Here is a 113612-nt window from a genome sequence, read left to right on the forward strand (position 1 = left end):
CTGCGGCATCATGGGGCTGAAGCTCGCGGCCTAGTTTGGCTGCAAGATTGCAACACAAACGCCTTCAGGGCCGCTGCAAGGCGGCCCTGAATTTGCTTGGTGCAATCGCGCTGTAGGAGCGCTAGCGAGCCGAAAAGCCCGGGGGCGTCCTGCCGGTGCGCTGCTTGCGCGCCGCATAGCGCGCGTCGCGCTTAGCCTTGCGCTCGGCCTCGTCGGCGAGCAAACGAGCGATGCGCTCGTTCTCTTCGGCTTCCCGGATCTTCGCTTCCGCCTGCGCCGCTTCTTCGGCAGCGATACGCGCTGCTTCGGCAGCCGCTTCGCGCTCGGCCTTCTCGGCCGCTTCGCGCGCCAGCTTTTCCTGCTTCAGCCTGGCCTTTTCGGCCTCGCGTATCGCACGAGCTTCGAGGATTGCCTTGCGTTCGGCCTGTCGTGCCAGCACTGCTGGATCGTCTGCTGCCGGCTTTGCCTTGAAGCGCTCGAGAAGCGCCTTCTTTGCCTCGTTTGCGGCATTGCGCCGCTCGAAAACGTCTTTTTCCCTATAGATAGCCAAGTCCACTTCCCTGGAGTCAATTTGCGAGGCTTACATACGCGTGAAAACCCAGAGTTCAAGCGCCAAAACGGTATGCCAGCCATGAAATTCTGAGCTGTTGCAGTCGGGAGACGCCTTTTCGGCTGAATTCGACTGAAACGGACATGCACCGTTCACCATCCGCCCCTCTGGCGGCGCGGCGGACTGGTCGCTACCTGTAGCGCGAAAAACAAAACGCCAGGATGACACATGATGGAACTCGGTCTCTATACCTTCGCCGACGTCAGCCCGGAACCGGGTCCCGGTGCCATTGGCGCGCATGAGCGGCTGCGCAACCTGATCGAGGAGATCGAGCTGGCCGACCAGGTCGGCCTCGACGTGTTTGGGCTGGGCGAGCATCACCGTCCCGATTATGTCGCTTCAGCGCCGGTCGTGGCCCTGGCCGCGGCGGCCGAACGCACCAGGCGCATAAAGCTGACCAGCGCGGTCACCGTGCTTTCCTCCGACGATCCGGTTCGCGTCTTCCAGCAGTTTGCGACACTCGACCTTCTCTCCGGTGGCCGCGCCGAGATCATGGCCGGGCGCGGCTCGTTCATCGAATCCTTTCCACTGTTCGGCTACAATCTCGAAGACTATGACGAGCTCTTCGCCGAAAAGCTCGACCTGCTGCTTGCCATCCGCGATCATGTCAAGGTGACCTGGTCAGGCAGGCTGCGCGCTCCGATCAATGATCGCGGCGTCTATCCCCGCCCCTTCCAGGACAAATTGCCGATCTGGATCGCGATCGGCGGCACGCCGCAATCCGCCGCGCGGGCCGGCGCGCTCGGCCTGCCGCTGGCGCTGGCCATCATCGGCGGCGAGCCGGCGCGGTTCGCGCCGCTGTTCGATATCTACAGGGAGGCGGCCAAGCGGGCCGGCAACGATCCGGCTGATCTCGCCACCAGCCTCAACGTCCACGGCTTCATCGCTGAGACCACCGACCAGGCAGCCGACGATTTTTATGGGCCGCAGGCCGAGGTGATGAACCGCATCGGCCGCGAGCGTGGCTGGGGTCCAACGTCAAGGGCGCATTTCGACCAATCGCGTGGCCCGAACGGCGCGCTGTTCGTCGGCAATCCCGAACAGGTGGCCGAAAAGATCGTTGCCCAACATAGGATATTCGGCAACGACCGCTTCCTGCTGCAAATGGCGATCGGCACCATGGCGCATGCCAAGACCATGAAGGCGATCGAGCTCTACGGCACCAAGGTCGCGCCGATCGTGCGCAAGGAAACGGCGAAGGCCATCCCTGCCGTGGCCGCGCCGGCCGCCTGATTCATCGGCCCTGATTCACTGGCAAGGGCGCAGTACGGCCTTGCCATCAACGCCGGCTAACGCATCGGCCCGAAAATCGGAATCGATTTTCGGAAAGCACGATGCGTAGATTCAAAGTGTTAGAGCGTGCTTTGTGCGTCCAAGTGGACGCACAAAGCTCTAACGGAACTTTGAAGCCGCAAAGGCGTTTCCGCCAACAGCGTACACCAATCGCGGTGTGCCGCCGAGGGCCAGAATGAAAGCCGACCCCGCCGCTTTGGGCGCAGGCGCTGCCGAAAGCCCGGATCCGCGCGTCGAGGCGCGCGCGGACACGCATCTGATGCGTTCGCTGCTCGTCGGGATCTTCATCCTTATGGCGATCTACGCGCTCTCCTTCGCTCGTGCCTTCTTCATGCCGGTCATTCTGGCTTTCCTGCTGGCGCTGACACTGACGCCGATCGTCCGCTTCCTGCGCAAACACGGCATGCCCGATGTTATGTCGGCGACACTGCTGGTGGTGCTGTCGGTCAGCGTCCTCGCCGTGACCGGCTATCTGCTCAGCGGCCCGGTCATCGACCTCATCAACAACACCTCGGTGATTGGCCAGCAATTGACCGAACGGCTCGCGCAACTGCGACGTCCTTTCGAGAGGATCATGGAGATTTCGCGGCAGATAGAGGGACTGACGCAGACATCCCAGGAGCCGGGCGTTCAGAGGGTTGCCATGGCGCAATCCGGCCTTCTCCCGCAAGCCGCCAGCAATTTGCTGTCGGCGGGCACCAGCCTCATCATCGTCTTCGTCCTGTCGCTGTTCCTGCTCGCCTCCGGCACGATGTTCTATGAGAAGATCGTCGAATCCTTCCCTAGTCTCAGCGAAAAGAAGCGGGCACTGCGCGTCGTCTATGACGTCGAACGTGAAATCTCGCACTACCTGCTCACCGTCGCCGTCATCAATACATGCCTGGGGTTGGTCATCGGACTCGGCCTCTGGGCACTCGGCGTGCCCAACCCGCAGGTCTGGGGCGCGGCAGCGGCTCTGCTCAATTTCCTGCCCTATATCGGGGCGCTGATTACAATCACGCTTGTCACGATCATCTCGCTGATCAGCTTCGACAGCATCTCCTACGCACTGCTGGCGCCGGCCTTCGTGCTGTTGTGCGATACCGTCGAGGGCCAGTTCGTGACGCCGACGGTGGTTGGCCGCCGCCTCGAGATCAATGCGGTGGCGATCCTCATCGCTATTGCCTTCTGGTCCTGGCTGTGGGGTTTCGTCGGCGCGCTGATGGCGGTGCCGCTGCTGGTCGTCATCAAGGTGTTCTGCGATCATTTCGACAGCCTCAGCCATGTCGGCAATTTCCTGGCGGCGCAGCATACTGCGGTGGTTGAGGAAGAACTCATCGAGGAGACGAACAGCGCTGCAGCGCAAACCGGCGCGCGGCGTTTGCGGCGCCCGGATTGAATGCCTATATCGAGCTGGTCAAAGCCTGGCTCCCTTCCATGACCGATATCTCCTTCGACATCGACGCCTATTTCGCCCGCATCGGATACACCGGCTTGAGAGATGCTTCGCTGGAAACGCTGGAGTCGCTCCATCTCTTACACCCGCAGGCGATCCCGTTCGAAAATCTCGATCCGTTTCTAGGCCACCCGGTTCGTCTCGATCTCGCCTCGCTGCAGGAAAAGATCGTCGCTCGGGGTCGCGGCGGCTATTGCTTCGAGCACAATCTCATTTTCATGCATGTGCTGAAGGCGCTTGGCTTCGCCGTCAGCGGCCTTGCCGCACGCGTTCTTTGGGGCCAGCCCGATGATGCCATAACCGCCCGGAGCCATATGTTGCTGCGCGTCGAACTCGACGGCCGAACCTACATTGCCGATGTCGGCTTCGGCGGACTGACACTGACAGCGCCGCTCCTGCTTCGACCGGGTCTCGAGCAAAAGACCCCACATGAGACATTCCGCATGGTTGAGACAGGCGATCATTTTCGGCTGCAGGCCAATGTCGGCGGCGACTGGCGGACAGTTTACCGCTTCGACATGCAGCAGAACTATGAGGTCGACTATTCGGTCAGCAACCATTTCCTGTCGACCCACCCAACCTCGCACTTCCTTTCCTCCGTAATCGCCGCACGAGCCTTGCCGGGCCGCCGTTATGCGCTCCGCAACAACCGGCTGTCGACGCATCATCTCGGCGGCCGTACCGAGCAGATGGAGATAGCGACAGCCGCCGAACTCGCCGACGTGCTGGAAGGCCCGCTCGAAATCGCCATTCCCGACCGTGCAGCCTTCGAGGCCATGGCGCGACAGAAGAAAATCCTGGAGGCTTAAGTCGCCATGACCGCCTGTCGCCAATCATCGAAGGCAGCAACGCTTCGCAATCACTCGCCAATTCGCTCGACCTTGCCCGTCATGCTGAGCGGCTGGGATACAAGCGCTACTGGCTGGGCGAGCATCACAACATGCCGGGCATCGCCAGCGCCGCCACCTCCGTCGTCATTGCTCATGTCGCCGGTACCAGGACGATACGCGTCGGCGGCGCGCATGATCCGGGAACCGGGATAAGTTCCGGGAGGACCTCGAATTCAAAATGCCAGAGCGTCCTTTGCACCTGCCTGGACGCGCGGCGTCTGTTCAATTTTTTGAATTTGCGGCCGTGGCGGTCGCTTCCTACATCCCTCCCGTCCACAGGATCCCCGCCATGACCGCTCTTTCCGTTCTCGACCTGTCGCCGATCGTCGAAGGCAGCAACGCTTCGCAATCGCTCGCCAATTCGCTCGATCTCGCCCGCCATGCCGAGCGGCTGGGATACAAGCGCTACTGGCTGGCCGAGCATCACAACATGCCGGGCATCGCCAGCGCCGCCACCTCCGTCGTCATTGCCCATGTCGCCGGCGGCACCAGGACGATACGCGTCGGCGCCGGCGGCATCATGCTGCCAAACCATTCGCCGCTGGTCATCGCCGAGCAGTTCGGCACGCTTAACGCATTGCATCCAGGGCGCATCGACCTCGGCCTCGGCCGGGCGCCGGGCACCGACATGGGCACGGCGCGCGCGCTACGCCGCAACCTCGAGGCTGGCGCCGATAGTTTCCCGCAGGATGTCGTCGAGCTGATGGGCTATTTCCAGCCGGCCGAGGACGGTCAGCGTATCCGCGCCGTGCCCGGCGAGGGCGAGCAGGTGCCGATCTGGATCCTGGGCTCAAGCCTCTATGGCGCGCAGCTCGCCGCCATGCTCGGCCTGCCCTACGCCTTCGCGTCGCATTTCGCACCGGCCGAGCTCGACCACGCGCTGGAAGTCTACCGCTCGCGCTTCCAGCCGTCGGAACAGCTCGACAAGCCCTATGTGATGCTCGGTCTCAATGTGTTCGCTGCACCCTCCGACACCGAGGCGCGGCTGTTGTTCACCTCGCTGCAGCAGGCCTTCGTCAATCTGCGCACCGGCCGGCCCGGCCGATTGCCGCCGCCGGTCGAGGGATATGAGCGCGACCTCGACGCAATGGCCAAAACAATGCTTGGCCAGGCGCTGTCCTGCGCCGTCGTCGGCGCCCCGGAAACGGTCAGGCAAGGCATAGAAGCGTTTGTCCGCCGCACCGGCGCCGACGAGCTGATGGTCACCGCGCAGATTTTCGACCACGCAGCGCGGGTGCGATCCTTCGAGATCCTGGCCGAAGTCCACAAATCGCTGTCACAAGCGGCCTGACGGTCTTTTTTATTTGATGCATGTCGTTATCCCAAAACCGCTGCACACTTTTGGGCGACATGCATCAGGCGCTGACGCTTTGTGCGATGGCGCCCAAGGGCGGCCCAAGTGGCCGGCATGAATTGCGGATCATCAGGCGTCCCTTGAGCGCCAGCTTGCGCGGCGGCGCGTCCCTATTTCCGGCGAGCCGGTCGAGCAGCAGATTGGCCGCCTGCTCGCCGATTGCCTGCACCGGCTGGGCGACCGTGGTCAGTTGCGGCTGGAACACGTCCGACCATGGGAAATCGTCGAAGCAGGCAACCGAAATATCCTCCGGGCAGGACAGCCCGATGTCGCGGATCGCCTTCATGGTGCCGATCACCATCGGATTGTTGGCCGAGAAGATCGCGCTCGGGCGGTCGTGCAGCGAAAGCAGCTGCATCGTCGCGTTGTAGCCGTCGACTTCATGGAAATTGCCGAAGCGGATAAGCTCGTTCTCGACCGGCAGGCCGGCAGCCTGGAGGGCCTCGCGATATCCCGTCATGCGGTCATGCATGGGCGAGATGTCGAACGATCCTGAGATGTAGCCGATCCGCCGGTGGCCGAGATCGATCAGATAGGTGATGGCGTCGAACACCGCGCGCTGGTTGTCGAGGACGACGGTGTCGGTATCGACGCCTTCGCAGACACGGTCGAGCAGCACCACCGGCACGTTGGCGTCATCGACAATTCTCTTCAGGATCGCGCCGTCGCCGACGCGCGCGACGATCAGCCCGTCGACCATCCGGTCGAGCAGCAGCCTGATCTGGTCGTCCTGCGTGTTGAGATCCTCGTCCGTGCAGCACAGCATGACCGCGTAGCCGGCGCGGTCGAATGCCTGCTGGATGACCGACACGACATCGGTGAAGAACGGATTGGTAATATGGGGAACGGTAAGCCCGATGGTGCGGGTCGTCCCCATTTTCAGGCTGCGGGCGATCGCGTTGCGCTTATAGCCGATGTCGCGGATCGCCTGTTCGATGCGCTGGCTGAGTTCGGGACTGACAGTCGCGGTGCCATTGATCAGCGCTGAGACGGTGGCGACCGAAACACGCGCCACTTGAGCCACGTGCAGCATGGTCGGGGCCGTGGACTTCCGCTGCTTTTTTCGCCCTGACGCCATCATTTTCGAAACGTTTCACCGCCTTCTGGCTGCAATATCTACGGAATCTTGCGGTTCCGCGCAAGAATTGAAATTCGTTCACCGGCCTCACCAGATATCAGCTTGACACGATCGAAACGTTTAGATTAGCGTTTGAGACGTTCGACGACGGCGGAAGGGAGGCCGTTCTGTCATGGAGCATGGCAATTCCATCACGTCCGGAGATGATGCGGCTGCGGCCGGCCGCTCGGCCGTGGTTTTGAGCGCCGAGCACATCTCCAAGACGTTTGGTGGCATCGCCGCCCTTGTCGATGTCGGCTTCGACCTGCGGTGCGGCGAAGTCCATGCGCTGATGGGGGAAAACGGCGCCGGCAAGTCGACGCTGATGAAAATCCTTTCCGGCGTCTACACGGATTACGACGGAACGGTGAATATCGATGCCCATCCGGTCCGTTTCGCCGGCGTCCGCGACGCCGAGCACGCCGGCATCGCCATCATCCACCAGGAACTCAATCTCGTCCCCGAGCTCAGCGTTGCCGACAACATTTTCCTAGGGCGCGAAAAGCTGATCGCCGGACTTATCGTCGACCGCAAGGCAAGCAGCCACGCCGCCGGCGCGCTGCTGCAGAGGCTCGGCATCGAGCTCAACCCGGAGGCGCGGGTCGGCAGCTTGCGCGTCGGCGAGCAGCAGCTGGTCGAGATCGCCAAGGCGCTGTCGATGTCGGCGCGCATCCTGATCATGGACGAGCCGACATCAGCGCTTTCGCCGGCCGAATGCCAAAGGCTGTTCCGGATCATCCGCCAGCTCGCCGACAGCGGCGTGGCGATCGTCTACATCTCGCACCGCATCGACGAGGTCATGCATCTGGCCAGCCGGGTCACCGTGTTTCGCGATGGACGCCACGTGCTGACCGAGGCGATGGCAAGGCTCGACGAAGACACCATCATTTCGGCGATGGTCGGGCGAAGCCTGCTTGCCTCTTCCCAGGAGGAGCGCGGCCCCAGCGGCAAGGTCGTCCTCGCCGTAAGTGGCTTGTCACTGTCGAAACCCGACCGCCACGGCTGGCGGACCGCGCTTGACGGCGTCGGCTTCGATCTTGCCGAAGGCGAAATTCTGGGGATAGGCGGGCTGCTGGGCTCGGGACGCACCGAAATCCTGGAGACCATCTTCGGTTCCAGCGGCGGACGCGCCGGCGGCGAAATCCGGCTCGACGGCATGCCGGTGGAAATCCGTTCGCCGCGCGACGCCCGCCGGCTCGGCATCGCCCTGGTGACAGAGGACCGCAAGACGCAAGGCCTGCATCTTCAGGCGTCGATCACCGACAATGTCGCGCTGCCGCTGGTCGGCGCGCTGGCGCGGTTCGGCCTTCGCTCTCTAGCCGGCGAGCAAGGCCTAGCGCGGCACGCCGTCAAGGCGCTCGGCATTCGCTGCGGGACCATCGAGCAGCCGGCCGGCACGCTGTCCGGCGGCAACCAGCAGAAGGTCGTCATCGGCAAGTGGCTGGCGACGCGGCCGCGGGTGCTGTTGCTGGACGAGCCGACACGCGGCATCGATGTCGGCGCCAAGCGCGAGATCTACGATCTCATCTTCAAGCTGGCGCGAGACGGGCTCGCCATCGCCGTCATCAGCTCGGAATTGCCGGAGCTGCTGCATCTTTCCGACCGCATCCTGGTCATGGCCGATGGTCGCCAGACGGGGATCCTCTCGCGCGCGCAAGCCAGCGAGGAGGCCATCATGCGGCTTGCGGCGCCGCGCCGGACCATGACGAGGCCTGCCGCATGAGCATCTTGAACATCCTGTCCCGGACGAAGCTCTATTGGGGCCTGATCGCCATCTTCCTGATCGGCGTGCTGGGCTCGCCGATCAGCTCCAAGGGCAACAACATCTTCCTGTCCTACGGCAATCTGCTCGATGTGCTGCGCCAGGTGTCGATCACCGGCCTGATCGCCACCGGCATGACAGCGGTGATCATCACCGGCGGCATCGATCTTTCCGTCGGCTCGCTGATGGCGATCTGCACCGTGGTCTGCGCCATGCTGCTGACGGTTCCGGGTGTCACGCCGGCGGTGGTGCTGGGGGTGCCGACAGTTGCCGTGATCGCCCTTTGCCTCGGCATCCTGGTCACCCGTTTCATCTTCCTGAACATCGAAAAATCCCGCGCCGGCTCGCAAGCCACGCACGACATCAGGCTGGATAGCGTTCGTGGGCTGGTCACGCCCGGCATTGTCGGGGTGGTCCTCTGCAGTCTCGTGCTGTGGTTCCTGCTGCCGCAGGCAGGCTCAAAATTCGGCGTGCTCGGCGTGTTGCTGGTGGCGCCTTGCGTCGGGCTGCTGTTCGGCGCGCTCAACGGCTTCATCATCGTTGCCGGGCGGCTGCAGCCTTTCATCGTCACGCTGGCGATGATGGTGACGGCGCTCGGCATCGCCCGGCTGACTGCCGGGCAGAACAATGCGGTGCTGCCGGTCTACACCGGCTCGAACGCCACCGCGGATTTCGAAATCCTGCGCTCGCTGGTCTTCGGCGTGATCCCGATGCCGGGCCTGTTCTTCCTCGGAGCGATCCTGATCTACGGTGCCGTGCTGCGCTTCACGCCGTTCGGCCGCTATGTCTATGCCATCGGCGGCAATGAAGAGGCGGCGCGGCTGTCCGGCATCGCCGCCGGCCGCGTCAAGATCGCCACCTACGCGGTATCAGGGCTGCTGGCCGGCGTGGCGGCAGTGCTTTACGTTGCGCAATACAGGCAAGGCAAGCCGGATGCCGGTGCCGGACTTGAGCTCGATGCCATCGCCGCAGTGGTCATCGGCGGCACCAGCCTGATGGGCGGACGCGGCAGCCTCATCGGCACATTCTGTGGCGTGCTGATCTTCGGACTGCTCTCGAACATCCTGCAATTGCACAACATCAATTCGAACCTTCAACTCGTGCTGAAGGGGATGATCATCATCGGCACCGTGCTCGTGCAGGAGCGCAATGCCTTTGATCTTCTCTTCTATCTGCGCCTGCCTGGTGGAAAAGCGGCGCACAAGGAAACGACCGCAGCAAAGCGGCCGTCAAAAGAGACCCCGTCTCTAAATCTTGGAGGAAACAAGAAATGAAACGACGTGACATGTTGAAGCTTGCCGCCGTCACCGCGGCACTGCTGACCACGACCGCCCTTTTGACCAGCGGCAACGCCTACGCGCAGGACAAGAAGTGGAAGATCGGCTTCTCGCAGGTGACGACCATCGAGCCGTGGCGCGCCCAGTTCAACAAGGACATCCTGGCCGAGGCCGCCAAACATCCGGAAGTCGAGCTGATCGTCACCGACGGCGAGGACAAAACCGAAAAGCAGGTCGCCGATGTCGAGAACCTGATCCGTCAGGAAGTCGACGCGCTGCTGGTGTCACCGAAGGAATCCGCCGGCTTGACCGGCGTCGTGCAGCAGGCGATCGATGCCAAGATCCCGGTCTTCGTGCTCGACCGCAATGTCGAAACCAAGGACTACACGCAGTTCGTCGGCGGCGACAACAAGCTGATCGGCCGGGCTGCCGGTGAGTACGCCGTCGAGCTGCTCGGCGGCAAGGGCAAGGCATCAGGCAATGTCGTCGAGATCTGGGGCGGCATGGGCACCCAGCCAGCACATGACCGCCATGACGGCTTCCATGAATTCACCGACAAGGAGCCGGGCATCAAGTACCTACTCGACCAGCAGTCGGGCGACTGGAAACAGGATCAGGCCTACAACATCATGGCCACGGCGCTGCGCAACAACGAGAAGATCGACCTCGTCTACGGTCACAACGACCCGATGGCGTACGGCGCCTATCTTGCCGCCAAGGATGCCGGACGCGAGAAGGACATCAAGTTCATCGGCATCGACGGCCTGCCCAATGAAGGCGTGACGCTGGTCAACAATGGCGAGCTGACGGCGACCTTCACCTATGTGACGCCCGGCGCCGAGGGACTGCGGCAGGCGATCAAGTTCCTGAACGGCGAAAAGGTCGAAAAGACCATCACCTTGCCGACGGAGAAGATCACCAAGGAAAATGCCGCCCAGGTCCTGAAGGACAACGGCCTCTGAGGCACCGGAGACAGTGACCTGAGGGACATAGCATAGCTCTGCCCCTCAACCGCCTGCCGGCACCTTCTCCCGTATAGCGACGGGGAGAAGGAACTGGCCGCGGCGCCCGGCACCCTTTTTGCAACGCTGTTGATTGGCGAAACCGTCGATGACGGCGTCTTTCTCCCCGTCACTATACGGGGAGAAATGTCCGGCAGGACAATGAGGGGCGGCGTAGACCGACCAAGTTCGCTCAGCCTCTGGGAGCCAGCGAGGGCACCGCTCAGGCCAGCTTGGCCAAAAGCCTCATGAAAATGGCGGCCTCCTTGGCGGAAAGCGGCGCCAGCGTTTCCTGCGTGATATCGCGGGCGATCGGGATCAGCCGCTCGATGGCATCCCGGCCCTCAGCGGTCAGATTGACCAGCAGGCGCCTTTTGTCGACCTCATGCTTGGAAAGCTCGACCAGGCCGCGCGCCTTGAGCCGGTCGATGACACCTTTCACCGTCGCCGCATCCATGGCGATCAGGCTGCCAAGCTGGTTCTGAGAGGTCTCGCCGACGTCGTGCAATTTGGCCAGGGCGGCAAATTGCGGCGGTGTCAGGTCGGCGATATGTGCCGCGAAGATCGAGACATGGCGCTGGTGCGCCTTGCGCAGGATGAAGCCGACCTGCTCCTGCAGGCGGTAATCGTTTTCGTCAGGCTCCTCCGCCTCGACCAGCTTGAGCTTGATGTCTTCGGCGCTCACCGCAGTCCGTCCCATGCCTTGATGTCCTTGGCCGCGAGGCCGCCCATGCGATCATGCACGCGCGGGCCGCAGGTCATGGCGAGGCAGAACAGGATCTCGTCGGGACGAGGCCCGTCGCTGATGCCGACCTCCATGGCATCGAAATGGCTGCGCACATAGGCGGCGTTGATATGGCCGAGCGGCACGTCGAGCTTTGAACCGAAGGCGCCGACCTTCTTTGCCGATGGCACGATCGCCTTGGCGTCGCCGAGCCGCTCGCGCATGGCGTAGCCACCCGGCACATGCCACAGCGCGCCATGCTCGAGCTCGCCGGCGATACCGACGATGGCGCCTTTGCCATAGCCGTCGATCTGCTTTACGTCGCCGCCCAATGCGGCGATGAGCTTGTCGGCGAGCAGCAGGCCGAGCGGCTTCAGATCGTCCATCGCGCTCTGCAGGTCTTCCACGTAGCGGCCCGCGAACGGGTTCTTCACCACAGCCATCGCAGCGGCGCGGCGGCGCGGCACCTTCGCCACCGGTCCGCCCTCGTGAAAGATCTCTTCGGTCAGCACCGCAACCTTGCGGATCGCAAACTCAGGCATGGGCAATTTCCTTCCTTGATTTCTCATTGGGCGCAGCGAGCGCCATGGGACCGGCGATCCGTGCCTGACCGGCAAGGAAAAGCGCTGAGGCGGCAATCAGGCCGTGTCGCCGAAAATCTTCGACGACAGCAAGCCCGCTGTCCAGCGCAGCGGCTATTTCGCCTGATGAAAGCACGCCGACGCCCTGGGTGACCAGACGATCGCCAAGGTCACTGTCGGGCGCCAGATCGCGCGCCGGCACGCGCTCGATGGCGGGATGACCGGGCAGATCGACGGCATTGGCGATCAAGGTCGCGGCGGCATCGGCTTCAGCACCCGTCCGCGCCAGCACGGTGACTGCGTCGGCGATGCCCAGCGAAAAGGAACGGCCGCGCCAGCCGCTCGTCGCGACGCCGCGGATCCCGTCTTCGGCGCGGATCGTGATACGGTCCGCCAGTCCATGACCTGTCCCGGCAATGGCGAGGGTCATGGACCGGCCGTTGCCGAGATGGATCGCGCTGTCACCGCCATTGTTGACATAGGCGCGATCGAGCCGGCGCCCGGCCAGCAACGCGCCAAGCATTTCGTCGGCTACCGAACCGGCGACTGCAGCCATCGGCGTGATGAATTGTTTCGCTAGCGGAACAACCGCCGCTTCCATGCGCCGCGCCGTCGGCCCAGCGAAAGCACGTGGCCGCGACGAAGCCGGACGGCGCAGTTCTGGGAGGTCGTCGACGATCTCCTGCAGGATTGTCTGGAACCGCGCCACCGCCTGGCTGTAGGCGGCGCGGCATTCGTCCGCATCGCCAAAAGCCTCGATGATCAGGTCGATCGGGCCATGATTGAGATGCAGCCGCCTGCCGTCCTCAAGCCAATGTGCCTGCGGGCCGTTCATCACCCGGACCCGTTGCTCGCGGCACGCCGCAACTGCGCCAGTGGCGGCCATGGATTGCTGGCCGGCGCACCTGTGCCGCGGCGCGGGTTGAGATACTCGCCGCCTTTGGCGAGAATGTCATCAACGCTGCGGATCTCGGCTTCGTAGCCACCGAGCCTGACATAGTCGTCGCGGCGCAGGGTGAACTCGATCGGCGCCACCAGCGCCGGCGTCGGCACATAGCCGAAGGCACCTTCCGGCACCCGGGTGACATCGACCATCAGCGTGATGCCGCCGCCCGGCCAAACATAGACCGGCGCGCCGCCAACGGTGACATAAGTCGTCAGGCCCTGCACCGAGCGGGTCAGATTGACCGGGTTCTCGGTGACACCGGCGCGCAGCGAGCCGCCGGCACCGCCGACGAACAGCACGGTGCACAGCGCCGGCTCGCAATTGTCCTCGATCAGGCCGACGGATTTCTGCAGCCGCTCCGGGAAGGGCTTTTGTACCGGCTTCAATTCATCATCGAGCTCGTAATAGGCGAACTGCTCGCCGGTGGTCGAGACCATCAGCAGCGACAGGCCGGGGCGGGCGCCCTTCTTAGCGTTCCATTCGCCGAGGATCGACAGCGGGTCGGAAATGCTGGTGCCGCCCCAGCCGAGGCCGGGCTCGGACACCTTGAAATAGCGGCCCGGCGTCGAACGGCGGCCGATGATCTTGATTCCGGTGTCCTGCCAGCCGAGCACCTTGCCTGCCTGATGCTCGGACACGACGCCGGTGATGTGGTCGTCGACCACCACCACCTCGTCGACCAGGTCGCGCCACTGGGTGGCGAACATGCCGATGGTGGCCGAGCCGCAGCCGACCCGCATGCGATGTTCGAGCTGGCCGTCGATGACCGGGGGCTTGCCGGCTTCGACGATGACCGTGGCACCGCCGTCGATGGTGAGCTCGACCGGCTTGCGGTTGCATAGATTAAGCAGCGCATCGCAGGTGGCGCGACCCTCGGCCTTGGAGCCGCCGGTCAGATGATGCACGCCGCCCAGCGACAGCATCTGCGAGCCATATTCGCCTGTCGTGACATGGCCGATTGCCTCACCCGCCGCGCGGACCGTGGCAGTCTCGGGACCAAGGTGGCGGTCGGTGTCGATCTTCACCTTGACGCCGCAGTAGGAGAAGATGCCCTCGGTGACGACGGTGACGAGATCGACGCCTTCGACCTCCTGGCTGACGATGAAAGGCGCAGGCTTGTAGTCGGGATAGGTGGTGCCGGCGCCGATCGCGGTGACGAAACGGCGGCCGGTGTTGACCAGTTCGCCGTCCCATTCTTCGCCCTCGGCGACAAAAGGCACAACCACAGCGCCGGTCTCGGCCGCATGGTCGAGGATGGTCAGCGGATCCATCCGCACGATCCTGCCGCCGACATTGCCGTAGCGATCACAAGCGCCGGTGCGGCCGTCTGATATATAGCACATGACCGGGCAGGCATCGCAGCGGATCTTTTCCGCCACTTGCTTCTCGCCGGGATCGTGGGTTTCGAAGCGTTCGGCTAGCTCGCTCATCGGCCCGCCTCCTTGTCGCGGATCGCAGCGCGGATGCGACTCGGCGTCGCCGGAATTTTGGTGACCAGGACGCCGGTGGCATGGCGGATGGCATTGAGGATCGCGGGCGCCGTCGGGATCAGCACATGCTCGCCCAAGCCCTTGGCGCCAAAGGGTCCTTCCGGATCCGGAACTTCGATCAGGATGGTCTCGATCGGCGGCACGTCGCCGATGGTCGGGATGAGATAGTCGTGCAGATTCTCGGTGCGACCGGGAATGTACTCCTCCATCAGCGCCATGCCGATGCCTTGCGCGATGCCGCCCTCGATCTGGCCTTCGGCGAGCAGCGGATTGATCGCCTTGCCGACATCATGCGCGGCGGTGATCTTGATCAGCTTCACCGTGCCGAGCTTGAGGTCGACCTCGAGTTCGGCGATCTGTGCGCCATAGCCGTAGACGGCATAGGGCTTGCCCTGGCCCTTGGCGTCGAGCGGCAGCGTCGGCGGGTCGTAGCTTTCCTCGGCACGGAAGACGAAGCCGTCAGCATCGGCCTTCAGCGTGGACAGATCGATATGCCGCGTCGCTTCGCCCTCGCGGATGACCAGGCTTGTGCCATCCAGAGCGATCGCTGCCTTCTCCGACACATTGGCGAAGCGCAGCATGATCTCGCGCAAGGCGCCGCCGGCCTTTTCGGCGGCCTTGCCAGTGACGAAGGTCTGGCGCGAAGCAGACGTCTTGCCGGCATCGGGCGTGATCGCCGTGTCGGCGCTTTTCAGCCGGAATTTTTCGAGCGGCAAGCCAACCGCGTCGGCGCAGATCTGGGCAATGACCGTGTTCGAGCCTTGCCCGATATCGACGGCACCCTGATGCAGGACGACGTCGCCGGTGGCGGAGATGCCGACTCTGATGGTCGATGGATTTGGCAGCGAGGTGTTGCCACAGCCATACCAGCAGGAGGCGACGCCGACGCCACGTTTCCTGCTGTCATTGGCACTGTTGAATTTTTCGGCATCGGCAAGCGCGCGCGTCCAATGCGGCCGCAACGCTTCGAGGCACTCGGCAATGCCAACGCCTGCTTCCAGCCTCTGTCCGGTAACCGTTTCGGAGCCGTTACGAAGACAGTTTTTCAGGCGAAAATCGAGCCGGTCCAGCCCAAGCTTTTCGGACAGCTCGTCATAGAGTGTTTCCTGCATGATCGTCGCCTGCGGCACGCCGAAACCGCGGAAGGCGCCGGAGATCGGGCCATTTGTGTGGATGGCGCGGCCTTCGGCACGGTAATTCGGCGTCGCATAGGGACCGGAGGCGTGCACCGGCACGCGGTTGGCGACGGTCGGGCCCCAACTCGCATAGGCGCCGGTGTTGAAATCGCCTGCGAAGACCATGCCGGTGACGCGGCCATCGGCATCGGCGCCGATCGTTGCCTTCATCTCGGCGGGATGACGCTTGGTGGTCGAGATCATCGATTCGTTGCGGGTATAGGCGAGTGCAGCCGGCCGCCCGGTCTTCATCGCGACCAAGCCGATCAGCGGCTGCAACGAGACGTCGAGCTTGGAACCGAAGCCGCCGCCGGTGGCTGTCGGCACGATACGCACCTTGTCAGCGGCAAGGCCAAGCACTTTTGCCACGTCGTCGCGATCCATGTAGGGCGCCTGCGTGCAGGCGACGACGACGAGCGTGCCGCCATCCATATAGGCATGGCCGGCTTCCGGCTCGATATAGGCGTGCTCGACATAGGAGGTATCGATGGCGCCGGAAACCACGAAAGCCGCGCCGGAAAGCGCGGCTTCGGGGTCACCGCGCTCGACGAAGCCAGTGGTGAGCAGGTTTGCCGGCCGGTTCTCGTGGATCAGTTGCGCGCCGCCGGCTTGCGCCTCGCAAGGCTGCAGAAGGTATGGCAACTCGGTCCAACGAACAGGAAAATCCGAAAGATCGAGATCGAGGATGGCCTCGCGCTCGCCGGCAACCAGCGCCACTGCCTCGCCGCGAAAGCGCGAAAAGCCTTCGGCCAGCGCCGGCTGGTCGGCAAAAGGCGCAATGACGCCGAAGCTGTTCTTTCCCGGAATGTCGGCAGCGGTGAAGACGCCGACGATGCCGGGACGGGTTTTCACCCAGGCGTCGAGATCGCCGAAGGCGAAGCGGGCGTGATGATGCGGCGAGCGCACCACCAGCACCGCCAGCGCATCGGCCGGGAAGGAATCCCCGCCGAATTTTTCGCCGCCGGTGACTTTCGGCAGGCCGTCGAGCCTGATCGGAGAGGAGCCTACAGCATGGCCTGAGATTGGCATTCTGCGGTCAAGGTCGAGATCGAGCCGCTGAAGTTGGTGCTGCCCCTCACCCTTACCCTCTCCCCGTGAAAGACGGGGAGAGGGGGACGCCAGCGCTGGAGCTTCGTCCTTCTCCCCGTCACTGTACGGGGAGAAGGTGCCGGCAGGCGGATGAGGGGCAATGCCGTCCGTCGATAGTTCGCTCGCGAACCGTCCAGCATCCATCACCGCCGCAACGATCTTCCGGTACCCGGTGCAGCGGCACAGGACGCCGCCCAGCGCATCCTGGACTTCGGTTTCGCTCGGGTTCGGCTCCCTGTCCAGCAGCGCGGTTGCCGCGATTAACAGGCCGGGCGTGCAGATGCCGCATTGCGCGGCGCCATGGTCGAGGAACGAAGCTTGCAGCGCCGACAATCTGCCATTGGCGAGCCCTTCGACCGTGGTCACCACGGTGCCAGCGGCAGAAGCCACTGACATGAGGCAGGCGCAGACGGGTTCGCCGTCGACAAGCACCGTGCAGGCGCCGCAGTCGCCGGCGTCGCAGCCGATCTTGGTGCCGGTCAGGCGCAATTCGTCGCGCAGCACCGAAGAGAGACGACGAACCGGCGGCACGCAGACAGAAACGGCGGCGCCGTTGACCTCGAAGGCGATGTCGGCCCGCTCCATGCTCATGCCAGGCTGAGCTTTGCTCATGCCGCCACCGCCTTGTCATTCGATGCGTGACCCGCGGCATCAAGCACGGCGCGGGCGACGATCTCGCGCACGGCGTCCAGCCGGTATTCGGCGCTGCCGCGGACGTCGCCGATCGGCGACAGCTCGTCCATCGGCGCGGACTGGATCGCAGTGACGAGGGCGTGGTCAACCGGGAGGCCGCGCAAGGCTGCTTCGACACTTGCAAGACGTTTGGTGACCGCTGAACAGGAGCCGACGGCGACGGCAGCGTTGCCGACGATGCCGTCCTCAACGGTCAGACGGGCGGCCGCCATGGCTATGGAAATGACGAGATAGCGACGGGCGCCGAGTTTCACGAAAGCCGACGTGCCGGCGGAGGCGTTTTTCGGCACGCGGATGGCGGTGACCATTTCGCCCGGCTGCAGTTCCGTGCGGCGGTTTCCCAGGATGAATTTTTTCAGCGGCAGATGGCGGGCCATCGCTGCCGAGCGCAGCTCGACCTCGGCGTCGAGAATGAGCAACGCCGGCACGCCGTCGGCGGCCGGAGAGGCATTGCAGAGATTGCCGGCGATGGAGGCGACGTTCTGGATCTGCACGGAGCCGACTTCCCGCGCCGCCTGCTTCAGCGCATCGAACGCCGCCGGCAGCGGATGACGGACAAGATCGGTCCAGGTCGTGCGCGCGCCGATGACCCAATGGTCCTCGGTTTCGGCGATACCGCGCAGCGTTGCGAGACCGTTGATATCGAGGACATTCTCGCGGAAAGGCTTGGTCCCTTGTGCCGGGTAGAAATCGGTGCCGCCGGCAAGGATGCGCCACGAAGCCTCGCCAAGCAAAGCGAGCGCCTCGTCGACGGTGGTGGGTTTCGCATAACGGATCACGCTTTGCCTTCCCAGAAATAGGGATCCTTCCGGCATTCGGGCCGGTCAAATTCATTCGTATGCAAATGATATCAAGCCGACAGGAATTGTCAAAGCCAGAGTTTCGGGCCGCTCTCCGCATCGGCGCGGCGGCACGCATTTGTTATACCGTTGGAGGTTGACGCAGCCGGCCATCTGGTCGAGTTTCTGCATCCGGTCGCGTCAGCGGCATTTTTCGGTGGAACCTGGCTTCGAACACCGGATTCCACGTTTCGGCAGACTTCCGGTTCGGGTCATGCCTCCGGACAAACAAGAGGGAGGCCCATGGCCGACGAAGCGCTTGTCATCATCGACCTGCAGAACGATTTCTGCCCGGGCGGCGCGCTGGCGGTGGCCGGCGGCGACGAGATCGTGCCACTGGTCAACGACCTGATCCGGCGGACCGAGCATGTCGTGCTGACGCAGGACTGGCATCCCGCCGGCCATTCGAGCTTTGCCTCCAGTCATCCCGGCAAGCAGCCGTTCGAGACCATCGAGATGCCTTACGGCCAGCAGACGCTTTGGCCGGACCATTGCATCCAGGGCAGCCTAGGCTCGGACTTTCACTCCGGCCTCGCCTGGACCAAGGCCGAACTGGTCATCCGCAAGGGCTTCCGGCCGGCGATCGACAGCTATTCGGCTTTCTTCGAGAACGACCATACGACGCCGACCGGCCTTGCCGGCCATCTCAGGGAGCGCGGCATCGACACGCTGACCCTGGTTGGTCTTGCGACCGATTTCTGCGTCGCCTTTTCGGCGCTCGATGCGGTCAAGCAGGGCTTCCACACAACAGTGCGGCTCGACGCCTGCCGCGGCATCAATCTCAACAGGTCCGTCGAGACGATGCTGAACCGAATGCGTGATGCCGGCGTGACGCTGGCTTGAACATCACCAATCGCATCCGACACAATTCCAGAGGGGGCCTTATGCGGTTTGCGGCGGCTTTGACGGCGGGCGCTGTGGTGGCAGTCGCAACCCTGCTTCCGGACATAGCGCTCGCAGCCGAGGCCCACGAGTTGCCAGGCGAAACAATGTCGCTGTGGTGGGCGCTTCCCTTTGCCGGCCTGCTTCTGTCGATCGCCACCGGGCCATTGCTCTTCCACCATGTCTGGGAGCACCACTACGGCAAGATCACCCTCTTCTGGGCGGCGCTTGTGGTCGTGCCGCTGGCGGTTGCGTTCGGCATGCCTTCGGCCACGGAAGCGGTACTGCATGCGCTGCTCACCGAATATATGTCGTTCATCATTCTTCTGTTTGCGCTGTTCACCATTTCGGGCGGCATCCTCGTCGCCGGCAACATCCATGGCACGCCGCTGGTGAATGCCGGACTGCTGCTGATCGGGGCGATGCTCGCCTCGGTCATCGGGACGACCGGCGCCTCGATGATCCTGATCCGGCCGATCCTGCGCGCCAACGACAATCGGCCGTTCAACGCCCATGTCGTCATCTTCTTCATTTTCCTGGTGTCCAACATCGGCGGCTCGCTGACGCCGCTCGGCGACCCGCCGCTGTTCGTCGGCTTCCTGCGCGGCGTCGATTTCTTCTGGACCACCACCAATCTCTATCAGGAGACACTGTTCGTCGGCGGCCTGGTGCTGGCCGTCTTCCTGGCCATGGACATGGTCCTGCACCGCCGCGAGGCCGGCGCGCCGAAGATCAAGGATCCGACACCGGATGCGAAGGTGCGCATCCGAGGCCTGGCCAACATCCCGCTGCTGGCCGGGGTGATCGGCGCGATCCTGCTTTCCGCGACCTGGAAGCCAGGCCTGGCTTTCTCCGTCCAGGGCGTGAGCCTTGAACTGCAGAACCTCGTGCGCGACGCCATCATCCTGGCGCTTGCTTTCCTTTCGCTAGCGGTCTCGCACAAGAGCCACAGGCAGGCGAACAACTTCCACTGGGAGCCGATCGCCGAAGTGGCGAAACTGTTTGCCGGCATCTTCATTTGCATCGTGCCGGTCATCGCCATTCTCAGGGCCGGCCCCGACGGCGCGCTGGCGCCGCTGGTCTCGCTTGTCAGCTCGCCCGCGGGCGAGCCCAACGACCTTGCGTATTTCTGGATGACCGGAGCGCTGTCATCCTTCCTCGACAATGCGCCGACCTATCTGGTGTTCTTCGAGCTCGCCGGCGGCGATCCGCAGCATCTGATGACCACGTTCGCCTCGACGCTGGCGGCGATCTCGGCCGGAGCAGTGTTCATGGGCGCCAACACCTATATCGGCAATGCACCGAACTTCATGGTCTACGCAATTGCCAGGCATCGCGGCGTGAAGATGCCGGGCTTCTTCGGCTACATGGCATGGTCGGGCGCCGTGCTGATCCCGATATTTCTGCTTGCCGGCTTTATGTTCTTCGGGTGACTACCCTACTCCGACATAGCGGCGGACCGCCGACGGATCGGCGCGGAGTTCCTCGACATCGACGGTCTCGCGGTTGCGGCCGTTCTCGATGAACGAGACCCGGTCGGCGACGGACAGCACCGCATCGACCCGCTGCTCGACCAGGATCGTCGAGACGCCAAGGTCGCGCAGCTTCGACACCGTCTCACGGATTTTTGCGATCATCGACGGCATCAACCCTTCGGTCGGCTCGTCGAGCAGAAGCACCTGCGGTTCGAGACACAGTGCCCGCGCCATGGCCAGCATCTGCTGCTCGCCGCCCGACAGCGTGCCGGAGCGCTGCCTGAGCCGCTGGCGCAGCAGCGGGAAAAGGTCGAGCACGTTTTCGCGCGTCGTCTTGCCCTTGCCGCGAGCCATCAGGCCGATCTCGATATTTTCCGCCACCGTCATCTCGGCGAACAACCGCCGGCCCTGCGGCACATAGGCGACGCCTGCCTTCGGCACGTCGTGCGCCGGCAGACCGGTCAATTCCTTGCCTTCGAGCCTGATCGAGCCGGCGCGTGAGGGAACGAGGCCCATGATCGCCTTCAGCGTCGTCGTCTTGCCGGCGCCGTTGCGGCCAAACAGGCAAAGCACTTCGCCCTTGTTCAGCACGAGGTCGAGACCGTAGAGCACCTGGACCTCGCCGTAGAAGCAGTCGAGCCCAGAGATGGTCAGTGCTTCAGACCGTGTTTCAGTCATGGGGTCGTCCCCAAATAGGCAGCCTGCACCTCGGCATTGGCGCGGACCTGCTCGGGCGTGCCTTCGGCCAGGATCTTGCCGGCGTTGAAGACGGTGATACGGTCGGCAAGCTGCATGACCACCGGCATGTTGTGTTCGATCAGAAGCACGGTGGCGCTTTTGGCGATCTCGCGCACCAGCCCGATGAAGTTGTCGATCTCGCTGTCGGCCAGCCCCTGCGTCGGCTCGTCGAGGATCAGCAGGCGCGGCTTCAGCGCCAGCCCCATCGCCACTTCGAGCAGGCGCTGATGGCCATAGGACAATTGCCCGGCCGGCATGTGGGCGCGGTCGGCAAGGCCGGTGCGCTCCAGCGCCGCCATGACGCCGGCATGGACGGCGCCTTTCGAGCGGCCATCGGTCAGCGTGCGCTGCACCGGCAGCGCGACGTTGTCGTAGGCGGTGAGATTGGCAAAGACGCTGGTAATCTGGAAGGTGTAGGCGATGCCAAGGCGGACCCTGGCGTAGGCCGGCAGGTTGGTGATGTCGGCGCCGTCGAAGACGATCATGCCCGACGATGGCTGGATGCGGCCGCTGACCAGGCTGACGAAGGTGGTCTTGCCGGCGCCGTTGGGGCCGATGACGGCGCGGATCTCGCCCGGCATGAGGGCAAAATCGACGCCATCGACGGCACGCAGGCCACCGAAATTGCGGGACAGACCTTTGGTCGTCAGCAGCGGCATCATGGCAGCCATCCGAGCCAACGCTGGCGGATGGTGCCGAGAATGCCCTTGGGGAAGAACAACACCAGCAGGATGAGGGCGATGCCGACGATCAGCAGGTAGGCTGAGGTGTAGCCGCTGGTGATGTCAACGACATAGTACATGAACAGCGTGCCGATCAGCGGACCGAGCGTGGTGGCAGCACCGCCGAGCAGCACCCAGAGCAGGGGCAGGATGGAATATTGCACCGAGGCGAAAGTCGAGCCGACATAACCGAACAGCAGCGCGTAGGCGGCGCCCGAGGCCGCACAGATGGTGCCGGAGACGACGACCGCGGCGAGCTTGTTGGAAAACGTGTCGTAGCCGAGCATTTTGGTCCGCTCCTCGTTCTCGCGGATAGCGACCAGCACACGGCCATACCTGGAGCGGACGACGGCGAGCGTCACCAGCAGCACGATCGAGAACAGTGCGAGCGCGCTCATGTAGCGCACGGTCGGATTGGTGAGGCCGAGCGACGTGCTGCCCAAGACGAGGACACGCGCCGACTGCGGCACCACCAGGCCCTGGTCACCGCCGGTCCAGGACGCGAAATAGAGAATTATGAGATAGAACACCTGCGCGAACATCATGGTGACGATCATGAAGGCGACGCCAGAAGTGCGAAGCGCCAGGACGCCGATGATGAGCGCAAGAAGCGCGCCGCAGGCAAGCCCGGCGGCGAAGGCGGCAGGCACGCTCCAGCCGAGATGGATGACGGCAAGGCCTGCGCCATAGAGCCCGGCCGAAAAGAACATGGCGTGGCCGAGGCTGAGCAGCCCGACATAGCCGAATAGCATGTTGTAGCCCATGGCGAAGACCGCCAGCACCATGATGCGGGCGAGCAGCCCGTGATGATATTCCGGCAGGACGAAGCTTAGGGCGAACAGCAGGGCGATGACGCCCAGATGCAACGCATAGGCTTTTGCCGGTGAAACCTCCTTCATCGCGATGCCGTCCCGAACAGACCTTGCGGCCGGAACACCAGCACCATGGCAACCAGCAGCGTGGCGATGATCTTGGCCAGCGTCGGCGAGAAGAACACCGAGATGATGCCGTCCGACAGGCCGATCAGCACGGCGGCGACAACCGTGCCGCGCAGCGAGCCGAGCCCGCCGATGATGACGACGATGAAGGACAGCAGCAGCGGATCCTGCCCCATCAGATAATGCGCCTGGCTGATCGGCACGATCAGCACCGCGGCCACCGCCGCCAGCATGGCGCCGAGCGCGAAGACGCCGGCATAGACGCGGTCGACCGGGATGCCGAAGGCCTGCGCGGTCTCGCTGTCATATTGCGTGGCGCGCATGACGAGGCCGATTTTCGTGCGCGTCAGCACGAACCACGTTGCGACAAGCAGAAGCGCGGACGCGGCGATGATCGACAACTTGTAGCCGGAGTAGCCGAACCACGGCAGAAGGATGCGGTAGCTGAAGGGCGGCTCCACCGGCCGTGCCTCCGGACCATAAAAGGTCAGCGCCAGTTGCTGGATGATGTAGAGCATGCCGATGGTGGCGACGATGGTGGCTTCCGGATTGTAATTCAGCCGGCGCAGCACCAGCCGTTCGGCGACCAAGGCGATCAGGCCGACGATCAGCGGCGCCAGCACCAGGGCGGCCAGGAAGCCAAGTGACGGATGGCCTGATATCGCCGTGGAGATCGCCCAGGCAAGCACCGCGCCCAGCATGAAGAACTCGCCATGAGCGACATTGACGACTCGCATGACGCCGAACACCAGCGACAGGCCAAGCGCCGTCAGCGCCAGCACAGCTGAGGTGACGAGGCCTTCGAGGGCAGCGAGGAGGAGGTGGGGTCCGAAGTGCATCGGTTATATGCCCATGGCCGGTGCGAGGCGCACCCCCCTCTGTCCTGCCGGCCATCTCCCCCTCAAGGGGGGAGATCGGCTGGCATCATCGGTTTCGCCAATCGCCAAAGTCGGTAGGCAGCCGCCTTCGTACGAACTGCCAATCTCCCCCCTTGAGGGGGAGATGTCCGGCAGGACAGAGGGGGGTGACTTGGCTCCCACGCTCACAGACAAAGCCGTGTCTAGAGCGGCTGGGTCGTGTAATCCCCTTCCGGCTCGTAGAGGCCGTCCTCGATCTTGGTCTTGTGGACGACATTCAGCCGGCCGCCTTCGACCTTCGAAATGTTCTGGATGCCAAAGCACTGATGGATCTTGCCGTTGAAGGTCTTCGGTCCTTGCGGATGCTCGGGGCCTTCGGCGAACTCGGTCAAGGCTTCGGTCGCCTCGACCAGCTTGGCGCGGTCTTCCGGACCCTTGTAGCCGGCATCCTCCATGGCCTTCTTGACGACATAGAGCGTTTCCCAGCAGCCGAACATGTGGGCGGCGGTGGACACGTCCTTGGGATCACCGACGGCAGCGCCATTGTCGTCGATGCCGACGGCGGCGCGATAGGCCTTCTGCGCGGCGGAGTCGTCAGGCTGCGCGTAGCGCGGCGAGCCTTCCCAGAAATGGCTGCCGTCGAGGAATTCCAGGCCGGGGCTGTTGATGTCGGTGGCCTCGAGCGAATCGATGAAGCCGAACAGCTGCGGCCGGTTGGAGCCGTAGAATTCGCCGAGTTCCTTGACGAAGGTGAGCACCGCCGGGCCGACCATGACGTGGTAGATCACCTCGGTCTCGGCCGGGATCTGCGGAAAATATTTGGTGAAGGACGATTCCGTCGGCGGGATGGCGATCTGGGCGATGACCTCGGCGCCTTGCGCCTTCAGTGCCGGCGGCAGGTAGTCGCGATGATCGTAGCCGAAGGCGAAATCGGGAAAAATCTGTGTCACCTTCTTGCCGGCGTTCGTCGCGATCCATGGCGCCATCGACTGGATCTGGCTCTTCACGTCGGTGATGCCGGGCTGGAAGACGTAGCGGTTGAGCTTGGTCGAGGCGACGTGGTGGCCTTCGCTGACGACAAAATAGGGCATCTTGGCTTCGCCGGCGGCGGGCGCCGAGCCGATGACGACATGCGAAAACAGCGTGCCGTAGACGATGTCGGTCTTGTGCTGGGTGGCGAACTTGCCGACCACTTCGGCGCCTCGGCCGGGATCGGTGCCGTCATCCTCGATGATGACCTCGACCGGCCGGCCGTTGATGCCGCCGGCTTCGTTGATCGCCTTGACCGCAGCGGCGGTGGTCTTTTCATACCAGCGGCCATAGGCGGCGCCAATGCCGGTGCGGTGGGACTGGAAGCCGATCTTTATCGGCGCCGAACTCTGCGCCTGGCTGTAACGCACGAACCCAGGCGCGACGGCGAGGCCGGCGCCCGCGGCCAACCCCTTCAGCGCGGTGCGGCGGGTGAGACCGGTTTTGGAGAGATCGAAAAACCCATTCTTGTCAGTCACGGCAGTTCCCCTTGTTTTTTGAGTTTTGACCAATGGCTGTAGCGAGGTGGACCACTCTTAATAAGAGGGCCGAAATTGCATGTGTACAAACTAAATCACCAAAGCCCTGATGTGGCAAGCGGGCTTTCCCTGGGGATTAATCGACGCCATCGAGCCGGGCTTTTGTCTCATCCGGCCGCCGGCGTGGCAAGCAACCACAGGCCGAAGACCGTATAGGCGATCATCAGCACGGTGAGCGGAAACTGGCTGAGCGTGGCGCGGGCGGGAACCGGGTGCAGTCGCCAGGCGAGGCCATGCGCGACGAGCACGGCGAGCATGTGACCGGCGATGATGACGCCGGCCTGGAGATTCCACAGCCACCACGCCGAACCGGCGCCGGCGACCACGCCGGCTTCGATCTGCATATCGGCGGTGCCGAACAGGTTCCAGCCCAGCGCAAACGGGTCGGAAAGCGCAGCCACCGCATATTGGCCATCGACCAGCAGCGCTGTCAGATAATGCGCGACATGATAGGCAAGCGCGATCGGCACGATCGACCAGACCAGCAGCCCGGCGGCCTGACTGAGGGAATGCTCGCTTCCGGCCAGGCGCTGGCCGAGGACAATTGCAAGAATGAATGCGGCTGCAAGCAAGACGAACGTCAGCACGAGACCGAAGGTGCCGATGCCGATCACCGCCGTGCGGCCGGGAAACTCCAGCGGATTGATGCCGAACAGGCCGAGCCAGAAGAAGGTTTTCGACAGGCCGTCGAAGGAGACCGACGACAACGCAAGCAACAAGAAAGCGAGGCCACTGGGCGACAGCGGCGCGGCATTGCTGAGCTTGGCGCCCGGCCAGCACAGACTGAGCCGGCCGTCTTCATTGCGCTCGACTTCATTGCGCTCGACGACGGCGAAGCGCGCAATCATGGCGAAGAAGACGGCCAGGAACTCGCCTCGCCGGCTCCAGTCGCGGTAGCCGAACACCAGCATGGCGGCAAAGCTCAGCAGCCAATAGAAGCCGGCGGCCCAGGCCAACCGTGCCGGATCGTCGGGCGCCGGGTCGATCAGCTCGAACCAGGCGAAGGCGAAGAACAGCGCGACGGCCGGCCAGCAGCCGAGCCAAGGGGGCGGGCGCCATGTCCGCCGCTTGCCGAACAGGTGTGAGATGACACGCCAAGGCCCGTACCAGGGGTTCAGCCAGGACCAGAGATTGCCGAACAGGCCCTGCAGCGAGGCCAGCCCGACCCAGAGCAGCGTCCAGATGGTGAGGGGCAACGGGTTGGAGAGCGGATCGCGGCTGCCGAACAGGCCGGCCGCGACAAGAATTGCAAAGCCGGCAAAGGATATCAGACTGACGATAGTCCGTGCGCCGTCGCCGAATGCGAAAAGCGGCAGGCGCCGCCGCCAGAGGCGGTTGATGGAGTCCGGCGGCAGCAGCGCCAGAACGAGGAAGCTGGCGGCGACCGCGAGCGCACCACCGGCGACGTAGTAGCCGGTGGGGAGGAGCAGGACGTGGCCGCGGTCGGAGGCGTGGGCGAAGGCGGGGGTGGGCGAGACGAAACACAGGGCTGCAAGCAATAGAGCCAGCGAAAGACGACGGCGCTTTACGGCGCCCCCCTCTGTCCTGCCGGACATCTCCCCCACTTGGGGGGAGATCGGCAGTTCGCTCGATCGGCGCCTTCCATGCGACGTTGGAGATTGGCGAAGGTGTAGATGACAGCCAATCTCCCCCCTCGTGGGGGAGATGTCCGGCAGGACAGAGGGCGGCGCGAAGGAACTCATACTGTGCAAGAGTTCCCTCACCCTCACACCTTGACCAGCTGCTCCACGCGGTCTTTCTCGCCAAAGATCCTGATGTAACGCTCGATCTCCTTCTCGTCGCCGGTCGCCTTGGCCGGGTTGTCGGAGAGCTTGACCGCCGGGCGGCCATTGGCCTCGGTGACCTTGCAGACCAGCGAGATGGCGTCGAGCCGGTTGGTGTCGGTCGGCGCGCAGCCCTCGAAATCATTGGTCAGGTTGGTGCCCCAGCCGAACGACATGCGCACCTTGCCGTGGAAATGGCGGTAGGTTTCCTCGATGGTCTCGACCTCGAGACCGTCGGAGAAGATCAGCAGCTTCTGCCTGGGGTCCTTGCCCTTTTCGCGCCACCAGGAAAGGATCTTTTCGCCGCCTTCGATCGGCGGCGCGCTGTCGGGGCGAAAACCGGTCCAGTCGGCGATCCACTCCGGCGCATCACGCAGGAACGCCGCGGTGCCGAAGGTGTCCGGCAGCACGATCAGCAAATTGCCGCCATAATAGCGCTGCCAGTCCTGCAGCACCTTGTAGGGCGACTGTTTCAGTTCCTTTTCCGAATTGGCGAGCGCGGCGAACACCATCGGCAGTTCATGCGCGTTGGTACCGAGCGCTTCGAGGTCGTTGTCCATGGCGAGCAGCACGTTGGAGGTGCCGGTGAAAGCCTCGCCGATGCCTTCCTTGAGCGCCTCGACGCACCAGCGCTGCCACAGGAAAGAATGGCGGCGGCGTGTGCCGAAATCCGAAATGCGGATATCGGGCAGCGCTTTCAGCCGCTCGGTCTTGGCCCACATCTTGGCCTTGGCGCGGGCATAGAGCACGTCGAGCGCAAAAGGTCCGAACGCCCGCATGGCCGCGCGTGAACGAAGCTCATTAATGATTGCGAGCGCCGGGATCTCCCACAGCGTCGTGTACATCCACGGACCGCTGAAGCTCAATTCGTACTGGCCATCGCGCTTGGAAAGCTCGTATTCCGGCAGTTGGAAATCTTCGAGCCAGGCGAGGAACTCCGGCTCGAATATCTGCTTGCGGCCATAGAAGGTGTTGCCGCCAAGCCAGATCATCTCCTTCTTGGAGAAGCGCAAGGTGCGGGCATGGTCGAGCTGATCACGCAGTTCCGCCTCGTCGATCTCGTCAGCAAGGCGGACCGAGGTGGTGCGGTTGATCAGTGAGAAGGTGGCATCGACCTTGGGATACATGCCCCAGATCATCTGCAGCATCAGCAGCTTGTAGAAATCGGTGTCGAGCAGGCTGCGGACGATCGGGTCGAGCTTCCAGGTGTGGTTGTAGACGCGCCGCGCTATATCGGTCTTAGTCATGTCTCGATGCCGCCTTCACTGCTCGCTTCCTGCGGAAGCCTCTTAGCATTGAATTTTTGAATGCGCTTCCCGCTTTGCGGGCTGGCCCGACAAAAAGAGAGCCGGCGGCATGTATGCGGCTTCGGCAATTGCAGCCTCAGGACGCGGTTTTGTTGCCGACCACTCGCAGCGCCGGGCGCTTCCTGCGGATGCCGATGCGGCCCGCCACCGGCGCATCGGCGCGGCCGTCAGCCTGCTCCTTTTCGGCAAACAGCCAGTCGATGAACAGCTGCACGATCGGCGCCGACCTCATCTCGTTGCGACAGACGACGTAGAAATCGTCGACCGCCGGCACCGACAGGCTGAACGGCGCGACAAGCAGCCCCCTGGCGAGCAGCCCGCTTGCCGTCACTGTATCGCCAAGCGCCACGCCATGACCATGAACCGCAGCCTCGCTCGCCATGCGCGCGTCGCCGAGATGATGGCGGCGGCCGCGCTCCAGGTCCAGCGCGTCGGCGGCGGCCAGCCAGGTGTGCCATTCACGGCCGTCGTCGCCATGCAGGAAGACATGATCGGCGAGATCGCGCACGGTGCGGATCGGACGGTTGTTGATCAGCGTCGGACTGACCACCGGGAACAGCTCGAGGCCCGACCATTTGCGCATCCAGCAATCGGTCCAGCTGCCGTCGCCATAGTGCACGCAGATGTCGATATGCGGCGCGCGGATGTCCTTGGCGTCATTGGATGGGATCAGCGTCAGCCTGATATCAGGGTATTGCGAGGTGAAGCTGCCGAGCCGCGGGATCATCCACAGCAGCAGCAGCGCCGGCACACAAGACACCGACAAGGCGCCGGTGCTCGCCGGCCTGGTCATGCGCTGCGTGGCGGCAGCGATGCCGTCGAAGGCGGTCGACACTGCCGGCAGCAATTCGGCGCCGTGCGGCGTCAGCTTCACCCGCTGACCGGCGCGCTCGAACAGCTTGACGCCAAGCGATTGTTCGAGCGCCTTGATCTGATGGCTGATGGCGCCATGGGTGACGTTCAACTCAGCTGCCGCCTTGGTCAGCGAGGCGTGACGCGCCGTCGCCTCGAAGGCCCGCAATGGATTCAAAGGTGGCAGACGCTTGGCCATCAGATTCCCGCTGGAGCACGATCCCGAGAAGTGGGACCCGGTTTTCGGACAAGGTCGTGCTCAACATTGATGTGAGATTTCCTCACAGCGAAGACCCTAACAATATCAATTGATTTTTCAATGCGGCTACAAGACACTTTGCCCGGGAACAGTATCAAGACCTGAAATGCGCAGGCAGCCGGCGGGATGGCGACCGTCATTGATGGCCGCACTGCGCCAGCCATGGAGGACCGACATGGGTTATAACAGCGGCAAGCTCGAAGCGTTGCGTCGCAAATATGGCGAAAGCCATGGCGGCGAGATGTTCGACCCGAAATTCCGGAAGGTCGCCGACAAAATCTTTTCCAAGAGCGGCACGCGGCTGGCGCCCTATTCCGGCATCCCGACCTTCCTCGCCGCGCCCTACCGGCAAATTGCCGCCGACAATCCGGATTTCGGCGATCTGCAGGTGGCGATGATCGGCGTGCCGATGGACCTCGGCGTCACCAACCGGCCGGGCGCCCGCTTCGGGCCAAGGGCGCTGCGCGCCATCGAGCGCATCGGGCCCTACAATCATGTGCTGGAATGCGCCCCGACGCATGAGCTGAAGGTGGCCGACATCGGTGACGTGCCGTTCCAGAGCCGCTACCGGCTAGAAACCAGCCATGACGACATCGAGCGCCGCACCAACCAGATCGTCGACGCCGGCGTCATTCCGCTTTCGGTCGGCGGCGATCATTCGATCAGCCATCCGATCCTGAAGGCCGTCGGCAAAAAGGCGCCGGTCGGCATGATCCACATCGACGCCCATTGCGACACCAGCGGCCTGTTCGACATGACCAAGTTCCATCATGGCGGGCCGTTCCGCAACGCGGTGCTGGAGGGCGTGCTCGACCCGACCCGCACTATCCAGATCGGCATCCGCGGCTCGGCCGAATATCTATGGGAGTTCACCTACGAATCCGGCATGACCGTCGTGCATGCCGAAGAGGTGACCGGCCTCGGCGTCCCCGCCATCATCGAGAAGGCGCGAAAAATCGTCGGCGACGGGCCGACCTATGTGTCCTTCGACATCGACAGCGTCGATCCGGCCTTCGCGCCGGGCACCGGCACGCCGGAAGTCGGCGGGCTGACGACGCGGGAAGTGCTTGAACTGCTGCGCGGCCTGAAGGGCCTCAACATTGTCGGCGGCGACGTCGTAGAGGTGGCGCCGCAATATGACGCGACCACCAACACGGCACATGCCGGCGTGCAGGTGCTGTTCGAAATCCTCAGCCTGATGGTCTTCAGCCCGGCGATAACAGGCAAGGGAGCCTGAGGGGAGCCCGACACCAATCCAAGGCGACCGCCGCGCTGGAGCCGGCGGCCGCATTCAAACAAAACAAGCTTCCAGCAGGGGAACGACAATGACATTTCAAATGAAGATCAAATCATCCATCGCCGCCGCGCTGATGCTCGCCGGTTTTGGTCTCGCCACCCAAGCCGCCAATGCCGACGCGGTCGATGACATCACCAAGGCCGGCGCCATCAATGTCGGCATTTTCTCCGACTTTCCGCCCTTCTCCTCGGCCAGTGCCGATATGAGCATCAAAGGCTATGACATCGACGTGGCGCAGTTCATCGCCGACCAGCTCAAGGTCAAGCTCAATTTGGTCAGCGTGACCGGCCAGAACCGCATCCCGTATCTTACCGACAAGCGCGTCGATATCCTGATGAGCGTCGGCTACTCCAAGGAGCGTGAGCAGGTGATCGATTTCGCCGCCGCCTATGCACCCTATTATATCGCCGTGATTGGCCCGGCCGCGCTCAAGGTCGAAGGCAAGGACGACCTCGCCGACAAGTCGATCGCCGTCAACCGCGGCACGCTGGAAGATACGTCGCTTACCGAGGCAGCACCCGCCTCGGCCGATATCCGCCGTTTCGACAACTATAATTCCGTCATCCAGGCCTTCATCTCGGGCCAGACCCAGCTGATGGTCGTCGGCAACGACGTCGGCGCTCAGGTGCTCGCCCGCCAAGAGGCGCTGAAGCCGGAGCAGAAGTTCCAGCTCCTCACCTCACCCTCGCATATCGGCCTCAACAAGAACGAGGACCGCCTGAAGCAGGCCGTCAACGACGCGATCGCCAAGATGCTGGCCGACGGCAAGCTGGACGAAAGCTCGAAGGCCTGGCTCAAGACGCCGCTCAATCCCGACAACCTCAAGGATTGATTCCTAGGTCAGGACCTATCATGGGCTACAGCCTCGACTTCGGCTGGCTTGCCGATGCGACAGGCGCGATCGCGCGAGGGGCGGCCACGACGATCCTCTTGATCGCCGTGACCACGCTCGCGGGAACGCTCCTCAGCATCCTCGGCGCGGCGGGGCGGCGAAACGGCCCCCTGCTGCTCAAGCGGGCGATCGGCGTCTATGTCGAAATTATCAGGAACACGCCGTTCCTGGTGCAGCTGTTCTTCATCTTCTTTGGGCTGCCCAGCATCGGCATAAGGCTCGATCCGGTGCTGGCCGCCATGCTGGCGATGACGCTTAATATGGCGGCCTACACGATCGAGATCGTCGGCGCCGGGCTCGACGCCGTGCCGCGTGGGCAGACGGAAGCGGCCCTGGCGCTTGGCCTCCGGCCGCGCCAGGTCTTCGTCAAGATCGTGCTGCCGCAGGCGCTCAAGGTGATCTTTCCGGCGTTGACCAGCCAGATCGTCATCATGATGCTGGAGTCCGCCGTCGTGTCGCAGATCGCGGTGCGTGAGCTGACCTACGAGGCCGACATGCTGCAGGCGCGCACCTTCCGCGCTTTCGAGACCTATTTCGTGGTGACAATGGTCTATCTCGTCCTGTCGATGGGGCTGCGCCGGCTGCTGGTCAGCGGCGGCCGCCGCGCTCTGGGAGCCGGCGTGTCATGATCGAATTCACCTTCTGGGATATCGTCCGCAACCTTCTGCTCGCCGCCCGCTGGACGGTGCTTCTGTCATTGGCGGCCTTCGTCGGCGGCGGCGTGGTCGGCATGGTCGTGCTGTTCTTCCGCATCGCCAAGAACAAGTGGAGCCGGCGAATGGCTTCGGGCTACATCGCGCTTTTCCAGGGAACGCCGCTGCTCATGCAGCTCTTCCTGATGTTCTTTGGCCTGCCGATGCTGGGCTTGCGTATCGAACCGTGGACCGCCGCCGCATTTGGTCTCACCTTCTTCGCCAGCGCCTATCTCGCCGAAATCTGGCGCGGCGGCGTCGATGCGCTGCCGCGCGGCCAGTGGGATGCGGGCGCCAGCCTCGGCCTTCATTATCTGCAGGAACTCAGGCTGATCATCCTGCCGCAGGCGTTTTCTATCACCCGCGCGCCGACCGTCGGTTTCCTGGTGCAGTTGATCAAGTCGACCGCGCTGACCTCAATCATCGGTTTCGAGGAACTGGTCAGGACATCCAACGCCATCAACAATGCGACCTTCGAGCCGTTCACCGTGTATGGGCTGGTCGCTTTGATCTTCTTCATCATGTGCTTCCCGCTGACGCAATACGCACGTTCGCTTGAACGACGGGCAACTAAAAACTAGGACGCCGGTTCTGCGACTAGCGCTCGGATGCCTCCTTAACCGTGTTTCCGGTCACCTCTTCGGAGCTATCTCCTTGTTGGAAGAAGAGTTCTGTGTACTCTCCACATACTTTAGGAAGGGCTTGGGGATGAGAATTGCAATGTTCGTCGCGTTGGCAGCGACGGTGGCCGGATGCGCGATCTCTCCGGTCGACTATGGAGCGTCGCTTTCGAAGCAAGACCAGAAATGGGCGTCGCCGGGATGCCAGCAAGCCCGCATGGAGGCCTCGGACTACGACGCTCGCGAAAAAAAGCAGCCGGGTTGGGGGACCGGCGTCTTTCTTGGCCCGTACGGATTAGGGCTCGCAGCAGCCATCAAGGAGCACCAGCAGAAGCAACGAAAATTGTTCGCCCGCGAGGTGCACCTGCGGTGCTCAAGTCTTCCACTGCCAACGGAGTTGCAACGCGATTTAAGCCCCCAGGCCGCGAGTGCAAATCAGACGAAATACCCATAGACGTCACGACCCGCGCTCCTTCGTGACGGTGCCGCTTTCATCAATGCCCAAAGGAGATCGGCGGCGCGATCCTGTCCCGCCGCAGCCAGCGCGCCAAAAGCAGCGCCGCCACCACCGCCAATCCCAACGACAGGCCGATCCAGATGCCGACGCCGTTGAGCCCGGAATGGAAGGCCAGCAGCACGCCGAGCGGCAGGCCGATGCCCCAATAGCCGATCGCGGCATAGATCATCGGCACCGTGGTGTCGTGCAGGCCGCGCAGCATGCCGGCGGCCACGGCCTGCGCTCCGTCGAAAATCTGGAACAGCGCGGCAAAGGCCAGGAACGACACGGCAAGCCCGATCACCCTGGCATTGGCCGGGTTACCGAGGTCGATGAAAGCGCTGATCAGCAATTGCGGCCACAGGATCATCGCCAATCCCATCAGCGCCATGAAGGAGACGCCGATGACAAAGGCGGTCCAGCCGGCGCGGGAGACACCTTCCGCATCGCTGGCGCCATGGGCCAGCCCGACGCGCACCGTCGCCGCCTGGTTCAGGCCAAGCGGCACCATGAAGGAGATCGATGCGATCTGGATGGCAATGGCATGCGCCGCGAGCGAGTCCGCATCGATCAGGCCCATGAGAAGCGCCGCAGCATTGAAGATCGTCACCTCGAACGCCAGGAGGCCGGCGATCGGCAGGCCGAGCCGCAGCAGGCCCTTGAAGCGCGGCCAGTCGGCCCGCCAGAAGCGCCCGAACAGACGGTAGCGGCGAAACTTCGGCTCAAGCATCACCACCGCCGCCATGCCGACGAACATCAGCATGCTCGACAGCGTGGTGGCGAGGCCGGAGCCGGCAATACCCATCGAAGGAATGCCGAGATTGCCGAACATGAACACCCAGTTGAAGAGGGCGTTGCAGGCGACGGCAACGAAGACGATGACCAGCGCCCAGCCCGGCCGCTCCAGCGCCGAGATGAACGAGCGCAGGACGATGTACCCGTAGAAGGGCAGCACCGCCCATTCGAGCCAGCGCAGGTAGATGCCGGCCTGATGCGCGAGCGCCGGCTCCTGGCCCATGGCCAGCAACACGGCCTCGCCGTGCCAGAGAAAGATCCAGATCGGAATGCAGATGAGGATCGCCAGCCACAGGCCCTGGCGCACGGTGCGGCGTAGGTCGCGCACCGAATGACGACGGCGGCCGAGCTCGGTGGCGATCATTGGCGAGGTCGCCAGCATCAGGCCGAGCCCGAAGATCAGCGGCATGAAATAGAGGTTGGCGCCGAGGGCGCCGCTGGCCAGCGTGTCCGGACCCAGCCGTCCCATCATCATGACGTCGGTGGCAGTCATCGCGGTCTGGCCGAGATTGGTGAGCACCATCGGCCAGGCGAGCGCCAGCGTCGCCCTGATTTCCTGACGCCAAAGGTTTTCCGGCGCGCGAGCGCCGGCTTCGATCGCAGACATTTTTTCGCCTATCCGATTGCGGCGCGTCGGCTAAAGCCGGAAGCCACGTCTCAGCGCGGAAAATGGCCGTGATCGGCCCGGATTCCGCATTAACCGCATGGCTTGTCTACGAAATGGGCAGCTATGGCAAGAGGCTGACGCGGGGAAGGGTTAAGCCAGCAAAGTCGCAGAGGTCTCAATCATGCCTATTGGCGCGCCTATTGGAGAAAGCATGGAAGCCACTATAGTTTGCGTTGTGGCCAATCCGACACCGGCAGGCGGCGTACAGATTTCATCGAAAGGCATGCGGATGAGCGCGTTTCTCGAAATCTATCTGGTTCGGCATGGCGAGACGGAATGGAGCGCCTCCGGAAAGCACACCGGCCTGACCGACATACCGTTGACGCCTGCCGGCGAGGAGGCGGCCGGGCGGATCGCTGAGCGGTTGCAGGGCCTTTCGTTCCAGGCTGTCTGGTCGAGCCCGTCTCAGCGCGCCTTCAAGACTTGCACGCTGGCCGGCTTCGGCTCGGCCTGCGTGAAGCTGGCCGATCTGGCGGAATGGGATTACGGCGCTTACGAGGGCCTGACCACCAAGCAGATCCTCATCGAGCGTCCAGGCTGGCGTCTCTTTCGCGACGGCTGCCCAAGCGGCGAAGCGGCGCAGGATGTCGGCGCGAGGGCGGACCGGATCGTCAACCAACTGCGCGAGGTCGGCGGCAATGTCCTGGTTTTCTCAAGCGCTCATTTCCTGCGGGTGCTGGCCGCGCGCTGGCTCGGCCTGCCGCCGCAAGATGGCGCCCTCTTCGTCCTGGATACCGCCAGCATAAGCGTGCTCGGCTACGAGCACGACCTCGGCGAACCGATTGTCCGGCGCTGGAACCAGAGATAGCAGACGCATTGCACGCTGTTCTATCTGATCGCGTCCAGCGCCTGCCTCTGCCGATGCATCTCCAAAAACACGCGGTAGTCGCGATCGAACCGGCCGGCGGCAGCCGGATTCGACGCCCGCTTCCTGCCGCCCTGCTGCATGGCGACGCAAGCGGCGTTCAGATCGGGGAAAAGCCCGGCGGCGGTGGCCGCGACCATGCCGGTGCCGAGCAGCACCGCCTCGTCGGCGAGCGGCTCGACCACCGTGCAGCCGGTGGCGTCGGCGTAAAGCTCCATCAGCAGCGGGTTCTTGGTGTGCCCGCCGGTGACATGCAGCGTGTCGATCAGATAGCCGTTCTCGTTCAGTGCCTCCAGCACATGGCGCACGCCGAGCGCGATGCCGACGGCGGTGCGCCAATAGAGCTTGCACAGGCTGTCGAATGAGGAATCCAGCGTCAGTCCGCTGATGACGCCGACCGCATGCGGATCGGCGAGTGGCGAGCGGTTGCCGTGGAAATCCGGCAGCACATGCAGCCTTGCCGCAAGGTTCTGCCCCTCGACGGCGCGCAACTCGGCGACACGCCGGGCGATCCTGGCGTGCATGGCGGCGTCCGGCTCACCGCCGGCGCCATGCCAGCGGATGATATGGTCGAGCAGCGCGCCGGTGGCCGATTGACCGCCTTCCGACAGCCAAAGCTTGGGAAGGCCCGCCCCATAGTAAGGACCCCAGACGCCGGCAAAGGGTTGCGGATCGGGCGACATCGCCATGACGCAGCTCGACGTGCCGGCGATCAGCGCCAGATGGCGGCCGATATTGGCTTCGTCGCCGGCAAAGCCGCCGAGGACGCCAAGCGCGCCGGCATAGGCATCAATGACGCCGGCGCCGACCCGGCATTTTTCGGTCAAGCCAAGCTCAGCTGCAGCTTCCGCGCTCAGCCGGCCGATATCGGTGCCGACCGGGCTGGCCTTGTCAGGCAGATTGCCATGCTCGAAAAGGTCGCCAAGGCCGACGGCTTCGAAGAAGCTGCGCCGCCAGCCGGTTTCCTCATGCGCCAGATAGGTCCACTTGGCGGTCAGCGTGCACTGCGAACGGGCAAGCGAGCCGGTCGCCTTCCAGGTGAGAAAGTCGGTGAGGTCGAATAAATAGCCGGCTTCATTCCATGTTCCGGGCAGGTTGCGCTTCAGCCACATCAGCTTCGGCGTCGCCATTTCCGGCGACATGACGCCGCCAATATAGTCGAGCACGGCATGGCCGCTTTCGGTGCATTCATCCGCCTCGGCAATGGCGCGGTGATCGAGCCAGACGACGGTGTCCCAGCGCCTTTCGCCCGACACCGACACGCTGAGCTGGCCACCATCCCTGCCCCGCACCACGAGCGAGCAGGTGGCATCGAAGGAGATGCCAACGATATTCTCCGGCGCCACGCCGGCCTTTTCGCGGGCGGCGCGCACCGCAACGCAGACCGCCGACCAGATATCTTGCGAATCATGTTCGGCGTGATCCGCCTTCGGCCGGTTCATGACGATCGGGTGCTCGGCGCGACCGAGCAAGGTGCCTCCGGTGTCGAGAATGCCCGCGCGGGCGCTCCCGGTGCCGACATCGACCGCGCAAACGAAACTTTTCGTCAAGGTGTTCCTGCTCTCGCTCCCAGGCCTGCAATCAGATCAGGCAATTGCAGCATGTCAGCGAATATAAAGTCCGGCTCACTCGACGCAAGCCGCGCTTTCAGTGCCGGGTTGCCAGTATGTGAGCCGCCGGTGAAGGCAAGGACGCGCATGCCTGCCGCCCGTGCCGCCTCGATGCCGGCGGGGCTGTCCTCGATGACCAGACAATTTTGCGGGATTGCTCCCATTTTGGCGGCTGCGTGGAGAAAAAGGTCCGGCGCCGGCTTGCCCCGCGCGACCATGGCGGCGCTGAACAGATGCGGCTCCAAGAGCTCGAGCAGCCCGGTGACGTCGAGCGCATAACGGATGCGGTCCAGCGTGCCGGAGGAGGCGACGCAGCATGGCAGCCCGAGCCTCGCCAGAACCTGCCCGATGCCGGGGATCGGTTTCAGCTCCTCGCGAAACTTGCGCATCAGCTCGACACGCATCCCGGTCAGATGCTGGTCGGTGATATCAATCCCGAAGTCGCTAAGAAGAATTTCGCGAACGCTTTTCATGCTCTTGCCGAGAAAATGCTCATAGGCGAGCTCCTCGCTGACATCACCGCCTGCGAGCGTGATCATGCCAAGCAGCGCCGCGACGGACAGCGTCTCGCTGTCGACCAGCACGCCGTCGCAGTCGAAGATGACCAGATCAGGCGTCATTGCAGGGCCTTCATGGGCGAGACTTCATGGGCAGCCGATTTTAGAGCTGGCCGGCGAGGTAGCGCGTCAGTGTCGCACGCGCGCCGTCGGCCCAGAGCGCCTTGAGCGCATTGACAAAGGCTTCGACAAACGCCGCCGCGCGGCCGACATCGCCATAGATGTCCTCCATGGCAAGCCAGGCGGCAGGCGCATCCTTTGCCGCCCTGGCGGTCGTCTGCAGCCGGTCCCAGCTCGGATCGTTGGGTTCGATGACGGCGCCGCTATCCGTCGTGCCGAAGCAGTAGCGGCACCAGAGCGCCGATTCCAGCGCTAGGCCGGTGACGCCCTTGCCGGCTTTCAGCCGGTCGGCGATGGTCGGGATGATAAATTTCGGCTGCCGGTTGGAGCCATCGAGACAAAGCCTGCGGATCGTGTCGCCGATCTTCGGATTGGAGAAGCGGTGCTCGATGAGTTGATAATAGTCCTCCAGCACGGTGTCCGGCACCGGCGGCACGGTCGGGATGATCTCGTCGTGCTCCAGTCTGTCGAGAAAGCCGCGCACTAGCGGCTCCCACATTGCCTCGTGGACGAAATGGATGTCCATCAGTCCGGCCGGATAGGCGATGGTCGCATGGCCGCCATTGAGGATGCGGATCTTCATCAGCTCGTAGGGCGCAACATCGCTGACGAACTGCACGCCGACCTTTTCCAACGGCGGGCGGCCGTCGGTGAAATGGTCCTCCAGCACCCATTGCTTGAACGGCTCGCAGAACACCGGCCAGTTGTCTTCAAGGCCGAACTCGCTCGACAGAATGCCGCGCTCGCGGTCGGTGGTGGCCGGCGTGATGCGGTCGACCATGCCATTGGGAAAGGCGACTTTCTCGCTCACCCAGTTTGCCAGATCCTCGTCGATCAGCCGCGCGAGACCAACGACGCCGTCAGACGTGACATGGCCGTTGTGGGGAATGTTGTCGCAAGACATGACCGTGAAGGGCACGATGCCGTTGTCGCGGCGGCGGATCAGCCCGGCAAGGATGATGCCGAAGACGGTCTTCGGCGTAGCGCCCGGCTCAGCATCGGCGACAATGTCGGGATGGGTTGGATTGAACACGCCGGACGCCGGATCGATGAAGTAGCCGCCTTCGGTGATGGTCAGAGAAACGATCCTTATCGCCGGATCGGCGAGCCGTTCGATGATCGCCGCCGCGTCGCCCGGCATCAGGAAATCGACCATGACGCCGGTGACGCGGGCGCTCATATGACCACTGTCCTGCTCGACCACGGTGGTCAGCCAGTCCTGTTCCTGCAGCTTGCCGCGGCCGACCTTCTCGCCCTCGAAGACGCCGGCGCCGACCAGTGCCCAGTCGTGGCCAACGCCCGAATTGAACAGATCGTCGAGATAGACTGCCTGATGCGAGCGGTGGAAATTGCCGACGCCGAAATGCAGGATGCCGGCTTTGAGCGCGGCGCGATCGTATTTCGGGCCGGCAACCTTGGGCGGAAGCTTGGCGAGGATGGAAGACGAGAGTTTCACGGCCATTTGCTTTTTATCCTGGGCGGGACGGCTCTTCTCCCCGTGGAGGAAACGGGGAGAAGAGCGCCTTCGCCCCCCTCAACTCATCCACTGGCCACCGTCGACATTGTAGGTCTGGGCGACGATGTACTCGGCGTCCTCGCTTGCCAGGAACACCGCCATGCCGGTGAGGTCTTGCGCCGTGCCCATGCGGCCATAAGGCACCGCCTCGCCGACCAGCCGCTTCTTCTCGCCTTTCGGCCGGTTCTCGTACTTGGCGAACAGGGAATCGACATGATCCCAGTGCTCGCCGTCGACGACGCCCGGCGCGATGGCATTGACGTTGATGCGGTGCTTGATCAGATCGAGCCCAGCGGACTGGGTGAGCGAGATGACGGCGGCCTTGGTGGCGCAATAGACGCCAACCAGCGCCTCGCCGCGGCGCCCGGCCTGGCTCGCCATGTTGATGATCTTGCCGCCCTTGCCCCGGGCGATCATCGAGCGGGCGGCTGCCTGCAGCATGAACAGCGTGCCGGCGACATTGACGGAAAACAGACGATCGTAACTCGCTTTGGTGATCTCGACGATCGGCGCCAGGTCGAACAAAGCGGCGTTGTTGATCAGGATGTCCAGCCCGCCGGTCCTTGTCTCGACCGCTTTCACCGCCGCCTCGATCGAAGCGAGGTCGGTGACGTCGAGCTTGACCGCATAGGCTTTCGCACCGATCTCGGAAGCCGTCTTTTCCGCAGCTTCGAGATTGATGTCGCCGATCGCAACCGTGGCGCCCTCGCGCGCAAAGGCTTCGGCGAACGCCCTGCCGATGCCGCGCGCCGAACCGGTGATCAGCGCCGATTTACCCTCGAGCCTCATTGCATCATGGCCTTTCCGTCGGCGCCGAAGCGGTGCAGCTTGGCCTTGTCCGGAGTCAGATAGATCGTGTCGCCGTGATCGACGGACAGTTCGCCGTCGGCGCGCACAGTCAGCGGACCGACGCCGTCCGCTTGCACGTGCAAAAATGTATCGGAGCCAAGGTGCTCGGCGACACCGACCGTGGCCTTCCAGTCACCCGTTGTCGTTGAAATGTTCATATGCTCCGGACGGATACCGACGGTCCTGGCGCCGTACTTGGCCGCCGGCGCGCCTTCGATCAGGTTCATCTTCGGCGAGCCGATGAAGCCCGCGACGAACAGGTTCTTCGGCGTCTTGTAGAGTTCCATCGGCGAGCCGACCTGCTCGACATTGCCGGCATTGAGCACGACGATCTTGTCGGCCATGGTCATCGCCTCGACCTGGTCGTGGGTGACGTAAACCATCGTCGTCTTGAGCTGATGATGCAGCTCACTGATTTCCAGCCGCATGGTGCCGCGCAGGGCCGCGTCGAGGTTGGACAAAGGTTCGTCGAACAGGAAGGCCGAAGGCTGGCGCACGATGGCGCGGCCGATGGCGACGCGCTGGCGCTGACCGCCGGAGAGCTGCCCGGGGCGGCGTTCGAGATAGTTGGTGAGATTCAAGATGCGCGCCGCGTCCTTCACCTTCCTGTCGATGGTCGCCTGGTCCTCTCCTGCCATCTTCAGCGGAAAGGCGATGTTCTTGGCCACCGTCATATGCGGGTAGAGCGCATAGGACTGGAACACCATGGCCAGCTTGCGCTTGGCCGGTGCCTCGCCGGTCACGTCGCGGCCGTCGATGTTGATGGTGCCGGCGGTGGTGTCCTCCAGCCCGGCGATCAGCCGCAGCAGCGTGGACTTGCCGCAGCCCGACGGGCCGACGAAGACGACGAACTCGCCGTTCTCGATGACCAGATCGATGCCCGGAATGATGATCGTCGACCCGAAGGACTTGGAGACGTTCTTGAGCGTGATGTTTCCCATGGTTTCCTCCCCGAGGGGTTATTTTTCGTCTGATGCTTCAGGCAATGTCCGTCACTTCACGGCGCCAAAGGTCAGGCCGCGCACCAGCTGCTTCTGGCTGAACCAGCCCATGATCAGGATCGGCGCGATCGCCAGCGTCGAGGCCGCCGACAGCTTGGCCCAGAACAACCCTTGAGGGCTTGAGAAGGAGCTGATGAAGGCGGTGAGGGGTGCTGCCTCGGTGGTGGTCAGCCGGATCGTCCAGAACGCCTCGTTCCACGCCAGGATGATGTTGAGCAGCATCGTCGAGGCGATGCCCGGCACCGCCATCGGCGTCAGCACATAGACGATCTCGTTCCAGAGCGAGGCGCCGTCCATGCGCGCCGCTTCCAATATCTCGCCGGGGATCTCGCGGAAATAGGTGTAGAGCATCCACACCACGATCGGCAGGTTGATCAGCATCAGCATGATCATCAGGCCGATGCGGCTGTCGAGCAATCCGGTATCGCGGAAGATCAGGTAGATCGGGAACAGCACGGCAACCGCCGGCATCATCTTGGTGGAAAGCATCCACATCAGGATGTCCTTGGTCCACTTGCCCGGCGAGAACGCCATCGACCATGCCGCCGGTATGGCGACAAGCAAGGCCAGAATGGTCGAGCCGACCGACAGGAATACCGAGTTGAGGAAGAACTTGAAGTAGCCGCTCTGCGCCTCGACCGCGGTATAGCTCTCCGTGGTTCCCGACGGAAACAGGTTGAAGCCCTGGATGGCCTCCTGCTCCGACTTGAACGAGGTGATGATCGTATACAGGATCGGGAAGAAGACCAGCAGGGCGACGATCCAGGCGGCCGCGGTCGCAATCGTCTTGTGCTGGGTGCTGACTGCACGTGCCATGGTCAGGTCCTCCCGTATCGGCGATGTTGGCGGCAGGGTCGACCCCCACTCCGGTTTGCTGCGCAAACCACCTCTCCCCCGATCGACGGGGTAGAGGAAGGGCGCGGCTTCGATGCAGGCGTTTCCTCTCCCCCGGGCAGGGGGAGAGGTGTCCCGCGTAGCGGGACGGAGTGGGGGTGGTTCAGCGCACGCAGCATCGTTTCCTCCCTATTTGTCCAGGTTCTTGCCGACCGCGCGCATGGCGAAGAAGGCGACGATGTTGGCGAGAATGACGGCGAGGATACCGCCGGCGGATGCTTGGCCGATTTTGAACTCCAGCAGCGCCTTCTGGTAGACGAGGAAGGGCAGGTTGGTGGAGGCGTAACCGGGGCCGCCATTGGTGGTGACGAGGATCTCGGCATAGACCGACAGCAGGAAGATCGTCTGGATCAGGATGACGACGGTGATGGCGCGCGACATGTGCGGCAGCGTCAGATAGATGAAGCGGCTGATGAAGCCGGCCCCGTCCATCTCGGCGGCCTCTTTCTGCTCGCCGTCTAACGACTGCAGCGAGGTCAAAAGAATCAATGTCGCAAATGGCAGCCACTGCCAGGCGACGATGATGATGATCGCCAGCATGGGATATTGCCCGAACCAGTCGATCGGCTGCCCGCCGAAGAAGCGCGCAATATCGGCAAAGACGCCGTATTGCGGATGCATGATCATGTTCTTCCAGACCAGCGCTGCCACCGGCGGCATGACGAAGAACGGCGAGATGACGAGGATGCGGACGATGCCCTGTCCCCATATCGGCTGATCGAGCAGGAGGGCCAGCAGGATGCCGCCGATCACCGTGATCAAAAGCACGCTGACCACGAGGATAAGCGTGTTGAGGATCGACTGCAGGAATGCCGGGTTTGAATAGAAGAGCGCGTAGTTCGAGAAGCCGACGAACCCGTCGCGGATCGGGTTGAGCGGGTTGTACTGCTGGAAGGAGAACCACAGGGTGAACGCCAGCGGCACGATCATCCAGACGAACAGCAGCACCACGGATGGCGCCATCATGAAGCGGGCAAGCGAACGGGTCTGCTGAGTAGCCATGACGGTCACCCTTCAAAGGTCAGCCAAATTTTCGAAAGTGTGAAGGTGGCCGCCCGAACTGGGATTCGGGCGGCCCCTTTGCCGGCCATGATAGGCAACCGGCGTTCGGCACCGGGAGGAGCCTTACTGGATATAACCGCCCTCGGTCATCGTCGCGGTGGCAGCGTCCTGCGCCTGCTTCAAGGCGTCGTCGACGCTCGTCTGGCCGGCGAGTGCCGCCGAGAACAGCTGGCCGACAGTCGTGCCAAGGCCCTGGAACTCGGGGATGGCGACGAACTGGACGCCGACATAGGGCACCGGCTTGACGGTCGGATGCGTCGGATCGGCGGCGTTGATCGAGTCCAGCGTCATCTTGGCGAAGGGCGCCGCCTTCTGGTATTCGGGGTTGTTGTAGAGTGAAGTGCGCGTTCCGGGCGGAACATTGGCCCAGCCTTCCTTCGATGCGACGAGCTCGGCATAGGCTTTGCTGGTTGCCCAGGAGACGAATTTCTGAGCGGCGTCAGCCTTCTGCGTGCCGGCTGGAATGGCCAGCGACCAGGCCCACAGCCAGTTGCCGCGCTTGCCAAGCCCGTTGTCGGGAGCAAGCGCATAACCGACCTTGTCTGCGACTGTTGAGTTCTTCGGGTCGGAGACGAAGGACGCGGCGACGGTGGCGTCGATCCACATGCCGCACTTGCCCTGCTGGAACAGCGCCAGGTTTTCGTTGAAGCCGTTCGAAGACGCGCCCTCGGGGCCATTGGCCTTCATCAGGTCGACATAGAACTGCAGCGTGTTCTTCCACTCGGGCTGGTCGAACTGCGGCTTCCAGTTCTCATCGAACCAGCGTGCGCCGAAGGAGTTCGACATGGCGGTCAGGAAGGCCATGTTCTCGCCCCAGCCGGCCTTGCCGCGCAGGCAGACACCGTTCACGCCGCTAGCGCGATCCGTCATCTTGTCGGCGGCTTGCTTGATGAAGTCCCAGGTCGGCGCGTCGGGCATGGTCAGCCCGGCCTTCTCCATCAGGTCCTTGCGGTACATGACGAAGGAGCTTTCGCCGTAAAACGGCGCTGCGTAAAGGGTGCCGTCGACCGACAGGCCGCCGGCGATCGCCGGGATGATGTCCTTGACGTCATAGTCGTCGCCGAGCTTGTCGAGCGGCAGCAGCCAGCTCTGCTTGGCCCAGATCGGAACCTCGTAGGTGCCGATGGTCATCACGTCGTACTGGCCACCCTTGGTGGCGATGTCGGTGGTGACGCGCTCGCGCAGCACGTTCTCCTCGAGCGTGACCCACTGGAGCTGGATGTCGGGGTTCTTGGCGGTGAAGTCGTCGGTCAGCTTCTGCATGCGGACCATATCGCCATTGTTGACAGTGGCGATGGTGATGGATTCGGCATGCGCGGCGAACGCAAAAGCGCTGGCCGACAACAGACCCAGGGTGAGCGTGCGAAGTTTCATCAAATTCCTCCCATAGACCAAGCTGAGCATTTGCCTTGGCTATGGGCAATTACTCACTCTCCGTGAATTATGTCAAGCCGGATTCGTTGCTGCAGCGCAGCACGCAGCCTCGTGCGGGATTCGGTTCCGGACGGTTTGAATAAGCTTGCCGGCGCCCCAGACCTCGGGTTTTCGGCGCGGCGTATCGACCTATTGGCCGGCGATCTCAGCCAGGATCCATTCGCGAAAAGCGCGGATCTTCGGCACGTTGCGCCGCGCCTGGGGATAGACCAGCCAATAGGCATGGCCGTCGTCGCCGACCAGATCGAACGGCTGGATCAGGCGGCCATCGGCAAGCTCGGCGTTGAAAAGCGCGGCCGTCACGATCGCCACGCCCTGCCCGGCGATCGCGGCGTTGGCCTCGTAGGCCTGCGCACCCATGCTGGAGCCGGGGCGCTTGGCCAATTCCTCGACCGGCAGGCCGGCGGCGATAAACCAGTCCCGCCACCAGATGTCGCCGGGGTCGAGGATCGGCAGGCGCAACAGATCGGCAGGCTCCTTCACCCCGCCAATGGACGCCGCGAGTTTCGGGCTCAGCATCGGCGTGAAATCCGCATTGAAAAGCTTGTGCACTTCCACGCCCGGCCAGTTTCCCCCGCCTGAACGGATGGCGATGTCGATATCCTCGCGGGTGAAGTCGACCACGCGGTTCGATGTGTCGAGGCGAACCGCCAGCGACGGGTGCGCGACCTGAAACGAGCCGAGATGCCGCGCCAGCCAATTCGAGGCAAAGGTCAGCAGCGTCGAGACACAGAGCACCCCATCGGCGCCGCTGCGCGCGGCAGCATATGCTCCGCCCAACAGGGCGAACGCCTCGCTGACCGCAGGCGCCATGCGTTGCCCCGCCTCGGTCAGCACGATCTGCCTTGGCCGGCGCAAGAACAGAGGCGCGCCGACGCGCTCCTCCAGGAGCTTGATCTGATAGCTCGCCGCCGCCTGCGTCATGCCAAGCTCGCCGGCGGCCTTGGTGAAGGAAAGATGCCGCGCCACCGCCTCGAACACGCGGATCGCCTGAAGCGGAGGGAGTTGGGAGACCTGCCGTGACTTGAGTTCAGGCATAAGCCCTCCTTATGGGCCGTGATCGACGTTTGATTGGCAGCAAGGCGCCGTGAAGCCGATATTTGTGGTCGACGCATCAATCAGTTCAAGCATAGCGAAGGCTGACGATCATGACCACGATCCAGGAAAAGCTGTTTCTAACGCCAGGCCAAAGCTGGTTTTCGCGGCTGGCGCGCGGGCTTGCACGGCACGCGGCGAGAAAACGGGCCTATCTCGACATCAGGGAACTGCCGTCGCATCTGCAGCGCGACATGGGTTTTCTCGATGGCAACGATCCTTACGGTCGGCACAAATAGCCTTGCTGGACTTATCCCTAATCAACTGGCCGCCAGCAAAGCGGCGGCGGTCCGCTCGTCGGTGATGAGGCCGTTGACCAGCCGCCGGTTTACAGCCGCAAGGATGCCGGGCAGCTTCCGCTCGCCCATGGCGAGCGCGATCACCAGAGACTTTTCGCGCGACGGCAGCGACGCCGAAGACACCCTGTCATTGGTGATGCCCTCGATCATCCGGCCTTCGCGATCGAAGACCCAGCCGACGATCTCGGCGACGCCGCCGGCTTTCTGCAGCGCCTTCAATTCACTTTCCGAAATGAAGCCGTCTTCATAGAGCGGCGCCTTCGGGCCGAGATCGCCGATGCCGATGAACGTGACGTCGGCTTCCGCTGCAAGCGCCAGCGTCGGTTGAATCATCGGTTGGCTGAGCAGCATCTCGCGCTCCTCCGGCGAGGAGGCGATGACCGGCAACGGCATCGGGAAGGAGCGCGCCTTGACCCTGTCGGCCATGGTGAAGATGACGTTGTAGAAGGCGGCCGAGCCGTCGGGCGAGATGTTGCCGGTCAGCGACACGACCTTGTGCTGAGGGCATTCCATCGGCGGCAGCTGCTCGATTGCCGCCTTCAGCGTGCGGCCGGTGCCGATCGCCATGACGATCGGCGTCGGCGACCGCAGCCGCCGTTCAATCTCGGCCGCCGCCGCCTCGGCGACGCCGATGATGGTCGAGGAGGAAGCAGGATCGCTCGGCACCACCTCGACCAGATCGAGCGCGAAGCGCGATTTCAGTCGCGCCGCGAGATCGAGGCAATTGGCGATCGGGTGGTCGACGCGCACCTTGATCAGCCCTTCCGACACCGCCAGCGACACAAGCCGCTGCGCCGTCTGCCGTGAGATGCCGAGCGTCGAGGCGATCTGGTCCTGCGTGTTGCCGGCGACATAATAGAGCCAGCCGGCGCGTGCCGCGTCGTCCAGCCTGTTGCTGCCGCTGTCCTGCCGGGAATTCAACTTGCTGCCTCCCTGCCCCGAGCATCAAGGCGGGGGCGCTTTACTTTTAAGGGGGAATGCGCTTGTGCGCAATTGCCTATCACCAGAGCAATTGCTTAGGTGAACTGCCCGAGGCGCCTGTGGTGCTTAGAGTGGATGATCGTAGCCAAGCAATTTTTGAAGTCCCGCAATGTCCGTGCAGTCAGGCGCGGCGGTTTATCTCCCGACGCAAACCCTTTAAGGGATTCAGACAAAGGAGCCTCGCATGACGCCGAAAGCGGTTTTCTGGGACATGGACGGCACGCTGGTCGATAGCGAGCCGTTGCACGAGGCGGCGCTGGTGGCGGCGCTGCACAGCGTCGGCATCGCGGCGCCGGCCAACCTGCATGAGCGGGTGCTGGGCATTGCCGCATGGCCGGTCTACGAGATGCTGCGCGACGAGTTCGGCCTCGACCTGCCCTTCGACGACTGGATCGTGCGCAAATACGATCACTATCTGCCGATGGCCGAGACGCTGAAGCCGCGCATCGGCGCGATCGAGATTTTTAACGAGCTGCGCGCGCTTGGCGTGGCGCAGGCGGTGGTGTCCAATTCCGACCGGCTGATCGTCGATGCCAATCTGCGCGCGGTTGGCCTCTTCTATCCCGGCATGAAGACAATCAGCCGCAATGACGTGCACGAGGGCAAGCCGCACGCCGAACCCTTCCTGCGCGCCGCTTGGCTGGCCGGTGTCGATCCGGCCGATGCCGTGGCCGTCGACGACAGCGTGACCGGCGCCACGGCGGGGCTGGCGGCGGGGATGAGGACGATCTTCTGGCCGGAGGCGCCTATGGACGGGCCGCCCGGCGCGATCGTCATCAACAGCGCCGACGAATTGCGGGCGGAGCTGGGGCTTTAAGTATCAGTTCCGGTAAACAGGCTCCTGCTCGTCGAGGATCGCCTTCAATTCAGACAGGTGCCGTTCGGCCTGGCCGGGATAGTCCTCTTGCTCCAGCGCTGCTTTTTCCGCGATTTCATCCGGCAGGACCCGCAGCGGACGGCCGGTCCACAGCGCCTTGATATAGGTCTCGGCGGCGCGCTCGAAATAGAACATGCGGTTGAAGGTGTCGGCAACGGTATCGCCGATGACCAGCACGCCATGGTTGCCCATGACCATCACCCTGACCTTCGGATCGGTAAGCAGTTGCGAGCAGCGTTCGCCCTCCTCCTCGAAGGCGAGTCCGCCATAGTGGCCGTCGACGACGTGGCGGTTGAAGAAGATCGCCGAGTTCTGGTCGATCGGCGGCAGCGTCGAGTCGGCGAGCGAGGCGAGCACCGTGGCGTGGATCGAGTGCACATGCATGACGCAACGCGCATGACGCACATTGCGATGGATGGCGCCGTGCAGGCCCCATGCCGTCGGGTCGGGCGCATTCGGGCCGGAGAGCGTATCGGGATCGTTGGCGTCGATCAGCAGCAGGTCGCTCGCCTTGATGCGCGAGAAATGCACCTGGTTGGGATTCATCAGGAATTGCGAGCCGTCAGCGTTGACGGCCAGCGAGAAATGATTGGCCACCGCCTCGTGCATGTTGAGCCGCGCCGTCCAGCGGAAGGCGCAAGCCAGATCGACGCGCTCCTCGTAGAAAGGCAGGTTGGTCAGCATTTCCTTCTGCAGGCGGGCGATGCTCATCGAAAACCTCCGTGAAAGAAGCAAGGATGCCGCGCGCCGGTGGGACGCGCAACCGGTTTCGTTTGGTGCAGGCGAGCGCCGTCGCCTTACGCCGCAGTGCTTCTGGCGGCGTCGACCCGCAGCCCGCCATGCTCGATGATGAAATCGATCACCTCCCGCAGGCCCTTGCCGCGCGACAGGTCGGTGAAGCCGAACGGCCGCTTGCCGCGCATGCGGGCAGCATCTGCCTCCATGACATCGAGATTGACGTTCACATAGGGGGCGAGATCGCTCTTGTTGATGACCAGGAAGTCGGACCGCGTGATCGCCGGTCCGCCCTTACGCGGGATCTCCTCGCCCTGGCAGACCGAGATGACGTAGAGCGTCAGATCGGCGAGGTCGGGGGAAAATGTGGCGGCGAGGTTATCGCCGCCGGATTCGATGAAGACGATGTCGAGATCGGGAAATTTCTTGGTCATCTCGGCGATCGCCTGCAGATTGATCGAGGCGTCCTCGCGGATGGCGGTGTGCGGGCAACCGCCGGTCTCGACGCCGATGATGCGATCCTCGGGCAACGCTTGGAGCCGGGCCAGCATCATGGCGTCTTCCTTGGTGTAGATATCGTTGGTGACGACGGCGATGGAAAACTCGTCGCGCAGTGACTTGCAGAGCTTTTCGGTGAGCGTGGTCTTGCCGGAGCCGACCGGGCCGCCGATGCCGATGCGAAGAGGACCATTGGCTTGGGTCATGCGGAAAACTCCGTGATGGCAAGAATGGCGAAGCCGAGCCCGATCAAAAGGCACAGCGGCGAATAATAGCGGACATCGAACCGCGCGAAAGGCTGTTCCGGCGTCAGCCGGCGCCACCAGGGCGTGAAACCGGCAATGCCGCGCCCGAGGAAGACCAGCGCGATGAGCAGCGCCGTCGCGGCAAGCCCGGTCTTGGGAAAGGGCGTGGCAAACACGCCTTCAAGCGCCATCGGCCACAGCGTCGCCAGGCCGAGGCAGGCAGCAACGGCAAAAGAAGCGAAGGGCGCCGGCATCTCGTCGACGCCGCGAAAGCCGACCACCGCGCGGGCGCAGGAGGCAGCGTCGCTGCCCGGCCAGATCCCGCCAATACCCCAATAGACATGCAGCGTGGTGATCAGCAGCAGGACGATTGAGAGAATGAAGGCAAGTACGATCATGAGCGGAACAGCCGGGAATACTGGGTTTCGTGCTTCATCGCCATGATGTCGGAGACGAAGGCGCAGCCGCCGAGATCGTCAAGCGTCGAATTGGAGGCACGGGACGCCGTTTCCAGCGCCAGCGGCTCAAAGCCGGCGAGCAGCGCGGTGGCGCCAGTCTGGCCGACGACGCCGAGCCGGATCGCCGCCTGGACGAGATTGGAAAAGAAACTCTGCAGGAAGGCCGACAGCGCGTCCTGCAGCGCGATGGCGTTGCCACCGGCAGTTGCGCCGACTGCGACGCAATAGGGGCACTCGGCCGGCAGACGGTCCAGCACCTGACACGGCCAGGCCGATGCCGCCTTCAGGAAGGCGGCACCCTGCAGCATGGTCTCGGTGTGGCGCTCGCGCGAGCCAGCCAGGGCCTCGGCGAGTGCGGCGATCTCGTCGAGATCGCCGGCTTGCCGCGCGCGCCGCCAGCTTTCGGCAAACAGCACGGCATCGTTCCAGCCCGAGCCCATCTCGACCAGCGTCTCCAGCCATGCGGCGAGGTCTTTGCTGTCGGCAACCAGTCCGTCGTGCACGGCGCGTTCGAGGCCATGGCTGTAGGAAAAGCCGCCGACCGGAAAGGAAGGCGACAGCCACGCCATCAGCCGCAACAGGGCGATGTTAGAAGGCTGGTCAGTCATGGTCGTGCGAATGGCTGTGGGAGTGCGATTCGCTATGGGCATGGGAATGCGCCTCAGCGTGGCTGTGTGCATGCGCTTCGGCATGGGCATGACCGTGACTGTGCCCAGAATAGGCGCCGCGCACCGGCTTGAACGGTTCGGAGACGTCGCGCACGGTCGCGCCCAGCCCTTCCAGCATCGCCTTGATGACATGATCGCGCAGGATGAGTATGCGTTCCGCCTCGATGGCGGCCGCCAGATGGCGGTTGCCGATATGCCAGGCGAGCTCGGTCAGATGAACATGGCTCAAGGCGCGGATGTCGTAGAGCGGCTCCTCCGCGGCGATGATCTCGACATGGCGGCCATCCTCAAGCACCAGCCGGTCGCGATCGCCCAAAGCAACCGGCTCGGGCAGGTCGACCAGTATCTTGTCGCCGCCTGAAGTCTCGATGGCGCGGCGACGCAGGTGCCGCTCGTCATGGGCAAGCACGGCCCGATCATAGGGCGTGACCGCTCCCGCTTCGCCGGCGGCAAGCACGGAGACGGCACGCGGGAATTTAGTGAAGTCGGTGCGGATATCGAGCTTCATGTAACACCTGCCTTGCAAAAAGCTTAGTCCGTTCCAGGCATCGACCCAATGCCAGCGCATGACCCCGAAATCGAATTCGATTTCGGGAAGGATCATGCGCCAAGTCAAGTTTCTACAGCGTCCTTTGCGCGTCCGAAAGGACGCGCGGGGCTGTAGTCAAACGATCGTGTCGAAGAGCCGCAGGATAAACGATATCTGGTAGACGAGGGCGGCGGCGACAAAGGCGATGTGGAAGCGGCGATCGCGGACAAGCATCGCGATGATGCAAAGCGCGACGAACACCGGCGTGCGGAACAAATATTCAACGCCGAAGCGGGCAAAATGCTCGGGCCCTTTCAGAAGCGTGTCGATCACATCGAGCAAGTAAGTCGCCGCCAGCAGGCCGAAGAACCAGGCACGGCGCGAGTAGAAAAAATCCTCGTAGCTGGTGTAGTCCAGCATCGAGTCCGGAAACAGCAGCGCGCAGAGCAGGAACAGCGTGACTGCGTAGAAGATGATGAACAGGTACTTGCCGAAGGTCCAGGTCTCGATCTGAAACAGGCCGAACTCCCACCACCAGAAATGCACCAGCATCAAGAGCACCGACACAACCCAGGCCAGATGCACCGAATAGAGCCGGTACTGTCCGGGATGCTGGACAATGCGGGCCACCCCGGACAGCAGCCGCGTGACGCCAAGCCCGATCACCATGCCCAAGATGATGCGGATGTGGGGGAATATGTCGTGGGCGTAAGGGAGTTGCTGGTTCATAAACGCCCAAGGAGGATTCGGTGCAATGGGGCTGTTTAAAGCGTCGCGGCCTAAAGGCTTAATCGCGGATAAGTTGATCCGACGACCAAGGAGCACCCGGAAAAAAATCGTGGTGGAGTATGTCTCTGATCGAATACGGGCAGTCGACAGGAAAATCCCGCTCGTTCAGACCCGTCTCGTCGGCCGTCTTTAGCCTCGCCATCCTGAATTCCCGTCCGAGCTGTTGCCCAGGATAAGCTTTCAGGCTTGGGCTTTCGTCGAGCAGGTTTTCGATCTGATATCGCTGCTCGCGGATTGTCATCAACCATCCTGCTTTACGCTTCTCGGGTTGAAATTGCCATTTGAGGAGGTGCAGTAGCAAGTTGCCCAGCCTGCTTCTGATCTCTCTTTTGTCGCTACGCCCCAAACTCTCGATCTCCTCCGCCAGATTTTCTCGATCGAGGTCGGACAGACGACCTTCGCGCAGCAGCGCGCCTTGTTCGGCGCACCACTGAGCATAGTCGGCCTCGTAGGGCGTCAATTGCTGTTTTCGAAAAATCTTGTTCATCCAGCGTATATTGCTCCAAAGGGTCCAGATTTCCAAGTTGGAAGCAAAAGATGGAGCCGATCAGGCGCTTCTCCGAAGCGTTTTCAGCGCGGCGGTTGACAATCCGTGCACAGTTTTGGGCGAGCAGCTGACAGAACGCGCGCGCTTAGCCGTCAGAGACATTTGACCAATTCATGAACTTTGGTGAAGTTGATTGGTTAGAACAAAAAGTACCTTTGTGCCATCGGCAGCACCGTGGCCGGCTCGCAGGTGAGCAATTCACCGTCGGCGCGGACCTCATAGGTTTCAGGGTCGACCTCGACATGCGGGGTGGCGTCGTTGAGCACCATCGAGTGCTTGCCGATGCCGCCGCGGGTGTTTTCGACGGCGACCATCTTTTTGTCGACGCCGAGCCTGCCGCGCAGGCCGGCATCGAGCGCGGCCTTGGAAACGAAAGTCACCGACGAATTGGTCATCGCCTTGCCATAGGCGCCGAACATCGGCCGGTAGTGCATCGGCTGCGGTGTCGGGATCGAGGCGTTGGGATCGCCCATCGGGGCGGCGGCGATCATGCCGCCGATCAGCACCATGTCAGGCTTGACGCCGAAGAAGGCCGGGTTCCACAGCACCAGATCGGCGCGCTTGCCGACCGCCACCGAGCCGATCTCGTTCGACAGGCCATGCGCGATGGCCGGGTTGATCGTGTATTTGGCGATGTAGCGGCGGACGCGGAAATTGTCGTTGTCGCCGGTTTCCTGCGGCAGCGAGCCGCGCTGGCGCTTCATCTTGTCGGCGGTCTGCCAGGTGCGGATCGCCACTTCACCGACGCGGCCCATGGCCTGGCTGTCCGACGAGATGATCGAGAAGGCGCCGATGTCCTGCAAAATGTCTTCGGCGGCGATGGTCTCCTTGCGGATACGGCTTTCAGCAAAGGCGATGTCTTCGGGGATCGACGGCGACAGATGATGGCAGACCATCAGCATGTCGAGATGCTCGGCCAGCGTGTTGACGGTGTAGGGGCGGGTCGGATTGGTCGAGGACGGGATGACGTTGGGCAGGCCGCAAACCTTGATGATGTCTGGCGCATGGCCGCCGCCGGCGCCTTCGGTGTGGAAGGCGTGGATGGTGCGGCCCTTGATGGCTGCCACCGTGTTCTCGACAAAGCCGGACTCGTTCAGCGTGTCGGTGTGGATCATTACCTGCACGTCGTAATCGTCGGCGACCGACAGGCAGCAGTCGATTGCCGCGGGCGTCGTGCCCCAGTCCTCGTGCAGCTTCAGCGAGCAGGCACCGCCCAGCACCATCTCTTCAAGCGCGGCCGGCAAGGATGCGTTGCCCTTGCCCGACAGGCCGATGTTCATCGGGAAGGCGTCGAAGGACTGGATCATGCGCGCCATATGCCACGGCCCAGGCGTGCAGGTCGTCGCCAGCGTGCCATGCGCCGGGCCGGTGCCGCCGCCGAGCATGGTGGTGATGCCTGACATCAGCGCTTCCTCGATCTGCTGCGGGCAGATGAAGTGGATATGCGCGTCGAAGCCGCCAGCGGTGAGGATCTTGCCCTCGCCGGCGATGATCTCGGTGCCGGGGCCGATAATGATGGTGACGCCGTTTTGCATATCCGGATTGCCGGCCTTGCCGATCGCGGCGATGCGGCCGTCCTTGAGACCGATGTCGGCCTTGAAGATGCCGCCCGACGCATCGACGACCAGCGCATTGGTGATGACGGTGTCGACCGCGCCTTGGGCGCGGGAAACCTGGCTCTGGCCCATGCCGTCGCGGATGACTTTGCCGCCGCCGAATTTCACCTCTTCGCCATGAAGGGTGAGATCCTTTTCGACCTCGATGAACAGCTCGGTATCGGCAAGCCGCACCTTGTCGCCGACGGTCGGGCCGTACATCTGGGCATAGGCGGCGCGGGTGATTCTAGCCATCGGCAATTGCTCCTGAAATGCGGCCCAAAATACAGCCGGTCGAAGCCCGGCCCCACATTGTCGCCATCCTATGGTCACGCAATGACCCGCTGGGCGACACTTTCCGATCCCATTTAACGTTTGAGGTGGCTGGGCCACCCCAAAACGACCGTTTGCCAATCGATGGAAAGGAAGATCCATGCGCAAAACGATACGTCTCGCAGCCGCCGCCACCCTCCTGCTCGCGACCGCTGCCAGCGCCCAGCAACAGCCTGCGCCGCAACCCGGTGAGCCGCCGGCTTCGCCCGCTCCCGCGGCGCCCGGCGCTCAGCCGGAAGTGCCGGCGATTCAGACCGTCAACGTCGTCGACATCGAAGAACTGCCCGAGGAAACGAAGACGAAGGTCAATGAAGTGATCGCCAAGCGCGGCGAGGATGGCCTGCAGAAATTGCGCAGCTCGATCGACGCGACGCCCCAGGTCAAGTCCGCGCTCGAAGCCAAAGGACTCACCTCGGCGCAAGTGATCGCCGCCAGCATGGACACCAATGGCGCGCTGACCTTGATCACCAAGAAAGCGAGCTGACGATGCGCTATGGCGGGCCGGCGCAAGGTCGGCCCGCCGCATCGGGGAGGGAACCTTCGCAGGGCAGAACACGTTTCGATTTTTTGGCGTAGAAACGAGCCTCGAAAGAGGCTCTGAGAGCGAGCGATGGCGATCACCACCTTCCCCGACACAAGATGGCTGCATATGATTGCCGCAACTGCGTTTCTCGCGGCGACCGTCCCCCAGGCCGCGCTGAATGCGCAGGGTCTTGAAGGCCCGGACACCGTCAACAGGATCATCGGCTCGGAGGTTGGCCAGGAAGAGACCAACACGGCTGTGGAGGCCGGCAAAGTCGCCACGGCGATCGACCGGACGCGTGAAAACATCGGCGCGGTGCGCAAGACCTCCAAGCTCAACAAGGTCGATATCGTGTTCCTCACCGATGCCGCGCGCACGGAAGGCGGTCCGCCGCCGGAGATCGAGACCAAGGTTAAGGAACATCAGGAAGACATTGCGGAACTGCGCAAGGAGATCGAGGCGAACGCATTGCTGTTCAACGCCATCGACTCGCGACGCGTGCTGACCGAAGACGTTCTCGCCGTGGAATTCGACGATCCCGGAAAGGTCGTCATCTACGCTGCGGCCAAGCCACCCAGCTGAGCCGGAACTGCTCGACGCCTTGGATATCACAGCGCGCCCATGATCTTCTGCTGAAACCCATAGACTTCACGCTTGCCGCCGAGCGGCACCAGCGTGACGTCGCGCTCCTGGCCGGGCTCGAAGCGCATGGCCGTGCCGGCTGCGATGTCGAGGCGCATGCCTCGCGCCTTGTCGCGATCGAATTTCAACCCCTCATTGGTCTCGAAGAAGTGATAGTGGCTGCCGACCTGGATCGGCCGGTCGCCGCTGTTGGCCACTTTCATCGTGATGGTCGGTTGGCCCTTGTTCAGTTCGATCTCGCCGCCTGCCGTGATGATTTCGCCCGGGATCATCGCCAGCCTCACAAGACGCCGAAGGCGAGGCCGGCACCGACGGCCGCACAGGCGCCGCCGGCGGCGCGCGCAAGGCCTGGGAACCTGATGCCGAGGCCAAGACCGGCAACGAGGCCGGCGGCATGGAGCAGCGCAGTGGCGACGGCAAAGCCGGCCATATAACCGAGCCCGCTGGCGTTTTCAGGCACTTCGGTGCCATGGGCGTGACCGTGGAACAGCGCAAACAGGCCGATGATGGCGACGCCGGCCGAGACGGGAAGATCGACCGCAAGCGCGACCAGCAGTCCCAGCGCCACGACCGACGCCAGTATGCCCGGTTCGATGAACGGCAACGGCACCTGCAGCATGCCGAGCGCGTCGCCCGCCAGCATGACGGCGACGAATGCGAGCGGCCATGCGACAACCGCCTTGCCGCCCTTGAGGGCCGCCCATAGCCCGACCGCGATCATCACCGTCAGGTGGTCGAGGCCGGAGAGCGGATGCATGAAGCCGGCTGACCAGGACGAGGTCGTGCAGATGCCGACATGGGCATAGGCGGGCATTGCAGCGGCGAGAAGCAGGACCGCCGAGAGGGACGTGCGTTTGATCGTTGCGGGAACCATCGATATGCCTTCCGTTGTCAGGATCGTGCCGTCACGCGGCATCGCGGGCCGGACCGCAGCCCTCGGCTTTGAAGACGCGCTTTGTCGAAGCGGGATATTTCATCAGCATCGCCGCCGGCCGAATCGGGCGCATGGAGAAATTGCCGCCGCAATTCGGGCAGGCGCCGGCCAGCACATTTGCCACGCAATCGGCGCAGAAGGTGCATTCGAAGGTGCAGATCAGCGCGTCCATTGCCTCAGGCGGCAGGTCCTTGTCGCAGCATTCACAGTTGGGTCGCAGCTCAAGCATTTTCCTCTCCTCACCTTATCGGCCTCACCTTATCGGCTCGTGCACGGTGACCAGCTTGGTGCCGTCGGGAAACGTCGCCTCGACCTGGACGTCGTGGATCATCTCGGCGATGCCCTCCATAACCTGCGCGCGGCTGACGACATGGGCGCCGGCCTCCATCAGCTCGGCGACCTGGCGGCCGTCGCGGGCGCCCTCGACGACGAAGTCGGTGATCAGCGCGATCGCCTCCGGGTGATTGAGCTTGACGCCGCGTTCGAGCCGCTTGCGCGCCACGATCGCCGCCATGGCGATGAGCAGCTTGTCCTTTTCCCTTGGCGTCAGGTTCATGCGTTTCCCTAGGATGGCTTAATCAGGAGTGGCGTAATCGGAATCAGAGTGACCATAATTTGGGCAGACCCGCCCGCCCGTTGAGCAATTCGACGAGCGGAACCAGCCGCTTGCGGAGCTGGTAGCCGTCCTCGGCAAACAGCCTCGCAAGAAGCTTGCCAGATTTCTTCACGCTCCAGACACTGGCGTCGCCCTGGCCGCCGATAATGTCCCGGGCCGGATCGAGCAAAGCCTCCACCCGCGGCGAGATCATCAGCACCGTCGCCATTGCTATGGCGCCGCCGGCCACCGCGGAACGGCCCAGAATGGCCGCAATGCCGGGCCCGATGCGGAAATCCTCGGCATGAACAAGCGCTCCGTCCTGACTGACGCGCCAGCGGTCGTGGAAGCTGCCGTGCGCCGCGCGCTCGCCCATGGCGAGGCGGCCGAAGACGGTCGCCTCGAGCACCAGCGCCTCGGCACCGGCGGCAAGCTCCAGGTCGAGCCTGCGGGCAAAGGCCGATCGATCGAAGACGATGGTTTCCTGCGGCAGCCAGGCGATACGACCGCCAGCGCCGACCGTCAGCTTCACCCGCACCTCGGCGCGATCGGATGCGGCACGGTAGATCTTCTCGCAGGCCTGGGTCGTTATGGTGGCGGAGGCGCCGGCGCCGACATCGACCTCCCAGCCAAGGCGGTCGCCGCCGGTCAACCCGCCGGCGGTGTTGATCAAGACGGCCTCGAGCGGATCGGCCGAGACGGCCGGCATGCGGATCTTGGCGGACCCATCCTGATAGAGGCGCCGAAGACGCGTGCGGTCGCCATTCCTGTCGCAGCCAAGCTGCGCCATTCCGGCGACGCGCTGGGCCGGCAGCACCGAGGTCAGGCCATGTTCGATCGTATCCACGGCGCCAACGTTAAGCACACCGGCGCCTTTGTCGATATATAGGTTGTTGCTTGACAACGTTTCGGTTTCTATAGAGGGAGCCACCTTGGTACGGTCACGCGGCGCCTGGCGGGAGGCGACGATGACGATTTTGAATCCGGGGACAAAAGGGGCGCTGATGAGTTGGCGTCGAGAAACGACAAGGTTGGGGAAGGAACCGAATGGCTGACCAGCTGGCAACGGACATCATCGAGAAGATCAAGGCTCATGCCGAGCCCGGTGGCGAAGAAATCACCACCACTACCGAATTGACCTCACTTGGCATCCATTCGCTGGAACTGACGGAGATCATCTTCGATCTCGAGGAACAGTATGGCATCGAGATCGAGATGAACACGGTCGATGCCTGGAGCAACCTGAAGAACGTCGGCGACATGGTCGAGGCGGTTCGCGCGCTGATCGCGAAAAAAGCCTGACTGAATGCACAAGCGCGTCGTCATTACCGGCATCGGCGGCATTTGCGGGCTCGGCACCAATGTGCCCGCGATCTGGGGCGAGATGCGCGCCGGCCGTTCGGCCATCGGCCCGATCGTCAATTCGGAGCTGCACGACCTGAAAATCAGGGTCGGCTGCGAAATCAAGACGCTTCCCGATCACGGCATCGACCGCAAGCAGGTCGTTTCGATGGACCGCTTCAGCCTTTTGGCGACGATCGCCGCGCGGGAGGCCGCGCAACAAGCCGGGCTGACCTCGCACGCAGCCAATACCTACAGGATGGGCGCCATCGTCGGCGTCGGCGTCTGCGGCTGGGAGGCGATCGAAGAGAGCTATCGCGCCATCCTGCTCGAAGGCAAGAATCGCACCGGGATCTTCACCGTGCCGAAAGTGATGCCGGGCGCTGCGGCCGGCCATGTCAGCATGAATCTCGGCCTGCGTGGACCGGTCTTCGGCATCACCTCGGCCTGCTCCTCGTCCAACCACGCCATTGCCTCGGCGGTCGACCAGATCAGGCTCGGCCGCGCCGATATCATGGTCGCGGGCGGCACCGATGCGCCGCTGGTCTGGGGCATCCTGAAAGGCTGGGAGGCGCTGCGGGTGCTGGCGCCCGACACGTGCCGGCCATTTTCGGCCGATCGCCAGGGCCTGGTGCTCGGCGAAGGCGCCGGCATGGCGGTTCTGGAAACCTATGAGCATGCGGTGGCGCGCGGCGCCACAATTCTCGCCGAAATTGCCGGGGTCGGCCTGTCCGGCGATGCCTCCGACATCGTTGCGCCGACCATCGAAGGGCCGGAAGCGGCGATGCGCTTTTGCCTCGTCGAGGCGGGGCTCAATCCGGAAGACATCGACTATCTCAATGCGCATGGCACCGGCACCAAGGCCAACGACCAGATCGAGACGGCGGCGATCAAGCGCGTCTTCGGCGACCATGCCCACAGGCTTTCGATCTCCTCGACCAAATCGATGCACGCCCACTGCCTCGGCGCGTCGGGCGCCCTGGAGCTGATCGCTTGCATCATGGCGATCCGCGACGGCATCGTGCCGCCGACGGCCAATTTTCGCGAGGCCGACGCCGATTGCGATCTCGACATCACGCCGAATGTGGCGCGCGAGCGCAAGGTTCGCGTCGCGATGAGCAACAGCTTCGCCTTCGGCGGCACCAATGCGGTGCTGGCGGTCAAGGCGGTCTGATCGCAGGCGGCTCACGGCTGGTTGGCCGGACACGGCGAAACTTTTCAGCCGTCATGTTGATCGGGCCGCCCGTCGCGCTTAACTCTCTGCGACCCGCCCTCCCGCGTGCGCGCAAAAATCCCGCCCAGGAGTTTTCGATGACCGACCTGTCCGCCTTTCCGATCGCCGCGCGCTGGCCGGCCAAACATCCCGAACGCATCCAGCTCTATTCGTTCCCGACGCCGAACGGGGTGAAGGTGTCGATCGCGCTGGAGGAACTCGGCCTGCCATACGAGGCGCATGCGGTGAACATCGGCAAGGACGAAAGCTGGACGCCGGAATTCCTGTCGCTGAACCCCAACGGCAAGATACCGGCGATGATCGATCCGGACGGCCCGGGCGGCAAGCCGATCGGGCTTTTCGAATCCGGCGCCATCCTGCTCTATCTCACCGACAAGACCGGCAAGCTGATCCCGGCCGACCCGGTGCGGCGTTACGAAACGATCCAGTGGGTGTTCTTCCAAATGGCCTCGATCGGGCCGATGTTCGGCCAAGTCGGCTTCTTCCACAAATTCGCCGGACGCGAGATCGCCGATAAGCGCCCGCTGGAGCGCTATCGCGACGAGTCGCGGCGGCTGATCGGCGTGCTCGAGACGAGGCTGAAGGACCGCAGTTGGATCATGGACGACGATTACACAATCGCCGATATCTCTATGCTGGGCTGGGTGCGCAATTTGATCGGCTTCTATGAAGCGCGGGAACTTGTCGGCTTCGACGACTTTTCCAATGTCGCGGCATGGCTGGAACGCGGCCTTGCCCGACCGGCCGTGCAAAAGGGCCTCAACATCCCCGCTCGGGGCTGACCGAACCGGCCGGTAGCGCAGAAAGGACGGCTCGGCCTATTTGGTTTTAGCGCCGCCCTTGCCCATGGCTGCCTTTGCCCATGACGGAAGCGGCAAGGGACGCAGCGCCCCGGGCCGCGGCGACAACCGCACCGGCCGCAACATTGGCCGTCGCCTTCACGGTGCGCATCGCGCTGTCTGCCAAGCCGCCATTTGCCGATTTCCTGGGCTTGGCGTGTTTTGCCGTGGCCTTGGCAGCGCCCGGCATCACTTTCCTCGGCGCCGCCTTGCCGAAAGTAGGCTTTGCATCCTTGGAGCGGGCGGCGACCGCCGGGCCGGCGCCTGTCTTTGATTCAGTTGCCTTTGATCGAGTCGCCCTGCCCTTGCCGGGCGCAGGCTTTCTTGCCTTGGTTGCCATCGGACAGTTTCCCTTATGTCAGCATCATTGCCGTATCTGACATAACGGTCGGAAAGTCCTAAGGTTCCGGCGGGCCGTGCTGCGCATCAAGCGTGATCGCCAATCACCAGATCGGCAGGGCGGCGGCGGGCAAGCACGCGGTCGATGTTGGGCATGTCGTTGGAGGCGATCCAGGCGCGGGCGTCCTCGTCGGAGCGGCCATGCTCGTGCCATCGCTCAAGCAGCCGGCGCTCGAGCTCGGCACGCGGTACGTCGACGAAGATCGAGAAGTCGAACAGCGGCGCCAGCCGCGACCAGGGTTCCTCGTCAAGCAAGAGATAATTGCCTTCGACCAGGATGAACTTGGTATCGGCGGCGATGATCGAAGCGGCGGCACGCGACAGTTCGATGCTGCGGTCGAACACCGGAATGGCGATGTCGGGCTCGGCCGCGCGGATGCGCTTCAGCAAGGTTTCGAAGCCGGCAAAGTCGAAGGTTTCCGGAGCGCCCTTGCGCGCGCGCAGGCCGCGCCGCTCGAGCACGACGTCGTCGTAATGGAAGCCGTCCATGGGCACGATTTCGGCCGTGCCTTCCGGCAGCAGTTCATGCAGGCGGGTCGACAGCGTCGACTTGCCGGCGCCGGGAGGACCGGCGATGGCGACGACAAAACGCTGCGCCTTGCCGGCGCGCTTGAAGATGGTGGCGGCGAGATGAGCAATCTCGGACATCGGAGCCTTTCTGGCTGAGTGTTTTCGATCGCATCTTGGCGATAGTTCGCGGAAATTTCAAATCTGCACTGGTGTTAGGCGACCAAGTTGTCGAGCTTGGCGCCGCCCCTCATTGCCCTGCCGGGCATTTCTCCCCGTATAGTGACGGGGAGAAAGAGCTGGCCGCAACGTTAGCGCCCTTCCTATAACACTGGTGATTGGCGAAACCGTCGACGAGAGCGCCCCTCTCCCCGTCACTATACGGGGAGAGGATGCCGGTAGGCAGGTGAGGGGCAGCGCAAACGCTCGCAATAAGCGATCGCCCTACGCACAGTCCTATTAGGCAGGCAGGGGTTGCCCAATCCGCAGGAAATCGCCGTCGAAAGCGACGTCCCGCGTCGAACCGTCGGCCGCCATGAGGCGCATGTGCCCCTGCGCGGTGGTGATGTCGCGCGGCGGCTCGCCGCCGGCTTCTTGGGGCAGGGCGCCGATGACATGGCGGAACGAGACGCTGCGACTTTCAGCCAGGGCAAAGGCGGTCGCCACTCCTTCCCGCTTCAGCCAGTTGTCGCCCAGCGAGGCGGCATGGCCGAGCGCCGTGCGGCCGTCCTCGATGCCGAGCACGCCGCGATGGCGGCCGCTCCACGGCGCGTAGTCGCGCCCGCCATTGCTGACCCACAGCATGGTGACCGGCAGCTCGGCCGGGTTCTTCAGCACCAGAACGAGATCGGCTTCCGCCTTTCGCGCCAGCGCGGTCCAGCCCGGCCCGCCATGGTCGGCCTCGACCAGCGTGACGAAATCCTCTCGGCTCTGGTCCATGCGATAGTCGGTCAGGTCGAGCGTGCCGCCAGCGGCGGCGGGAAAATCCGTCAGGTCTGTAGAGCGGGCCGGATAGGCAAAGAGAAAACGGCCGCGGGCGGGATCGGGCTCGAGCGGGTCGTCCGGCGTTGCCGCAAATCGCTTCGGCGATAAAGCCAGCTTGCCGCCGTTCTTCATCACCGTCATCGGATGATGGGCGACGGAAATGCCGCCCGAACCGCCGGAAAAGACATGCTCCTGATAGAGAAAGGGATGGTCGTCGCGCAGGGTCAGGATCTTGTCGACCGTCGCGCCCATGACCTTGTGCTGCAACCTGAAGACCGCGCGCCAGCCATGGGAAGTCGCCTCGCTGCCGACGACGTCCCACGGGCTGTTGGCCGGCCAGCCATGCAGCGGCGCTTCCTCGACATCGCTTCGCGAAAACGGCGCGCAGAGAAAATCGCCGGACAGGCGAACGGTGCCGGCGGGCAGGTCTTGCGGCAGCGTCTCGCGCGGCTCGTTAATCCACGGCGCGCGATGCAGCGGTTTTAGCCGCCGCCCGTCGATATCGACCGTCATGTCGGCGAGATGGCCGACGGTGAGATCGACCGTTACTGAAATGCCCTTTGCCTTGATCGTGAGCGTATCCATGGCGCACCTGCTGATTCTGTCGGCGCCAGCAAACCCGCTCGGTGCCGGTTGCGCAAGCTGGGTGGTCGGCATTTTACGTCAGACTGGGCCGGAGCCATCCTGTGGAAGCGATCATCGCCGACTGTCGGCGCTGCCCCTCATCCGCCTGCCGGCACCTTCTCCCCGTATAGTGACGGGGAGAAGGGGGCTACCGCAACGCCGGCGTCCCCTCTCCCCGTTCTTCACGGGGAGAGGGTAGGGGTGAGGGGCGGCGCCAACGGCTGTAAGGGATAGCAGCCAGCCCTACTGCCGCTTGTACTCCCGCACCGGCGACTGGGTGCCGTCGGTGTAGGTGACCTGGACCGACATCGACTTCACGCTGTCGGCGACCTTGAAATAGGGCTGGTACTCGGAGGGGATGGCGTAGGGATCCTTGGGGTCGCAGGGCGGCATCTTGATCTCTTTGTCGAGCGCCGCACCGTTCAGGCCGTAATGCACCGCCTTGATGGCGCAACGGTAGGACAGCATCTGGCTGAAATAGACCAGGCCGCGGTTGCCGCTGGCGTCGAAGGCGATCCACGACGTCCAGAACTGGTCGAGGATCTGCTTGTTGCCTTGCTGAAGTGCCGTCTCGGGGTCGAAGCGGATGTCGAACGGGCCGGTCTCGCGGCCGCTGACTTCGAGATATTTGATCGCGATACTGCCGGCCGCGGTGCTGTCGGGCAATTCGAAGCTCGGATTGGGCATCGGCTTGCCGGTGGTCTGGTCGTTGAGCGCCAGGAAGCCGGTCTCGGTGAACGGGCCGCTGTCGCCCATGCGCCATGAAATGCCGGTCGCCGGTTCGGGAATGGAGATGGTCATCGACCAGCCCTGGTTCGAGCGCATCGGCGTCAGCGTCGGGGCAAAGCGCTTGGCATCGAGCACGTCGCCAAGCGCTGCCAGCCGGCTGCGGCTGCGGTCCAGCCAATCGGCAAGCTGGGTCTGGTCGACGAAATATTTGAGCAGCCCGCCATCCTTCTCATAGGACAGGAACTTGGTCAGCGCCGTCGCCTCGCTGCGCTTGTCGGACAGCGCCTGGAAGCCGAGGCGATCTTCCGAAAACTCCTGCGACAGCAGGAAATAGGCCGGCGCGAAATCGGCATTGGCGGCGACGAAGGCGTTGAGCTTTTGGAGACGCTGGGCATCTTCGAACTGCAAGGCATGGACAAGCTTGATCGACAGCGCCTTGCCCTTGTCGGCCAGTGCGCCGAACACCTCGCGGGCGCCGGCCTTGCCGTCCTGCACCCGGAGCAGAGTGGCGAAGCGCGTGTAGGGGTCGATGGCGTCGACATCGAAGCCGGCGAAGGCGAGGTAGGAGCGCCGGGCGTTGAGCATGTCGCCCGACAATTCGTAGACGCGGGCATTGTGATAAAACTCGTCCGGCCGCTTGGGCTCGGCGATCACCCCGCCCTGTGCGGCAAGTGCGGCAAAGCCCTTGGCGATGGTGTCGATCGAGACGGCGATCTGCTCGGTCGTCGCCTGCAGCTTTTGCGCCTGGGCCTGCTGCTGTTGTTGGCCGGCAGCCACGGTGTCGGCCAGCGTATCGGTCGTCTGCTTGACCGCTTCGACGGTCTTTTGCGTCTGAGCCCCCTGCTCGGTCTGCTGTTGCTGGGTCGAGGCGATCTCGTCGGTCTTTTGCAAAACCTTGTCGGTCGATTGCTTGACCGTCTCGACCGTTTTTTGCGTTTCGGTGACGGTCTGCTCGATCTTCGCCACCTTGGCCGAGACGATGCCCATCGAGCGCTGCAGCTCGGCCACGGCCGGCACCAGGCCGGCGACCAGCCCGTTCTGGGAATTTGTTTGCTTTTGAACGGCAAAGACGCCACCGGCGACCGCCGCAGCGGTGCTGGCGAAGACCAGCGCCGGCAGCGCCTTGGCCGCCAGCACCAGCCGCAGCACAATGGCAATGGCGATGATCACCGCGGCGATCGCGGCGACCAGCGCGATATAGGCGGCGAACGGCGCCAGCGGCGTGAGGATGTCGGAAATGAAGCCGCCGACAAAGGCGACGCCGGTGGCCCATCTGCCGGTGCGGCCAAGAGATGCCCTGATAAGCGACGGCGCAGCGCCGCCCATGCCGATACCGCCCGCCATGCAATCCCCCCAATACCCAATGCCGCGCCCTTTCTAGCCGGAGCGCGACCGCGTGGGAAGATCAGGGCAGGAAACAGGCGATTGCGCGGTCCAGTGGTCGTCGACGGCGTGGCCGCGAAAATGCGTTTATCCGGGGATAACCCTGGGCAACACCAGTGTTAACCAAATGGACGGCGCTTTTCGGTTAGGCTAGTTTCCCACTCGTTTCAGCAACAGTCTACCTTCAGAACAGACCCATCTTGTCCAAACCGCGCCTCTTTCCGCTCATCCAAAGATTTGTCGCGGCGTTTGCGCTGCTGGCGCTCGTCGCCGGCTGCACGACGACGCCGCCCGAGACCATGCTGGCGGTGCCGGCGGCGCCGCAAAAATATGCGGCAATCGTCATCGATGGCAGCACCGGCAAGACGCTGTTCGAGGTGAATTCGACGGCGCCGCGCTATCCGGCGTCGCTGGCCAAGATGATGACGCTCTACCTTCTGTTCGAGGCGCTGGACCAGGGCCGCCTAGCCAAGACGACGCTGATCCCGGTCTCGGACAACGCCGCCAGGCAGCCGCCGACCAAGCTGCGCTTCAGACGTGGCGAGGCGATCGATGTCGAGACGGCGATCCGGGCGATCACCGTCAAATCGGCCAATGACGTGGCGGTCGCCGTCGCCGAATATCTCGGCGGCAGCGAAGACGCGTTCGCCGCGATGATGACGGCCAAAGCGCGCCAGATCGGCATGCGCAGCACCGTCTTCCGTAACGCGTCTGGCCTGCCGGACGGCGTCCAGCAGACGACGGCGCGCGACATGGCGGTGCTCGGCATGGCGCTGCGCGCCCGCTTCCCGCAGCATTTCCACTATTTCTCCGAAAGCGACTTCATGTTCCGGGGCAGGCTGGTGCGCGGCCACAACGACATGCTCGGCCGCGTCCGCGGCGTCAACGGCATCAAGACAGGCTATATCAGAGCCTCCGGCTTCAACATCGTCACCTCCTACGATGCCGACGGCCGCCGGCTCATCCTCGTGGTGATGGGCGCCGACAGCGCGCGCCAGCGCAACGACCACGTCGAGGCGCTGATCCAGCGCAACCTGTCGCCGGCATCGAACACGACGACAAGGTTGCTGTACGCCGAGGAGTAGGGGCGGCGTTCGGCAGTGATGGGGGTGAGCTCGTGCTTTCTTGACTGGTGACGGCAGTTATGCTAGGAATTTATTCATAGTGCTGACTTGCGCCAACGACCCGCCCGCCGAGGCGGGTTTTTCATTTTAGCCTTCGGCGCCATTCTTCATAGGTCCGACAAAACCGCAGGTTTGCCGGCCTGCGGGCTTGCTTCTCGCACCTTCGAGGGTCATGGCAGGCTCCAGATCGTGGGCCTCCGTGGCATGAGCAATCCGAAAAGTGCGTTATTCCGAGTTCGCAGCCCTGCCGCCGGCCACTTGCCCGTTGAAGCCCGCGCCTGCTTCCGCTAAGAAGCCGTGGCTGGCCGGATCACCGGCTGGTTCGTTTTCCGGATTATCGATCCTGAAGGCACCCGTAGCTCAGCTGGATAGAGCGCTGCCCTCCGAAGGCAGAGGTCACAGGTTCGAATCCTGTCGGGTGCGCCAGTTCTGCCATTCCACCACGCCAACACCGAAAATTGCCGCCGGGACTACGCCCGTGCGAAGAGCGGGAAATAGCCAGAAGGCGAAAAAAGCCTAGCAACGGCGGCGATCGGCGGTGAAAAAGTCCGAATCGCTTATGGTCGAATGACGTATTTGGACCCAAGGCAGAGCTCGCATATTCGTCGTTGGGCGACCGTTATGCGCCTCACGTCGGCCACAGAGTTCAGCTTTGCCGCTGCCCGAAAGCAGACATCGCGGGCGGCGACATCGGAGGTCGCGGTTGCGCCAACCCAGATTGTATGGGAAGCCCGTATCGATGAGTACAGCGTCGTTAGGCGGGGTGGTATCAATGGCTTCTCGTATGTCCGAATCGTAAGGTAGGCATTCGTCGCATGAACGTGCTGTTTCCCGATGTTCCCGTGATCGTAAGGCGACGCATGGCGCGCATTCGGGGCAAGGCGACGCGCCCGGAGTTGCTTGTCCGCCAGACCGTGCGAGCGCTGGGCATCGGCTATCGGCTTAACCGTCGAGACCTGCCAGGATCACCGGATCTCGTCTTCATGGGGCGCAAGAAGGTCATCTTCGTGCACGGGTGCTTCTGGCATCAGCATGGATGCAAGCTTACGGGCAAGGCGCCTCAGAAGCGCGCCGAGTACTGGGCCCCCAAGCTCAAGCGGAACGTAAAGAGGGATCAGGAGGCGCAACAGCGCCTAGAAGAACTCGGCTACCGTGCCCTCACGATTTGGGAATGCGAGGTCAGCAGCCCAAGTCTGCCAGAACGGATAGCGAAATTCCTCAAGACCTGAATTCTTCGTGCATTTTGATGAATTTTGGTGCATCCTGGTGTGGGGAAGGCTGATATGGCAGGGCTGACGCAACAGAAGCGATTTACAGTTTCGGTAGATCGAGCCGACTACGAAGCTCTTCAAGAGCTCGGCCGGTCTGTGAGTCCGCCGGTCAATCTGCAGTACCTCGTGCGACTTGCAGTTCGGAATCTGCTCGAACAGCACGCATCCAAGCAACTCACCTTTCCTCTGGAGAGGCGGTAATGAGGTTCATCGACCTCTTCGCCGGCCTGGGCGGATTCCACCAAGCGCTCGAGAGGCTCGGACATGAGTGCGTGTTCGCGTCCGAGCTCAATCATGACCTGGCGACCCTTTACGAACGGAATTTTGGGATCAAACCCCATGGGGATATTCGTGAGGCGTACGAGTTAGTCCCGGCGCACGAAATCCTGTGTGCGGGCTTTCCCTGCCAGCCTTTCTCCAAGGCCGGAGACCAACTCGGTTTTGACTGTCCGCAATGGGGCGACTTGTTCGACTACATGATCAAGATCCTTCAGCGGCATGAGCCTCGGTTCCTGATTATCGAGAACGTGCCTAACATCATGCGTCACAACGGCGGGAAAACGTGGCAGCGCGTCCGCCAACGCCTCCGCGACGTGGGCTATGACATCGACTCCTCCTTAATGTCACCGCATATGTTCGGCGTGCCGCAGTTGCGCGAGCGCGCGATCATCGTCGGCGCGCGCGATAGCCTCGGCAGCTTCGAGTGGCCCGCGGCGACGCATTCGGCCGAGGAGGTCGACATTCGATCAATCCTAGATGACCGGCCAGACGACGCGAAGTCTCTTCCGCCGGCGTTCGTCGCCTACCTTCAGGCGTGGCAGCGGCTGCTGGATGCGCTGCCCGCGGACGCGGAGTTGCCGTCATTCCCGATCTGGGCAATGGAGTTTGGCGCTACCTACCCGGCTCGGACAGGGACCCCTATCGGCCATGGTCTCTCGGAGATCCGCTCCTTCAGAGGCGCATTCGGGAAACCGCTGCGCGGCATGACCGACGCTGAGGTCTTAGAGGCGATCCCGCCGTACGCGCGTGACGTGAACCCGACCTTCCCAGAATGGAAGATTCAATTCATCGAGCAGAACCGCCGCTTCTATCAGCGGCATAAGGCGGTGATCGATCCGTGGCTCCCGTCGATCCGATCCTTCGCGCCAAGCTTCCAGAAGCTTGAGTGGAACTGGAAGGGGGGCCCGCGCGACCTCAACCAGTGCATCATCCAGTTCAGGGCGTCAGGCATTAGGGCGAAGCGCCCGACGGCCGCGCCATCGTTGGTGGCATTGACGACCAGCCAGGTCCCTGTCATTCCATGGGAGCGGCGTTACATGACGATGCGCGAGTGCGCCCGGCTGCAAAGCATGGACAAGCTTGCGCATTTGCCTGAGACGCAGACTGCGGCCTTCAAGGCGCTCGGAAATGCGGTCAATGTGGATGTGATCGCGGCGGTCGCAGGCGCGCTGCTCAGCGATAGGGAGCAGAAGGTTGGCAGCCTAAGGCTGCCGCTCGGCCGCCCGCCGACCCCGCTAGAGGCTGCCGCCTGAGCGCAGGGACAAAGACCAGGTTTGGAGGGGAACGGGGCGTTGGAAGATCTAGACTTTGACCAGGTTGCGACGCTCCTGTCTGAGCTGTCGCAGCCGAGCGCGATGCCCAAGCTGACCGGCGGCCGGAAGGGTTCGAACGCCTTCGATGCCAATGAGATCGATTTCGCGTCCAGCGCTTGGCTCGCGCGCATCGTCGAGGTCGCGACCTGGCTGAACCTCGACGCCACCTTTGAGCAGCAGGATTCTCCTAAGTCCGTCGCAATCAAGCTGTTCGATGAGCTCTCACTGGGAAAGGCCGAGGCCAGCTTCCAAATGGAGGACGGGCACGTCCTGCTGACCGAGATGGGCGCGCAAACGCTTGGGGAGCGGCTAAGTCGAGCGGTTAGCAACCGCGCCAACTTTCTCCAGATGCTCGACGAGGAGTTGTCGGTCGCCGCCGCCACCGAGGCTTGGATCGATGCTTGGAACGAGGCGCCTCCGACCGAGCCGCTGTCGATCAACGCCAAGGTCGACAAGTGGCGCATCAACGAACTTGCCGGCATCGCTGAGCTTGGGGAGCTTGACCTCAACCCGAGCTATCAGCGCGACTTTGTGTGGTCGAACGCGGACTCGCAGATGCTGATCGAGTCGATTCTGCGCGGCATCCCGCTACCCTCGATTATTCTCGCGCGCGTCTCGAATAGCTCCAGCTTCCAGATCGTCGACGGTAAGCAGCGCCTGACTGCCATACTGCGATTCATGGGGAAGCATCCAGAGGGCATGGAGAATGCCAAGCGGATGAAGGAGCCCCAACTCTTCTCGACAAACTTCGGGCTGTTCGCGCGTCGCAACAATCTGCGCGCGACCGAGGTCCGCGAGAATTACTTCCCCTTCAAGACCAAGAAATATCCGGCGGACGATCCGCTCGCGCCGCTGGGTGGCAATTATTACTGCGACATCAGGGATCAAAAAGTCAGGATCGCCGGCGAGTCCGTCTCGGTCGGCAACCTGTTTGAGCGAGCGGCGGGAGACTACTTCATCCCGGTGCTGATCTACCGAGACACCCTCGTCCGCGACATCCATAAGGTGTTCCGCCTCTACAATCAGCAGGGCATGAAGCTGAACGCGGAGGAGATCCGCAACGCGGTTTTTAATCACCTGATGATCTCGCGGCTCATGCTCTTCGTCAGCGGCGACCGGCCAGAGCCCGAGATCGCGCCTGAGCTTATCGAGGCCGGCATCGATCCCACGACGGCCCATGAGAACATCAAGGCTCTTGGCTTTGGCATCACGCGCTTTCGTCGGACCAAGGTCCTGCTCTGGACAGTGGCGACGCTGATCCTCAAGCCTGCCCAGGGACCGGATAGTGCATACCGGACGCCGTCGACCGCGAGCCACATCGATGAGTTCCTGCGCTCGATTGACGACAAGCGCTTGGCGCAGTTCCGGTCCAAGGGAGCCCTTGAGAACCTTGCCAATGACCTGATCGCCGCGCTGGAGTTGCATCAACTCTCGTCCGACGCCTGGCATCCGAAGTTCCGCCGGAAGGGCAAGAGCGAGATGGCGTCGCGTTGGGAGGAACTGCCCGTCGTTGCCAGCCTGCTTGCCTGCCTGATCCTCGTTATCACCCGCCAAGAGCCCAAGCTCGAGCAGGGAATCGACGAGGTTCGCGATCTTACCTCGAAGATGGTCGGGCCGCAGAGCACGCAGAACAAAACGCAGTGGGCGCATATCGCCAACGCATCGACGAGCATCCTCGAGACGCTCGGCGTCAGCATGGCCGACGCAGACGCGACAGTGAGGGATCGCTACGGCGACAGCGCGATCGATGCACTGCTCGAGATCCGCAAGATTCCGATGATCTGAGATGGCGGTAGGTGATCCCAGTCTCGGCCCGGCTGCGATCGTCCCGGTCGGCGCGACCAACGACGCGCCCGATCCAAGGGGCGGCTCGGCCATCGGCGGAGAGGCGTGGTGGTCGCGCTATCGCGCGAGCGTCGAGGGCCACCTGTCGCCGACGGCGCTCTCAGTGCTCGAGGCAGATGCGCGCTACATCATCGGGAAGGCGCTTCCTCGTGCGAAGGACAGGCTCGATAAAGCGGCATGGCCAGAATCTCGGGTGCGCACCGGCATGGTTGTTGGCTCGGTCCAGTCGGGTAAGACGGCGAGCATGCTCGGCGTTGCTGCGATGGCGCTCGACGTCGGGGTCGACCTCCTGATCCTCCTTGCCGGCACGCGCGTCAGCCTCTGGCTCCAGACGTACGAGCGGCTGCTTGCTCAACTGGACGGGTCGACTGCCGACAGTGCCTATCGCCGGCGTGCCGAGCGGCTGATCCTGCCCCAGCCTGCCGACATTCTTCACAAACAGCGGGCGGACCCGGCGCGCTACTTGCAGCGGCCGCTCGCACGACAGGCCTTGAGGGCTGGGCGGCCAATCATCTGCGTCATCCCAAAGGAGGATGATCACCTGCTCACGCTCCGGCGCTTCCTCGCTGATATGATTAGCGACGATTACCTGGATGCCTGCGGCCACCCCTACTCCATCCTCCTCCTCGACGACGAGGCGGATGATGCGAGCGTCCTAGACAGCGATCGATCGCAGAAGATCACGCCTAGGCTGATCACGGCCTTGTGGAGTGGCGACACCGACGAGGCGACGACGCGGCACGTCAACATGCTGGCCACATACGTCGCCTATACGGCGACGCCGCAGGCGAACTTCCTCCAGGCAACGCACAACCCGCTGAGCCCCAGGGACTTCAACGCAGCGCTGCGCACGCCAGGCGCGACCGGCGCGGTGATGCCGCGATCGCTCACATATGTCGAGCCTGCGGGGGTCCGCTCATATTATTGCGGTGGCGAGATCTTTTATGAGCGGCTGCGCAAGGCCGGTGACGGCGCCCTCTGCCACACGGCGTTGTTCCCTGATCTCAGGTTCGGCGAGACCGAGACCGAGCTTGCCGGAAGGCGCGACGCCCTGCGCTGGACGATGTTGTCCGATGCCTTGCGCTGCTATCTCGTAGGCGCCGCGGTCCGCAGCCTTGCGCCTGGGTGGGAGCACGCCTTCAATCATGCGCGGGCCTTCACCTCCGCTGAGGAGGCACTGACCGCGGCGCGAGGACCGCATACCATGCTGATCCACCCTTCGGCGCGGAAGGAGGACCATTTCAGCACCGCTGTCGACGTCGTTCGCTGGGCTATGGCGATGCCGGGCCGCGAGGCCGAGGTCGAACTCCACGAGGGGGCTGAGGAGCGGCTGGAGGTCTCGGCAGATGGTCTTGAGCGCCGGCTGTCGCATGAGGAGGCGGAGTGGTCGGCCTGGCTCAGCCGGTTTGAGGCGTCGCGGATCGCGCTCGCCACCCTACCGCAGGTGCCCTATGCGTCGATCTCCGCGGCGGAGTGGCCAAAGGTGCGGACGGCGCTGATCGAGCGAGTCTTCCCGAACGTGCGCCTGCGCGTGCTCAACAGCGACCCAGCATCGGATGATCGGCCACGCTTCGAGATCGCCGAGGACGAGGCAGGCTTCCATGTTCCGGCCGACAGCCTGTCGATCTTCATTGCCGGCAACGTGCTATCGCGCGGGCTAACGCTAGAAGGCCTGACCACGAGCCTGTTCCTGCGCGGCGCGGCGGAGCCAGCGGCAGATACCCAGATGCAGATGCAGCGCTGGTTTGGCTATCGCGGCGGCTTCCTGCCGTTCTGCCGGGTCTTCACCTACGAGGATCAACTGCAGTTGTTCCGACGCTATCACATCAACGACAATGCGCTAAAGACGGAGGTCATGTCGTCGATGGACGCCGGTGAAGATACGAACGGCCCGGCGCTGGTACTGCAGGGCGCGACGTTCGTGGCGACGAGCAAGGTCGAGGCGCGCAAGGTCCCGCTCTCCCCGGGGCCGCGTCCGTCGATCCGGCTGGTCGAGGTCGAGGATGGCGACCTTGCCCGGCACAATATCGATATTGCAGTCGACCTGCTCGGCGATGGCCAGTGGGTGCCGCTCAGGGATGACAATGGCCTTGAGCGTGGGGTGATCCGAACGGAACCGGTCAGCCTGCGGATGCTGGCCGGAACGCTCGACAAGCTGCGCTACTCGCACCACGACCCCGACCTCGGCAATGAACTGAGCCAGCGTTGGGAGCATTATGCGCGGCTTCTGGGCATAGACGATCCGCTGTTCACGCCGCCGATGCGCAACCCTCAGAACTATGGCGCTGAGCCGCAGTCGTGTCCCTACTCGATCGCGGCCTACCTCAGGCTCTGGTCGTATCTCACGGGAGACCACTCGGCACCGGGTTTCTATCCGACCGACCGGCCTGAGGTGCCCTGGAATTACGCAGATACGCTGCGCACGAGCACGCCAGAGTTCTACCTTGCCTTCCGGCACGGTCAGAGCAATGCGCGAGACTCGCGGCTTGCGGCGAAAGGCATCAAGGCGGTGACCCGCGATCGCGTGGCCAATGGTCGAGCGCTGCAGACGCTATGGGGTACGCGCGGCTATGGTGGCAGCTACTTCGGGGATGAACTCATCGATTACTACTTCCATAAAACCGCGCCGGTGCCGAGTATTCAGGGCGGCGCCAGTTGGCGGCCGCGCGGGCACCCAGGACTCGCGCTTCTTCACGTCGTGAGCGCACCCGAACTTTCAACGGACCTGCTCGCCATCGGCTTGGGGCTCCCGCATGGCGGCCCCGACCATATCGCGGCGCTGCGCGCATGAGCGACCTCCATTTCGAGGCTCTGCGCGCCGACCTAGAAGAACTCGGCGTTCCAGCGGGCCAAGCCCGCCGAATGCGTTGGGTGGCGACGTCCCTCGCGGTTGGGCGCACGGCGTCGGGCGATTATGAGGTCTTCATCCGTGGGCCCGAGTTGCACGCCGCGTCGTCGTTGGTACGTCGGCATGTTCAGCATAGCCAATGGCGCCCCGAGGAGGGAGGGGAGCCCTTCCCTGCGAGCCGGATCGTGCTGCCTGCGGCGCCGCACTTCGGGTCGATCGCAGTGCTAATCGCGATCGAGCTTTTGCGCGCCGGCATCGCCGGACCGCAAGGCCCGCAGTCGGCATTCACCGACGTCGAGCCGATCATTGAGATGGCGATCCGGCGCGGCGCACTGTCAGAGAGTGTGATCATCGGCCTGGTCGGCGAGTTGGCCGTCTTGCGTCAACTAGTTCTCGCGCGCGGCGATCGTCCGGCGCTAATGATGCGCACGCTCGATTGCTGGCAGGGCTGGCAGGATGGTGGCCGCGACTTCCGGATCGGCGAGCATTCGATTGAGGTGAAGACGACGCAGGCGAGCGCTTCGATCCACGAGTTCAGCGGCCTGCATCAACTTGAGCCGAGGCTGCTTCCCTCTGGGTCGATGGAACAGTTGCATCTGATGAGCATTGGCTTGGCCGCCTCAAGCGCGATGGGTGAGACGCTACCATCGATGGTGAGCAGCATCGCAACATTGTTGACGAAAGGGACGGCTGGTCCCGACGTCGCGGACGAGTTCCTGCATCGCGTGTCGCTTTATGGCGGCCAGTCAGGGGGCGGCTACGTGCACGCGACGATGCAGGAATGGAGCGTCTACGGCACGCGATATGCCCACACGTTCCTGCCGCGCCTGTATCGCGTGGATGATCCGGCCATGCGCCTGCTCGGCCGCGATATGCTGGCGGAGACGTTCGTCCAGGCGCAGGGCCTCTCGTTTACTATGCATATCCCCGAGCACGTCTCGGCCTTCAACCCGGCGCCAAGTTGGGAGGCCGAACTAGAGTCGATGGATCTTTCCTGATCAGGATCCCAATTGCCCACCTGAGTGTCGTCGAGTGGTGGCGGGACCGACTCCATCGCCATATGGTCGAGCGAGCCTCGACCGGACAAACCGCGGCATGATGGCAAACCAACATGCCTAGACCGGATTCCTGCTGTTGTTTCAGCGAGTTCTGGCAGACCTTCCGGTCTCGTTTTAGAGGGCTATAGCGTAGATGTATTTATCGTCTTTACCTGAGACGGCGCGCCAACTTGCTGCCGATCCCCCATTTTAACCGCATCCCATAAGCCGGACGTCGAATCCAGTTCCCGCCCGCACATGGCACCCTTCCACTCAGCCCTTGCCTGGAACCCAATCGGCTTCGAATGACTTGTTCGCAGATAGATATTGAAGGGAGAAGCCATTGTCCGCACCTGACGAAATGGATGTCGTCCTCGAAAAGCTGCCTTTGAGGATCGGCGCCTACATACCCGACGACTTGCTGGAAGACTGGTTCGCGCCGGGAACGGGCATGAACCCGGTCAGCCCGGCAGCGCTGGCGGCCGCCAAGACTTACGGATGGCGCTTCGAATGCGAGTTCAAGCACTACCCCGAACGGATGGAGGGCGTGTTCTGGAAGTGGGTGCCGGCGATCTGATCCGCGCAATTTCCGTCGCACCAGACTCCTTGGCGCTTCAGCGATCGAAATTACCGCGAAACGTGATCGCTGTCTTGATCGCCTCAGCCTATCGGCGTCGTCACCTTTCCGGTTCCGCCGCATTCGGGGCAGGTGCGGCCGTCGATCATGCCTGTCCCTGCGCAGCGGTGACAGATATTCTCGCCGGCGCCAGGAATGCCTGCCGGGACTTGGTCGGGATTGGCTTCCCCAAATTGCTCAGGTTTGCCTTGCAGCTGGTTTCTCAAGCGAGCGACCACGGTTTCGTCGACTTCAAGCGACGTACTGCTGTCATCAGGCAGACCTTCGCCGGATTGGCCTATGGTTTCGTTGCGCGGCCGGTCGTTCGTGCCTGTCGTTATCTTTGGTTTCTGAGCCATTGCAGTACTCTTTGCCGATTGCAGGCGCAGCTCTCAGCTCCTGCGGTTCGAACGTCTCAGCTCCGCAGAGGTTCCGGTCGGCAACTGTTCGCCGGCGGGTCCGGACGGAAGTGGCGACAGCCAGGCGCATCCAGGCTGAAACGGCACGAGATCGGGGAGGCGCTCGAGCAGGATTCCCATCAATGGCGCCGCGCCGCCTTTGCGTCAGCGCAGCCGCTCCGACCGCACTTTCACATCATCGCTGAGCTGCCGCACGATCTCGGCGGTCTTGCGGATATCCGCTTCGCCGAGAGCGGTGCCCATGGTCGAGGCGATCGCCAGGAGCTGGGCGTTCAGCTCGCCGTAGCGCGCGGCGCCTTTGCGCGTCAGCTGCACGAGCTTCGAGCGCCGGTGCTTCGGATTGTCGATGAATTCGACGAGCCCCTCGGCCGCAAGCTCATCCGCCAGCCGCTGCATGCGCTGACGGCTGGTGGGCCGCATCTGGGCGATCTGCGGCACGGTGAGCGGACCAAGCAGCGCGAGGCTTCGCATGAAGCCGAACGCACCGCCGCCCCAACTGGTGATGAGCCCTGTCTTCTGGCCGAGAGCCCGTATCCTGAAGAAGCACTGGGCCACTTCGAGCATCAGCTCGGCGATCGCAGCGGCCTTGCCGTCAACGATGGCCCCTGTCCCTCGGTTGTGTCGTGCCGCCATCGCTTCCATTCCCTCTGTCCGTGCCAATTTCCGCGATTGACACCGCTGTTGTCAACTTCTAGAATGACACCTTAGTTGTCGTTTCTAGGCGGCTATGGGCTTCGTAACGCCTCAAGCATCTGCGGGAGCAGACATGGCAATGGCTGGGCAAACCGACACCGAAACCGCAGGCGTCATCGCGAGACCGCCCCTGCTCTTTCTCGCCGCTCTTCTGATTGGCTTCGTCCTGGATCGCCTGCTGCGCTTACCGTTCCCGGTTGCGGGAAATGACCTGGTCACCTGGATCATCGGCGGCTCGCTGATGCTGATCGGTTTTGCGCTTTTCATCGCGGGCATTCGCAACTTCTCTCTAGCTGCGACCCCGGTGCCCACGAATGAGCCGACGCGCGTGCTGGTGACGACTGGCATCCACGGATGGACGCGCAATCCGATCTACCTCGGCATGTTCCTCATCTATGGCGGCATCGGCGTCGCCGCGGAGAATATTTGGATCCTTGTCCTCACGCTGCCGCTTGCCATCCTGATCCGCTACGGCGTCGTCGCCCGCGAGGAGGCCTATCTCGAGCGGCGCTTCGGCGATGCGTATCGCGACTACAGGCAAAGCGTGCGGCGGTGGCTCTGAGCGGGAAAAGCGCGGACGGAGAAAGCGACCGCGTTGCGTCTGGTTGCGCGAAGGGATCTCGCCGAAAATGGCGTGCCCCGCCTACACGATGGACGCGGTAAGCGCCCCTGTGCTCGCAATCGCATAATCTTTGAGAGAATATTCCCGGCTTCGCATCTGGCGAGAAACGCGGTTCTTTGATCCGGCGGCCAGCATCCTCGATGCTGTGCATAAGGCTTCGCACTTTGCTTGGCCGCCATGATCTAACAACGGACGGGATTAATCATGATAGGGATTACCAACACTTTGCTGTCATCCTTTTCGCCAACTATAAATCGCCGCACAGGTCTTGCATTACTTTTCGCTTCGGCCGTCGCAATTGCCGGTTTGGCTGCGCCCAGTTCGGCCTTTGCCGAGGACAAGAAGGCGATCAAGGTTGGTATCATCAGCGGTGAGGATGAAGACGTATGGCGCGTCGTCACCGCGCAGGCGGCCGAGAAAGGGCTGACGATCGAGACCGTGGTGTTCAACGACTACACTCAGCCGAACGAGGCGCTGGAGCGTGGCGAAATCGACGCCAACGCTTTCCAGCACAAGCCCTATCTCGACAATCAGATCAAGACGCAGGGCTATCACATCGTCCCCGTCGGCTATACCGGCGTCTGGCCGATCGGCCTCTATTCCAAGAAGCTTGCTAAGGTCGCCGACCTGGCCGAGGGCGCCGTCATCGGCGTGCCGAACGACCCGTCCAATGAAGGCCGGGCGCTGCGCGTCCTGCAGAATGAGGGCCTGATCAAGCTGAAGGACGGCACCGGTATCCTGGCGACAACGGCCGATATCGCCGACAACCCGAAGAAACTGGTCATCAAGGAGCTCGACGCCGGCATCGTCGGGCGTTCGGTGGAAGACCTCGACGCGGCCGTGGTCAACACGGATTGGGCCCTGAAAAGCGGCCTGACCCCCGAAAACCGCATCGCGCAGGAGCCGATCGCCGACAATCCGTATCGCAATTTCATTGCGGTGAAGGCCGGCAACGAGAACGAGCCCTGGGTGAAGACACTGGTGGCTTCCTATCAGAACGAGGCGGTAAAGGCCGAGTTCGACAAGGTCTACAAGGGCACCGGCCTCAGCGCCTATTGATGCGACATGGGTCCGGGGCGTCCCGGGATATGAAAAAAGCGGTCCGCGCCCAGCGCGCGGGCCGCAATCCTATTCTACGGACCGCCGAAACAGGAACGGCCATGAACCAGCATTTCCCCGCAACTGCCAAGATACCGGTCGGCACCCCGGAGCGGCCGGAGGACGTCGTGCGGCTCACCGGGCTGAAGCGCCGCTTCGGCGCGACGCCGGCGCTCGACGGCGTGTCGCTCGCTGTGCAGAAGGGCGAGATTCTCGGCATCATCGGCCGCAGCGGCGCCGGCAAGTCGACGCTGATCCGCTGCCTCAACGGTCTGGAGCGGCCGGATTCCGGCCAGGTTTTCATCGAAGGTCGCGAGATCAGCCGGCTCGGCGAGCGCGAATTGCAGCCGCTCAGGCGGCGCATCGGCATGATCTTCCAGCACTTCAACCTGCTCTCGGCCAAGACCGTCGAGGACAATGTGGCGCTGCCGCTCAAGATCGAAGGCCACCCCAGGGCCGAACGCCTGGCGCGCGCGGCCGAGCTGCTCGAGCTCGTCGGCCTGTCGGAGAAGGCGAAAGCCTATCCGGCATCGCTGTCGGGCGGCCAGAAGCAGCGCGTCGGCATTGCCAGGGCGCTTGCCGCCCGGCCCGCGCTGCTGCTCTCGGACGAAGCCACCTCGGCGCTGGACCCGGAGACGACCCGCTCCATTCTTGCGCTTTTGAAAGACATCAACCGGCAGCTCGGCCTGACCATTCTGCTCGTCACCCACGAAATGGAGGTGATCCGCTCGATCGCCGACCGCGTCGCGGTGATCGACGCCGGCCGCATTGTCGAGGAAGGCCCGGTGTGGTCGGTCTTTGCCGATCCGAAGTCGGCGATCACGCAAAGTCTGCTCGGCGGCATCCGGCCGCAATTGCCGGCGGAGATCGCACGCCGGCTGACGCAGGGCGCCGGCACGGAGGCGATCCTGAAAATCGACGTGGCGGGTGAGGCGGCGCGCGGCCCGCTGCTGTCCGACCTTGCCGCAGCGGTTCCCGGCTCATTCCGCCTCGTGCATGGCGGCATCGACTATGTCCAGCGGCAGCCTGTCGGCACGCTGTTCCTGGCCGTGCCGGCTGCCGATGCAATTCATCTGGAACAAGTGATTGCGTTTTTGAGAGCCCGCGAGGCGCGGGTGGAGGTGCTTGGCCATGTCGCCAGTTTTGCTTGAGCTCCTGCTTCGTTCGATCTGGGAGACGATCCTGATGACGGCCGCGTCCGGATTCATTTCGCTCCTCTTCGGACTGCCGCTCGGCTTGGCGCTGGTCGCCACCGACCGCGGCGGCATCGCCGAAAGCCTGTGGGTGAACCGCGTCCTCGGCGCTGTCATCAACGGCTTCCGCTCGGTGCCGTTCATCATCTTGCTGGTCGCGCTGATCCCGGTGACACGGCTGATCGTCGGCACCTCGATCGGCACCTGGGCTGCCATCGTGCCGCTGTCGATCGCGGCCACGCCCTACTATGCCCGCATCGCCGAAGTGTCGCTGCGCGAGGTCGACCACGGCCTGATCGAGGCGGCGCGCGCCATGGGCGGCAACCGCTGGACAATCATCCGCGAGGTGCTGGTGCCGGAGGCCCTGCCCGGCATCGTCGCAGGCTTCACGGTGACGCTGGTGACGCTGATCGGCGCCTCGGCAATGGCAGGCGCCATCGGCGCCGGCGGGCTTGGCGACCTCGCCATCCGCTACGGCTACCAGCGCTTCGAGACATCAGTCATGGTCGCCGTGGTCATCGTGCTGATCATCCTGGTCTGCGGCATCCAGTGGGCCGGCGACCGGCTGGTGGCCAGGCTGGATCACAGGGCGTAGGATCAGGCCCTCAGCCTCACCCCGTCCGGGTCGAAGAACGGCATCGCCGACACCATCGCGCGTGTTGGCGTGCCGTCGATGTCGATGCTGAGTTCCGTTCCGATCTGCGTGAACGGCAGCCGAAGATGCGCGGTCGCCAGCACCTTGCCCAGCGAGTAGCCGTGGTCGCTGTAAGTGACGATGCCGGCATCCTCGCCGCCGGCTAGAACCCGCGCATGCGTTACGGCCGGCGTGCCGCCTTCGACGGTCAGCCCGGTCCAGCGCTCGTCGACGCCTGTGTCGCGAACTTTGAGCAAGGCCTCGCGGCCAACGAAATCGCCCTTGTCGAACTTGATCCAGCTGTTAAGGCCGACATGGAACGGCGTGCGGGTCTCGTCCATGTCGATGCCGTGCGCCGGATAGGCCTTCTCCAGCCCAAGCGTGAACATCGCCAGCACGCCATAGGGTTTCAGGCCGAAATCGCGGCCGGCCCGCATCAGCATGTCCCAGACGGCAGTGGCCTCGTCGGCCGGCACGAAAAGCTCGAAACCGAGCTCGCCGGTCACGCCGGTGCGCGAGATCAGCAGCTTCGTCTCGCCGATCCGCCCTGATGTGAACGACCAGCGTTTCAGGCCATCCAGGTCGGCGTCCTGCACCAGCACTTTCAGTAGCTCGCGCGAGCGCGGCCCCTGTATCGTCGGAAAGGCGATGGCCGCCGTGATGTCGGTGACATAGGCTTTTCGGCGCTCGGCGTGATGCAGCAGCCAGGGCAGCATTTTCTGGCGGTTGACGGAGCCGGTCACCAGCATGAAATGCTCGGGCCCGAGCCTGAACACGGTGAGGTCATCCATGATGCCGCCATCCTCGCGACAGATGGTGGAATAACGCACCTGGCCCGGCCGCATGGCAGCGGCATCGTTGACGATGACATGGTTGACCAGGGCCTCGGCGTCCGGACCCTTGATGTCCATCTTGCCCATCGTGCTGAGGTCCTGGACACCGACATTTTTGCGGGTGTTCAGATGCTCGTCTGCAATGCCGGAGTAATATTTTGCCGAGATGAAATCGCCGCCGACCCGGCCCATCGTCGCGCCGAGCCCGACGATGCTGCTATAAAAAGGAGATCGCCGTTCGGGCACGAATGTCTCCGTCACTCGTCGTCGGGCCGGAAGAGCGCGACTGCGCTCCCGCTGCGTAGCTTCGATCAGCTGCCGTAGACGTCGAAGGCAAAATACTTGTCGTTGATTTCCTTGTATTTGCCGTTGGCGCGCAGCGCGTCGATCGCCGCATCGAGCTTGGCGGCCAACTCCTTATTGCCCTTCTGCAGCGCGATGCCGACGCCGGGGCCATGAATGGCCGGGTCCGGCGCCAGCGTGCCGAGCAATTTGCAGCAGGCGCCTTCAGGCTTCTTCAGCCACTCGGTCAGCAGGATAGAGCCGTCCATCACCGCGTCGAGACGGCCATTGACCATGTCGGTGCGGGCATCGTCACCGGTCGGATAGGGCTTGATGGTCGAGCCTGCGTACTTCTGTTCGGCGAAATTCTGGTGGATCGTCGCGCTCTGCACGCCCAGCGCCTTGCCTTTCAGATCCTCGGGCGAGGTGCCCGTGACAGTCGAATCCTTCGGCACCGCGATAGCCGGCGGCGTCTGGTAGTATTTGTGGGTGAAGTCGACCTTCTCGGCCCGTTCCGGCGTGATGGTGATGTTGATGATGGCATCGAACTTGCCGGCCTGCAGTGCCGGAATCGAGCCGTCGAAATCCTGCACGACGAATTCGCATTCGGTCTTCATCTGCGCACACAGCGCCTTGCCGAGATCGATGTCGAAGCCGCCCAGCGTGCCGTCGGCATTGGCATAGTTGAAGGGCGGATAGGCGCCTTCGGTGCCGAGCCTGAGTTTCTTGTCCTGGGCAGAGGCAGCACCCGTGGCGGCAATTATGGCGACGGACGCGGCAAGCACGAAACGACCGAAAAAGCGCATGATCCAATCTCCGTTGATAGGGGCAAGTCTACGGGGTTTTGTGCCCCCGGCGGAGACGGAAACGACATGCGCTACGGCGATCGCGGCGCGGCCGGGAATTGCCTTTAGTTTCCGGGAAGCTTCAGATTGTTCTCGATGATCTCGCTCGCCCAAGCGAGCCTTTCGCGATCGTCTGGGCGCAACGGGGCCTCGACCGCGACGGTGAACAAATGCCGGGCGAGGCTTTCGGACAAAAGCCATGCGGTTACCTGTTCGCTGACGACCACGCGTCCCTTGTCGAGCTTCTTGATGTTGCCGGTGATCAGGTCCGCACAGTGCAGCATGGCTTCGGGGTAAGGGCTTTCACGCCCAGGCGGCCAGTGCAGTTGCCACATCCATTCCGGCAACTACCATGCCCTCCAGCCAGGGAACTGCATTCCCTTTATCGGGGTGCTTGGTCAACGTTTTTCGCCAGGCAGCCTGAAACAGGGCTTCGAGGGCCTGCTGTTCTTCCGATGGCCAATCGCGCCAAGCGGTCCTTTCGAGCTTTGCGGCAATCACGTTGGCGTCGAACCCCATCGAAGGTTCGCCTTGGATGGCAAGTTCAAGCACCCTCGGCAGAAAGTGCCGGTAGTCATCGACGTCGCCGACTGTCCATATGGCCGATCCGGCATAGGTGCCGAGTTTTTCGCCGCTGAGTTGCCGTAGCTCAGCACTGGATACTGCCCGAAAGATTGCCTCCGCATTTTCGATCGGCGAGCTATGGAGAAGCCGGGGCAACGGATAAGATGCGAAGATGTGGTAGACACGCTCGACCGCGTGAGCCAGTTCAGACGCAGGCTCAGCGCCTCGGGGATTTGGATTGGTCATCCGTTACGATCCCGAACATGTCCCTGGCTTGCTCGGCTGTATAGTACCCTAGCCTGACGTCCTGAGCGACCAGTTCCGGGTCGCGCTGCAACGGGTCGCCATAGCCGCCGCCGCCGGGCGTGCCGACGCGCACGCGGTCGCCGGCCTTCAGCGCGATGTCCTGCTCCTTGGAGAGGTGCGGTGGCACATGTTCCTTGCCGTCGCGGAACACGGTCACCGTGTTGACCGCGCCGTCCTTGCCGCCGAGCGCGCCCTGCGGGCCGAAGCGGCCATGGTCCATGACGAAGGAGGCGCGGGCGTCGCCGCGCAGGATCTCGACCTCATAGGCGAGTCCAAAACCACCGCGATGCTTGCCGGCGCCGCCCGAGCCTTCGCGCAAGGCATAGTGGCGATAGAGCACCGGAAAAGCCTGCTCCATGATCTCGACCGGCGGCGATTTTGAAATGCCTATGGTCGAGCAGCCATTGGTCAGGCCGTCATGACCGGCATTGCCGCCATAGCCGCCGCCGGAGATCTGGTACATGACATAGTCGCGGCCGCGGGCCGGATCGTTGCCGCCGAGCGCGAAATTGCCGCTGGAGCCGGCCGGAGCCGCCGTCACTTTGTCCGGCAGGGCCTGCACCATCGCCGCGAACACGGCCTCGGCGATGCGCTGCGAAACCTCGGCCGCGCAGCCGGACACCGGGCGCGGATATTTTGCGTCGAGGAAGGTGCCTTCCGGCCGCTTGACGATCAGCGGCTCGAAGGCGCCGGCGCTGATCGGCACGTCGGGGAAAATATGGCGCATTGCGAGATAGACCGAGGACAAGGTCGTTGCCAGCACGCTGTTCATCGGCCCCGCGCAAGGCTTTGACGAGCCGGAGAAATCAAAGCTAAGCGTGTCGCCCTGTTTCTCCACGGCAAGCGCGATGGTCAGCGGCTCGTTCACCACTCCGTCGGAATCGACGAAGGCCTGCGAGCGGTAAATGCCGTCGGGAATGGCTGATATGTTGGCGCGCATCTGCTCGGCGGCGCGGCGGCGCAGTTCGGCGATCGCCTCGACGACCGTTTCATCTCCGTAACGATCCAGGATTCCGTTCAGCCGGTCCTGACCGATCAGCAGTGCCGCCGCCTGCGCGCGGATGTCGCCGATGCGCTGGTCGGCAACCCTGATGTTCGAGCAAATGATGGCGTAGATCTCGCGATCGAGCACGCCCTTCTTGAACAGTTTCACCGGTGGCAGCCGCAGGCCCTCCTGCTCGACCGCCGTTGCCGAGGCGGAAAAGCCGCCTGGCACCGAGCCGCCAATGTCGGGCCAGTGGCCGGTGTTCGACAGCCAGCAGAAAATCCTGCCATCCCTGTAGACCGGCATGGCGAAGCGCACATCCATCAGGTGGGTGCCGCCGAGATAGGGATCGTTGACGATGTAGATATCGCCTGGCTCGGGCGGCAGGCAGCGTCCGTCGGCGATCATCTCGATCACGGTTTTGGTCGAATACTGCATAACGCCGACGAACACCGGCAGACCCTGGCTGCCTTGCGCGATCAGCGATCCGTCAACGGCGGAATAGATGCCGTCGGAGCGATCGTTGGCCTCGGCGATAACAGGCGAAAAGGCGGCGCGCGAAAACGTCAGGTCCATCTCGTCGCAGACCTGCTGCAACGCCGCCTGGATGACCGAAAGCGTGATCGCGTCGAGCTTTTCCATCTCAGGCCTCACCAATGTCGATGATGATGTTGCCGTCGACATCCGATCGCGCCCGGTCGCCGGGCTCGAGCACGGTGGTGGCGTCCATCTGTTCGAGGATCGCCGGGCCTTCGATGACGGCGTCGAGGGGCAGCTTCTCCCTGACATAGACCGGTGTGTCGTGCCACCGCCCGCCATACCAGACCGGCCGGACCTCGCGTCGCGCCTCATCGAGCGTTTTGGCGCGCCCTGCCGGGTCGATCAGCCGGGACAGATCGATCGCCGGACGCACACCCGTCACCGAGGTGTTGAGATTGACCAGGTTGGCGCGGATCTCCGGCAACTCGACCTTGAAGCGGGCGAAATAGGCCTTCTCGAAGAGATGCTGCAGCACCTCGCGCGTCACAGCGGACGACGGCAGCGGCACGTTGATGATGTGGGTCTGGCCGACGAACTGCATGTCGGCGGAATGCGTGACCCGGATCGTCTCCGGTTTCACCGCTTCCTTGCCGATCAACTCCTCGCCTTCGTTTCGGTGCCGTTCCAATACGGCGTGAAGCTGGGCTTCATCGAGCCCCGCCACCGGCTGGTTAACCGTATTGACGAAATCGTGCCTGAGATCGGCGACGACGCAGCCGAGCGCATTGGTGATGCCCGGCCGCGCCGGCACCAGCACTTTGGGCAGGCCGAGCTCGCGCGCCAGTGCCGTCGCATGCAGCGGCCCAGCGCCGCCGAAGGCGAACAGTGCGAAATCGCGCGGGTCGTGGCCACGCGACACCGAAACCATGCGGATAGCGCCGGCCATCTTCATGTTGCCCAGCCGTAGCACGGCACCCGCCGCCTCGACACCCGACAGGCCGGTGGCACGGCCGATCCGGTCCTCGAATATTCCGGTAACATGCTCGACGGTGACCGGATTCTCGACCGCAAGCAGCTTCTTCGGCGCCAGCCGGCCGAGCACCAGATTGGCATCGGTGATGGTCGGCTCGATGCCGCCGCGCCCGTAGCAGATCGGGCCGGGATTGGCGCCGGCACTTTCAGGGCCGATCTGGATCAGGCCTGCCGCATCGACGCGGGCGATCGAGCCGCCGCCGGCACCCACGGTATGCACCGCCACCATCGGCACATGGATCGGCATCGCATATTCGATCTCGATCTCGTTCGACACCGCCGGCTCGGCATTGCGGATCAGTGCCACGTCGGTCGAGGTGCCGCCCATGTCGTAGGTGACCAGGTTTTCGAAGCCGGCGCGTTTCCCCGTATAAGCGGCGGCGATAACACCGGAGGCCGGGCCGGACATGACGGTCTTGGCCGACTCACGTGTGACAAAGCGGGCCGAGATCATGCCGCCATTGCCGTTCATAATCAGGAAGTCGCGGGCATAGCCTTGCGATCCCAATTCCTTGCGCAGCCGCTCGACATAGCGTTCGAGAATCGGCTGCACCGAAGCGTTGACCGAGGCGGTCACGCCGCGCTCGAATTCGCGCGCTTCCGACAGCAATGCGTGGCCTGACGTGATGTAGCCGTTTGGCCAAAGCTCGGCGGCGATCTCGGCCGCCCGCCGCTCATGCGCCGGATTGGCATAGGAATGCAGGAAATGGATGACGAGGGATTCGCAGCCGGCCTCGATCAGGCTTTTCACCGCGTCGCGCATCTCGGCTTCGTCGAGCGGAATGCGCACCGCGCCCGAGGCTTCGACGCGCTCCGACACTTCAAGCCGCAGATTGCGCGGAATGATCGGGACGAAGGTCCCTGTCATGCCATAGGCCTGCGGCCGTGTCCGCCGGCCAAGCTCGATGACGTCGCGAAAGCCGCGCGTGGTGATCATGCCGGTCTTAGCCAGCCGGCGTTCCAGAACTGCGTTGGTGGTGGTCGTCGTGCCGTGCACGATGAGGTCGATGCCGTCGACCGGGAAGCCGGTGGCGCCGAGCGCCGAGACGACGCCGAAGGCCTGGTTGTCGATAGTGGTCGGGGTCTTGGCGATATGCACCCGGCCGCCGCCACGGCCGTCGATCAGAAGCAGGTCGGTAAAAGTTCCGCCGACGTCGATGCCGGCGACGACACTGCCCAGGGAATCCAGCGTCTGCGCCGAAAAATTCTCTTTCATTGTCGAAACCCGAAATGCCCGGACTACTGATATGTCTCAGTTTGGAAAGGTGTTTCACGCTGGCGTCTTGACGCAAATATCATTTGTATACTAATAAATTCCGGACACAAGAGCTTACCGCTTCGCAGTGTGCAAACGGCACGCCGGAACCTGATCGGTTCGGGCGCGCAGGAGAAGGTTTGGCGCCCATCTGAAGATTGGGTCTTGAGCCCGGGCCAGAAGGTTAGGTTTGATGAACACCACATCCGCGCTCAACACCGCCGACGCCCGGCCGTTGCAGTTCCCTATACCGGCCAATGTCTATGCCGAGACCGTCGTCTCGGTGAAGCACTATACCGACCGGCTGTTCTCGTTCCGCATCACCCGGCCGCAGTCGCTGCGCTTCCGTTCCGGCGAGTTCGTCATGATCGGCCTGCCCAACGCCGAGAAGCCGGTGTACCGCGCCTATTCGATCGCCAGCCCTGCTTGGGACGACGAGCTGGAATTCTTCTCGATCAAGGTGCCGGATGGCCCGCTGACCTCGGAGTTGCAGAAGATTGAGATCGGCGACACCGTCATCATGCGGCAGAAGTCGACCGGCACGCTGGTGGTCGACGCGCTGACCCCGGCCAAGCGCCTGTTCATGATCTCGACCGGCACCGGCATCGCGCCTTTCGCCAGCCTGCTGCGCGACCCCGAAACCTATGAGAAGTTCGAGCAAGTCGTCCTGACTCACACCTGTCGCGACATCGCCGAGCTCACCTACGGCCAGGAGCTGGTCGCGGCGCTGGAGAACGATCCGCTGATCGGCGATCTGACGGGCGGCCGCGTCACGCTCTACAATTCGACGACGCGCGAAACTTCCGAGCGCATGGGCCGCATCACCGCGCTGATCGGCTCGGGCAAATTCTATACCGACCTCGGCATCGACAAGCTTGATCCGGAGACCGACCGCATCATGATCTGCGGCTCGATGCATATGCTCAAGGACGTCAAGGAATTGGCCGAAAGCCTCGGCTTCCAGGAAGGTTCGCTGCATCATCCGGCGAGCTTCGTCGTCGAGCGCGCCTTCGTCGGCTGAGGCGTCGGGACGCTGTGGCGTCCGCCTCATGCAAGTTTTGACCGTACGGTCAAAAATCTGCTGCTTTCGTGGCCTTTTTCAACTATGACCGCTTGAAGGACTCGTGAAGCGCTGCTTCACGGGCTATCCTCGGTGGACGTCGCTGAACAAAGGGGCAGGAGATGAGCAGCACAATCCGCGAAGCCGATCTCGGTGCGTCCAAGATCACGCCGCTGCCAGCGCGCACCGCCGCCAATGCGCCGGCGCCGCAAGCGCACGGTATTGCCCGCAATCCCGGCATGAAGCTCGATCTCGGCTTCATGGAATCGATGCGCAGCGTCAACCGCTCGGCGCTGGAGCGGCGTGTCGCCAGCCTGACCAAGCGGCGGTCGATCAAGGCCGACAACCAGGCCGCCTGGCTGCTGCGCGCCGTCGCCTGCATGGACCTGACCACGCTGAACTCGAACGACACCGAAGAGCGCGTGCGCCGGCTCTGCGCCAAGGCGGTCAATCCGTTCCGCCGCGACATCGTCGAAGGCCTCGGCATTACTGGTGAAAAGATCCGCCCGGCGGCGGTCTGCGTCTATCATCCCTTTGTCGCCACCGCCGTCGAGGCGCTGCGCGGCAGCGGCATCCATGTCGCCGCCGTATCCACCGCTTTCCCGCATGGCCTCACCCCACTTTCGACGCGCCTGCAGGAGATCGAAGCCTCGGTCAGCGACGGCGCCAACGAGATCGACGTCGTCATCCCGCGCGGCCTGGTATTCGGGGCGAAATGGCAGGAGCTCTATAACGAGATCGTCTCGATGCGCGCCGCCTGCGGCGAGGCGCATCTGAAGGTCATTCTCGGCACCGGCGACCTCGCCACACTGCGCAACGTCATGCTGGCGTCGATGGTGGCGATGATGGCGGGCGCCGATTTCATCAAGACCTCGACCGGCAAGGAAAGCGTCAACGCGACGCTGCCGGTCGGCCTTGCCATGGTGCGCGCCATCCGCGCCTATTTCGAGGAAACCGGCTACCTCATCGGCTTCAAGCCGGCCGGCGGCATTTCCACGGCAAAGGCTTCGCTCGACTGGCTGGTGCTGATGAAGGAAGAACTCGGCCGGCGATGGCTGGAGCCAGACCTGTTCCGCTTCGGCGCGTCGAGCCTGTTGACCGACATAGAGCGCCAGCTCGAGCACCATCTCACGGGCCACTACTCGGCCAATCATCGCCACGCGATGGCGTGATTTCGGAGCCCCTGATGAACATTCTCGAACGCTATCATGCCATGGAATACGGTCCGGCGCCGGAAGCCCGCAACGAGGCTGATGCCTGGCTTGCCGCGCGCGATTTTTCCAAAGCACTGTTCATCGGCGGCGACTGGAAAGCAGCCACAGGCGGCAAGACCTTCGAGACCAGCGATCCTGCCTCGGGCAAATTGTTGGCCAAGGTATCGGATGCCGGTGCCGCCGACATCGATGCCGCGGTTTCGGCCGCGGCAAAAGCGCTGCCGAAGTGGAGCGCATCCTCAGGCTACAGCCGAGCAAAAGTGCTCTATGCCATCGGCCGCTCCATGCAGCGCCACCAGCGTCTGTTCGCGGTGTTGGAATCGATCGACAATGGCAAGCCGATCCGCGAAAGCCGCGACATCGACGTGCCACTGGCCATCCGCCATTTCATCCACCATGCCGGCTGGGCGCAGGCGTTGGACAGGGATTTTCCCGGCCATAAGGGCGTCGGCGTCGTCGGCCAGATCATCCCGTGGAACTTCCCGCTTTTGATGCTGGCCTGGAAGATCGCGCCGGCGCTCGCCGCGGGCTGCACCATCGTGCTGAAGCCGGCCGAGTTCACGCCGCTCACCGCCATCCTGTTTGCCGAGATCTGCGAACGATCCGGCGTGCCGAAGGGGGTCGTCAACATCGTCCAGGGCGGACCCGAAGCGGGCGCAGCAATCGTCAATCATCCCGGCGTCCAGAAGATCGCCTTCACCGGTTCGTCCGAGGTCGGCAAGATCATCCGCAAAGCCACCGCAGGCTCCGGCAAGAAATTGTCGCTGGAACTTGGCGGCAAGTCGGCCTTCGTCGTCTTCGAGGACGCCGATCTCGACAGCGCCGTCGAGGGACTGGTCGACGGCATCTGGTTCAACCAGGGCCAGGTCTGCTGTGCCGGCTCGCGCCTGCTGGTGCAGGAAGGCATCGCCGACGCCTTCATCGCCAAGGTCAAGACGCGGATGAGCCGGTTGCGCGTCGGCAGCCCGCTCGACAAGAACACCGATATCGGCCCGCTGGTCGACCTGACCCAGCTCGATCGCGTCAAGGGACTGGTTGCCGAAGGCGCCAAGCAGGGCGCTGTCTGCTGGCAGCCGGACGTGGCGCTGCCGTCCTCCGGCTATTACCACTTGCCGACGCTGGCGACAGGCGTTTCGCCGGCTAACATCCTGGCACAGGAGGAGGTATTCGGCCCGGTGCTCGCCACCATGACCTTCCGCAACACCGAGGAAGCGGTCGAGCTCGCCAACAACACGCGCTACGGGCTGGCCGCCTCGGTGTGGAGCGAGAACGTCAACCTCGCACTGCACGTCGCGCCGCAATTGAAGGCCGGCGTCGTCTGGGTCAACGGCACCAACATGTTCGACGCCGCCTGCGGCTTCGGCGGCTACCGCGAGAGCGGTTTTGGCCGCGAAGGCGGGCGCGAGGGCATGTTCGAATATCTCTCGGCAAAGCTGCCGCTCGGCCCCGTCATCAAGCCGGCAACGGCTTCCGCCCAGCCTGTCGAGCAGGCCGAAAGCGACGCCATCGATCGCACGGCAAAACTGTTCATCGGCGGTAAGCAGGTCCGGCCGGACGGCAATTATTCGATTGCGGTGGCTACCGCCAAGGGCAAGCTTGCCGGTGAGGTTGGTCTCGGCAGCCGCAAGGATATCCGCGACGCCGTCTCCGCTGCCCGCGCTTGCAAGGCCTGGCCGGAGGCGACCGCCTACAACCGTGCCCAAGTGCTCTACTATCTGGCCGAGAACCTGTCCGGCCGTGCCGACGAGTTTGCGGCGCGCCTCACTCAGCTCGTCGGCGCCACCGCCAAGGCCGCGCGCGAAGAGGTCGAGTTGTCGATCGAGCGGCTGTTCCTCTATGCCGGCCTGGCCGACAAGTTCGAAGGCCGCGTCCACCAGCCGCCGGCCCGCGCCGTCACATTGGCACTGCACGAGCCGGTCGGCGTCGTCGGCATCGTGGCATCCGACAATGCGCCCCTGCTCGGCCTGATCTCGCTGGTTGCGCCGGCGCTCGCCATGGGCAACACTGTGGTCGCGGTGCCTTCGGAAAAATATCCGCTGCTCGCCACCGATCTTTATCAGGTCATCGAATATTCCGACGTTCCGGCCGGCGCCATCAACATCGTCACCGGCCGCACCGCCGAGCTCGCCGGCGTGCTGGCCAAGCATGACGATGTCGACGGGCTCTGGGTGTTCGCCGATGTGGAAACCTGCGCCAAGGCGGAAGCGGACTCCGTCGGCAATCTCAAGCGCGTCTGGACCGGCAACGGCCGCAGCCTCGACTGGGCGTCGATCGAGGCCGCCGGCGATGCCTTCCTGCGCCGTGCCGTCGAGGTCAAGAACGTCTGGGTACCTTACGGCGACTGAGCGGTCGCCTTTCACGCGGTCGGACAAAAAACGTTCGGGCTTGACGGCAGAAATGATGTTCTTTACCGAGAAAAAACATTTACGCGAACAGCGATACAGGCGGCACGATAGTGCCTATCTGGCACATTGCGCCTTGGCCGCGTGCCGGTAAAAACCGGGCGGCCACAGAGGAGAAAAGCATGGCGGACCTGGCAGGCAAGATCATTGTCGTCACAGCGGCGGCGCAGGGCATCGGCCGGGCGAGCGCGCTGGCTTTCGCCAAGGCGGGCGCTGTCGTCCACGCCACCGACATCAACGAGGTGATGCTCGCCGAACTCGGCAAGACGCCTGGGATCAAGACCCGCAAGCTCGACGTGCTGAATGACGAGGCGGTTTCAACCGCCTTTGCCGAGATAGGCGCCGTCGATGTGCTGTTCAACTGCGCCGGCTTCGTCCATTCGGGCTCGATCCTCGAGATGAAGGACGCCGACCTCGACTTTGCCTATGATCTCAATGTCCGCTCGATGATCCGCACCATCCGCGCCGTGCTGCCCGGCATGCTGGAGCGCGGCGATGGCTCGATCATCAACATGGCGTCGCTGGCCAGCTCGACCAAGGGCGTGCCAAACCGCTTCGTCTATGGGCTGACCAAGGCGGCCGTCATCGGCCTGACCAAATCGGTCGCCGCCGACTATGTCGGCAAGGGCATCCGCTGCAACGCCATCTGCCCGGGCACGGTCGAAAGCCCGTCGCTGCAGGACCGCATGCATGCGCAGGGCGACTACGAGGCAGCTCGCGCCGCCTTCATCGCCCGCCAGCCGATGGGCCGCCTCGGCACACCAGAGGAAATTGCCGATCTCGCCGTCTATCTGGCCGGCGCCACCTATACGTCGGGACAGGCTTACAATATCGACGGTGGCTGGTCGATTTAAGAGGCCATTTGGAACTCTACTCCGCCGGGCGCCTAGCGCGGTTTTCTGCGCTTCCGGTGCTCACGTACTTTAGGTACGCTCCGCTCCATTCGCCTCAGCGGAGCGAGTTTGCAAACGGCCTCTGGTCGCAACTGGGAGAAAAATTGCATGAAACTGCTGCGCTATGGCGAGGCGGGGAGCGAACGCCCCGGCCTGCTCGATGCGGATGGGACGATCCGTGACCTCTCCGCCCATGTCACCGACATTGCCGGCAAGGCGCTCGACCCGGCATCCCTCGAGGCATTGTCGAAGCTCGATCCAAAATCGCTGCCGGCGGTTTCCGGCAAGCCGCGCATCGGCGCCTGCGTCGCCGGCACCGGCAAATTCATCTGCATCGGCCTCAACTATTCCGACCACGCCGCCGAGACCGGCGCCACCGTGCCGCCGGAGCCGATCATCTTCATGAAGGCGAGCTCGGCCATCGTCGGGCCTGATGACGACGTGCTGATCCCGCGCGGCTCGGTCAAGACCGACTGGGAAGTCGAGCTTGGCGTGGTCATCGGCAAAACCGCGAAATATGTCACCGAGGCCGAGGCGCTGGATTATGTCGCCGGCTATTGCGTCGCGCACGACGTTTCCGAACGCGCCTTCCAGGCCGAGCGTCAGGGCCAGTGGACCAAGGGCAAGAGCTGCGACACCTTCGGGCCGATCGGCCCGTGGCTGGTGACCAAGGACGAGGTTAAGGACCCGCAGAACATCCCGATGTGGCTGAAGGTCAATGGCAAGACGATGCAGAACGGCTCGACCAAGACCATGGTCTATGGCGTCGCCTACCTGGTTTCCTACCTCAGCCAGTTCATGTCGCTGCATCCGGGCGACATCATCTCCACCGGCACGCCTCCCGGCGTCGGCCTCGGCATGAAGCCGCCGGTGTTCCTCAAGGCCGGCGACGTCGTCGAGCTCGGCATCGAAGGGCTGGGCATCCAGAAGCAGACGTTCAAGGCGGATTTGTAGCGGCGCTCTGCCTTCTCCCCTTGTGGGAGAAGGAAGAGGCGCTACTTCAGCACCTTGCCATCGGCCCCGAACCGATAGGTCTTCGCCGGATCCGGCGTCGCATAAAGCGTGGCACCAGGCTCGGCATTGTAGACGCCGAAGATGCGCACGGTGATCAGGCCGGCCTTCTCGCAGTCGAGATAGAGGTTGGTGTCGGCGCCGAGATGCTCGGCATGGACGACCGTGCCTTTCCAGGCGCCGGATTTCGCATCGACGGTCAAGTGCTCGGGACGGACGCCGATGGTCTTGGCCGTCTCGCCAAGCCTGGCGCCGTCGACGAAATTCATCTTCGGTGAGCCGATGAAGCCGGCGACAAATTCATTCGCCGGGGAATTGTAAAGCTCCATCGGCCCGCCGATCTGCTCGATCTTTCCGGCGTTGAGCACGACGATCTTGTCGGCCAACGTCATCGCCTCGACCTGGTCGTGGGTGACATAGATCATCGTTGCCTTCAGCCGGCGATGCAATTGCGCGATCTCCAGCCGCGTGTTGACGCGCAGTGCTGCATCGAGGTTCGACAGCGGCTCGTCGAACAGGAAAAGCTTGGGCTCACGCACCACGGCGCGGCCGATGGCGACGCGCTGACGCTGGCCGCCGGAAAGCTCGGCCGGGCGCCTTGCGAGATAGGGTTCCAGCGACAGCATAGAGGAGGCAATGCCGATGCGGCGGTCGATCTCGGCCGCCGGCGTGCCCGCCTGCTTGAGGCCGAGGCCCATATTGTTCTTCACCGTCAGATGCGGGTAGAGCGCGTAGGTCTGGAACACCATGGCGATGCCGCGTTTGGCCGGCGGCGTTGCGGAGACGTCCGCTCCGTCGATCACCACACGCCCCGAGGTCGAATCCTCCAGTCCGGCGATGACCCTGAGCAGCGTCGACTTTCCGCAGCCGGAGGGGCCGACGAAGACGACGAACTCGCCATCGGTCACTTCGAGGTTGATGCCTTTCAGCACCTCGACCGGCCCAAAGGCCTTCTTCACATTCTCGATGTTCAGCGAGCCCACGGCGTTCCTCCGGATTGGAATGTGGGCGCAGAAGCACCCCCCTCTGGCCTGCCGGCCATCTCCCCCTCAAGGGGGGAGATTGGCAGCTTTGACGCCGCCGCACTCTTCTCGATGTTGGTGATTGGCGAAAGAAAACGTGACGGCAAATCTCCCCCCTTGAGGGGGAGATGGCCGGCAGGCCAGAGGGGGGCGCCGTAGAGCGCAACTCCGGACGATAATTCTCTTGTCACAATCGCACCGCCTTTCCACTGCGTACGCTCTCGTCGGCGGCAAGGCAGACGGCGAGCGACTTCACCGCGTCGTCCATGTGGCGGGTCAAGTCGAGATCCTCGCGGATCGCCTTCAGCAAAAAAAACTGTTCGAGATCGCAGAGATCCTGATGGCCGGGCTCACCCTCCATCGACAGCATCTCATCCGCCTTGGCGAACTTGCCGTCCGCACCGGTTGCCGCGCTGTGCAGGCGGATGGTCGAGGTCTTGGTGTGGGTGTCGATGTCATCGGATCTGACACCCTCCTTCATGACGATCGACACGCAGCCATGGGGGGAGATCACATCCTTGACGAAGAAGGCGGTCTCCGAGATCATCGGCCCCCAGCCGGCCTCGTACCAGCCGACCGAGCCATCGTCGAACAGCACCTGCAGGTGGCCGTAATTGTACATCGATGGCGCGATCTCATCGCTCAGCCGCAGCCCCATGCCGCGCACCTCGACCGGCCTGGCGTCGGTGATCTGCAGCATCACGTCGAGATAGTGCACGCCGCAATCGACGATCGGCGACGTCGTCTGCATCAATTGCTTGTGCGTCTCCCAGCTATGACCGGAGGATTGCTGGTTGAGGTTCATGCGGAACACGTAAGGGCCGCCGAGCTTGCGCGCCTCGGCGATCAGCCTGATCCAGGACGGATGATGGCGCAGGATGTAGCCGATCACCAGTTTTTTGCCGTTGGCCTTGGCTGCCGCGACCACGCGTTTGGCGTCCGCCACCGTCGTCGCCAACGGCTTTTCGACAAAGACATGGCAGCCGGCCTCGAACGCCTTGACCGCATAGTCGGCATGGCTGTCGGAATAGGTGGCGATACAGGCGACATCGGGTTTCTCGTCGCGCAGCGCCTCGTCGAAGGAGCGCCTGATATCATAGCCGGAAAGCCCGGCCGGCAACGGCACGTCCGAGCGGTTGACCAGTGCCGCGATCTGGAACCCCGGATTGGTGTGATAGGCCAGCGCATGGCTGCGGCCCATATTGCCCAGACCGGCGACGACGACGCGAAGAGGTTCGGCCATTTCAATCTGCCTTTTCTTGCCTGCGAGCTGCGAGAGCCACCATTACCTGTGGCTCGCATTCATCTGCGACCCGCAGAGCCGCTTCTTCACTGTCGCAGCGGGCCAAAAGTCGGAAGCCATAGGCACCGACTCCTTCCTTGATCAGCGAAAGCCTATGATCGTCAGACAAGGGATGCTCAAGATTGAGCGCCTGGGTGAACGCCTTCGACTGCTCGTCTTCCATCTGGGAATTGACGCGCCAACGAACATGACAGTTGTATTCCTTCGGCCGGCGCTCCGCCCCGAACCGCGTCAACCAGATGGCAGCGTTGAGATAGAACTGCGGTCCCCAGGAAGACTTCTGAAGGTTTAGCAAGCAGACGGTCTCCGGCCATTCGCGGTAGAAATTCGTGGCGCGCACGCCTCGAAATCCATAGCGGCTCGCTGTCTCGACAAGGGCCTGTACGATAATCTCTCGACCATCACTCATTTGACGGCTCCGGAAGTGATGCCGCGGATCAGCTGCCGCGAGAAGATGACGTAGAGGATCAGCACCGGCATGATCGCCAGCGACAGTGCCGCCAGGATCGCGTTCCAGTTGGTGACGAACTGGCCGAGGAACAGCTGGGCGCCGAGCGTCACCGTCTTGGTCTCCTCCGACGGCGCCAGGATCAGCGGAAACCACAGATCATTCCAGATCGGGATCATGGTGAAGACCGCGACCGTCGCCATCGATGGCCGCACCAGCGGCAGCACCAGCCGGAAGAAGATGGTGTATTCGGACAGCCCGTCGATCCTGCCCGCATTCTTCAGATCGTCGGATACCTGCTTCATGAACTCCGACAGGATGAAGACGGCGAGCGGCAGGCCTTGCGCGGTGTAGACCAGGATCAGCGCTGTCAGCGTGTTGACCAGCCCACTCATCACCATCAGCTGCAAGATGGCGACGGTGCCAAGGCGGATCGGGATCATGATGCCGAGCGCCAGGTAAAGCCCCATCAGCGAGTTGCCGCGAAAGCGGTATTCGGACAGCGCGAAGGCCGCCATCGCGCCGAACAGCAGCACGAAGAACAGCGAAGCGACGGTGACGACGAGGCTGTTCTGGAAATAGTGGATGAAGTCGCCCTGGCCGATCACGGTGGTGTAGCCGATCAGGTCGAAGGTTTTCGGGGTCGGCGGCGCTAGCGGCGCTCCGAAGATCGCCGCGCGGGATTTAAACGAATTCACGATGACGATGATCACGGGAAACAGCGCGATCACCGTGTAGGTCAACAGCACCGCATGGGCGCCGATGGTGCGGGGCAGGGAATGGGTTGCCGTGCTCATCCCAGAGTCTCCCGATTTTGTGCCAAGGCACCCCCCTCTGTCCTGCCGGACATCTCCCCCTCAAGGGGGGAGATTGGCAGCTCCAGCCTGGCGGCTTCTCTTGCAACGTTGAAAAGTGGCGAAAGCAATGCGGCAGTCCAATCTCCCCCCTTGAGGGGGAGATGGCCGGCAGGCCAGAGGGGGGTGCTCAAGCTCAACATCTCGCCCCCTAAAACTGATACCGACGCAGGCGCGTCTGGACGAGGAAGAGATAGACGCAGACGCCGCCAAGGATGATCAGGAACATCATCGTGGCGATCGCCGCGCCCATGTTGGGATCGCCGACCTGCAACTGGAAACCGAAGAAGGCGCGGTAGAGGAAGGTGCCGAGAATATCGGTTGAATAATTCGGCCCGGCCAGCGCGCCTTGCGCGGTATAGATCAGGTCGAAGGCGTTGAAATTTCCGACGAAGGTCAGGATCGAGATGATGCCGATCGACGGCAGGATCAGCGGCAGCTTAATCTTCCAGAACTGCGACATGCCGGTGATGCCGTCGCATTCGGCCGCTTCGATCACTTCCTCGGGGATCGACAGCAGCGCGGCGTAGATCAGCATCATCGGGATGCCGACGAACTGCCACACCGAGATCAGGCTGAGCGTGGTCAGCGCATATTGCTCCTTGCCGAGCCACGGCGTGAACAGGCTTTTGAGGCCGACAATATCCATCAGGTTAGGCGCCACGCCCCACAGCGGCGACAGGATCAGCTTCCAGGCGAAGCCGACGATGACGAAGGACAGGATCGTCGGCACGAAGATCGCCGTGCGGTAGAAGGCGGAGAACCTAAGCCGCGGGCTGGACAGCAGTGCGGCCAGCAGGACGCCGATCGGGTTCTGCACGACCATGTGGATGATGAAGAACCAGACGTTGTTGCGCAGGGCGTTCCAGAAATTGACCGACCAGTTGGGATCGCCGAACAGCCTGCGGAAATTTTCGAACCCGACGAAGACCTGGGCCTGCTCGATGTTGCGAAACAGCGAGAGCTGCAGCGTGCCGGCCAGCGGCAGGATCATGATCGCCGTATAGACCAGCACCGCCGGCGCCAGGAAGACGACGATATGCCAGCGGAACGGTCGTTTCGGTGCTGCGGCCATGCGTTCGGTCCCCGCCGATCAGGTTCTTGCAATTGCCGCAAAAAGGCGCGGCGCCTCCCTCCCCCCTCGAGGGGAGGGTGCCTCGCGAAGCGAGGCAGGTGGGGTCGGCCAAGGCAGTGCGCCATCGTGACTTCGACCGTGCCTTTCAGCAACGATGAAGCCGCGGCCTGCCTTTACCGACCCCCTCTGTCGCCTTCGGCGACATCTCCCCCTCGAGGGGGGAGATAGCGCTCGCTCTTACTTGCCAGCCTTATACCAGCTGTCGAGGCCGTCCTGCAGCTTCTTGGCGGCAGCTTCCGGCGTGACGGTGCCGTTGATGACGTTGGCCGATTCAACCCACGTCTCGTTCTCGAGGTTCGGCGTGCCGCGCGACAGGATCTGATAGGTCGAGCGGATCGTCGACTTGCACTTGTCGCGCCAGGAGACGAATTCCTGTGCCAGCGGGTCTTCCATCTTCACCGGGGTGTTGTTCAGGCTGAAGAAGCCCGGCAGCGCGTTGGCGTAGATGGTGGCGAAGTCAGGCGAGGCCACCCATGTCAGGAAGGTCTTGGCCGCATCCGCGTTCTTCGACGCTGCATTGAGGCCCATGCCGATGTCGGTGTGGTCGGAGATGTAGCAGGTGTCGCCGGCCTTCTGCACCGGCGGCGGGAATGCGCCCATCTTGAACTGCGCCTGCGTGTTGAACAGGCCGATTTCCCATGAGCCGGCCGGGTAGATGGCAGCGCGGCCGAGCGTGAACAGGTTCTGGCTGTCCGGATAGGTCTGCGCCTCGAAGCCGTCGCCGAGATAGGGCTTCCACTTGGCCAGCTCTTCATATGGCGCCACCCAGTCCTTGTCGGTCAGCTTCTGTTCGCCCTTGATCAGCGCTGCGCGGCCTTCCTCGCCCTTCCAGTAGTTCGGGCCGATGTTCTGGTAGCCCATGGTCGCGGCTTCCCAAAGGTCCTTGGTGCCCATCGCCATCGGGATGTAGGTGCCGTCGGCTTTGATCTTGTCGAGCGCGGCGTAGAACTCCTCGTTCGTCGTCGGCACCTTGATGCCGAGCTTGTCGAAAGCGTCCTTGTTGTAGATGAAGCCGTGGATGACGGAAGCCATCGGCACGCAGAAGCTCGCCTTGCCGTCGTCGGTCTGCCATGCGGCCTTGGCGACGTCGGAGAAATTCTCCATGCCGGGCAGTGTCGAGATGTCGGCGAGGTTGCCCTTCTTGAAGAGCTCCAGCGACTTGTCGAACGGGCGGCAGGTGATCAGGTCGCCCGCCGAGCCGGCGGCGAGCTTGGCGCCGAGCGCGGCGTCATATTCGGTCGGCGCCGACGGCGCGAACACCACTTTGATGCCCGGGTTCTTGGCCTCGAAAGCCGGGATCAGCTTGTCCTTCCAAATGGCAAGGTCGTCGCCGCGCCAGCTTTCGATGTTGAGCGTTACGTCCTGGGCGTAGGCCATTCCGGCTGAGCCGAGAATGCTGGTGCCGAGAAGAAGTGCCGTCAGTAGTTTCGTTGTCATGCTCAGTCTCCCTGTTGACCTTTTTCAGGTTCGGTTTTGAGAACAGGGGCTTTTTGCCCCATGCTCCCCTCAATCACGGAAAGGGCCGGGCGCAGTTTCTGGCCGGTCCCTTCCAGTATCTTCTCGGCCGCACCGGCGCCGGCCGCGCCGGCGGCGAGCAGAATAGCAGTCTTGACGCCGCCGCCGCTCTTCTCGAGCAGGCGCGCCGCATCCTCCTTGTCGCGCCCGCTGATGGCGGCGACGATGCTTGCTGCGCGATCGCGCAGCTTGATGTTGTCGGCCATGAGGTTGACCATGTAGCCGTCATGCACATGGCCAAGATGAATGGCGGCCAGCGTCGAAAGCATGTTGAGCGCAATCTTCTGGGCGGTGCCGGCGCCCATGCGCGTCGAGCCGGCGATCAGCTCGGGCGGCGTTTCGAGCACTATGGCGATGTCGGCCAGCCGAAGCAGCGGCGCATCCTTGTTGTTGGCGATGGCGATGGTTGCCGCACCCCGGCGCCTGGCGTCCTCGATCGCCCTGACGGCATAGGGTGTCGAGCCGCTGGCCGAGACCGCGATCAAGCAGTCGCCCTCGCCGATGCCGGCATTGGCAACCGCCGCCGAGGCTTCGTCGATATTGTCTTCCGGCCCGCCGGCCAATGTCTTGAAGGCATCGTCGCCGCCGGCGATCAGTATGGCGATGCGGTCGCGCTGGATGCCGAAGGTGCCCGGCAGTTCCAGCGCATCGGCCAGCGCCATCAGTCCCGAGCTGCCGGCCGCCGCGTAAGCGAGCTTACCGCCGCTCTTCAGACGGCCGGCGATGATCTCGGCTGCTTTGGCGATGGCGGGAATGGCGCCGCGAACCGCCTTGGCGGCCTCGATCTGCGCATTGGCCAAGGAGGAAAGGATGGCGTCCGGGGCCTGGATGTCCAGCCCCTCGGCATTCTGGTGATGCGCTTCGGTGCGCTTCTCGGCCATACCGTTCCCTCCAATCCACAAAACAATACCAAAAAAATACCACTTGTCCACACGCATTAACGGAATCGTTGCAACCAGATCGGCCTGCCGGCAGAATGCATTGATTTTTCAGCAAAATACCGCTTAATCTTTTTGAAACAGAAATTAATCCTTGGCTATTGGTACTTTATTGGTATTATCCACCCGGAGGAGAAATCGCGTGAATTTCGTGCTTGGCATCGATGGCGGAGGCACCAGCTGCAGGGCGGCTCTTGCGACAGCGGGCGGCATGGTCGTCGGCCGCGCCAAGAGCGGCGCCGCCAATATCCGCACCGATCTCACCGGCGCCAGGGCCAACATCGTCGACGCGGCGAGGCAGGCCTTTGTAGCCGCCGGACAAGACCCCGAACTGATCCCGCAAACCCCGGCCATCCTAGGCCTCGCCGGCGCCAATGTCGGAACCTACAGACAGCAACTCGAAGCCATCCTGCCGTTCAGCCAAAGCCGTGTCGAGACCGATGCCGAGATTGCGCTCGAAGGCGCGATCGGCTCCGGCGACGGCGCCATGGCCATCCTCGGCACCGGCACCGCCTATATGGCGCGCAGACAAGGCAAATCGCGCGCCATTGGCGGCTGGGGTTTCCAGGTCGGCGACCAGGGCAGCGGCGCCCGCATCGGCCGCGACCTGCTCGAACAGACGCTCCTCGCCTATGACGGCATCCGCGAAGCGTCGCCGCTGACGCAGGCCATGCTCGCCATCTTCCGTGACAATCCCGAGGATTTGGTCGAGTTCACCACCAATGCCAAGCCCGGCGATTTCGGCGGCTTCGCGCCCAAGGTCTTCGACCATGCCGAAAAAGGCGACGCCGTCGCCAACTGGATCCTGGACAAGGCGGTCGCCGATGTCGAGGCAGCACTTGGCGTCCTCGATCTCGGCGGCGACGATCCGCTGTGCCTGCTCGGCGGGCTGGCGCCGTTTTACGGGCCGCGCCTGTCGTCGCGCTACCGGGCGCTGCTGAAGCCGCCGCTCGACGATGCGCTGGGCGGCGCGGTGCAGATGGCGGTCCGTGTCTTCGCCAAAACGGCGGAGGCAGCGCGATGAGCGAGGCCGCCGACCAGATTTTCGCCACGCTGAAACAGTCCTCGCAAAGCGGCGCGCCACTCTATCTGCAGCTCAGGAAGAGCATCGAGGACGCGGTCAATCGCGGCCTGATCGGGCCGGGCGACGCGCTGCCTTCCGAGCGTGACATCGCCAGCAAGGCCGACATTTCGCGCGTCACCGTGCGCAAGGCGGTGCAGGATCTGGTCAAAGGCGGCATCCTCGTCCAGCGCCACGGCTCCGGCACCTTCGTCGCGCCGCGCATGGAGCGCGTCGAGCAGTCGCTGTCGCGGTTGACCTCATTCACCGAAGACATGGCCCGGCGCGGCATGGTCGTGCGCTCGGCCTGGCTCGACCGCGGCCTCTATGCGCCCTCGCCGGACGAGATGATGGTGCTCGGCCTGTCGTCGAACGAGTTGGTGGCCCGCGTGGCGCGCTTGCGCATCGCCAACGACACGCCGCTGGCGATCGAACGCGCGGCACTGTCGGCCAGCGTGCTGCCGGACCCGGCAGGAATAGGGTCCTCGCTCTACGCTGCGCTGGAAACGACCGGCCTCCGGCCGGTGCGGGCGGTGCAGCGCATTTCGGCCGCCAATCTCGGCGACAGTGACGCGCGCCTGCTCGAAGTGCCGCCCGGGATTGCCGGCCTGCACATCGAGCGTATTTCCTATCTGGCGAGCGGCAAGGTGATCGAATTCACCCGCTCCATCTACAGGGGCGACGCCTATGATTTCGTCGCCGAGCTCCGGCTGAGCGGGCCGGGCGAAGAGGGCCGGCCATGAGCGCAACCAAAACTCATATGCGGCGCGAGATCGAGGAGATCCCGGAGGCCACCGCCCGTCTGCTCGACGGTTCGGGCGTCGTGCTGACCGAGGCCGGGCGTGGCATTCGCGAGCGCGACCCGAACTTCGTCGTAACCGTGGCGCGCGGCTCCTCCGATCATGCCGCCACCTTCATGAAATATGCCGTGGAGCTGACCGCCGGCCTCGCGGTCGCTTCGGTCGGTCCTTCGATCGCCTCGATCTATGGCGCCAAGCTCAAGCTGGCCGGCTCGGCCTGCCTGGCGATCTCGCAATCGGGCAAGAGCCCGGACATCGTCGCCATGGCGCAAAGCGCGAGGGCGGGCGGTTCGCTGACCGTCGCCATCACCAACACCGCCGATTCGCCGCTGGCGAGCGCCTGCGACTACGCGATCGACATACTGGCCGGGCCGGAGCGCAGCGTCGCGGCGACCAAGACCTTCGTCAATTCCGCCGTCGCCGGCCTCGCCTTGATGGCGCACAGCACCGGCGACGACAAGCTTCTGGCAGCACTTGCCCGCCTGCCGGAGCATTTCCGCAAGGCGATCGCCTGCGACTGGATGGCGCTGGCCGGTGCGTTGGAGACGCCGAAATCGCTGTTCATCCTCGGTCGCGGTCCGTCCACGGCGATCGCCAATGAGGCGGCGCTGAAATTCAAGGAAACCTGCGCCATGCATGCCGAGGCCTATAGTGCTGCCGAAGTGATGCATGGCCCGCTGGCGCTGGTCGGGCCCGACTTCCCGGTGCTGGCGCTCGCCGCCCGCGATGCTTCCGAGCCGTCGGTTGCCGAGGCTGCCGACAGCCTGGCGGCCAAAGGCGCGGCCGTCTTCGTGACCTCGGACAAGGCGAAAAGCGCTCAGCACCTGCCGCATGTCGCGACCGGCCATCCGCTGACCGACCCGCTGGCGCTGATCGTGTCCTTCTATGGCTTCGTCGAGGCTTTTGCCCGTCATCGTGGCCTTGACCCCGACACGCCGCCCAATCTGCGCAAGGTGACGGAAACCATATGAGCGATCGTTTTGCCCTGACTGGCGCCCGCATATTCGACGGTGAGGACTGGCATGACAACGCCGCCCTTGTCGTGCGTGACGGCCTTGTCGAGGCCATCGTTACGGCGGGCGCCATTCCGTCCGGCGTCACTCGTATCGAGACTGGCGGCGGCATGCTTGCGCCGGGCTTCGTCGACCTGCAGGTCAATGGCGGCGGCGGCGTCATGCTCAACGATCATCCCGATGTCGCCTCGATCGAGACCATCTGCCGGGCGCACGCGCCGTTCGGCACGACGGCACTGCTGCCGACGCTGATCACCGACACGCCTGAAATCACCGCAGCGGCGGTTGCCGCCGGAGCGCTGGCCGCGCAACAGAAGGTGCCGGGTTTTTTGGGCCTGCATCTCGAAGGCCCGCATCTATCGGTCGCCCGCAAGGGCGCGCATGATCCGGCATTGATCCGGCCGATGACCGACGTCGACCAGGCGATGCTGATAGCAACGCGAACAACTCTGCCGGTGCTGCTGACAACGATCGCGCCTGAATCCGTCGACCCCGCGCGCATTTCGGCGCTCGTTGAGGCCGGCATCGTCGTCAGCCTCGGCCATTCCGATACCGGCTATGCCAAGGCGCGCGGGTTCGCCGATGCCGGCGCAACGGTGGTCACGCATCTGTTCAACGCCATGAGCCAGATCGGCAATCGCGAGCCGGGGCTGGCGGGTGCCGCCATCGATACCGGAACATTGTTTGCCGGCATCATCGCCGACGGCATCCACGTCGATCCCGCCACCATGGCGATTGCCTTGCGCGCCAAGCAGGGGCCGGCAAAAATTTTTCTGGTCACCGACGCCATGGCGACGATCGGTACCGATATGACCTCGTTCACGCTGAACGGCCGCACCATCTACCGCAAGGACGGCAGGCTGACGCTTGCCGACGGGACGCTGGCGGGCGCCGATCTCGACATGATCTCCGCCGTGCGCTTCGTCCACCGCATTGTTGGGCTGGAGCTTTCGGAGGCGCTGCGCATGGCTTCGCTCTATCCAGCGCAGGCGATCGGCCAGTCGCACCGGCTCGGGCGCTTCGCCAACGGCACCGCTGCCGATATTGTTGCGCTGTCGGACGAATTGGACGTCAAGGGCGTCTGGATAGAAGGCGACAAGGTTTTCGGAGCAGGCATCAATTGAACGCAAACCTCTTGCTTCAGCCGGCTTTGGCCGGCGCGTAGAGGTCCTTGTAGGTTTCGCGCAGCAGGTTCTTCTGCACCTTGCCCATCGCGTTGCGCGGCAGCTCGTCGGCGAAGATCACCCGCTTCGGGTGCTTGTATTTCGCCAACCGCCCGGCGATGGCATCGACGATGTCTGCGGCGGTGATGGTCGAGGCCGGCGCGCGCACCACGACCGCGGTGACACCTTCGCCGAAATCCGGATGAGCAACGCCGATCACTGCGCTTTCGATGACGCCGGGCAGCGAGTCGATCTCGCTCTCGACCTCCTTCGGATAGATGTTATAGCCGCCGGAAATGATCAGATCCTTGCCGCGCCCGACGATGTGGACATAGCCGTCGGCATCGATCAGGCCGAGATCCCCGGTGATGAAGAAACCGTCGTCACGGAATTCCGCTTTGGTCTTCTCCGGCATGCGCCAATAGCCGGCAAAGACGTTGGGGCCCTTCACCTCGATCATGCCGACCTCGCCCCTGGCAAGTGTTTCGCCGTTCTCGGCGTCGGCGATACGAAGCGCGACGCCAGGCAAGGGAAACCCGACCGTACCGGCACGCCGCTCGCCATCATAGGGGTTCGACGTGTTCATGTTGGTCTCGGTCATGCCGTAGCGCTCGAGGATCGAATGGCCGGTGCGCTCGCGCCAGGCCTTGTGCGTCTCGGCCAGCAGCGGCGCCGAGCCGGAAACGAACAGGCGGATGTTTTTGGCCGCTTGGCGGTTCAAGCCGTCCTGCTGCAGCAGGCGCACATAGAAGGTCGGCACGCCCATCAGCGCGGTGGCGCGCGGCAGCAGCGAGACGATGCGGGCCGGGTCGAATTTGGTTTCGAACAGCATCGAGGCGCCGGCCATCAGGATAACGTTGGTGGCAACGAAGAGGCCATGCGTGTGGAAGATCGGCAGCGCGTGGATCAAGACGTCTGCGGCAGTGAAGCGCCAGTGGTCGACCAGCACGCGCGCATTCGAAGCGAGGTTCTCATAGCTGAGCATGGCGCCCTTCGAGCGGCCGGTCGTTCCCGACGTGTATAGGATCGCCGCAAGATCGTCCGGCCCGCGCACCACATCGTGGAAATCCGAAGACTGCCGCGAGGCCTGATCCATCAACGACCCTTCGCCATTGCCCTCGAGCGTCGCGATGACGGCGCCCGATGACTCCGCCAGGCGGCCGATCTCGGCTGCCCGTGCCGGATCGCAGACGACCAGCCGCGGCTCGGCATCGCCGAAGAAATAGCCGAGTTCGGTCAGCGTATAAGCGGTGTTGAGCGGCAGGAAGACCGCACCGGCGCGCAGGCAGGCGAGATAGAGCAGGACCGCCTGCGGGCTCTTCTCGACCTGGACGGCGACACGGTCGCCGGGTTCGACGCCCAATTGCAGAAGCGCGTGGGCCAGTTGCGCGGACCGCGCCAGCATATCGCCATAGGTGATCGAGCGCCCGTCATCCGTCTCCATCAACAGACGCTCGGGCGCCGGCATGCGAGCGCGGAAGGCGTCGAACAAATGGTTGCTCATATGTCCCTCTTGTCCTCATTCCCCTGAGGTTGCGCCGGAAGCCGCGGCGCGGCCGGCCTCGCCGCCGCTTTTGGCAGCAGACGACGCACGGCGGGTGCGGCCGCCACATCGTTCCTGGCGGCGAACAGCTCGTGGTTCTTCTCGATGTCGTCGAGCTTGTAGCGATAATTGACCATCAGCCCATGCGCCTGACGCAAGGCTCGGGGCGACAGGTCGCCGAAAAGGTCGATGCGCTCCAGCCGTGCGCCATTGCCGAGATGGAACCGGGCGACCGGGTCGATCACCTTGCCGGAGGCGGTGCGGGCTTCGAGGAAATACTGTGCCGCAAGAGGAAGCAGGACCTGGCCCACGCGGTCGCGCGCGGCAGCATCCGCATGCCAGCCCTCGTTGGCGACGAGGTCCAGCGCCTCAGTGGCGGAGGGATCGGTCTGCTCGGCCAGCCAGCGGGCAAAGCCCGGCACTGGGGACAGCGTGACGAAATCGGTCAGGCCGGGAAGGTCGCGGCGCAGATCCTCGACTACCTGCTTGATCAAAAAATTGCCGAAGGAGATGCCGCGCAAGCCCTCCTGGCAGTTGGAGATGGAATAGAATACCGCCGTCGTGGCCTGCCGTGGTTGCACCAGCGGCCGCTCATCGGCAAGCAGCTCGGCGATCGTCGTCGGCATCGCCCGGGTCAGCGCGACCTCGACGAAGATCAGCGGCTCGTCGCCAAGCTGCGGATGGAAGAACGCATAGCAGAGCCGGTCGGCGGGCTCGATCCGGCGGCGCAGATCGTCCCAGGTGTGGATGGCGTGCACCGCCTCGTAGCGGATGATTTTTTCCAGGATGTTGGCCGGCGTCGACCAGTCGATCCGACGCAACACCAGGAAGCCGCGGTTGAACCATGACGAAAGGAGATGCGTGAAGTCGGCATCGACGATGGCGAGATCGGGCGATGTGGTCAGCCGGGCAAGCAGATCCTGGCGCATGCGCACCAGCGTCTCGATGCCGCCGGGCGCCAGGTTCAGGCGGCGCAGGAGCTCCTGCCTGGCCGGTTCGGCGGCATCGTGCAGGGCAAGTGCCGAGCGATCGTCGGGCGCGTCGCGATAGGCATCCACCGCGGCGGCTAGCCTGACATGATCGGTGCCGAACCGATCGCGCAGCACATGCAGGAAGGCCAGCCGGCCGTCAGCATCAAGGGTGCGCCAGCGATCGAGGATTTCGCGGGCATAGGCGACGCCCGATGCCTCACCCTGGCTGGAAAGAAGACGCGTGCACAGACGCGCCAGGCTGTCGGCCGAGACCGGCTCGTCACCGCGAACGAGGTTCAGCATCATCCGGCCGCGGTCGGCGATGGTGTTCAGCAGATCAGCAAAGAAAGGGCTGCGGTTCATCGATCCAACCGTCGAAGAGGCGCCTGCGGGAGGGTCCGGGCATAAGGATGAGACAGAGAATATGGGACCGCATGTGATGAGCACAAGCGCACCGGCGTCGGACCGGCTGGAGAGACGGCACGTGGCGCCGTCAGCATTAGCCGGCCGCCCGGTCGGCCGCTGTCCGGATCGCCTCGATGTTCGCCCGATAGGCTTCGACGCTGCCGCCCTTGAAGATCGCCGCACCGGCGACCAGCACGCTGGCGCCGGCGGCGGTGACCAAAGGGGCGGTTTCGGGCGAGATGCCGCCGTCGATCTCAATCCGGATCGGCCGGTTGCCGATCAGCGCCTTCACCCGCTTCACCTTCTCGACAATCGCCGGAATGAAGGCCTGGCCGCCAAAACCCGGATTGACGGTCATGATCAGGATCAGATCGAGCCGGTCGAGCACATATTCGATCGCCGATTCCGGTGTCGCCGGATTGAGCGACACGCCCGCCTTCTTGCCGAGATTCCTGATCGTCTGCAGCGAACGGTCGAGATGCGGCCCGGCCTCGGCATGCACCGTCATGCCGTCGCAGCCGGCTTCGGCGAAGGCTTCCAGATAAGGATCGGCGGGCGCGATCATCAGATGGCAGTCGAAGAAGGCCTTGGTGCGGTTGCGGATCGCCTTGATCACCGGCGGACCGAAGGTGATGTTGGGCACGAAATGCCCGTCCATGACGTCGAGATGGATCCAGTCGGCCCCGGCCGCCGCCACCGCCGCGACCTCGTCGCCGAGCTTCGAAAAATCCGACGCCAGCACCGATGGCGCGATCAGGGTTTTTTTGCTCATGATCCGGCCTTTCCAGGCGCCCGTGGTTGCGGGCACGTCGTCTGGATCGACTGCTAGACCATGATCCGGAAAAGGGGAAGCCGGTTTGTCCTTGGCGCGATGGCTTCAGATGTCGGCGCCAAGACCCCGCCGGATTGCACCGGCGGGGTTTTGGTGGGTGCGAATGGTTAGTTCAAAATGCTGTTGCGCGCGGGATCCTGCTGCCGGGGAATCCGTTGTTGCCTCGGCACAAACTGCTGCAGGATGTTCGGGTTCAAGAGGTTCGGATTGATCTCCAAGCCCGGCCTTCTGCGGATCGGGGTGCAGTCCGGATACTGTCCGGTTGTCCCAACCGGGCAGCGCCGCTTGATGATCGGCTGACACTGGCCGTCGATCAGCCGTGAACCGGGCGCACACTCCACCTGCGGCCGGCGGCATGCGCCTCTGATCACCTCGGTCCCGCGCGGGCAGACACAGGCGCCGCGTTTGTTGTGGACCTGGCCGCGGATGGTGCACTGTTCCACGGTCGGCTTTTTGACGATCGGCACGCAGGCTCTGCCCTTCAGTTCCGTCCGTCTCGGGCAGACGCAGTCGCCGTTCTTGGTGCGGATCTGGCCGGGCAGCAGCTTGCATTGCTCCACTACCGGCGGCTTTTTCCGGATCGGCCGGCAGGCGTCGCCCCTTAGCTCCGTCCCTCTCGGGCAGATGCAATCGCCGTCCTGGGTACGGATCTGGCCAGGCAGCAGCTTGCACAGGCGTGCCGGCGGGTCGTCGGTCGACACGCACCTGCGGTTCTCCAGCTCGGTTCCGCGCGGGCAGATACAACGCCCGTCGGAGGTCCGGATCTGGCCCTTGAGCAGCACGCAGCGCTGCGGGTCCTTCGGCTTCGGTATGATGACCGTGCCGCCACCGGACGAGCACTGGCCGTTACGGAAAGTGGTGCCTTCCGGGCAGACACACCGGCCGGCGTCGTTCGTGACGAGGCCTGCCGAGCACTTCTTCTGCACCTCACGCTTGATGGTGAAGGGATGGCAGGCATAGGCCTTGCCACGATCGCCCTGCACGTTGGTCGGGTCGCGGGAGAGCACGTCGCCCGCGCCTCGCACCTGCGTGTCGGGGGACAGCACGCCAACGCAGTTCTGGCCGCTGACGGTGCCCTGCAGATTGGCCAGGCGGCCGTCGTCGGGAATGATCACGGTCACTTGGTGAACGTGGCTTTCCCCGGCGCCGAGCGTCAAATTGGCGATGCAGGATGCGGGCAAGGTCGCCGGTTCCGGCGCGCAGCCGAAGGGCGGGTCGATCGAGGTGATCGCAACGCCTTCCAGCCGGCCGAGGCCTTCAACGCCGATCGCATCCCCGATGCGAACCGGACCGGAGAAGGTGCCTTCCCCATCATTCGTGATGGTGATCTCGAACGAGCAGGGCTGGCCGACCCGGCACTCGGCATCGCCGGTCTTTTCGACCCGGATGGTGGCAGGGCCGCCACCCTTGGCGCAGGCCCTGCCGATCGGATAGACGATCTCGTCTCCGGGCGCTGGGCCGTAAGAGCCGCGCGCACAGTTCTCGAATTCGCCGTTCGCAGCAACCGTCACGTCGAAGTGGCGGCTGGTTCCAGGCGTCATCACGGCGCCAGGAATCTGGCACGACAGCGTATTGGCCGGAACCGGTCCGCACGCCCATTCGGCGCCATCAGGGATGACGGTCTGGATCTGGATGGGCGCGCCGCCGGCCACCAGCGTGGCGGCATCGTTGACCCGCACCGGACCGGTGGGGGCCGTGGTGCCGGTGCTGATGACGGTGATGCGGCAGGTGACGGCCGCAGCACCGGCCAGTGCTCCGCCGCACACCTTGGTGATGCGCATGGCCGGCTTTCCGCCATCACGGATGCGTTGCTTGGCGCAGGCCTTGTTGTTGGTGAGGTCGTTCTCACCGGGGATGGCCTTCACTTCGGCGCAGTTCTCGACGGTGTCCGGCCGGTAGCCGGCCGGCATCACCGCTTCGACGAAGATCGGCGTCGAGGCGCCCGGCGAGAGCACGATGCCGGCATTGTCGCAACGGAACTGGCCGGGGCCGTTCGGCCCGCATGTCCAGGGCGGAGTCGGGCCGAAGGTCGAGGATACCGGCGCGCCGCCCGGATAGGTGTCCGTGACCGTCAGCGGCCCGTCATAGGGGACGCTGCCGTTGTTGATGATGTCGATCACGAAGGTGCAGACACCATCGGCCGTGCAGACCGGGGTGCGCGCACGCTTCTTCAGGATCAGAGCGACCTTCTTTTCCACCGGCGGCCGGCAGTCGCGGTCACGGTCGCCACGCCGGCAGATCGGGATCGAGGCGCAGCCGCGGTCGTTTTGCTGGCTGCCGAACAGCGGCTTGCCGCTGGCGCCATAATTATAGGCGGCGCAGTTGCGCAAGCTCCGACCTTGCCAGCCTGCGGCCGGCTTGAAGCCGAGCTTGAGGTCGACAGAGGCACCCGGGTTGAGCGTGGTCACCGGATGGGTGCACGTCATCGGGGTGGCCGCCGGCGCACAGACCCAGGGCGCATTCGGTCCTGAATCGAGGGTGGAGCCGGCCGGCAAGGTCACGTCGTCGAGAACGATCTTGCCGTGATACGGCCCGTCGCCGACATTGGTGACCTTGATGGTGAAGTCGCAGCCGCCGCCCATCGTGCAACGCGGAACGTTGGCGCGTTTTTCGACTTTCAGATCCGGTTCCCTGTCCTTGGGCGGACACCTCTGGTCACGCGGAATGACAATTTCGATCGTCTGCGTGCAGCACAAGCCCCAGCCCTCCTCCGGGCCGGCATAGGTTTCGATGCCGGTGACGACGAGGTGGATGACGTCTCCGGGTGACGCACCGACGATCTTCCAGTTGAGCACACCGCCGCCCGCCGGCACCAATTGCGTGTCGGGGATGATGGTGATGCCGGGTGTCGTCGTCGAGAGATGCACCCACTTGCCGCCCATCTCGGGGCCGACCGGCATATGGTAGATGAAGGCGCCGCCGCCGGGCACGCAATCGAGCGTGCCGCGCTCCACCTTGAAGCATTCCTTGCCGGGAGGTGGAGGCGGCGGGTTGCATTTGGTCAGGTCGATCTTGATCGAGGTCTTTTCGCCGGTAAGGATGTTGCCGTCGTCCGGCTTGCCTGGGTCTTGTGACGGGATGATGGTCCCGGTGCCGGGCCCGACGGTTATCTTGATCATGCCCTGATTGTCGACGATCGCCGGCGAGGCAAACGCCGCATGGTCGATCTTGGCGGTGATCTGGAAGGTGATGACGCGTTCGTTTGGAGCGCCGACGCCGTCGAGATCGGCGGCGGATATCCGGAAGTCGGAAACATCAGCCGTGTCGTTGGGATTTGCCGACGTGCTGATCGAGGCTCCGGGCAGCGGTCCGCCGGACGCATCCGTGCCGTCGCCGGACAGATGCACGCCGACGATCCGCAGGCCATGCGGAAGCTGGTCCTTGAAGTCGATCCTGGCCTTTTCCAGCGCGGTCGCGAGGCCTGGGCTGGCAAAGGCTTGCGGGTTGCCGCGCAGGCCGAAGCTCAGGGAATATACGAAATAGTCGCAGCCTCGTTGTCTGCCTTTCTTGGTGAAGAAAGGCACGACCCGGCCGGGCCGCGGATTGACGATGCGCGGCTCATCGAGGTCGAGCCCGAAATCCGGACTGGCGGTTTCGAGCGGACCGGAATCGGCAGGCTTGTCGATGTCGGCCTGGCTGGTCTGGACCGGAACAAGATCTTCCGCGAAGCCTTGCCCCGGGCTCAGCATGGCGACCGCGATACCGGCCGCCATCAGCCAGCGCGCGCCGCGCCTGGAGAGTGACAGCGGTTTCATGGTCGTCGCGAGTGGGGAAAGTGCTGAAATGCTCATCTTCCCCTCCTCAACGTTCGCAGCTGACGGCTGGGGTTCTGAGCGGCACCGTCATCTTGCAGCAAGGGAAATAGCCGCCCTTGTCGCGATCGAACTGCTTGTAGAAGCAGAGCCCGACATCGACCGTGTCGCCAGGATAATGGCCGGTGATACCTATCGTGTAGGGCGCGCCGGGAGCATGGGAGAGGAGTGAGGTCACCCCGACGCCTGATGTCCTGGACAGAGCCTTGATCGAATCGCCGCCAAAGCCGGCATGGTCACGGAGATAGAGTTCGGCCTCGAGGCCGGAGGGCGTGCAGAAATACCTGACATCCTCGACATCGAGGCAAGGAGGCACGCCGCCGGGGGGCGGGAAGTCGGGCGGATAGAAAGGTGGCAGGTAACCGCCGCCCGGTACCTGCTCGTAATAGCCGGCACGACCCTCGCAGGGGTGCCAGACCTCGACATCGCCGACATGGCCTTCAACCTCGGGGTCTTCGAAATAGCCGTCGAAGTCGACGAACCACGAGCCGAAGGGCGGCACGTTGGCCGGCTTGACCAGTGCTGTCGGCGTGATCTGCACGCCGTGCACGGCGAGCGGCCCGCCGCCGGCAAGCTGTTCGGCAAGTGCGGGATTGTCGCGCAATTTGTCGCCGGTCTTGACCAGCGTCTCGGTGCAGACGCCGGCATCGAGATTGCCGTCGGAGTCGTAGCCATATTGCAGGTCGAGGCCGCCGGCCGACTGCCGGTTGTCCTCCGGGAAACCGACCGCATATTCCTGCGGCATTTCCACCCAGACTGATTCCGTCGCCGGATCGTCCGGGTTATCGCGCCAGTAGCGGATGACCTCGCCCTTGCCGGAATCGGCGAACTGGCTGTAGTCGTAGCGGTTTTCTATCGGGCCGCGCTGGGCCAGGTACATGAAGCCGCTGATGTCGAAAGCGATGTCGGTTACGGCTTGGTCCTTGTCGGCCTTGACCGTCAGTTCCCAGCGCGTGTCACCGGCAAAACTGCCGTCGCGGGCAACGCCCACCGACCAGATCTCGGCCTTTTCACCGACCGAATAATAGAGCCGGCCGCCATGATAGGCGACGGACCAGACGCGGCGCTCGTCCTGCGTATAACCCCAGCTGTCGGGGTCTTCGCTGTCGAAGGCAGCGTCCTCGATGTCCATGACCGAGCCATCGTCGGCAAGCGGGGCCAGCCCGTGCGCCGGGCGCCCGGCAACGCCGTGGTCGAACGTGTCGACCGACGTGCCGTTGGCGTCGACACGGTGTA

Annotated in this window: 107 protein-coding genes, 1 tRNA gene and 1 pseudogene (2 of these 109 running past the window's edge); 45 read left to right on the forward strand and 64 right to left on the reverse strand. The window is 63.6% G+C overall.

All coding sequences use genetic code 11. From position 1 onward, the window contains the following. Nucleotides 1-34, forward strand: partial view of a quaternary ammonium compound efflux SMR transporter SugE gene (sugE, locus tag CIT25_RS11035; protein ID WP_095484562.1) — the final stretch only. Its footprint begins 281 nt before the window's first position; only the last 34 of its 315 coding nucleotides appear in the window; the start codon falls outside the window, past its left edge; the stop codon is at nucleotides 32-34. Between the two features lie 87 nt (nucleotides 35-121). Here the strand turns inward: sugE and CIT25_RS11040 are convergent, their stop codons facing one another. Further along, complete coding sequence (locus CIT25_RS11040; protein WP_023801556.1) at nucleotides 122-550, reverse strand: DUF6481 family protein; 429 nt, start codon at nucleotides 548-550, stop codon at nucleotides 122-124. 231 nt (nucleotides 551-781) lie between these two features. On the opposite strand from CIT25_RS11040, the gene CIT25_RS11045 reads away from it, so the two are divergent. The 5 genes and pseudogenes from CIT25_RS11045 (at nucleotide 782) to CIT25_RS11065 (ending at nucleotide 5519) form a co-directional block, all read left to right on the forward strand. Then, a complete protein-coding gene (locus CIT25_RS11045; protein ID WP_095485075.1) occupies nucleotides 782-1843 on the forward strand; it encodes an LLM class flavin-dependent oxidoreductase in 1062 nt (353 codons plus the stop codon). Nucleotides 1844-2078: 235 nt separating this feature from the next. Beyond that, complete coding sequence (locus CIT25_RS11050; RefSeq protein ID WP_095484563.1) at nucleotides 2079-3281, forward strand: AI-2E family transporter; 1203 nt, start codon at nucleotides 2079-2081, stop codon at nucleotides 3279-3281. 38 nt (nucleotides 3282-3319) lie between these two features. Continuing rightward, nucleotides 3320-4147: an arylamine N-acetyltransferase family protein gene (locus tag CIT25_RS11055; RefSeq protein WP_095485076.1), complete on the forward strand. Its 828-nt coding sequence runs from the start codon at nucleotides 3320-3322 to the stop codon at nucleotides 4145-4147. Between the two features lie 14 nt (nucleotides 4148-4161). Then, nucleotides 4162-4353: pseudogene (locus CIT25_RS11060) on the forward strand (LLM class flavin-dependent oxidoreductase); the annotation flags it as partial. Nucleotides 4354-4517: 164 nt separating this feature from the next. Next, nucleotides 4518-5519 carry an LLM class flavin-dependent oxidoreductase gene (locus CIT25_RS11065; RefSeq protein WP_095484564.1) on the forward strand — a complete coding sequence of 334 codons (1002 nt, stop codon included), beginning with the start codon at nucleotides 4518-4520 and terminating at the stop codon, nucleotides 5517-5519. Between the two features lie 64 nt (nucleotides 5520-5583). Here CIT25_RS11065 and CIT25_RS11070 read toward each other — a convergent pair whose 3' ends face one another. Beyond that, nucleotides 5584-6615: a LacI family DNA-binding transcriptional regulator gene (locus CIT25_RS11070; RefSeq protein WP_095485077.1), complete on the reverse strand. Its 1032-nt coding sequence runs from the start codon at nucleotides 6613-6615 to the stop codon at nucleotides 5584-5586. A 217-nt stretch (nucleotides 6616-6832) separates the two neighbouring features. On the opposite strand from CIT25_RS11070, the gene CIT25_RS11075 reads away from it, so the two are divergent. Genes CIT25_RS11075 through CIT25_RS11085 form a run of 3 tightly spaced genes read left to right on the forward strand, consistent with a single transcriptional unit; the run spans nucleotide 6833 to nucleotide 10700 of the window. Continuing rightward, entirely contained in the window at nucleotides 6833-8422 is a 1590-nt protein-coding gene (locus tag CIT25_RS11075) for a sugar ABC transporter ATP-binding protein (RefSeq protein WP_164759102.1), read from the forward strand. Then, nucleotides 8419-9735, forward strand: coding sequence for an ABC transporter permease (locus CIT25_RS11080; protein ID WP_095484565.1), 1317 nt, complete (start codon nucleotides 8419-8421; stop codon nucleotides 9733-9735). Before CIT25_RS11075 ends, CIT25_RS11080 begins: the two co-directional genes overlap by 4 nt. Continuing rightward, a complete protein-coding gene (locus tag CIT25_RS11085; protein ID WP_095484566.1) occupies nucleotides 9732-10700 on the forward strand; it encodes a substrate-binding domain-containing protein in 969 nt (322 codons plus the stop codon). The genes CIT25_RS11080 and CIT25_RS11085 overlap by 4 nt, the downstream gene beginning before the upstream one ends. A 262-nt stretch (nucleotides 10701-10962) precedes the next feature. Here the strand turns inward: CIT25_RS11085 and CIT25_RS11095 are convergent, their stop codons facing one another. Genes CIT25_RS11095 through CIT25_RS11120 form a run of 6 tightly spaced genes read right to left on the reverse strand, consistent with a single transcriptional unit; the run spans nucleotide 10963 to nucleotide 18216 of the window. Then, on the reverse strand, nucleotides 10963-11424 hold the full coding sequence (locus CIT25_RS11095; RefSeq protein ID WP_095484567.1) for a MarR family winged helix-turn-helix transcriptional regulator: 462 nt from the start codon (nucleotides 11422-11424) through the stop codon (nucleotides 10963-10965). Next, nucleotides 11421-12005 (reverse strand): amino acid synthesis family protein, encoded by a 585-nt coding sequence (locus CIT25_RS11100; protein WP_095484568.1) that lies wholly within the window; start codon nucleotides 12003-12005, stop codon nucleotides 11421-11423. The genes CIT25_RS11095 and CIT25_RS11100 overlap by 4 nt, the downstream gene beginning before the upstream one ends. Next, the gene (locus CIT25_RS11105; RefSeq protein WP_095485079.1) at nucleotides 11998-12879 is read right to left on the reverse strand and encodes a UPF0280 family protein; all 882 of its coding nucleotides are present in this window, start codon (nucleotides 12877-12879) and stop codon (nucleotides 11998-12000) included. The genes CIT25_RS11100 and CIT25_RS11105 overlap by 8 nt, the downstream gene beginning before the upstream one ends. Further along, nucleotides 12879-14420, reverse strand: a complete 1542-nt coding sequence (locus CIT25_RS11110; RefSeq protein WP_095484569.1) for a 6-hydroxynicotinate reductase — start codon at nucleotides 14418-14420, stop codon at nucleotides 12879-12881. The genes CIT25_RS11105 and CIT25_RS11110 overlap by 1 nt, the downstream gene beginning before the upstream one ends. After that, the gene (locus tag CIT25_RS11115; protein WP_095484570.1) at nucleotides 14417-17356 is read right to left on the reverse strand and encodes a molybdopterin-dependent oxidoreductase; all 2940 of its coding nucleotides are present in this window, start codon (nucleotides 17354-17356) and stop codon (nucleotides 14417-14419) included. The genes CIT25_RS11110 and CIT25_RS11115 overlap by 4 nt, the downstream gene beginning before the upstream one ends. Continuing rightward, nucleotides 17353-18216, reverse strand: coding sequence for an FAD binding domain-containing protein (locus CIT25_RS11120; RefSeq protein ID WP_095485080.1), 864 nt, complete (start codon nucleotides 18214-18216; stop codon nucleotides 17353-17355). Before CIT25_RS11120 ends, CIT25_RS11115 begins: the two co-directional genes overlap by 4 nt. A 303-nt stretch (nucleotides 18217-18519) precedes the next feature. On the opposite strand from CIT25_RS11120, the gene pncA reads away from it, so the two are divergent. Both pncA and CIT25_RS11130 read left to right on the forward strand, forming a co-directional pair. Then, nucleotides 18520-19119: a bifunctional nicotinamidase/pyrazinamidase gene (gene pncA / locus CIT25_RS11125; protein WP_095484571.1), complete on the forward strand. Its 600-nt coding sequence runs from the start codon at nucleotides 18520-18522 to the stop codon at nucleotides 19117-19119. A 41-nt stretch (nucleotides 19120-19160) separates the two neighbouring features. Next, a complete protein-coding gene (locus tag CIT25_RS11130) occupies nucleotides 19161-20591 on the forward strand; it encodes a sodium:proton antiporter (protein ID WP_095484572.1) in 1431 nt (476 codons plus the stop codon). Here the strand turns inward: CIT25_RS11130 and CIT25_RS11135 are convergent, their stop codons facing one another. The 8 genes from CIT25_RS11135 to gcvA (CIT25_RS11175) all read right to left on the reverse strand — a co-directional run bounded on the left by CIT25_RS11135 (nucleotide 20592) and on the right by gcvA (CIT25_RS11175) (nucleotide 29598). After that, nucleotides 20592-21311, reverse strand: coding sequence for an ABC transporter ATP-binding protein (locus CIT25_RS11135; protein ID WP_095484573.1), 720 nt, complete (start codon nucleotides 21309-21311; stop codon nucleotides 20592-20594). Then, nucleotides 21308-22033, reverse strand: coding sequence for an ABC transporter ATP-binding protein (locus CIT25_RS11140; protein ID WP_095485081.1), 726 nt, complete (start codon nucleotides 22031-22033; stop codon nucleotides 21308-21310). The genes CIT25_RS11135 and CIT25_RS11140 overlap by 4 nt, the downstream gene beginning before the upstream one ends. Next, entirely contained in the window at nucleotides 22030-22992 is a 963-nt protein-coding gene (locus CIT25_RS11145) for a branched-chain amino acid ABC transporter permease (RefSeq protein WP_095484574.1), read from the reverse strand. The genes CIT25_RS11140 and CIT25_RS11145 overlap by 4 nt, the downstream gene beginning before the upstream one ends. Continuing rightward, nucleotides 22989-23870, reverse strand: coding sequence for a branched-chain amino acid ABC transporter permease (locus tag CIT25_RS11150; protein WP_095484575.1), 882 nt, complete (start codon nucleotides 23868-23870; stop codon nucleotides 22989-22991). Before CIT25_RS11150 ends, CIT25_RS11145 begins: the two co-directional genes overlap by 4 nt. Nucleotides 23871-24091: 221 nt before the next feature. Next, a complete protein-coding gene (locus CIT25_RS11160) occupies nucleotides 24092-25396 on the reverse strand; it encodes an ABC transporter substrate-binding protein (protein ID WP_095484576.1) in 1305 nt (434 codons plus the stop codon). Nucleotides 25397-25563: 167 nt separating this feature from the next. Beyond that, nucleotides 25564-27012: a hypothetical protein gene (locus CIT25_RS11165; RefSeq protein WP_095484577.1), complete on the reverse strand. Its 1449-nt coding sequence runs from the start codon at nucleotides 27010-27012 to the stop codon at nucleotides 25564-25566. Between the two features lie 170 nt (nucleotides 27013-27182). Continuing rightward, entirely contained in the window at nucleotides 27183-28487 is a 1305-nt protein-coding gene (gene pncB / locus CIT25_RS11170; protein ID WP_095484578.1) for a nicotinate phosphoribosyltransferase, read from the reverse strand. A 136-nt stretch (nucleotides 28488-28623) separates the two neighbouring features. Further along, on the reverse strand, nucleotides 28624-29598 hold the full coding sequence (gene gcvA / locus CIT25_RS11175; protein WP_095484579.1) for a transcriptional regulator GcvA: 975 nt from the start codon (nucleotides 29596-29598) through the stop codon (nucleotides 28624-28626). Between the two features lie 235 nt (nucleotides 29599-29833). Here gcvA (CIT25_RS11175) and speB point away from each other — a divergent pair, with 235 nt between their 5' ends. From speB to CIT25_RS11200, 5 genes are all read left to right on the forward strand, one after another. After that, nucleotides 29834-30895, forward strand: a complete 1062-nt coding sequence (speB, locus tag CIT25_RS11180) for an agmatinase (RefSeq protein WP_095485082.1) — start codon at nucleotides 29834-29836, stop codon at nucleotides 30893-30895. Nucleotides 30896-30983: 88 nt separating this feature from the next. After that, nucleotides 30984-31787, forward strand: a complete 804-nt coding sequence (locus CIT25_RS11185) for a transporter substrate-binding domain-containing protein (RefSeq protein WP_095484580.1) — start codon at nucleotides 30984-30986, stop codon at nucleotides 31785-31787. Between the two features lie 20 nt (nucleotides 31788-31807). After that, complete coding sequence (locus CIT25_RS11190; protein ID WP_095484581.1) at nucleotides 31808-32476, forward strand: amino acid ABC transporter permease; 669 nt, start codon at nucleotides 31808-31810, stop codon at nucleotides 32474-32476. Then, a complete protein-coding gene (locus CIT25_RS11195; protein WP_095484582.1) occupies nucleotides 32473-33120 on the forward strand; it encodes an amino acid ABC transporter permease in 648 nt (215 codons plus the stop codon). The genes CIT25_RS11190 and CIT25_RS11195 overlap by 4 nt, the downstream gene beginning before the upstream one ends. 127 nt (nucleotides 33121-33247) lie before the next feature. Further along, nucleotides 33248-33613, forward strand: a complete 366-nt coding sequence (locus CIT25_RS11200) for a hypothetical protein (RefSeq protein ID WP_095485083.1) — start codon at nucleotides 33248-33250, stop codon at nucleotides 33611-33613. Nucleotides 33614-33653: 40 nt separating this feature from the next. Here CIT25_RS11200 and CIT25_RS11205 read toward each other — a convergent pair whose 3' ends face one another. Then, nucleotides 33654-35057, reverse strand: coding sequence for an MATE family efflux transporter (locus CIT25_RS11205; RefSeq protein ID WP_095484583.1), 1404 nt, complete (start codon nucleotides 35055-35057; stop codon nucleotides 33654-33656). Nucleotides 35058-35346: 289 nt separating this feature from the next. On the opposite strand from CIT25_RS11205, the gene CIT25_RS11210 reads away from it, so the two are divergent. Beyond that, the gene (locus CIT25_RS11210; protein ID WP_095484584.1) at nucleotides 35347-35925 is read left to right on the forward strand and encodes a histidine phosphatase family protein; all 579 of its coding nucleotides are present in this window, start codon (nucleotides 35347-35349) and stop codon (nucleotides 35923-35925) included. A gap of 20 nt (nucleotides 35926-35945) precedes the next feature. Here the strand turns inward: CIT25_RS11210 and CIT25_RS11215 are convergent, their stop codons facing one another. The 9 genes from CIT25_RS11215 to gcvA (CIT25_RS11255) form a co-directional block, all read right to left on the reverse strand. Then, nucleotides 35946-37532: an FGGY-family carbohydrate kinase gene (locus CIT25_RS11215; RefSeq protein WP_095484585.1), complete on the reverse strand. Its 1587-nt coding sequence runs from the start codon at nucleotides 37530-37532 to the stop codon at nucleotides 35946-35948. Continuing rightward, the gene (locus CIT25_RS11220) at nucleotides 37529-38212 is read right to left on the reverse strand and encodes an HAD family hydrolase (protein WP_095484586.1); all 684 of its coding nucleotides are present in this window, start codon (nucleotides 38210-38212) and stop codon (nucleotides 37529-37531) included. Before CIT25_RS11220 ends, CIT25_RS11215 begins: the two co-directional genes overlap by 4 nt. Nucleotides 38213-38252: 40 nt before the next feature. Further along, on the reverse strand, nucleotides 38253-39731 hold the full coding sequence (locus tag CIT25_RS11225) for a mannitol dehydrogenase family protein (RefSeq protein ID WP_095484587.1): 1479 nt from the start codon (nucleotides 39729-39731) through the stop codon (nucleotides 38253-38255). Between the two features lie 72 nt (nucleotides 39732-39803). Next, a complete protein-coding gene (locus tag CIT25_RS11230; protein ID WP_095484588.1) occupies nucleotides 39804-40574 on the reverse strand; it encodes an L-iditol 2-dehydrogenase in 771 nt (256 codons plus the stop codon). Then, nucleotides 40571-41575 carry an ABC transporter ATP-binding protein gene (locus tag CIT25_RS11235; RefSeq protein WP_095484589.1) on the reverse strand — a complete coding sequence of 335 codons (1005 nt, stop codon included), beginning with the start codon at nucleotides 41573-41575 and terminating at the stop codon, nucleotides 40571-40573. Before CIT25_RS11235 ends, CIT25_RS11230 begins: the two co-directional genes overlap by 4 nt. 51 nt (nucleotides 41576-41626) lie before the next feature. Then, on the reverse strand, nucleotides 41627-42451 hold the full coding sequence (locus CIT25_RS11240) for a carbohydrate ABC transporter permease (RefSeq protein WP_095484590.1): 825 nt from the start codon (nucleotides 42449-42451) through the stop codon (nucleotides 41627-41629). A gap of 207 nt (nucleotides 42452-42658) precedes the next feature. Next, nucleotides 42659-43531: a carbohydrate ABC transporter permease gene (locus tag CIT25_RS11245; protein WP_095484591.1), complete on the reverse strand. Its 873-nt coding sequence runs from the start codon at nucleotides 43529-43531 to the stop codon at nucleotides 42659-42661. 123 nt (nucleotides 43532-43654) lie between these two features. After that, nucleotides 43655-44965 carry an ABC transporter substrate-binding protein gene (locus CIT25_RS11250; protein ID WP_095484592.1) on the reverse strand — a complete coding sequence of 437 codons (1311 nt, stop codon included), beginning with the start codon at nucleotides 44963-44965 and terminating at the stop codon, nucleotides 43655-43657. A gap of 189 nt (nucleotides 44966-45154) precedes the next feature. Then, the gene (gcvA, locus tag CIT25_RS11255) at nucleotides 45155-46063 is read right to left on the reverse strand and encodes a transcriptional regulator GcvA (RefSeq protein ID WP_095484593.1); all 909 of its coding nucleotides are present in this window, start codon (nucleotides 46061-46063) and stop codon (nucleotides 45155-45157) included. A 110-nt stretch (nucleotides 46064-46173) separates the two neighbouring features. Between gcvA (CIT25_RS11255) and CIT25_RS11260 the strand changes: the two genes are divergently transcribed. Continuing rightward, on the forward strand, nucleotides 46174-46359 hold the full coding sequence (locus CIT25_RS11260) for a hypothetical protein (RefSeq protein ID WP_095484594.1): 186 nt from the start codon (nucleotides 46174-46176) through the stop codon (nucleotides 46357-46359). Nucleotides 46360-46380: 21 nt separating this feature from the next. Here the strand turns inward: CIT25_RS11260 and CIT25_RS11265 are convergent, their stop codons facing one another. Then, nucleotides 46381-47340 (reverse strand): sugar-binding transcriptional regulator, encoded by a 960-nt coding sequence (locus CIT25_RS11265; protein ID WP_095484595.1) that lies wholly within the window; start codon nucleotides 47338-47340, stop codon nucleotides 46381-46383. A gap of 244 nt (nucleotides 47341-47584) precedes the next feature. Between CIT25_RS11265 and CIT25_RS11270 the strand changes: the two genes are divergently transcribed. Then, nucleotides 47585-48217 (forward strand): HAD family hydrolase, encoded by a 633-nt coding sequence (locus tag CIT25_RS11270; RefSeq protein WP_095484596.1) that lies wholly within the window; start codon nucleotides 47585-47587, stop codon nucleotides 48215-48217. A 3-nt stretch (nucleotides 48218-48220) separates the two neighbouring features. Here the strand turns inward: CIT25_RS11270 and CIT25_RS11275 are convergent, their stop codons facing one another. The 8 genes from CIT25_RS11275 to ureC all read right to left on the reverse strand — a co-directional run bounded on the left by CIT25_RS11275 (nucleotide 48221) and on the right by ureC (nucleotide 54596). Then, nucleotides 48221-48988 carry a class II aldolase and adducin N-terminal domain-containing protein gene (locus CIT25_RS11275; RefSeq protein WP_095484597.1) on the reverse strand — a complete coding sequence of 256 codons (768 nt, stop codon included), beginning with the start codon at nucleotides 48986-48988 and terminating at the stop codon, nucleotides 48221-48223. Nucleotides 48989-49074: 86 nt separating this feature from the next. Beyond that, a complete protein-coding gene (gene ureG / locus CIT25_RS11280; RefSeq protein WP_095484598.1) occupies nucleotides 49075-49716 on the reverse strand; it encodes an urease accessory protein UreG in 642 nt (213 codons plus the stop codon). Continuing rightward, nucleotides 49713-50153, reverse strand: a complete 441-nt coding sequence (locus tag CIT25_RS11285; protein ID WP_095484599.1) for a DUF3995 domain-containing protein — start codon at nucleotides 50151-50153, stop codon at nucleotides 49713-49715. The genes ureG and CIT25_RS11285 overlap by 4 nt, the downstream gene beginning before the upstream one ends. Beyond that, nucleotides 50150-50821, reverse strand: coding sequence for an urease accessory protein UreF (locus CIT25_RS11290; protein ID WP_095484600.1), 672 nt, complete (start codon nucleotides 50819-50821; stop codon nucleotides 50150-50152). The genes CIT25_RS11285 and CIT25_RS11290 overlap by 4 nt, the downstream gene beginning before the upstream one ends. After that, the gene (locus tag CIT25_RS11295) at nucleotides 50814-51389 is read right to left on the reverse strand and encodes an urease accessory protein UreE (RefSeq protein ID WP_095485084.1); all 576 of its coding nucleotides are present in this window, start codon (nucleotides 51387-51389) and stop codon (nucleotides 50814-50816) included. The genes CIT25_RS11290 and CIT25_RS11295 overlap by 8 nt, the downstream gene beginning before the upstream one ends. A 156-nt stretch (nucleotides 51390-51545) precedes the next feature. Then, on the reverse strand, nucleotides 51546-52139 hold the full coding sequence (locus CIT25_RS11300) for a hypothetical protein (protein ID WP_095484601.1): 594 nt from the start codon (nucleotides 52137-52139) through the stop codon (nucleotides 51546-51548). Between the two features lie 58 nt (nucleotides 52140-52197). Beyond that, a complete protein-coding gene (locus CIT25_RS11305) occupies nucleotides 52198-52686 on the reverse strand; it encodes a DUF29 domain-containing protein (RefSeq protein WP_095484602.1) in 489 nt (162 codons plus the stop codon). A gap of 197 nt (nucleotides 52687-52883) precedes the next feature. After that, nucleotides 52884-54596, reverse strand: coding sequence for an urease subunit alpha (ureC, locus tag CIT25_RS11310; protein WP_095484603.1), 1713 nt, complete (start codon nucleotides 54594-54596; stop codon nucleotides 52884-52886). A 178-nt stretch (nucleotides 54597-54774) separates the two neighbouring features. Between ureC and CIT25_RS11315 the strand changes: the two genes are divergently transcribed. Both CIT25_RS11315 and CIT25_RS11320 read left to right on the forward strand, forming a co-directional pair. Beyond that, on the forward strand, nucleotides 54775-55158 hold the full coding sequence (locus CIT25_RS11315; protein ID WP_095484604.1) for a hypothetical protein: 384 nt from the start codon (nucleotides 54775-54777) through the stop codon (nucleotides 55156-55158). 126 nt (nucleotides 55159-55284) lie between these two features. Further along, a complete protein-coding gene (locus CIT25_RS11320) occupies nucleotides 55285-55779 on the forward strand; it encodes a hypothetical protein (protein WP_095484605.1) in 495 nt (164 codons plus the stop codon). Between the two features lie 26 nt (nucleotides 55780-55805). Here the strand turns inward: CIT25_RS11320 and CIT25_RS11325 are convergent, their stop codons facing one another. Genes CIT25_RS11325 through CIT25_RS11345 form a run of 5 tightly spaced genes read right to left on the reverse strand, consistent with a single transcriptional unit; the run spans nucleotide 55806 to nucleotide 58158 of the window. Continuing rightward, entirely contained in the window at nucleotides 55806-56111 is a 306-nt protein-coding gene (locus CIT25_RS11325; RefSeq protein ID WP_077374464.1) for an urease subunit beta, read from the reverse strand. 8 nt (nucleotides 56112-56119) lie between these two features. Then, on the reverse strand, nucleotides 56120-56713 hold the full coding sequence (locus CIT25_RS11330) for a HupE/UreJ family protein (RefSeq protein ID WP_095485085.1): 594 nt from the start codon (nucleotides 56711-56713) through the stop codon (nucleotides 56120-56122). 31 nt (nucleotides 56714-56744) lie between these two features. Then, nucleotides 56745-57002, reverse strand: a complete 258-nt coding sequence (locus tag CIT25_RS11335; RefSeq protein ID WP_095484606.1) for a DUF1272 domain-containing protein — start codon at nucleotides 57000-57002, stop codon at nucleotides 56745-56747. Between the two features lie 24 nt (nucleotides 57003-57026). After that, complete coding sequence (locus CIT25_RS11340) at nucleotides 57027-57329, reverse strand: urease subunit gamma (RefSeq protein WP_095484607.1); 303 nt, start codon at nucleotides 57327-57329, stop codon at nucleotides 57027-57029. A 43-nt stretch (nucleotides 57330-57372) separates the two neighbouring features. Beyond that, nucleotides 57373-58158 carry an urease accessory protein UreD gene (locus tag CIT25_RS11345; RefSeq protein ID WP_095485086.1) on the reverse strand — a complete coding sequence of 262 codons (786 nt, stop codon included), beginning with the start codon at nucleotides 58156-58158 and terminating at the stop codon, nucleotides 57373-57375. A 257-nt stretch (nucleotides 58159-58415) separates the two neighbouring features. On the opposite strand from CIT25_RS11345, the gene CIT25_RS11350 reads away from it, so the two are divergent. The 3 genes from CIT25_RS11350 (at nucleotide 58416) to CIT25_RS11360 (ending at nucleotide 60725) form a co-directional block, all read left to right on the forward strand. Then, nucleotides 58416-58670 (forward strand): acyl carrier protein, encoded by a 255-nt coding sequence (locus tag CIT25_RS11350; protein ID WP_095484608.1) that lies wholly within the window; start codon nucleotides 58416-58418, stop codon nucleotides 58668-58670. 4 nt (nucleotides 58671-58674) lie between these two features. Next, a complete protein-coding gene (locus CIT25_RS11355) occupies nucleotides 58675-59883 on the forward strand; it encodes a beta-ketoacyl-[acyl-carrier-protein] synthase family protein (RefSeq protein WP_095484609.1) in 1209 nt (402 codons plus the stop codon). Nucleotides 59884-60020: 137 nt separating this feature from the next. Beyond that, on the forward strand, nucleotides 60021-60725 hold the full coding sequence (locus tag CIT25_RS11360; protein WP_095484610.1) for a glutathione S-transferase family protein: 705 nt from the start codon (nucleotides 60021-60023) through the stop codon (nucleotides 60723-60725). A gap of 46 nt (nucleotides 60726-60771) precedes the next feature. On the opposite strand, the gene CIT25_RS11365 is transcribed toward CIT25_RS11360, so the two are convergent. The 4 genes from CIT25_RS11365 to CIT25_RS11385 form a co-directional block, all read right to left on the reverse strand. After that, nucleotides 60772-61122 carry a hypothetical protein gene (locus CIT25_RS11365; protein WP_095484611.1) on the reverse strand — a complete coding sequence of 117 codons (351 nt, stop codon included), beginning with the start codon at nucleotides 61120-61122 and terminating at the stop codon, nucleotides 60772-60774. Between the two features lie 86 nt (nucleotides 61123-61208). Beyond that, on the reverse strand, nucleotides 61209-61829 hold the full coding sequence (locus CIT25_RS11370) for a nucleoside triphosphate hydrolase (RefSeq protein WP_095484612.1): 621 nt from the start codon (nucleotides 61827-61829) through the stop codon (nucleotides 61209-61211). A gap of 318 nt (nucleotides 61830-62147) precedes the next feature. Next, nucleotides 62148-63257 (reverse strand): hypothetical protein, encoded by a 1110-nt coding sequence (locus CIT25_RS11380; protein ID WP_095484613.1) that lies wholly within the window; start codon nucleotides 63255-63257, stop codon nucleotides 62148-62150. A 282-nt stretch (nucleotides 63258-63539) separates the two neighbouring features. Next, complete coding sequence (locus CIT25_RS11385) at nucleotides 63540-65369, reverse strand: chemotaxis protein (RefSeq protein WP_095484614.1); 1830 nt, start codon at nucleotides 65367-65369, stop codon at nucleotides 63540-63542. 239 nt (nucleotides 65370-65608) lie between these two features. Here CIT25_RS11385 and CIT25_RS11390 point away from each other — a divergent pair, with 239 nt between their 5' ends. The 8 genes from CIT25_RS11390 to CIT25_RS11435 all read left to right on the forward strand — a co-directional run bounded on the left by CIT25_RS11390 (nucleotide 65609) and on the right by CIT25_RS11435 (nucleotide 75702). Continuing rightward, nucleotides 65609-66493 (forward strand): D-alanyl-D-alanine carboxypeptidase family protein, encoded by an 885-nt coding sequence (locus CIT25_RS11390; protein WP_095484615.1) that lies wholly within the window; start codon nucleotides 65609-65611, stop codon nucleotides 66491-66493. Between the two features lie 388 nt (nucleotides 66494-66881). Beyond that, nucleotides 66882-66958, forward strand: a tRNA-Arg gene (locus CIT25_RS11395). Nucleotides 66959-67347: 389 nt separating this feature from the next. Further along, the gene (locus tag CIT25_RS11405) at nucleotides 67348-67761 is read left to right on the forward strand and encodes a very short patch repair endonuclease (RefSeq protein WP_245329823.1); all 414 of its coding nucleotides are present in this window, start codon (nucleotides 67348-67350) and stop codon (nucleotides 67759-67761) included. A 242-nt stretch (nucleotides 67762-68003) separates the two neighbouring features. Further along, the gene (gene dcm / locus CIT25_RS11415) at nucleotides 68004-69335 is read left to right on the forward strand and encodes a DNA cytosine methyltransferase (protein WP_095484618.1); all 1332 of its coding nucleotides are present in this window, start codon (nucleotides 68004-68006) and stop codon (nucleotides 69333-69335) included. 39 nt (nucleotides 69336-69374) lie between these two features. Then, the gene (locus CIT25_RS11420) at nucleotides 69375-71180 is read left to right on the forward strand and encodes a DUF262 domain-containing protein (RefSeq protein ID WP_095484619.1); all 1806 of its coding nucleotides are present in this window, start codon (nucleotides 69375-69377) and stop codon (nucleotides 71178-71180) included. A 1-nt stretch (nucleotide 71181) separates the two neighbouring features. Further along, entirely contained in the window at nucleotides 71182-74031 is a 2850-nt protein-coding gene (locus tag CIT25_RS11425) for a Z1 domain-containing protein (protein ID WP_095484620.1), read from the forward strand. Further along, nucleotides 74028-75086 carry a PD-(D/E)XK motif protein gene (locus CIT25_RS11430; RefSeq protein ID WP_095484621.1) on the forward strand — a complete coding sequence of 353 codons (1059 nt, stop codon included), beginning with the start codon at nucleotides 74028-74030 and terminating at the stop codon, nucleotides 75084-75086. The genes CIT25_RS11425 and CIT25_RS11430 overlap by 4 nt, the downstream gene beginning before the upstream one ends. A 382-nt stretch (nucleotides 75087-75468) precedes the next feature. After that, nucleotides 75469-75702: a hypothetical protein gene (locus tag CIT25_RS11435; protein ID WP_095484622.1), complete on the forward strand. Its 234-nt coding sequence runs from the start codon at nucleotides 75469-75471 to the stop codon at nucleotides 75700-75702. Between the two features lie 83 nt (nucleotides 75703-75785). On the opposite strand, the gene CIT25_RS11440 is transcribed toward CIT25_RS11435, so the two are convergent. Beyond that, a complete protein-coding gene (locus tag CIT25_RS11440) occupies nucleotides 75786-76100 on the reverse strand; it encodes a hypothetical protein (protein WP_095484623.1) in 315 nt (104 codons plus the stop codon). A 204-nt stretch (nucleotides 76101-76304) separates the two neighbouring features. Next, complete coding sequence (locus tag CIT25_RS11445) at nucleotides 76305-76793, reverse strand: MarR family winged helix-turn-helix transcriptional regulator (RefSeq protein WP_158302539.1); 489 nt, start codon at nucleotides 76791-76793, stop codon at nucleotides 76305-76307. A gap of 94 nt (nucleotides 76794-76887) precedes the next feature. Between CIT25_RS11445 and CIT25_RS11450 the strand changes: the two genes are divergently transcribed. The 4 genes from CIT25_RS11450 to CIT25_RS11465 all read left to right on the forward strand — a co-directional run bounded on the left by CIT25_RS11450 (nucleotide 76888) and on the right by CIT25_RS11465 (nucleotide 80361). Next, nucleotides 76888-77415 carry a methyltransferase family protein gene (locus CIT25_RS11450; RefSeq protein ID WP_095484625.1) on the forward strand — a complete coding sequence of 176 codons (528 nt, stop codon included), beginning with the start codon at nucleotides 76888-76890 and terminating at the stop codon, nucleotides 77413-77415. Nucleotides 77416-77679: 264 nt separating this feature from the next. Beyond that, on the forward strand, nucleotides 77680-78534 hold the full coding sequence (locus tag CIT25_RS11455; protein ID WP_095484626.1) for a MetQ/NlpA family lipoprotein: 855 nt from the start codon (nucleotides 77680-77682) through the stop codon (nucleotides 78532-78534). A gap of 101 nt (nucleotides 78535-78635) precedes the next feature. Then, nucleotides 78636-79724 carry a methionine ABC transporter ATP-binding protein gene (locus tag CIT25_RS11460; protein WP_095485089.1) on the forward strand — a complete coding sequence of 363 codons (1089 nt, stop codon included), beginning with the start codon at nucleotides 78636-78638 and terminating at the stop codon, nucleotides 79722-79724. Next, nucleotides 79705-80361, forward strand: a complete 657-nt coding sequence (locus CIT25_RS11465; protein ID WP_095485088.1) for a methionine ABC transporter permease — start codon at nucleotides 79705-79707, stop codon at nucleotides 80359-80361. The genes CIT25_RS11460 and CIT25_RS11465 overlap by 20 nt, the downstream gene beginning before the upstream one ends. Before the next feature lie 2 nt (nucleotides 80362-80363). Here the strand turns inward: CIT25_RS11465 and CIT25_RS11470 are convergent, their stop codons facing one another. The 6 genes from CIT25_RS11470 to CIT25_RS11495 form a co-directional block, all read right to left on the reverse strand. Next, nucleotides 80364-81479 carry an aminomethyl transferase family protein gene (locus tag CIT25_RS11470; protein WP_206072935.1) on the reverse strand — a complete coding sequence of 372 codons (1116 nt, stop codon included), beginning with the start codon at nucleotides 81477-81479 and terminating at the stop codon, nucleotides 80364-80366. A 65-nt stretch (nucleotides 81480-81544) separates the two neighbouring features. Continuing rightward, nucleotides 81545-82321, reverse strand: a complete 777-nt coding sequence (locus CIT25_RS11475) for an ABC transporter substrate-binding protein (protein WP_095484628.1) — start codon at nucleotides 82319-82321, stop codon at nucleotides 81545-81547. Nucleotides 82322-82425: 104 nt separating this feature from the next. Next, entirely contained in the window at nucleotides 82426-82707 is a 282-nt protein-coding gene (locus CIT25_RS11480; RefSeq protein WP_158302540.1) for a hypothetical protein, read from the reverse strand. Next, entirely contained in the window at nucleotides 82664-83170 is a 507-nt protein-coding gene (locus CIT25_RS11485) for a hypothetical protein (RefSeq protein ID WP_095484630.1), read from the reverse strand. The genes CIT25_RS11480 and CIT25_RS11485 overlap by 44 nt, the downstream gene beginning before the upstream one ends. Then, nucleotides 83142-84857: a hydantoinase B/oxoprolinase family protein gene (locus tag CIT25_RS11490; protein ID WP_095484631.1), complete on the reverse strand. Its 1716-nt coding sequence runs from the start codon at nucleotides 84855-84857 to the stop codon at nucleotides 83142-83144. The genes CIT25_RS11485 and CIT25_RS11490 overlap by 29 nt, the downstream gene beginning before the upstream one ends. A 1-nt stretch (nucleotide 84858) precedes the next feature. Then, complete coding sequence (locus tag CIT25_RS11495; RefSeq protein ID WP_095484632.1) at nucleotides 84859-86943, reverse strand: hydantoinase/oxoprolinase family protein; 2085 nt, start codon at nucleotides 86941-86943, stop codon at nucleotides 84859-84861. A 232-nt stretch (nucleotides 86944-87175) separates the two neighbouring features. Here CIT25_RS11495 and CIT25_RS11500 point away from each other — a divergent pair, with 232 nt between their 5' ends. From CIT25_RS11500 to CIT25_RS11520, 5 genes are all read left to right on the forward strand, one after another. Then, nucleotides 87176-88003 (forward strand): ferredoxin--NADP reductase, encoded by an 828-nt coding sequence (locus CIT25_RS11500; protein ID WP_095484633.1) that lies wholly within the window; start codon nucleotides 87176-87178, stop codon nucleotides 88001-88003. A gap of 161 nt (nucleotides 88004-88164) precedes the next feature. Then, nucleotides 88165-89214 (forward strand): deoxyribose-phosphate aldolase, encoded by a 1050-nt coding sequence (gene deoC / locus CIT25_RS11505; protein ID WP_095484634.1) that lies wholly within the window; start codon nucleotides 88165-88167, stop codon nucleotides 89212-89214. Between the two features lie 14 nt (nucleotides 89215-89228). Then, nucleotides 89229-91601, forward strand: a complete 2373-nt coding sequence (locus tag CIT25_RS11510) for an aldehyde dehydrogenase family protein (RefSeq protein WP_095484635.1) — start codon at nucleotides 89229-89231, stop codon at nucleotides 91599-91601. Nucleotides 91602-91780: 179 nt separating this feature from the next. Next, nucleotides 91781-92512 carry an SDR family oxidoreductase gene (locus tag CIT25_RS11515; protein WP_095484636.1) on the forward strand — a complete coding sequence of 244 codons (732 nt, stop codon included), beginning with the start codon at nucleotides 91781-91783 and terminating at the stop codon, nucleotides 92510-92512. A gap of 147 nt (nucleotides 92513-92659) precedes the next feature. Continuing rightward, nucleotides 92660-93505 carry a fumarylacetoacetate hydrolase family protein gene (locus tag CIT25_RS11520; protein ID WP_095484637.1) on the forward strand — a complete coding sequence of 282 codons (846 nt, stop codon included), beginning with the start codon at nucleotides 92660-92662 and terminating at the stop codon, nucleotides 93503-93505. A gap of 41 nt (nucleotides 93506-93546) precedes the next feature. Here CIT25_RS11520 and CIT25_RS11525 read toward each other — a convergent pair whose 3' ends face one another. From CIT25_RS11525 to CIT25_RS11565, 7 genes are all read right to left on the reverse strand, one after another. Next, entirely contained in the window at nucleotides 93547-94545 is a 999-nt protein-coding gene (locus CIT25_RS11525; protein ID WP_095484638.1) for an ABC transporter ATP-binding protein, read from the reverse strand. Between the two features lie 226 nt (nucleotides 94546-94771). After that, a complete protein-coding gene (locus tag CIT25_RS11535) occupies nucleotides 94772-95827 on the reverse strand; it encodes a Gfo/Idh/MocA family protein (RefSeq protein WP_095484640.1) in 1056 nt (351 codons plus the stop codon). A 1-nt stretch (nucleotide 95828) separates the two neighbouring features. Beyond that, nucleotides 95829-96296, reverse strand: a complete 468-nt coding sequence (locus CIT25_RS11540; RefSeq protein ID WP_095484641.1) for a DUF4304 domain-containing protein — start codon at nucleotides 96294-96296, stop codon at nucleotides 95829-95831. Continuing rightward, complete coding sequence (locus tag CIT25_RS11545) at nucleotides 96293-97132, reverse strand: carbohydrate ABC transporter permease (RefSeq protein WP_095484642.1); 840 nt, start codon at nucleotides 97130-97132, stop codon at nucleotides 96293-96295. Before CIT25_RS11545 ends, CIT25_RS11540 begins: the two co-directional genes overlap by 4 nt. A 208-nt stretch (nucleotides 97133-97340) precedes the next feature. Continuing rightward, nucleotides 97341-98264 (reverse strand): carbohydrate ABC transporter permease, encoded by a 924-nt coding sequence (locus CIT25_RS11555; protein ID WP_095484643.1) that lies wholly within the window; start codon nucleotides 98262-98264, stop codon nucleotides 97341-97343. Nucleotides 98265-98501: 237 nt separating this feature from the next. Then, a complete protein-coding gene (locus CIT25_RS11560; protein ID WP_095484644.1) occupies nucleotides 98502-99761 on the reverse strand; it encodes an ABC transporter substrate-binding protein in 1260 nt (419 codons plus the stop codon). Between the two features lie 2 nt (nucleotides 99762-99763). Beyond that, nucleotides 99764-100720, reverse strand: a complete 957-nt coding sequence (locus CIT25_RS11565; protein ID WP_095484645.1) for an N-acetylmuramic acid 6-phosphate etherase — start codon at nucleotides 100718-100720, stop codon at nucleotides 99764-99766. A gap of 199 nt (nucleotides 100721-100919) precedes the next feature. On the opposite strand from CIT25_RS11565, the gene CIT25_RS11570 reads away from it, so the two are divergent. The 4 genes from CIT25_RS11570 to nagA are packed head-to-tail and all read left to right on the forward strand — an operon-like array spanning nucleotide 100920 to nucleotide 104774. Further along, nucleotides 100920-101801: a glucosamine kinase nucleotide-binding domain-containing protein gene (locus CIT25_RS11570; RefSeq protein ID WP_095484646.1), complete on the forward strand. Its 882-nt coding sequence runs from the start codon at nucleotides 100920-100922 to the stop codon at nucleotides 101799-101801. Further along, a complete protein-coding gene (locus CIT25_RS11575) occupies nucleotides 101798-102580 on the forward strand; it encodes a GntR family transcriptional regulator (RefSeq protein ID WP_095484647.1) in 783 nt (260 codons plus the stop codon). The genes CIT25_RS11570 and CIT25_RS11575 overlap by 4 nt, the downstream gene beginning before the upstream one ends. Next, a complete protein-coding gene (locus CIT25_RS11580) occupies nucleotides 102577-103608 on the forward strand; it encodes an SIS domain-containing protein (RefSeq protein ID WP_095484648.1) in 1032 nt (343 codons plus the stop codon). The genes CIT25_RS11575 and CIT25_RS11580 overlap by 4 nt, the downstream gene beginning before the upstream one ends. Continuing rightward, a complete protein-coding gene (gene nagA / locus CIT25_RS11585) occupies nucleotides 103605-104774 on the forward strand; it encodes an N-acetylglucosamine-6-phosphate deacetylase (RefSeq protein WP_095484649.1) in 1170 nt (389 codons plus the stop codon). Before CIT25_RS11580 ends, nagA begins: the two co-directional genes overlap by 4 nt. 16 nt (nucleotides 104775-104790) lie before the next feature. Here nagA and CIT25_RS11590 read toward each other — a convergent pair whose 3' ends face one another. From CIT25_RS11590 to CIT25_RS11610, 5 genes are all read right to left on the reverse strand, one after another. After that, nucleotides 104791-106317 (reverse strand): malonate--CoA ligase, encoded by a 1527-nt coding sequence (locus tag CIT25_RS11590; RefSeq protein WP_095484650.1) that lies wholly within the window; start codon nucleotides 106315-106317, stop codon nucleotides 104791-104793. Continuing rightward, a complete protein-coding gene (locus CIT25_RS11595; protein WP_095484651.1) occupies nucleotides 106314-107690 on the reverse strand; it encodes a malonyl-CoA decarboxylase in 1377 nt (458 codons plus the stop codon). Before CIT25_RS11595 ends, CIT25_RS11590 begins: the two co-directional genes overlap by 4 nt. Before the next feature lie 136 nt (nucleotides 107691-107826). After that, nucleotides 107827-108504, reverse strand: coding sequence for a ribulose-phosphate 3-epimerase (gene rpe, locus CIT25_RS11600; protein WP_095485090.1), 678 nt, complete (start codon nucleotides 108502-108504; stop codon nucleotides 107827-107829). A gap of 167 nt (nucleotides 108505-108671) precedes the next feature. Next, nucleotides 108672-112355, reverse strand: coding sequence for a DUF7929 domain-containing protein (locus tag CIT25_RS11605; protein ID WP_095484652.1), 3684 nt, complete (start codon nucleotides 112353-112355; stop codon nucleotides 108672-108674). A 10-nt stretch (nucleotides 112356-112365) separates the two neighbouring features. Continuing rightward, a protein-coding gene (locus CIT25_RS11610; RefSeq protein ID WP_095484653.1) for an NHL repeat-containing protein crosses the window boundary here: on the reverse strand, nucleotides 112366-113612 show its 3' portion. It continues 748 nt past the right edge of the window; 1247 of the gene's 1995 nt are visible here — the last part of the coding sequence; its start codon lies off the right edge, out of view; the stop codon is at nucleotides 112366-112368.

This window comes from Mesorhizobium mediterraneum (assembly GCF_002284565.1).
GTDB lineage: Bacteria > Pseudomonadota > Alphaproteobacteria > Rhizobiales > Rhizobiaceae > Mesorhizobium > Mesorhizobium mediterraneum.

Coding starts and splice junctions, on each gene's coding strand:
- CIT25_RS11045 (WP_095485075.1), top strand. CDS start 782: ATGGAACTCGGTCTCTATACCTTCGCCGACGTCAGCCCGGAACCGGGT.
- CIT25_RS11050 (WP_095484563.1), top strand. CDS start 2,079: ATGAAAGCCGACCCCGCCGCTTTGGGCGCAGGCGCTGCCGAAAGCCCG.
- CIT25_RS11055 (WP_095485076.1), top strand. CDS start 3,320: ATGACCGATATCTCCTTCGACATCGACGCCTATTTCGCCCGCATCGGA.
- CIT25_RS11065 (WP_095484564.1), top strand. CDS start 4,518: ATGACCGCTCTTTCCGTTCTCGACCTGTCGCCGATCGTCGAAGGCAGC.
- CIT25_RS11070 (WP_095485077.1), bottom strand. CDS start 6,615: ATGCTGCACGTGGCTCAAGTGGCGCGTGTTTCGGTCGCCACCGTCTCA.
- CIT25_RS11075 (WP_164759102.1), top strand. CDS start 6,833: ATGGAGCATGGCAATTCCATCACGTCCGGAGATGATGCGGCTGCGGCC.
- CIT25_RS11080 (WP_095484565.1), top strand. CDS start 8,419: ATGAGCATCTTGAACATCCTGTCCCGGACGAAGCTCTATTGGGGCCTG.
- CIT25_RS11085 (WP_095484566.1), top strand. CDS start 9,732: ATGAAACGACGTGACATGTTGAAGCTTGCCGCCGTCACCGCGGCACTG.
- CIT25_RS11100 (WP_095484568.1), bottom strand. CDS start 12,005: ATGCCTGAGTTTGCGATCCGCAAGGTTGCGGTGCTGACCGAAGAGATC.
- CIT25_RS11105 (WP_095485079.1), bottom strand. CDS start 12,879: ATGAACGGCCCGCAGGCACATTGGCTTGAGGACGGCAGGCGGCTGCAT.
- CIT25_RS11110 (WP_095484569.1), bottom strand. CDS start 14,420: ATGAGCGAGCTAGCCGAACGCTTCGAAACCCACGATCCCGGCGAGAAG.
- CIT25_RS11115 (WP_095484570.1), bottom strand. CDS start 17,356: ATGAGCAAAGCTCAGCCTGGCATGAGCATGGAGCGGGCCGACATCGCC.
- pncA (WP_095484571.1), top strand. CDS start 18,520: ATGGCCGACGAAGCGCTTGTCATCATCGACCTGCAGAACGATTTCTGC.
- CIT25_RS11130 (WP_095484572.1), top strand. CDS start 19,161: ATGCGGTTTGCGGCGGCTTTGACGGCGGGCGCTGTGGTGGCAGTCGCA.
- CIT25_RS11135 (WP_095484573.1), bottom strand. CDS start 21,311: ATGACTGAAACACGGTCTGAAGCACTGACCATCTCTGGGCTCGACTGC.
- CIT25_RS11140 (WP_095485081.1), bottom strand. CDS start 22,033: ATGATGCCGCTGCTGACGACCAAAGGTCTGTCCCGCAATTTCGGTGGC.
- CIT25_RS11145 (WP_095484574.1), bottom strand. CDS start 22,992: ATGAAGGAGGTTTCACCGGCAAAAGCCTATGCGTTGCATCTGGGCGTC.
- CIT25_RS11150 (WP_095484575.1), bottom strand. CDS start 23,870: ATGCACTTCGGACCCCACCTCCTCCTCGCTGCCCTCGAAGGCCTCGTC.
- CIT25_RS11165 (WP_095484577.1), bottom strand. CDS start 27,012: ATGTCCGGCAGGACAGAGGGGGGCGCCGTAAAGCGCCGTCGTCTTTCG.
- pncB (WP_095484578.1), bottom strand. CDS start 28,487: ATGACTAAGACCGATATAGCGCGGCGCGTCTACAACCACACCTGGAAG.
- gcvA (WP_095484579.1), bottom strand. CDS start 29,598: ATGGCCAAGCGTCTGCCACCTTTGAATCCATTGCGGGCCTTCGAGGCG.
- speB (WP_095485082.1), top strand. CDS start 29,834: ATGGGTTATAACAGCGGCAAGCTCGAAGCGTTGCGTCGCAAATATGGC.
- CIT25_RS11185 (WP_095484580.1), top strand. CDS start 30,984: ATGACATTTCAAATGAAGATCAAATCATCCATCGCCGCCGCGCTGATG.
- CIT25_RS11190 (WP_095484581.1), top strand. CDS start 31,808: ATGGGCTACAGCCTCGACTTCGGCTGGCTTGCCGATGCGACAGGCGCG.
- CIT25_RS11195 (WP_095484582.1), top strand. CDS start 32,473: ATGATCGAATTCACCTTCTGGGATATCGTCCGCAACCTTCTGCTCGCC.
- CIT25_RS11200 (WP_095485083.1), top strand. CDS start 33,248: ATGAGAATTGCAATGTTCGTCGCGTTGGCAGCGACGGTGGCCGGATGC.
- CIT25_RS11205 (WP_095484583.1), bottom strand. CDS start 35,057: ATGTCTGCGATCGAAGCCGGCGCTCGCGCGCCGGAAAACCTTTGGCGT.
- CIT25_RS11210 (WP_095484584.1), top strand. CDS start 35,347: ATGAGCGCGTTTCTCGAAATCTATCTGGTTCGGCATGGCGAGACGGAA.
- CIT25_RS11220 (WP_095484586.1), bottom strand. CDS start 38,212: ATGACGCCTGATCTGGTCATCTTCGACTGCGACGGCGTGCTGGTCGAC.
- CIT25_RS11225 (WP_095484587.1), bottom strand. CDS start 39,731: ATGGCCGTGAAACTCTCGTCTTCCATCCTCGCCAAGCTTCCGCCCAAG.
- CIT25_RS11230 (WP_095484588.1), bottom strand. CDS start 40,574: ATGAGGCTCGAGGGTAAATCGGCGCTGATCACCGGTTCGGCGCGCGGC.
- CIT25_RS11235 (WP_095484589.1), bottom strand. CDS start 41,575: ATGGGAAACATCACGCTCAAGAACGTCTCCAAGTCCTTCGGGTCGACG.
- CIT25_RS11240 (WP_095484590.1), bottom strand. CDS start 42,451: ATGGCACGTGCAGTCAGCACCCAGCACAAGACGATTGCGACCGCGGCC.
- CIT25_RS11245 (WP_095484591.1), bottom strand. CDS start 43,531: ATGGCTACTCAGCAGACCCGTTCGCTTGCCCGCTTCATGATGGCGCCA.
- CIT25_RS11250 (WP_095484592.1), bottom strand. CDS start 44,965: ATGAAACTTCGCACGCTCACCCTGGGTCTGTTGTCGGCCAGCGCTTTT.
- gcvA (WP_095484593.1), bottom strand. CDS start 46,063: ATGCCTGAACTCAAGTCACGGCAGGTCTCCCAACTCCCTCCGCTTCAG.
- CIT25_RS11260 (WP_095484594.1), top strand. CDS start 46,174: ATGACCACGATCCAGGAAAAGCTGTTTCTAACGCCAGGCCAAAGCTGG.
- CIT25_RS11270 (WP_095484596.1), top strand. CDS start 47,585: ATGACGCCGAAAGCGGTTTTCTGGGACATGGACGGCACGCTGGTCGAT.
- CIT25_RS11275 (WP_095484597.1), bottom strand. CDS start 48,988: ATGAGCATCGCCCGCCTGCAGAAGGAAATGCTGACCAACCTGCCTTTC.
- ureG (WP_095484598.1), bottom strand. CDS start 49,716: ATGACCCAAGCCAATGGTCCTCTTCGCATCGGCATCGGCGGCCCGGTC.
- CIT25_RS11285 (WP_095484599.1), bottom strand. CDS start 50,153: ATGATCGTACTTGCCTTCATTCTCTCAATCGTCCTGCTGCTGATCACC.
- CIT25_RS11290 (WP_095484600.1), bottom strand. CDS start 50,821: ATGACTGACCAGCCTTCTAACATCGCCCTGTTGCGGCTGATGGCGTGG.
- CIT25_RS11295 (WP_095485084.1), bottom strand. CDS start 51,389: ATGAAGCTCGATATCCGCACCGACTTCACTAAATTCCCGCGTGCCGTC.
- CIT25_RS11300 (WP_095484601.1), bottom strand. CDS start 52,139: ATGAACCAGCAACTCCCTTACGCCCACGACATATTCCCCCACATCCGC.
- CIT25_RS11305 (WP_095484602.1), bottom strand. CDS start 52,686: ATGAACAAGATTTTTCGAAAACAGCAATTGACGCCCTACGAGGCCGAC.
- ureC (WP_095484603.1), bottom strand. CDS start 54,596: ATGGCTAGAATCACCCGCGCCGCCTATGCCCAGATGTACGGCCCGACC.
- CIT25_RS11315 (WP_095484604.1), top strand. CDS start 54,775: ATGCGCAAAACGATACGTCTCGCAGCCGCCGCCACCCTCCTGCTCGCG.
- CIT25_RS11320 (WP_095484605.1), top strand. CDS start 55,285: ATGGCGATCACCACCTTCCCCGACACAAGATGGCTGCATATGATTGCC.
- CIT25_RS11325 (WP_077374464.1), bottom strand. CDS start 56,111: ATGATCCCGGGCGAAATCATCACGGCAGGCGGCGAGATCGAACTGAAC.
- CIT25_RS11330 (WP_095485085.1), bottom strand. CDS start 56,713: ATGGTTCCCGCAACGATCAAACGCACGTCCCTCTCGGCGGTCCTGCTT.
- CIT25_RS11335 (WP_095484606.1), bottom strand. CDS start 57,002: ATGCTTGAGCTGCGACCCAACTGTGAATGCTGCGACAAGGACCTGCCG.
- CIT25_RS11340 (WP_095484607.1), bottom strand. CDS start 57,329: ATGAACCTGACGCCAAGGGAAAAGGACAAGCTGCTCATCGCCATGGCG.
- CIT25_RS11345 (WP_095485086.1), bottom strand. CDS start 58,158: ATGGCGCAGCTTGGCTGCGACAGGAATGGCGACCGCACGCGTCTTCGG.
- CIT25_RS11350 (WP_095484608.1), top strand. CDS start 58,416: ATGGCTGACCAGCTGGCAACGGACATCATCGAGAAGATCAAGGCTCAT.
- CIT25_RS11355 (WP_095484609.1), top strand. CDS start 58,675: ATGCACAAGCGCGTCGTCATTACCGGCATCGGCGGCATTTGCGGGCTC.
- CIT25_RS11360 (WP_095484610.1), top strand. CDS start 60,021: ATGACCGACCTGTCCGCCTTTCCGATCGCCGCGCGCTGGCCGGCCAAA.
- CIT25_RS11365 (WP_095484611.1), bottom strand. CDS start 61,122: ATGGCAACCAAGGCAAGAAAGCCTGCGCCCGGCAAGGGCAGGGCGACT.
- CIT25_RS11370 (WP_095484612.1), bottom strand. CDS start 61,829: ATGTCCGAGATTGCTCATCTCGCCGCCACCATCTTCAAGCGCGCCGGC.
- CIT25_RS11380 (WP_095484613.1), bottom strand. CDS start 63,257: ATGGATACGCTCACGATCAAGGCAAAGGGCATTTCAGTAACGGTCGAT.
- CIT25_RS11385 (WP_095484614.1), bottom strand. CDS start 65,369: ATGGCGGGCGGTATCGGCATGGGCGGCGCTGCGCCGTCGCTTATCAGG.
- CIT25_RS11405 (WP_245329823.1), top strand. CDS start 67,348: ATGAACGTGCTGTTTCCCGATGTTCCCGTGATCGTAAGGCGACGCATG.
- dcm (WP_095484618.1), top strand. CDS start 68,004: ATGAGGTTCATCGACCTCTTCGCCGGCCTGGGCGGATTCCACCAAGCG.
- CIT25_RS11425 (WP_095484620.1), top strand. CDS start 71,182: ATGGCGGTAGGTGATCCCAGTCTCGGCCCGGCTGCGATCGTCCCGGTC.
- CIT25_RS11430 (WP_095484621.1), top strand. CDS start 74,028: ATGAGCGACCTCCATTTCGAGGCTCTGCGCGCCGACCTAGAAGAACTC.
- CIT25_RS11440 (WP_095484623.1), bottom strand. CDS start 76,100: ATGGCTCAGAAACCAAAGATAACGACAGGCACGAACGACCGGCCGCGC.
- CIT25_RS11445 (WP_158302539.1), bottom strand. CDS start 76,793: ATGGCGGCACGACACAACCGAGGGACAGGGGCCATCGTTGACGGCAAG.
- CIT25_RS11450 (WP_095484625.1), top strand. CDS start 76,888: ATGGGCTTCGTAACGCCTCAAGCATCTGCGGGAGCAGACATGGCAATG.
- CIT25_RS11455 (WP_095484626.1), top strand. CDS start 77,680: ATGATAGGGATTACCAACACTTTGCTGTCATCCTTTTCGCCAACTATA.
- CIT25_RS11460 (WP_095485089.1), top strand. CDS start 78,636: ATGAACCAGCATTTCCCCGCAACTGCCAAGATACCGGTCGGCACCCCG.
- CIT25_RS11465 (WP_095485088.1), top strand. CDS start 79,705: ATGTCGCCAGTTTTGCTTGAGCTCCTGCTTCGTTCGATCTGGGAGACG.
- CIT25_RS11475 (WP_095484628.1), bottom strand. CDS start 82,321: ATGCGCTTTTTCGGTCGTTTCGTGCTTGCCGCGTCCGTCGCCATAATT.
- CIT25_RS11485 (WP_095484630.1), bottom strand. CDS start 83,170: ATGACCAATCCAAATCCCCGAGGCGCTGAGCCTGCGTCTGAACTGGCT.
- CIT25_RS11490 (WP_095484631.1), bottom strand. CDS start 84,857: ATGGAAAAGCTCGACGCGATCACGCTTTCGGTCATCCAGGCGGCGTTG.
- CIT25_RS11495 (WP_095484632.1), bottom strand. CDS start 86,943: ATGAAAGAGAATTTTTCGGCGCAGACGCTGGATTCCCTGGGCAGTGTC.
- CIT25_RS11500 (WP_095484633.1), top strand. CDS start 87,176: ATGAACACCACATCCGCGCTCAACACCGCCGACGCCCGGCCGTTGCAG.
- deoC (WP_095484634.1), top strand. CDS start 88,165: ATGAGCAGCACAATCCGCGAAGCCGATCTCGGTGCGTCCAAGATCACG.
- CIT25_RS11510 (WP_095484635.1), top strand. CDS start 89,229: ATGAACATTCTCGAACGCTATCATGCCATGGAATACGGTCCGGCGCCG.
- CIT25_RS11515 (WP_095484636.1), top strand. CDS start 91,781: ATGGCGGACCTGGCAGGCAAGATCATTGTCGTCACAGCGGCGGCGCAG.
- CIT25_RS11520 (WP_095484637.1), top strand. CDS start 92,660: ATGAAACTGCTGCGCTATGGCGAGGCGGGGAGCGAACGCCCCGGCCTG.
- CIT25_RS11535 (WP_095484640.1), bottom strand. CDS start 95,827: ATGGCCGAACCTCTTCGCGTCGTCGTCGCCGGTCTGGGCAATATGGGC.
- CIT25_RS11540 (WP_095484641.1), bottom strand. CDS start 96,296: ATGAGTGATGGTCGAGAGATTATCGTACAGGCCCTTGTCGAGACAGCG.
- CIT25_RS11545 (WP_095484642.1), bottom strand. CDS start 97,132: ATGAGCACGGCAACCCATTCCCTGCCCCGCACCATCGGCGCCCATGCG.
- CIT25_RS11555 (WP_095484643.1), bottom strand. CDS start 98,264: ATGGCCGCAGCACCGAAACGACCGTTCCGCTGGCATATCGTCGTCTTC.
- CIT25_RS11560 (WP_095484644.1), bottom strand. CDS start 99,761: ATGACAACGAAACTACTGACGGCACTTCTTCTCGGCACCAGCATTCTC.
- CIT25_RS11565 (WP_095484645.1), bottom strand. CDS start 100,720: ATGGCCGAGAAGCGCACCGAAGCGCATCACCAGAATGCCGAGGGGCTG.
- CIT25_RS11575 (WP_095484647.1), top strand. CDS start 101,798: ATGAGCGAGGCCGCCGACCAGATTTTCGCCACGCTGAAACAGTCCTCG.
- CIT25_RS11580 (WP_095484648.1), top strand. CDS start 102,577: ATGAGCGCAACCAAAACTCATATGCGGCGCGAGATCGAGGAGATCCCG.
- nagA (WP_095484649.1), top strand. CDS start 103,605: ATGAGCGATCGTTTTGCCCTGACTGGCGCCCGCATATTCGACGGTGAG.
- CIT25_RS11590 (WP_095484650.1), bottom strand. CDS start 106,317: ATGAGCAACCATTTGTTCGACGCCTTCCGCGCTCGCATGCCGGCGCCC.
- CIT25_RS11595 (WP_095484651.1), bottom strand. CDS start 107,690: ATGAACCGCAGCCCTTTCTTTGCTGATCTGCTGAACACCATCGCCGAC.
- rpe (WP_095485090.1), bottom strand. CDS start 108,504: ATGAGCAAAAAAACCCTGATCGCGCCATCGGTGCTGGCGTCGGATTTT.
- CIT25_RS11605 (WP_095484652.1), bottom strand. CDS start 112,355: ATGAGCATTTCAGCACTTTCCCCACTCGCGACGACCATGAAACCGCTG.